The following is a 114,905-nucleotide window of genomic DNA, read 5'->3' on the forward strand; positions in this document are numbered from 1 at the left end:
AAGCATCTCTTCTCTCAAGAGCGAATCCTTTGCTGCGTTTAGGATGACAGAAGCTTTATCATAATTTGAACATACTGTGCACTTGTATTTCCTTTGCATAAAGTCGATGAATTCAAATTCGTTGATAAGGATAGGGCAGAAAAAGCTTCTTCATATGCGTTTATTCACCTGATATTTCTAAGTCATAGCAAAGGGCTGTCCTAAAATTGGATAGCCCCTTGATGTTATATGAGATCTATATGCTAGTTGGGTTCTGCATAGAGCTGGTATTCTTCATGTCCTTCATGTTTGATTAATGCGATTTTTGATTTTGGTGTTATCCAAATGCATAGAGGATGTGTGTTTTTTTCTTTATGCACGAATAAATCATTGTATTTTTCCAGAAGCGTATCATCGGTTTCGTCATATTCGGATTGGACAGAATATAAAGAGTATATATAATCAATGAAAGCCCTTTTACTCTTTTCAAGAAATGCTTCTCTATCGTTCTTCTTTTTGTCGCGAAGCATGACGGTAACTGATGGCACACCTTCGTGCATATCTTCATCGGTGGAAAAATCTATTCGTCACATAAAACATCTAGATATGCTGTGCTGGAACCAATAGGGCCATTTATGTCTTTCCAATTGTAGGTTAAGAAATCTTTGGTATTTGTTATCTCTATTTCTGTTGTGTCGCTATAAATAATCTCGTTATTCTTATATCCTAATATGTAGGTTTGATATGTGCCGGGAAGATAAAAATGATGTCCCCATTGTTGTGTAAATCGGGTACTGTGTCCCGTTTGCTCTAATACTTTCATGCGACCTTCTATGTTTGAGACTGTCCATGTGATTGAATCATAAACATACTCTAATGACCACAACATAAAAAAATCATCAGGGAATAGGCTAAATGTTGCACGCTCAAATATGTTTCTTTGTGTCTCCTCGATCACTAATTTTAATGGGATAATTTCTACTACATTGTCATTTTCCTCGGGATCATCCGGGAATAGATTACTATCTGTGTTTGAACAAGACGAAATAAGCAGTAAGGTCGCTAAGGCGTAGAACAGGTTTTTCATATCTATTGAGTTTGGTTATTAATTCTAGTTTCTAACGTCTATTTGTACAAATATAAATAAAATATGATTATATTGTATATAGAACGTAGAGAATTAAAGAATTAATTTTTGATGTCATTGTTTTATAATAATTATCTTTGCGTAATAGGTTTAATAGAATGCTAACTTTGCCAAGAAATCCTTTGCAAGATAACTGTTGGCGACCAGTGATGTGTCATATAGACTAGAACAAACACCCCACATTGCAATGAAGATTAAAAGAATAATACGGCTAGGCTCTTTTTTGATGGCTTTAACAATCAACGCTTTCGGACAGTCTACTTGTAATGAGGTTGACAGCTTGAAGCTAAGTCAGTGTATGGATCGAGTGAATGAAGTCAACAGCCTGACGCTGACAAAGGTGCATCTGAATGCTTATTGGATTGATCGGGCGAATGAGGAAAACGGTTGGAAGTTCGATAACGAAGGTGGATTCTTCGACGATCACTCTTGGTATGTATACATCGACCGCCAAGGGCGGATACGAAAATACACCGAAACGGATTGGTGCGAATATGTTAGCAAAGTAAATGTGCACTATTACGATCAAGCGGGTAATCTGTGCCATACCATCCAGCGGGAAAACGTAAGTGAGGAGTCCGAGGAAGATAGTTTCGATTATAACGGATATGCCTATATGCTCAAAGGCAATGTCGTCTTTGCCGAACTGAAATATGTTGATAAGGAAAGACCGGAGAAAAGTTACGAGCAGATTGTCAGAAATGGACGGGTAGCCGACTTGCCGAAAGAAGCGGATCTGCCTTTGACTACGAAAATTCTGATGGAACGATTTGGACTTCCGTATTCCGGGATCGACCTTCCGCAAGGTTGCCCTCGGGTGCGATTCGTTACGGACTATAAGGGTAGTGGTGAAGATGCGCTTACATTAACGAAGCGCAACAACATCAAGGTTTATGCCGGACCGGGAGTGAAATACCCGGTGTTGAACGAACTGAATGCAGGCTATTGGAAGAGAATCGGACGGACGGACCGAAAAGAAGAAATACCGGGTCTTGGCGCGCATCATTGGTATGAGGTTTTGCCGGGCGAATACATATTCGGTGCTTTTCTGGAGCCAGTAGAAATAGTGGTTGAATGAAGATAGGCGGCAAGTCTATCGACGAGGTACGATATAATTAATATGAATGATAAAGTAACATACAAAAATAGGCTTTTAAATCTATTCGCTGCCATGCTGTTTCTGTTTGGAAGCCAGATGGCTGTGGGGCAAACAATGGGGAATGTATCGATCAACGGGTTGGTCTTGTCGAAAGACAAATGTCCGTTGCCCGATGTTAGGGTACATGTGGCCGATTCGGAGATAGAAGTCCGCACCGATTCGGAGGGTCGATTCTCTTTCGACTGCCCTTTGGAAAGCTGTCTGACGTTCTGGTCCGACTCAATAAGAAGGTACGATAAATCTGTTTGCAAGCTAATGCGAAAGCCGGGTATCATCGAGCCGGAATATACATTTATCCTTGATTATAAAACGGAGCAAAGATGCAAGGCGAGGAGACTTCTCAATAAGGTGATGCTTAAGAAGTCCTCGCAGACACACTATCTCATCGATGCTGTTGCTCAATATAATATCCATATTCGGGCAATTACATTAAAGTTACTGGAACGTTATGCGGACAGAAAAAGCCGGATAGGCTTCATTATAGACGGTAACTACTATGATTTGTCAGCCGATGGCAACGAGCGGTTCCCGGAGGCGGATTTGGTTCTGACAGATGGCGCCGATGAACAAACAGACAACGTTGAGCATCATCGTTTCAGCTTTGACGATTTCGATACCGTACTCGTTTATTCCAACCAATGGAACTCCAGCTGCTTGTTTCTTTTAGTGCGGGCCGACAGTGAGCGGCGGAGGTAGACGCGAATTATCTCGAGGAAGCAAGCGCTTTTCGAGGAAAATAAAGAATCTAAAACCAATAATTATTATTTTATAATAATTATCTTTGCGTAATAAGCATGAACGAATGGCAACTATGGTAAGAAATCCTTTTATTACGAGCGGATATATATCTGCCGATTATTTTTGTGACCGCCGTTTTGAGAGTGAACGATTCATTCGGGAAGTGGTGAATGGCAATAATCTGGCCCTTGTGTCTACCCGAAGAATGGGGAAGACCGGGTTGATTCGGCATTGCTTTCAGTATCCGGAAATCCGGAAGAACTATTATACCTTCTTTATCGACATATACGACAGCCGATCGCTGCGTGATTTGGTATTTGCGCTTAGCAAAGAAATACTGGAGGGGCTTAAGCCGCCGGAAAGAAGGCGTTGCAAAGCTTTTGGGAATGCGTGAAATCGTTGCAGGCCAGCATCTCTTTCGACGTCAACGGTATGCCCTCTTTGAATTTAGGGCTGGGAGATATACAGACTCCGGCAAATACATTAGACGAAATCTTTCGCTACCTGGAGCGGGCGGATAAACCCTGCTTGGTTGCGATCGACGAGTTTCAGCAAATTACCGGCTATGTAGAAGAGAATGTAGAGGCAACTCTGCGTACGTATGTGCAACACTGCAACAATGCCCGTTTTGTATTTGCAGGTAGCCAGCGGCATGTGATGGGAAATATGTTCCTGACCCCCTCACGACCTTTCTATCAGAGCGTATCGATGATGCATCTGGAAAGCATTCCACTCGAAGAATACATCCTTTTTGCCCGTTCGCACTTTGAACGTAACGGCAAGGCTATTGAAGTGGAAGCGGTTGCTCAGATTTATCAGGAGTTTGAAGGTGTAACCTGGTATATACAAAAAGTGCTGAATACGCTTTTCGACATGACCCCCGCGCAAGGAACATGCACGCCGGACATGGTTCCCGAAGCTCCGGGAGATTGTCGATTCGTTCAGGTATACGTATTCGGAAATACTTTTCCGTCTCCCCGAGAAGCAGAAGGAATTGCTCATTGCGATTACGAAAGAAGGGAAAGCCAAAGCCCTCACCTCCGGTGCTTTTATTAAGAAGTATCGATTAGCCTCTGCCAGTTCGGTGCAAGCGGCACTGAAAGGCCTGTTGGATAAAGACTTCGTCACGCAGGAAATGAACGTTTATCAGATATACGATCGTTTTCTGGGTATTTGGTTGCGGGAAAATTATTGATTATTCGCCCTCCCTCCTATAAGAATTTTTTTTCTTGGTCTCATGGTCTCATCTTTTTGAAGTAATATGCTCTGTATTAAATAAATAGAGAATGAGAGATACTTTTCAAACAGGGTATCTCTCATCTTTTTCTCGATTAAAACGCCTTAATTTAAGGTATCTCTCATCTTTTTTGAGTTATCTCTCATAGTGTCCCGGACAGGCTACATAGATTGGCTGTGTGTAAAGGCCGATATTCTCTATATACCCCAGTCGTTTCAACCGCTGAATATGTCGGGCTGCCATGCTTCGGGTGAAGTGGCAGAGCGATTGCATGGCGGAGCGGGTCAATACCGGGTGCGTGGTAAAGTAAGCCGTTAGCTTCTGATCGATTTCCGCTTCGGAGAGAGATGCCGAGTGAGGCTTTAGTTTGGAACGTTGCAGGTGCATGTTGGCAAGCTTGCTTCTCAGCTTTTTGTCCGTTTGGAAGCTGACCGATTTGTATTTCACCTTATTCGCCCGCGCAGTTGTTGAGTGTATCGGCTCAGTGGCTTGTAGCGTGACTTGAAAATAGCCGATTCCATCCAGATGCACCCTTCTGCCTTCGCGTAGATGATGCTCCATGCACTGGCTTAATTCCATTAGCATACCCTCTACTTCGGATTTACCGTAGGTCGTTGCCGCGTGAATCTCTGCGGCAAGCTCTTGGGTACTGATACTTTGTGAATTGATTACTCGGGGATGGTAACAGGCCTCTCCCTCTTCTTCATCCTGAACAGGATTCTTGTAGAATTCAAACTGTACTGCCATATTAATTTCAATTTAGCTGTTATAAAAAAGGTTTAGTTCCTTGTACTTTACGTGTTTGGCGCTTATTTTATGTTTTTTCTGCGTCTGTTTTGTCGTCTCACCAGGGTGAGCAGGCTTACTTACCTTCGTGCGTTGATTTAAGCACCTAGGTGCGTCAACTTTGTTAACCCGGGTCAGGCAATAAAGAAGACCTACAAATATACGAAAAGAATGGATAAAAAAGTAATTTTGTCTATTTATTTATGTTTAAATGACGATGTAATTTACTACTAATGCGGTAGTTTGATTTTGACATGATACCCGTTTCTATTTGAATGAGAGATACCTTAAAAATGATGAGAGATAAGATGAAAATATGCTTAAATGATGGAATAATGATGAGAGATAACCCATTCTTAAAGTATCTCTCATTCGCTATGTTGCAGTTTTATAGCTTGTTACGTATGAAATGATGAGACCATGAGACCAAAAACTTTTTTTACTTTCTGGGAGAGGTTGTATATTTCTGACAAAATTCTTGTTTTTTTAAAGTGTTTGATGTAATTTTACGTAACTAAACCGATGCCTACATCTTTGCAGGACAGAAACAGTAGGATATGAAAATTACTCAAGTAAGACACGACGACAAAGTGAACACGCTTCGTACGTTGAAGATTGAACAGCTCGTAGAGCAAATGAAAATGGAAACTAAGGCACAACTCGTCTTGAAAATGAGAGAAGTCCTGCCTCATATGTTTCCCGGTGATCAACATGAACTTGTGAAGAAGGTGCCGAGGTTATTGCCCGCAGCAGCTTTTGTCCGTAGAGACAAAGTGCCGGTGATGGCCGAATACAACGGGATTGTTATGCTACAAGTGAATAATCTGTCGGGGCCGATGGAGGCCGATATTGTTAAAGAACGAGTGAAGGAATTGCCGCAAACCTACCTTGCCTTCGTCGGCTCTTCCGGGAAGTCGGTGAAGATATGGATACGCTTTACCTATCCGAATGACCAGTTGCCTGTCACTCGCGAACAGGCGGAAATCTTTCATGCCCATGCCTATCGGCTGGCTGTGAAATGCTATCAACCGCAAGTACCGTTCGACATTGAGATTAAAGAACCCTCGTTGGAGCAGTCTTGCCGCTTGAGTTTCGATCCGGGCTTGTGGTTTAATCCCGAAGCTATGCCCATTTACCTGAAGCAGCCAACGGCTATGCCTGGTGAAACCACTTACCGCGAACGAGTTCAGGCCGAAACCTCACCTTTGCAGCGACTGGCTCCCGGCTTTGAGCACAATGAGGCTCTTGCCGTTCTTTTCGAAGCGGCCTTTGACCGCGCATTGGATGAACAGAAAGGGTATAAGCCGACTGATGATATACAGTCATTGTTGATCAGGCTGTCCAAGCACTGCTTTCATGCCGGTATTCCGGCAGAAGATGCGGTTCGATGGACGCGCGCACACTATGGATTGCCTAAAGATGTTTTTCTGATTCGGGAGACGGTGAAGAATGTCTATCGAACGTGTCAAGGGTTTGCCGATCACAGCAGCTTGTTGCCCGAACAGCTGTTTATGATGCAGACGGATGAATTTATGAAGCGCCGGTATGAGTTTCGGTTCAATGTATTGACAGGATGCGCGGAATGCCGTGAGCGGAATAGTTTCAATTTCTATTTCCGGACCGTCGATAAGCGAATCTTGGCGAGCATTACCATGAATGCCCTGTACGAGGGAATTAAACTCTGGGACAAGGACGTCGTTCGTTATTTGAATTCCGATCACGTGCCTGTGTATCAACCTATCGAAGAGTTTCTTTATGGTCTTCCTCGTTGGAATGGCAAAGACCATATCAGCGACTTGGCCCAGCGGGTTCCTTGCGACAATCCCCATTGGGCGCACTTGTTTCGTCGCTGGTTTCTCAGTATGGTGGCCCATTGGCGCGGAATGGATAAAAAGCATGCGAATAGCACATCACCTATCTTAATCGGTCCGCAAACTTATCGCAAATCCACCTTTTGTCGTTTAATTCTGCCTCCGTTTCTGCAAGCGTACTACACGGATAGCATTGATTTTAGCCGAAAGCGAGATGCGGAACTTTATCTGAATCGTTTTCTACTGATTAATATGGATGAGTTCGATCAGATCAGTATAAATCAACAGGCTTTTCTCAAGCATATTCTGCAAAAGCCGGTGGTTAATACGCGGCGCCCGAATGCATCGGTGATGGAGGAGCTGCGTCGATACGCTTCATTTATCGGAACGAGTAACCACAAAGACTTGTTGACGGATACTTCCGGTAGCCGCCGCTTTATAGGTGTTGAGGTCACAGGCGTGATTGATGTTGTCCGCCCCATTGACTATGAACAACTCTATGCCCAGGCGATGGAGGCACTTTGTAGCAATGAGCGTTATTGGTTCGATTCGGAAGAGGAAGCCATCTTGACGGCAGCCAACCGGGAGTTTGAGCAGACGCCGGCCATCGAACAGTTGTTTCAGCTATATTATTGCGCCGCGGGCGAAAAAGAGGAAGGCGAATGGTTGCTTGCTGTAGATATTTTGCAACGGATTCAGCTGAACAGTAAAATGAAGTTCTCTTCCCGGCAGGTCTCTTACTTTGGACGGATATTGCAAAAACTGGGTGTAAAGTCCAATCGGAAAACGCATGGCGTCTATTATCATGTTTTGGCCTTGCCTGTTCCCGGTAAATAGGGACTTGAATCGGGAGAATCGAACTAAAAAATGGGTTGTAGGGCGCATTCGCCATAAAACGAGTTAATAAATGATGAAACTACTTTCTGTTAATCGGTTTTATTGTATATTTGCGCCCTTAACTTATTTAACAACAAGTAATGAAGGAATTCTTGCAATTAATGCGGCGGTTTGTGTCGCCTTACAAAAAGTATATCGGTTGGGCTGTTCTGCTGAATATTTTATCTGCTGTATTTAATGTGTTTTCATTTACTTTATTGATCCCGATTTTAGACATCTTGTTTAAAACCGGCGAAAATAGCAAAGTATATGAGTTTATGGAATGGGGGAGTGCAGGCTTTAAAGATGTCGCTATAAATAATTTCTATTATTATGTAACCCAGATGATTCAGGTAAACGGCGCTACTACTGCGCTGGTCTTTTTAGGCCTGTTTCTGGCTGTGATGACTTTATTCAAAACATCATGCTACTTTGCGTCTTCGGCTGTGATGATTCCGTTGCGTACAGGAGTTGTTCGAGATATCCGTATTATGGTTTATGCCAAAGTAATGCGTCTGCCGATGGCCTTTTTCTCCGAAGAGAAAAAAGGTGATATCATCGCCCGTATGAGTGGTGACGTAGGTGAGGTGGAGAATTCGATTACCAGTTCGTTGGATATGCTGATCAAGAGTCCCATCATGATCCTTTTATATTTCATTACCTTGATCATTACCAGTTGGCAGTTAACCCTTTTTACAATACTCGTATTGCCTGCCATGGGTTGGTTTATGGGTAAAGTGGGACGAAAATTGAAACGCCAGTCCTTGGAAGCGCAAGGAAAATGGAGTGATACCATGGCGCAATTGGAAGAGACATTAGGCGGTCTGCGTATCATCAAGCCTTCATTGCGGAAGACCGGATGATCAACCGTTTTGCCAAGTGTAGTAATGAGCTTCGTGACGCGGTTAACAGAGTTGCCATGCGACAGGCTTTGGCGCACCCGATGAGTGAGTTCCTCGGTACGCTTCTGATTGTTTCGGTACTTTGGTTTGGTGGTGCGCTGATTCTGGGGCATAACTCCTCCTTGTCCGCACCGACCTTTATCTTCTACATGGTTATTTTGTATAGTGTAATCAATCCACTGAAGGACTTTGCCAAAGCAGGATATAACATTCCGAAAGGTTTGGCTTCCATGGAGCGTGTGGATAAAATATTGAAAGCGGTGAATCCTATCAGAGAGATCGAAAATCCGAAACCTTTGAAGGGCATGCATGATAAGATCGAATTTAAAAACATCTCTTTCAGCTATGATGGCGTAAGAGAAGTCCTGAAGAATGTGGACTTAACCGTGCCGAAAGGGCATACCATTGCATTGGTTGGCCAGTCCGGATCCGGAAAATCTACGCTTGTCGACCTGTTGCCTCGCTATCATGACGTGCAAGAAGGAGACATCACCATTGATGGAATTAGTATCCGCGATGTGCGTATTGCCGAGCTACGCAGTTTAATCGGTAATGTAAACCAGGAAGCGATTCTCTTTAATGATACATTCTTCAACAACATAGCTTTTGGCGTGGAAAGTGCTACGATGGAACAAGTTGTAGAAGCGGCTAAAATCGCCAACGCGCATGATTTTATCATGGAAAAGCCGGATGGCTATGAAACCAATATTGGTGACCGTGGCGGTAAACTGTCCGGAGGCCAGCGTCAGCGTATTAGTATCGCCCGTGCAATCTTAAAGAATCCTCCGATTCTGATTTTGGATGAGGCTACCTCTGCATTGGATACGGAATCAGAACGCTTGGTACAAGAAGCTTTGGAGCGTTTGATGAAGACGCGTACGACCATTGCTATTGCGCACCGTCTTTCTACCATTAAGAACGCGGATGAGATCTGTGTACTTTATGAAGGAGAAATCGTAGAACGTGGTAAACACGACGATTTGTTGGAATTGGATGGTTATTACAAGAGACTTAATGATATGCAGGCATTATAAAGAATGCCCTGCTAACCTCAGCAGTCTTTAATCTTATTTACGACCGAAGTCAGCCGGGATCTCTCCCCACTCTTTGGTCTCCCATTTCAGAATACGGGTAGAATAAGTGTTGCTTTTGAGCCACTTTTCTGCCCGTTCTATTAATAAGAAAAGTTCTTCGGTCTCAGCGGTACGAGGCAATTTGGTCTTGCACTTTTTCTGGCGCACCCAACTGATGGCAATCATGCTGTCACTGTAGATCGGCATATCAAATTTCTTTTGCTTCAGCAACGCCAATCCATGTACGATAGCCAGAAACTCCCCGATATTGTTTGTACCCTTCATCGGGCCGAAGCGAAAAATCTCTTGCTGACTGGCAACATGTACCCCTCGATACTCCATCGGCCCGGGGTTGCCACTGCAAGCGGCATCTACCGACAGGCTATTGTCGAGCACCGAAGAAGGGTCTGTAGTGGGAGTCTGCGTCTTTTTCTTAGCGTTCTTGCCAATGTAGGCATACGGCGAACTCGATATGGCGCGCTCGGCTTCTTCGCGCGTGTCAAAAGATTTATATTTAGCTCCTTCGTATCCTTTGATTTGAAGTTGACAATCCGTCCATGAAGTGTATACCCCCGGAGTGACCCCTTCCCATACTACATAAAACTTCTGCTTAGCCATTTCCGCTGATGAATTAAATTGCCAATCACATTAACTGTGCGAAGGTACAAATATATTTTATAAATGAACAAATGGCGCGTACTACTTGTTGTAAAAAGACAGCGTTTTTGCATAACAAATAACATTAAGATAAAAAGAACTATTATGAAACGAACTTTTACTGAAGCCTTGAAGAATCGGCGGACTTACTACTCAATTTCCAATCAATCACCTATTTCGGATGGTGAAATAGAGCAAATCGTAAATTTTGCTGTTACGCATGTGCCCTCTTCTTTTAACTCACAATCTACCCGTGTCGTCTTGTTGCTGGGTGATTCTCATCAGAAGTTATGGGGAATTGTAAAAGACACATTAAAGAAGATTGTGCCTGCCCAAGCTTTCGTTAAAACGGAAGAGAAAATAAACCATTCGTTTGCCGCTGGATACGGAACCGTTCTTTTCTTCGAAGATCAGACAGTTGTCAAAGGATTGCAGGACGCATTCCCTTCTTATCAGGAAAACTTCCCCGGATGGTCGCTGCAAACGTCAGCTATGCATCAATTGGCTGTATGGACTATGTTGGAAGATGCCGGTTTTGGCGCTTCACTTCAACATTACAACCCGTTGATCGATGCGGAAGTACGCCGTACGTGGAATCTACCGGAAACTTGGAACTTGATTGCACAGATGCCTTTTGGAACTCCAGCGGGTGATCCGGGTGCAAAAGAATTCCAACCCTTGGAGAGTCGGGTGAAGATTTTTAAATAAATAGTTGGTATTTATTATCCATTATACATTAAATCACTAATTTTGTCCGCAAAATTAGTGATTTATGATTCGTATATTCCTTACCGGCTATATGGGTGCCGGCAAAACAACTTTGGGCAAAGCCTTTGCCCGGAAGCTGAATATACCGTTTGTTGATTTAGACTGGTATATTGAAGAACGTTTTCACAAAACTGTTGGTGAATTGTTTACGGAACGGGGCGAAACCGGATTTCGGGAGCTTGAACGAACGATGCTTCATGAGGTAGCTGAGTTTGAAGACGTAATCATCTCGACAGGTGGGGGCGCTCCTTGTTTCTTTGATAATATGGAATTCATGAATCAGGTCGGTAAGACTGTCTTCCTGAATGTACACCCCGATGTGCTGTTTCAGCGTTTGTGCATTGCCAAACAACAACGGCCCATACTACAAGGCAAGCAAGATGAAGAACTCAAAGAGTTTATTACGCAGGCACTTGAAAAGCGGGCACCTTACTACACCCAAGCACATCATATTTTCAATGCAGACGAATTGGAAAGCTATCACGAGATTGAAGCCTCTGTAGATCGTTTGCAGGAACTCCTCGAATTATAATATCTTATATTATTTAGCTGGCACAGCTACCTTGTTGACCGGACTACACTAGATATGTGGGTCATTTTGAAAGAAATAATGGCTAATCTATAGGCTACCTGTAGATTAATCCGTATTTTTGCCATCTAAATATTTTTTAAACTACTGAATAAAGAAAATGAGAAAATGGCGTATTGAAGATTCTGAGGAGCTCTACAACATCACAGGTTGGGGTACCTCGTACTTTGGTATAAATGACAAAGGTCATGTCGTTGTTACACCGCGAAAGGATGGCGTCGGAGTCGACTGAAAGAATTGGTTGATGAGTTGCAGTTGCGGGATGTTTCCGCTCCCATGCTGGTGCGGTTTCCGGATATTCTGGACAACCGAATAGAAAAGATGACATCCTGTTTTAAACAGGCAGCTGAGGCGTATGATTACAAGGCGGAGAACTTCATTATTTACCCCATTAAGGTAAATCAGATGCGTCCGGTGGTCGAAGAAATCATCAGCCACGGCAAGAAGTTTAACCTCGGCCTGGAGGCAGGTTCCAAACCCGAGCTCCATGCGGTGATTGCAGTCAATACGGATTCTGATTCGTTGATCATCTGCAATGGCTATAAAGACGAGAGCTATATTGAACTCGCACTGCTTGCTCAGAAGATGGGTAAGCGCATTTTCCTGGTGGTTGAAAAGCTAAATGAACTCAAGCTGATAGCCAAGATGGCCAAGCAGTTGAATGTAAAACCGAATATCGGTATACGTATCAAGCTAGCTTCCTCCGGCAGTGGTAAATGGGAAGAGTCGGGAGGAGATGCCAGTAAGTTCGGATTAACCTCCAGCGAACTGCTCGAAGCGCTTGACTTCATGGAAAGCAAAGGCTTGAAAGAATCGCTGAAATTAATTCATTTCCATATTGGAAGCCAAGTGACGAAGATACGTCGCATTAAAACCGCTTTGCGCGAGGCTTCTCAGTTCTATGTGCAACTTCATGCCATGGGATTTAAAGTCGAATTTGTCGATATCGGTGGCGGATTGGGAGTCGATTATGACGGAACCCGTTCATCGAGTAGCGGAGGAAGCGTGAACTATTCCATTCAGGAATATGTGAACGACTCTATCTCTACCTTGGTCGATGTAAGTGATAAGAACGACATTCCACATCCGAATATAATTACGGAAAGTGGGCGGGCGCTTACCGCGCATCACTCCGTTCTGGTCTTTGAAGTCTTGGAGACGGCTACCTTGCCCGAATGGGATGACGAAGACGTGATTCCGGAGAATGCACATGAGTTGGTACAGGAACTTTATGGTATTTGGGATAGCTTGAATCAGAATAAGATGCTCGAAGCATGGCATGACGCACAACAGATCCGGGAAGAAGCGCTCGATCTATTCAGCCATGGTATTGTCGATCTGAAGACTCGTGCCCAAATCGAACGCCTATACTGGTCCATCACACGTGAGATCAATCAAATAGCCGATGGGTTGAAGCATGCTCCTGATGAATTCCGGGGCTTATCGAAACTGTTGGCGGATAAATATTTCTGTAACTTCTCTTTGTTCCAGTCTCTGCCGGACTCTTGGGCTATCGATCAGATATTTCCGATCATGCCTATTCAGCGGTTGGATGAGAAGCCCGACCGGTCGGCTACCTTGCAGGATATAACCTGTGATTCGGACGGAAAGATTGCCAATTTCATTTCAACGCGAAATGTTGCCCATTATATGCCGGTGCACAGCCTGAAGAAAACAGAGCCTTATTATCTGGCTGTTTTCCTCGTTGGCGCTTATCAGGAGATTCTGGGTGATATGCATAACCTGTTTGGTGATACCAATGCGGTGCATGTAGTTGTGGGTGAGAAAGGCTATAACATCGAACAGATTATCGATGGTGAAACCGTGGCGGAAGTGTTGGACTATGTACAATACAACCCCAAAAAACTGGTTCGTACCTTGGAAACATGGGTGACTAAATCAGTAAAAGACGGTAAGATTTCAGTTGAAGAAGGAAAAGAGTTCTTATCGAACTATCGTTCGGGACTCTACGGATATACCTATTTAGAATAAGATCTTCGCCCCTGACTCTCTCAAAAGAGGGCTAGGGGCGTTTTTGATATCTGCCGGGCTCCCGGTGGGAATGAATAATATAAAAGCCGAAATATGTTAAGCAAAGATAAAGCAGATGTAACCTCCTCTCTTGCCGTTGGAAAGGGACGGGGCGAAACTCTTACTGTTATAAAGGTAGGAGGTAAAATTGTGGAAGAAGAAGCTACGCTCCGTCAGTTGTTGGACGACTTTGCCGCTATCGATGGTCACAAAGTATTGGTGCATGGCGGTGGACGCTCCGCCACAAAGCTCGCTGCGCAATTAGGCATTGAAAGCCACATGGTTAATGGACGCCGGATAACCGACGCTGCCACATTGAATGTGGTGACGATGGTATATGGCGGATTAGTAAATAAGAATATTGTAGCCGGCTTGCAGGCGCGTGGTGTGAATGCACTCGGGCTGACCGGAGCAGATATGGATGTAATCCGCTCGGTTAAGCGTCCCGTGAAAGAAGTTGACTATGGTTTTGTGGGTGATGTGAAAGAGGTAGATGCCACCCTACTGGCCGATCTGATTCGCAAAGGAGTGGTTCCTGTAATGGCGCCGCTCACGCATGACGGACAGGGAAATATGCTCAATACCAATGCCGATACCATTGCCGGAGAAACAGCCAAAGCACTGGCTGCCTTATTTGATGTGACACTGGTATACTGCTTCGAAAAAAAAGGAGTACTACGCGATGAGGCGGATGATGAAAGTGTGATTCCACAGATTACCCGAGCCGAATTTGAGCAGTATGTGGCCGATGGTGTCATTCAAGGAGGTATGATTCCGAAACTTGAAAATTCTTTTGAAGCAATTAATGCCGGAGTGAGCGAGGTTGTAATTACCTTAGCGTCAGCGATTAACAGTCCCGAAGGAACTCGTATTAAAAAATAATTCAAAAAAAAGCAGGAATGCCTGTAACTTTTCGCATTCCAGTTCGTCATTATTATAGAGATGCAAGAAATCAGCTTCCGAAACGATATATTGCCGTTGAAAGATAAGCTCTTTCGACTGGCGCTCCGGATAACCCTTGATAGGGCCGAGGCAGAAGATGTCGTTCAGGATACCATGATAAGGGTGTGGAATAAGCGTGATGAGTGGTCTCAGTTTGATTCTGTAGAAGCCTATTGTTTGGTAGTAGCCAAGAATTTGGCAATAGACAGGAGTCAGAAGAAAGAAGCTCAGCACTTAGAACTTACCCCGGAATTGGCAGAAGAGCCGGATGCAAGCGGGCCGTACGACCAATTGGTCAATGAGGAACGAATGAATCTTATCCATCGGCTGGTAAACGAGCTTCCCGAAAAACAACGTCTCATCATGCAGTTGAGAGATATTGAAGGTGAGAGCTACAAAAAGATTGCAACGATTCTGAATCTGACCGAGGAACAAGTTAAAGTGAACCTCTTCAGAGCCAGACAAAAAGTTAAACAACGCTATTTAGAGATTGACGAATATGGATTATAGATATATAGAACAGTTACTGGAACGCTATTGGCAATGTGAGACTTCCGTGCAGGAAGAAGCACAGCTACGTTCTTTCTTCTCTCAAGAAGATGTTCCTGCTCATCTACTTCGTTACAAAGAACTGTTTGCTTATCAGCAAATACAAAAAGAAGTAGGGTTGGGTGATGATTTCGACGCTCGCATATTGGCACAGGTTGAAGTACCTGTTGTAAAAGCCAGACGTATGACGTTGGTCGGTCGATTCGTACCTCTGTTCAAAGCTGCTGCCGTGATTGCCTTAGTGCTTTCATTAGGTAACGTAGCACAGCATTCATTCACCGGTGATGACGGAAAAGTACTGGCAACAGATACAATCGGCAAACAGGTGACAGCACCTTCGGTAGCTTTGTCTGATGAAGCGAAAGCGGATCAGGTATTGGCAGACAGCCTGCAAAAGATGAATAAGGTGCAGGTGCTGAAAAAATAGATATTTTCATTTGCTTTAAACATATAAATACAAGTTAGTGTGCTTAATTAAAACAACAACTTGAAGCTGCGAAGTTTCAATTCTCTCAAAATTTTAGAAAAAACTAACTAAATAAATGGGCTACCGCGCGATGCAGCAGCCCTTTTATTATTTATACAGGGTCGAATAGATAGACGAAAGCTTCTATTCGTCCCATAACTACTCCGAAATTAATCAAGCTTACGCAATCCTTTTCGTGGGAAATCGATATCCTGTGGGTTCCCCTTATAAGAGATGTTACCGGAACCGCTTATCCGAGCTTTTAACTTGGTTGCAGCATAGCACTGAATATTTCCCGAACCACTCGTGGACGATGTCACAGACTCAGCTTTTAAGTTGGTAGCATCAATGTTTCCCGAACCCGCAATGCTGTAAACGGCTGCTTCTGTCGAACCGGTAAGTGCGATGTCTCCTGAACCGGCAATCTGAGCATGGCATGCCTTGCTGTTAATACCCTTCAAAATGGCATTACCCGATCCGTTGATTGAAAGAGAGAGTTTATGGCATTGTATTGAATTTGCCCGGATGTCTCCCGAACCATTAATGGTGAGTTTGAAGTCAACGGGGCTTTTGACACCTTCCTTGAAGGAGATATTGCCCGATCCATTGATGCTTGCAGAAGAGAGTTCCGGACTGGTAATCCGTATAATCAATTTTCCTCGTTTGAGAATGTATGTATTCTTCTTGAATCGGGTTGTTAACACACCGTCTTCTACGCTGAGGTCGAGTTGCCCGATGATGTTATCCGAAGCATACACCTCTACTTCTTGTGTGGGGCCTGGTGTGTAGATGATGTCTGCACTGCCGAAGATGTTGACTCCGGTAAACGGTTCTACGGCGATTTTCTTGGTGACATAGTTCTCATTGGCGAAAACGGGTTTGCCTTGTGAGCAAGCTGTTAGCATGATCGATAAAAGACAGATCACGAGGGTTACATTTTTTTTCATATGCTTCTTTTTTATAATTAGTATTTCAATATTTGTAAAAGAAACATTTTGTATGCCATCAAGATTGGAGTCGATGTTTCTTCAACTATTTGATTAGACGTGATTCGGTGAGTGAAAGTTGCACGGGCGACTTGTTTTTTTAGGCTTACTCCCAATCGGCAGAACATATGATAAAAAAAGCAAAGTACACTTCCGGAATCAATAAGTTGCTTACATTTGCCGGGTAAATGGTAAAAGTGGATGGAGACCTGTATTGAAGATAAAGAGATTGGACGTTTAATAATACGTGTTAGCCCACGTGCGAAAAGTTTGGTGTTCCGTACAAAGCGAGACGCTGTTTATGTCTCGGTTCCTCCCGGTACTACTACTAACGAGGTCAAGCGTGCGGTGGAGAGTTTGCGTAAGAAGCTTTTGGCTGCTCGTCAAAGGCAAGAACGGCCTCTGATCGACTTGACGTATGAAATAAATGCCGATTATTTTAAGCTCACGCTGGTCAGTGGAGAAAAAGACCGGTTTCTGGCTAATTCAAGCTTGGGCGTAATGCAGGTCGTTTGTCCCCCTCATGCCGACTTTGCAGATGAAGATTTGCAAAACTGGCTGCGTAAAGTGATTGAAGAGTCATTGAGGCGGAATGCGAAAGAGATCCTGCCTGCTCGTTTGGAGCTATTATCCAAGCAAGCCGGACTCCCTTATACCAGTGTGAAGATAAACTCCAGTCAGGGGCGGTGGGGAAGTTGCTCTGCTCGAAAGAATATCAATCTTTCTTATTTTTTATTGCTACTTCCTACTCATCTGATCGACTATGTGCTTTTGCACGAACTCTGTCATACACGTGAAATGAATCACAGCGAGCGTTTTTGGGCGTTGCTAAACCAACTGACAGGCGGAAAGGCTTTGCAATTGAGAAAAGAGCTTCGCGGATATCGAACGGAGGTGTAACCTGTTGAGGTGTGCGCAATTGCAAGCGTAGCTTCTGTGTAAATTGACGAAGAGAAAAGGGTGAGGAACGATGGAACAAGAGCTGATAATCAAGAGAATTGTGTGTTTTTTGAAACATCAGCATAAAGTTTGGGCTGTTATAGCGTTAAAACATACTTTTTTTCTTTAATGTTTTGTAGTCGAACATTTTATTTATATCTTTGCAACCGGAAACGGATGAAAGGTGGAGGGGCGATTAAGCTCCTTTTTTTTGTTCTTAATAGCTAATAAATGATAGAAAAGAAAACTGTTTGCCCGATTGTAGAAGAATGGCTGAAGGGAAAAGACTACTTCCTAGTGGAAGTGACAGTAAGCCCGGATGATAAAATTGTGGTTGAGATAGACCATGCGGAAGGGGTTTGGATCGAAGATTGTGTAGAGCTAAGCCGCTACATTGAATCAAAACTGAACCGCGAGGAAGAGGATTATGAACTGGAAGTTGGGTCTGCCGGAATTGGCCAACCCTTCAAAGTGGTGCAACAGTATTATATTCACATCGGTCAAGATGTGGAAGTGCTGACTAAAGATGGTCGCAAACTGACCGGAGTCTTGAAAGACGCCGATGAAGAACGCTTTACCGTAGCTGTACAAAAGAAAGTCAAACTTGAAGGTGCTAAGCGTCCTACGCTGATGGAAGAGGACGAAACCTTTACTTATGAGCAAATCAAATATACTAAATACTTAATTAGTTTTAAATAATTATGGCCAAGAAAGAAGAAACAATCAGCTTGATTGATACATTTTCGGAATTTAAGGAACTGAAAAATATCGATAGAACCACGATGGTAAGTGTACTCGAAGAGTCATTCCGTAGTGTTATCGCGAAAATGTTTGGCACCGATGAGAATTATGACGTTATCGTTAATCCGGATAAGGGAGACTTCGAAATATGGCGTAACCGTGAAGTTGTGGCCGATGAGGAGTTGACAAATTCCAATATGCAGATTTCGTTGAGTGAGGCTCGTCAGATAGACGCTTCTTACGAAATAGGCGAGGAGGTAACTGACGAAGTGATTTTCGCTAAGTTCGGCCGTCGTGCTATTCTAAACCTTCGCCAGACACTGGCTTCCAAGATCCTGGAATTGGAGAAGGACAGCCTTTATAATAAGTATATTGATAAAGTGGGTTCCATCGTCAATGCTGAAGTTTATCAGATCTGGAAAAAAGAGACGTTACTTCTCGATGATGAGGGCAATGAGTTGCTTCTGCCTAAAACGGAGCAGATACCGAGCGACTTTTATCGCAAAGGAGAAACTGCTCGCGCAGTGGTAGCCCGCGTGGATAATAAGAACAACAACCCCAAAATTATCCTTTCGCGTACTTCACCCGTTTTCTTACAACGTTTGTTTGAGATGGAAGTACCTGAGATAAATGATGGCTTGATTACAATCAAGAAGATAGCCCGCATTCCTGGCGAACGCGCCAAAATTGCGGTTGAATCTTACGATGACAGAATCGACCCCGTAGGTGCCTGTGTAGGTGTTAAGGGTAGTCGTATTCACGGCATCGTTCGCGAACTTCGCAATGAGAATATTGACGTGATTAACTATACGTCTAACATTTCATTGTTTATTCAACGTGCCTTAAGCCCAGCTAAGGTCTCTTCCATCCGTTTGAATGAAGAAGAGAAGAAAGCAGAGGTATTCCTTAAACCGGAAGAGGTCTCGTTGGCTATTGGTAAAGGCGGTTTGAATATCAAACTTGCCAGTATGTTGACTGAGTACACTATTGATGTGTTCCGTGAACTGGATGAAAGCGTGCAGGATGAAGATATCTACCTGGATGAATTTAGAGATGAAATCGACGGATGGGTGATTGATGCAATCAAAGCGATTGGTATCGATACAGCTAAATCCGTACTGAGTGCACCTCGTGAGATGTTGATTGAGAAAACGGATTTAGAAGAAGAAACGGTGGACGAAGTATTACGTATTTTGACATCGGAGTTTGAAGAAGAAGAGACTAACTGATGATACCGGTTGTCAGCTGACGGTTAGCAATTAATCATTGTCGATCGTCATTATTAAACTTCGCTCCATTTATTCATTAAATTAAAAATATGACGATAAGGTTAAACAAAGTAACAAGAGATTTGAATGTAGGAATCACGACGGTAGTTGAGTTCCTCCAAAAGAAAGGGTATACCGTAGAGGCGAATCCTAATACTAAAATTAGTGAGGAGCAGTACGCCGTACTCGTGAAGGAGTTTAGTACGGATAAAAACCTTAGAATAGAATCGGAGCGTTTCATACAGGAGCGTCAGAATAAAGACCGCAATAAAGTATCGGTCTCTATTGATGGTTTTGAAAAAGAACCGGAAAAGCCAAAGGCCGAAGAAATGATCAAGGCAGTGGTTCCGGAAGATGCTCGCCCGAAGTTTAAACCTGTCGGAAAAATTGATTTAGATAAACTCAACAGTCGCAAAGTAGAAAAAGAAACGGTGAAAGAAGTGGAGAAGACGGAGCCAGCTCCTGTGGTCAAAGAAAAGAAAATAGAAGTACCGGTGGTGGCAGAGGAGAAGACTGTTATTCCTGAACTGAAAGAAGAGAAAAATGTAACACCAGCTCCTGTCGAGCCCGTTAAACAAGCGGAACCGGTAGTTGAAGCAAAAGCAGTAGTAGAGACGAAAACTGTGAAAGAAGTAAAAAAAGAGGAGCCGAAACCTGAAGCTGCGCCAATCAAGGTGCAACAAGCGGTAGTTGAGAAACAAGAAGAAGCTTCTGTCGAATCAGAAGATGCGTCGAAAGAAGATGAAGTGTTTAAGATTCGCCAGCCTGAATTAGGTGCGAAGATTAACGTAATCGGCCAAATCGATTTGGCGGCACTGAATCAGTCCACTCGTCCGAAGAAGAAGTCGAAGGAAGAAAAACGTCGCGAACGCGAAGAAAAAGATAAGGTTCGTCAGGATCAGAAGAAACTGATGAAAGAACAAATCATAAAGGAAATCCGTAAGGAAGACAATAAGCCAACGAAAGGCGGTAGTAAAGATGCAAGTGGAGATAATGCTGCTAAGAAGAAACGTAACCGGATCAATAAAGAAAAGGTTGACGTAAATGTAGTAGCTTCCAACTTTGCAGCCCCAAGGCCTAACAGTCAGTCGGGTAATAAGCCTGGTGGAGGAGCCGCTGGCGGAGGCGCTGGAAGAAAGAACAAAGACCGGTTCAAGAAACCTGTAATTAAGCAGGAGGTTAGTGAGGAAGATGTAGCTAAGCAAGTAAAAGAAACTCTGGCTCGTCTGACAACCAAAGGCAAAAATAGAGCAGCTAAGTACCGTAAGGAAAAACGTGATCAGGTTTCCAACCGTATGCAGGAACTGGAAGATCAGGAAATGGCTGAAAGCAAAGTATTGAAATTGACCGAGTTTGTAACGGCTAACGAGTTGGCAACCATGATGGACATCACTGTCAATCAGGTTATCGCTACTTGTATGAGCATTGGTATGATGGTATCTATCAACCAACGTTTGGACGCGGAAACAATCAACCTGGTTGCTGAAGAGTTTGGCTTTAAGACCGAATATGTGAGTGCCGAAGTGGCACAAGCTATTGTGGAAGTGGAAGATGATCCGGAAGACTTGGAACCACGCGCTCCGATTGTGACCGTGATGGGACACGTTGACCACGGTAAGACTTCTTTGCTCGACTATATTCGTAAAGCAAACGTTATCGCCGGTGAGGCCGGAGGTATTACGCAGCATATCGGTGCATATAATGTGAAGATGGAAGACGGACGCCGCATTACGTTCCTGGATACTCCGGGTCACGAAGCGTTTACTGCGATGCGTGCTCGTGGTGCTAAAGTTACCGATATTGCCATCATTATTGTGGCAGCGGATGACAATGTGATGCCACAAACCAAGGAGGCTATCAACCACGCCATGGCTGCGGGAGTACCGATTGTATTTGCAATTAATAAAATCGATAAGCCTACGGCTAATCCGGAAAAGATAAAAGAAGAACTGGCTGGCATGAACTTCCTGGTTGAAGAATGGGGAGGTAAATACCAATCACAGGATGTATCTGCTAAGAAAGGTCTGGGAATGCACGAATTGATGGAGAAAGTATTGTTAGAGGCGGAAATGCTTGATTTGAAAGCTAATCCGAATCGTCATGCTACGGGTTCTATCATTGAGTCTTCACTGGATAAAGGACGCGGATACGTAGCTACTATTCTGGTATCTAACGGTACGTTGAAAGTAGGAGATATTGTATTGGCAGGAACTAGTTACGGACGTGTGAAAGCAATGTTCAACGAACGTAATCAGCGGAGCAAGGCTGCAGGTCCTTCGGAACCGGCATTGATCTTGGGATTAAACGGTGCGCCTGCTGCCGGTGACGTATTCCACGTTGTGGACACTGAACAGGAAGCACGTGAAATTACCAATAAACGCGAACAGTTACAACGTGAACAAGGACTGCGTACGCAGAAGATCCTTACACTTGATGAGTTGGGTCGCCGTATTGCACTGGGTAACTTCCAGGAGTTGAATATTATTGTTAAGGGTGACGTGGACGGATCAGTAGAAGCCTTGAGCGACTCGTTGATCAAGTTGTCTACCGAACAAATACAGGTTAATGTAATCCATAAGGGAGTCGGTCAGATTTCCGAATCGGATGTATCTTTGGCCGCAGCTTCCGACGCTATTGTAGTTGGATTCCAGGTGCGTCCTTCCGGAGCAGCTTATAAGATGGCTGAGCAAGAAGGGGTAGATATCCGTAAGTACTCGGTAATTTACGACGCGATCGAAGAAGTGAAATCCGCTATGGAAGGTATGTTGGCGCCGGTTGTGAAAGAACAGGTGACATCTACTATCGAAGTTCGCGAGGTATTCAACATCACGAAGGTGGGCTTGGTAGCAGGTTCTATGGTGAAATCAGGAAAGGCGAAACGCTCCGACAAGGCACGTTTGATTCGCGACGGTATTGTAGTCTTTACAGGATCCATTAATGCGCTGAAACGCTTCAAGGATGACGTGAAGGAGGTAGGTACTAACTTCGAGTGCGGTATCAGCCTGGTTAATTGCAATGACATCAAGCCGGGTGACATGATTGAGACCTATGAAGAAATAGAAATCAAGCAAACCCTGTAAGAAAGTAAGAGAATGAGAGTTGCGCTCTTATGGAGTTGTAACCTTAGATAAATAAAAGGTGGTATCGTGGTACTGTTTATGGAACACCACCGTACCACCTTATTTTTTATTAAAGTAGACAGACGTGACGACAATTGATGTTCTTATTCTAATTGTAATCGGTGCCGGTATTGTGACGGGATTCATGAAGGGATTTATCCGGCAATTGGCTTCCATACTCGGACTTCTTGTAGGGTTATTGGCGGCAAGGGCTCTGTATACTCCGCTGGCTGAAAAGATCTGCCCCACAGTGACAGAGTCGATGACGCTAGCCCAGATACTAGCATTTATCATGATATGGATTGCGGTCCCCCTGATCTTCACATTGGTGGCGTCTTTACTGACCAAAGCCATGGAAGTTGTTTCGCTCGGGTGGCTGAATCGTTGGTTGGGTAGCGGCTTGGGAGCACTTAAATTTATGCTTATCACAAGTCTGCTTATTTGCGTAATAGAATTTATAGATTCGGATAATAAGTTAATTAGTGAAACAAAGAAAAGCGAATCATTGTTATATTATCCGATGGAAACGTTTGCGGGGATATTTTTTCCCGCTGTAAAAGAGATGACACAACATTATATATTGAAAAAGTGATGCAACAAGAAGAACCTAATAAATATGTAAAGGAATTCACGCAAGAGAAGTACAAATACGGTTTCACGACCGAGGTACATACGGATATCATTGAGGTAGGACTTAATGAAGACGTCGTTCGCCTGATCTCTTCGAAGAAAGAGGAGCCCGAATGGATGCTGGAATTTCGTTTAAAAGCGTACCGCCATTGGCTGACGCTGAAGATGCCCACATGGCCGCATCTTCGTATTCCCGAAATCGATTATCAGTCTATCTCCTACTATGCCGATCCGACTAAAAAGAAAGAAGGACCGAAAAGTATGGATGAAGTAGACCCTGAACTAATCAAAACATTTAATAAACTGGGCATTCCGCTGGAAGAGCAGATGGCACTCAGCGGTATGGCGGTAGATGCTGTGATGGACTCCGTATCCGTCAAGACCACCTTCAAGGAAACACTGATGGAGAAGGGCATTATATTTTGCTCGTTCAGTGAAGCCGTGCGCGAGCATCCCGATCTGGTTAAGAAATACATGGGCTCGGTAGTGGGCTATCGTGATAACTTCTTTGCGGCTTTGAATTCCGCGGTATTCTCCGACGGTTCATTTGTGTATATTCCCAAAGGTGTACGTTGTCCGATGGAACTTTCCACCTATTTCCGTATCAACGCGCGTAACACAGGACAGTTCGAACGTACGCTGATAGTAGCCGAGGACGACTCGTATGTTTCCTATTTGGAAGGATGTACCGCTCCGATGCGTGATGAGAACCAATTGCATGCAGCAATTGTAGAGATTATCGTGCACGACCGTGCTGAAGTGAAATACAGTACCGTACAGAACTGGTATCCGGGCGATGCTGCAGGAGTAGGAGGTGTTTATAACTTCGTGACCAAGCGCGGTAACTGCAAGGGTGTGGATAGTAAGCTCTCCTGGACACAGGTAGAAACCGGTTCGGCCATTACCTGGAAATACCCTTCCTGCATTTTGACCGGTGATAACTCGACGGCAGAATTCTACTCGGTCGCAGTGACTAACAACTACCAACAGGCGGATACAGGAACTAAAATGATTCACCTGGGAAAGAATACGCGCAGTACGATTGTAAGTAAAGGTATCTCTGCCGGACGTAGCGAGAACTCCTACCGGGGGTTGGTACGTGTATCCGAAAAAGCGGATAATGCCCGTAACTACAGCCAATGTGACTCTTTGCTGTTGGGCGATAAGTGCGGTGCACATACATTCCCTTACATGGATGTCCGTAACGAAACGGCCATTGTCGAGCATGAAGCGACTACCAGTAAGATCAGCGAAGATCAGATATTCTATTGCAACCAGCGTGGTATTTCCACCGAAGATGCTGTTGGGCTGATAGTCAATGGTTATGCGAAAGAGGTACTGAATAAACTTCCGATGGAGTTTGCTGTGGAGGCGCAGAAACTACTGACCATATCACTGGAGGGAAGCGTAGGATAATGAAGAAGTTAGAAAAAAATACAAATATGTTAGAGATAAGAGACCTGCATGCCAGCATTAACGGCAAAGAGATATTGAAAGGCATCAACCTATCGGTGAAGCCGGGCGAAATACACGCCATCATGGGACCCAACGGTTCGGGAAAGAGTACACTTTCGTCTGTTCTGGTTGGTAATCCCGCTTTTGAAGTAACGAAAGGAACTGTAACATTCGATGGGAAGAATCTGTTGGAACTCAGTCCCGAAGATCGCAGTTGCGAAGGTATCTTCCTGAGCTTTCAATATCCGGTAGAGATTCCGGGTGTGAGCATGGTCAACTTTATGCGTGCGGCCGTGAATGAACACCGCAAATATAAAGGTCTTCCGGCATTAACTGCCAGCGAGTTTCTGAAGCTGATGCGTGAGAAACGCGAAGTGGTGGAACTGGATAATAAACTAGCTAGCCGTTCGGTGAATGAAGGCTTCTCCGGAGGTGAGAAGAAACGGAACGAAATCTTCCAGATGGCTATGTTGGAGCCGCGTCTCAGCATTCTGGACGAAACAGACTCCGGCTTGGATATCGACGCTTTGCGTATTGTAGCCGAAGGTGTGAATAAGTTGAAGACTGCGGAAACCAGTACGATTGTGATTACGCACTACCAACGCTTGCTCGATTATGTTAAACCGGACATTGTACATGTACTCTATGAAGGCCGTATTGTAAAAACAGCCGGACCGGAACTGGCGTTGGAGTTGGAAGAAAGAGGATACGACTGGATTAAGAAAGAATTAGGAGAATAACAATGAGTGTAGAACAACAATATATAGATCTTTTCTCGCAAACGGAAGCTATGATCCGCAAGCACAGTGCCGAGCCGCTAAACGCGCTTCGTGCTACTGCCTTTGCCGATTTTCAGCGTCAGGGATTTCCCACGCGTGCGTTAGAAAAGTACAAGTATACGGATGTGAGCAAGTTCTTCGAGCCCGATTACGGATTGAATCTGAATCGTCTGGAGATACCGGTCAATCCGTATGAAGTGTTTAAGTGCGACGTGCCCAATATGAGCACCTCTTTATATTTTGTGGTAAACGATGCGTTCTATAACCAATCCTTGCCGGCTGACGAATTACCCAAAGGAGCTATTTTCGGCAGCTTGCGGGAGGTAGCCCGGCAACATCCGGAGTTGGTAGAGAAATATTATGGAAAGCTGGCCGATACCTCTCAGGACGGAATCACGGCTTTCAATACCACATTTGCCCAAGATGGAGTTATCTTCTATGTGCCGAAGAACGTTGTTGTGGAACGTCCCATTCAGTTGGTGAATATCCTTCGCGGAGATGTCGACTTTATGATGAACCGCCGTGTACTGATTGTGCTGGAAGAAGGCGCGCAGGCACGTCTGTTGATTTGCGACCACGCTATGGACAGTGTGCACTTCCTGACAACTCAGGTAGTCGAAATATTTGCCGGTGAGAATTCGGTACTCGACGTTTATGAGTTGGAAGAGACCCATACCCATACCGTTCGCTTCAGTAATATGTATCTCAAGCAAGAAGCGAACAGCAATGTGCTGTTGAATGGCATGACACTGCATAACGGTACTACCCGCAATACAACGGAAGTACAATTGGCTGGTCAAGGCGCGGAAATCAATCTCTGCGGAATGGCTATCGCGGATAAGACTCAGCATGTAGATAACCATACGATTATCGATCATGCCGTGCCTAACTGCAACAGCAACGAACTCTTTAAATACGTTCTCGACGATCAGTCGGTAGGCGCCTTTGCCGGACTCATACTGGTACGTCCCGACGCTCAGCATACCAGCTCACAACAGACTAACCGCAACCTATGCGCTACCCGTGAGGCCCGTATGTACACACAGCCACAACTCGAGATCTATGCCGATGATGTGAAGTGTTCACATGGGGCGACTATCGGTCAGTTGGACGATAACGCGTTGTTCTATATGCGTTCGCGTGGTATTGCCGAGAAAGAAGCCCGTTTGTTATTGATGTTTGCCTTTGTCAACGAGGTAATCGACACCATCCGGTTGGATGCGTTGAAAGACCGTCTGCATTTGTTGGTAGAGAAACGTTTCCGCGGGGAATTGAATAAATGCCAGGGATGTGCAATCTGTAAGTAAGCAAAGCCTATGTACGATATACAAAAGATAAGAGAAGACTTTCCGATACTGAGCCGTACGGTTTATGACAAGCCGTTGGTCTATTTCGACAACGGGGCAACTACACAGAAGCCCCGTTTGGTGGTCGACTCCTTGGTAGACGAATACTACTCAGTCAATGCCAATGTGCATCGCGGCGTACACTATCTCTCGCAGCAAGCTACCGAATTGCATGAAGCATCTCGGGAGACGGTACGGGAGTTTATTAATGCCGGCAGCATAAACGAGATCATCTTTACCCGTGGAACGACAGAAAGCATCAATCTGCTAGTTTCCAGCTTCGGCGAGGAGTTTATGGAAGAAGGTGACGAAGTGATTGTTTCCGTTATGGAACATCACAGCAACATCGTTCCTTGGCAACTGCTTGCTGCCCGCAAGGGGATAGCCATTAAAGTTATTCCGATGAATGACAAAGGCGAACTGTTGTTGGACGAGTATGAGAAGTTGTTTTCCGAACGGACCAAGATAGTCAGCGTTACCCACGTGTCCAATGTGCTGGGTACGGTCAATCCGGTGAAAGCGATGATCGCTACCGCCCATGCGCACGGAGTACCTCTGTTGGTCGATGCCGCTCAGTCCATTCCTCATATGAAGGTGGATGTGCAGGAACTCGATGCCGACTTCCTGGTATTTTCCGGACATAAAGTCTACGGACCTACCGGAGTTGGTGTACTGTATGGCAAAGAGGAGTGGTTAGACCGACTTCCACCCTATCAGGGCGGGGGCGAAATGATACAGCACGTCTCGTTTGAGAAGACCGTGTTCAACGAACTTCCTTTCAAGTTTGAAGCCGGAACGCCCGATTATATCGGAACAACCGGACTGGCTAAAGCATTGGATTACATTACCGCCCTCGGTCTGGACCAGATAGCAGCCTATGAACATGAATTGACTGTTTACGCTACGCAGCGTCTCAAAGAGATTCCGGGTATGCGGATATTCGGCGAAGCAGCTGAGAAGGGAGCCGTAATCTCTTTCCTCGTAGGTGATATCCATCACTTCGATATGGGAACTCTGCTCGACCGATTGGGCATTGCTGTGCGTACCGGACATCATTGTGCACAGCCTTTGATGCAGCGACTGGGTATTGAAGGAACGGTGCGTGCTTCGTTGGCGCTATACAATACGAAAGAAGAAATAGACGCTTTGATTGCCGGCATAGAGCGGGTAAATAAGATGTTCTAATGTAGAAGTTAGGAGATATAAAAGCGTTGTTTCTTAAGGAAATGACGCTTTTTTTGTTCTAAATGAAATTTTTTTCTTCTCTTTTGCATCAAAATGGACTTTCTTGACGTCTAATAGCAAAAGACAATAGATAACCAGTTGTAAAACGTATGGATACTTTTAATCGATTTATGAGGCGGGAGGAGTATGATGTGCTCTGCGCCTTCATCAAGGAGCACGGTATTTTGAAAGAATATAAGAAGGAAGCGTACTTTATTGCAATGGGTGCACATGCCTGTAAGCTAGGTATCGTCCTGAAAGGTTGTTTTCGTTATTATACATATGACGCAGAAGGGCGTAATAGTACGATAACCTACGGCTTTGTCGGCGATGTGGTTAGTAGCTATTCTTGCATGATGATGAATTGCCCTTCGGTAGTATGTATCGATGCACTCGACGATTCGGAAGTAATCGAGATTACCTATAGCCAGTTGATGGAGCTGTACCAGGAATATCCTCAACTCAGAGCGGTCATAGCCGAAGTCTTGCTTTTGCAAAGATGGAAAGAGAACATTGAGATCAAGAGTGGTTCCTTGCATGGACGATACCAATCATTGAAAGAACGCTGTCCCCGGATCGAACAATTGATCAGCCAAAAGGAAATAGCCTCTTTTCTAGGGATTACCCCCGAATACTTCAGCAATTTGCGTAAGAAACTAACCTTAGAAGAAGCCAAGGATATCTCCTAAAGAATGTTAATCCAGATGGTACTTAAGATAGTTTAAGAAGGAAGCACTTTCTTCTTTTTATCTTTGTCGGACTTAAACAATTAACTGGTAAGGAGATTAAATCTCTCTCTCTTAAACTCGAACAAGCAGCTACACTGAAATTAATGTCAGTGTAGCTGCAACTTTTTCAGGAGCTTAGGCGTCTAATCTACAAAGTAAATCATTAAAAATAAGAGAGAATATGTTAGTAACAACTACTCCCATTTTGGAAGGGAAACGAATTGTGAAATATTATGGGATTGTTTCCGGAGAAACGATAATCGGAGCGAATCTGTTCCGTGACTTCTTTGCCAGTGTTCGCGACATTGTGGGTGGACGATCGGGATCATACGAGGAAGTCCTCCGGGAGGCTCGGAATATCGCTTTACAGGAGATGCAGGATCAGGCAGAGAAGATGGGTGCGAATGCAGTAATCGGCGTCGATTTGGATTACGAAACGGTGGGAGACAGCGGAAGTATGCTGATGGTAACTGCCAACGGAACTGCCGTCCGGGTAGAAGATTAGTTTTCAATAAGGTAACCTCATAGGCTGAGGCGGGGTCGGAATGATACACCTGCTTCAGTTTTAGACTTAGACTATTCGTGTATAAGACCGCCCCTTAACAAACACTTCCATCATTTAGGTTGGTGAAAGCGTTTGTTAAGGGGCGGTTTTTGTTATTCCGCTGTTAGTTCAATAACGCGGCTGAAGGTTTGGTTCGTTGTGAACGTGTTCAAGCCTACTTTCATCAGGTAATCGCCTGAGTAGGTCTGTTCGTTAGCTTTCAGACCCGACTTGGCGTTTGGCATCAGGTTAATCTCCTTCACCCTGTAGTTCTTCGCAGGGTCCAATCCTTGCAGCTTTACGGGAAGCAGTTTCTCCCCATAGCGCGGGTGAATGTCATAGCTGAAAAGAACAGCCTTATTCCGGTCCGAAATCGTATACATCACGGCCATGTGATTGCCGTCGTAGGGCGAAACCAAGCGATACTGACTACCATCAAGAATAGCGGGTTTCAGACGTTTCCAGTTAGCCACCGCCTCTTGGCAGTAAGCCAACTCATCGGCTCTAAGTTCTTTCAGACCCAAGTCGAAGCCCAGTTTGCACATACTGGCAACATCGGTGCGGAACTTGACACTGGTGTTTTTGTTCCAACTCGTCACGTGGGCACACATCGCTTTCGCGGGGAAGACCTGCGAGAAACCCCATTGGATGAACAGTCGTTCTACGGGATCGGTGTTGTCACTGCACCAGAACTCGGTGTAGTATTTCAGTGCTTCGTAATCGCAACGTGCCCCGCCACCCGAACAAAGCATCATCGGCACGTTGGGGTACTTTGCTTTCACGCGATTCAGCACGTTGTAGATTCCCCGTACGTGGTCGATGTAAAGCTTGCCCTGCTTGTTTTTCAGATAGGGTGAGTAGATGTTGGTAATGGGTGAGTTGCAGTCCCATTTGAAGAAAGCTACTTCGGAATTCTCGGTCAGAATGCGGTCCACCACGCCGAACACAAAGTCTTGCACCTTGGGGTTACTGAGATCGAGCACCAATTGGTTGCGGTAATAGTACGTTTCCCGGTTGGGTAATGTAATCGCCCAGTCGGGATGCTTCTCAAACAATTCACTCTTCGGGTTCACCATCTCCGGTTCAATCCAGATGCCAAACTTAACACCCGCCTCCTTAGCCGACCGGACAAGAGCCGGAATGCCACCGGGGAGTTTGGAACGCATCACCTCCCAGTCGCCCAGTCCGGCACGGTCGTTGTTGCGAGGGTGCTTGTTACCGAACCATCCGTCGTCGAGCAAGAACATATCAACGCCTAGGTGTTTGGCCTCTTTCATCAGTTCGCCAAGCAATTCCTCGTTGAAGGTGAAGTGGGTGTTTTCCCAGTTGTTGAGCAGCGTCAGGCGGTCGCCTTGTCCATCCTTCAGCTGATATTTGCGTGCCCAGTCGTGGAAGTTGCGACTCGCTTCGCCTGTGCCGGTATTGCTCAGGGTGAATATGAATTCAGGAGTCGTAAACACTTCGTTGGGATTGAGTTCGTATTCAGACGCATACGGGTTGATGGCGGGAATGACGCGGAGTACGCCGACGTTATCTACTTCAAACGTGAACTGGAAGTTGCCGGTCCATCCCACAGTGCCCAGCATAACACGTCCCTGTGCCTCCTGTGCCGGTTGGTCTAGTCCCAACTCAAAGAACGGATGCGTATGCATAGCGGCACGGCTGCCTAATTTCGTTTCGAGCACCTTCTTGCCGAATTGCAACTGCTGGCTACTCATCTGAGCCTCCTTTGCCCAGTCACTGCTAAACTCGGTGAGGTAGTAGTTGGCGTGCGAGAAATACAGCATGGTTGAGGCGTAACGCCATAGATTGACTGGTTTCTTCTCCATGTGCTTGATCTCGCTCCACGTCTTGATTACATTCTCTTGCGCGTATGCTACGTAATGCAGCGTTACTTCCACCGGATATTGATCGTCTTTCAGGCGGATGGTTGTCTCCGTTCCGCCATTTACCGCCTTCTGATCGGAAGAGATGTAACGCAGAATGGTACTCGGGTTTCCGTCGGTGTGGGTGATGGCAAGCGCCGGTTCAAAGTAATCTTCCGCACCCGAACCGGGATAAACTTCCCAGCCACGGTGGATACGCTTCCGTCGGTTCCACCCTTCACATAACTGGAGAGGTGGCGAAGATCTTGTTGGTTTACTAGCTTGTCGCCCAGATAGGCTTGATAGAGACGGCCATTGGGGGCAACTTGTAAGATGAGGTAGGTTTGCTCCGTACCGATACAGATTTGCTTCTGTTCTTGTCCGTTTACGTGTGTCAGGATAAACAGGGAAGCCAGCAATACAAGAATTTTTCTCATGATTGTAAGGTGTTATTTATAGGGTATTAGTTGATTAGCATTGCTTATATCCCTGCAAATATAATGAATTATCTTCATCGTGCTTGCTGCCGGAATAAATACTTTGAGTCTATTTTAGGGGAATAATGCACATTCCTTGTCTGTGTGGTAGGAGTTGGTGCGCTTTGTCCTACGATTGTTCTCTGGCTTTACAAAATGACACTTTGTATTTCGGGCTTCGGTTGCTTGCGTTTTTTGGCCCCAACTAGGGAACTGTTTGTTTGGAGGGGCTTCTGCCGAATTAGGGTGCACGCACGTTGGCAGCTTCTCGCCCTTTTCGCCAAACTGGGGATTGGTCTATCGCAAGTTTGCCTTCGCTTTGGATGCTGTTTGCTGTGTGATGCTTTCTTTTGTGTGTTTTGAAACAGTCTCGATTGGCTGAGCAACTAGGAGTTGAAAGCCGATTATTTGCTGTTTTACACCTCGGGAACCGCTTCTTTCCCCCGGGCAAACACTTCTTTACCCCCGGGCAAACACTTCTTTACCCCCGGGCAATCGCAATTTTGCCCCCGGGATAAGCTTAGTTTGCCCAGGGGATAAGTATAGTTTGCCTCCGGATCAAGTATACTTTGGTCGTCAAACAAGTATACTTTGCTCGCAGGGTCACTTTTTCGGTTCCCCAGAGGAGCTTTACTTCTCTGGATGGAGATTAATAGCGAACGGGCTTGTTAGCTATTCGCTTTTTATTCAATCCTTGTGATAGGTGGATGGTTGTTTTACTGACTATTTGCGGATTTTGGTTCTTCCTCCTTTGGCCCCTGACTTTCTTTGTGGAATTAATTTATTAAGTGTCTTGGTTCCTGAATAAAACAGTAAGCAGGTTGCTCTTCTGCTAACTGTTTTCTATTCGATAGAAAATGAAAGGTTTACTTGCTTTTCTCATTGAGATTCCATATATTTAGACCCATAAAAACCTATAAAAAAGAAAACTATGGATAGCATTCTTTTCTGGCTAGTTCCGGTTGCTTCCGTACTAGCCTTGTGTTTTGCTTATTATTTTCATAAGCAAATGATGAAAGAGAGTGAGGGAACTCCTCAAATGATTAAAATTGCAGCCGCTGTGCGCAAAGGTGCAATGTCTTATTTAAAACAGCAGTATAAAGTTGTTAGTTACGTTTTTCTAGTTCTGGTCATTTTGTTCTCCATCATGGCGTATGGCTTCCACGTGCAGAATGCTTGGGTGCCTATCGCTTTCCTTACGGGAGGTTTCTTCTCCGGATTAGCTGGCTTCTTGGGCATGAAAACGGCCACCTATGCTTCGGCACGTACGGCGAATGCCGCCCGTCGGTCACTTAATGCCGGCCTGCGAATAGCTTTCCGGAGTGGTGCCGTAATGGGTTTAGTTGTCGTTGGCTTGGGACTACTCGATATATCTTTCTGGTATTTATTGCTTAACGCGGTCATTCCGGCCGATGTAATGACGCCTACTCATAAACTCTGCATCATAACCACTACCATGCTTACTTTCGGTATGGGAGCTTCTACGCAGGCACTCTTTGCTCGTGTGGGTGGTGGAATCTATACCAAAGCCGCCGATGTGGGTGCCGACCTGGTGGGTAAAGTCGAAGCGGGTATTCCGGAAGACGACCCACGCAATCCGGCTACCATTGCGGATAATGTAGGCGATAACGTAGGCGACGTAGCGGGTATGGGGGCCGACTTATACGAGTCATACTGCGGTTCTATCTTAGCAACTGCTGCCCTGGGTGCTGCCGCTTTCATCCATTCGGGTGATACGATTATGCAATATAAAGCGGTGATTGCTCCGATGCTGATTGCTGCGGTGGGCATTCTGCTCTCTATTCTGGGCATCTTTGCCGTTCGTACCAAAGAGAATGCAACGATGAAAGATTTGTTGGGCGCATTGGCGCTTGGCACGAACCTGAGTTCGATACTGATTGTCGGGGCTACATTCCTTATCCTTTGGCTACTGAAACTCGATAACTGGATGTGGATTTCCTGTTCGGTGGTAGTCGGTTTGTTGGTAGGGGTAGTTATCGGGCGTTCTACCGAATACTACACCTCGCAATCTTATCGACCGACTCAGAAGCTGAGCGAAAGCGGGAAAACCGGCCCGGCTACCGTTATTATTTCCGGTATCGGTCTGGGAATGCTTTCCACTGCCATTCCCGTAGTAGCGGTTGTTATTGGGGTTATTGCCTCTTATCTGCTGGCTGCCGCGGGTGATCCTGCTAATGTGGCCATGGGACTGTATGGGATTGGTATTGCTGCCGTGGGGATGCTCTCCACACTGGGAATTACATTGGCGACCGATGCCTACGGACCGATTGCCGACAATGCCGGAGGTAATGCCGAAATGTCGGGACTTGGTGAAGAGATTCGCAAACGTACCGATGCTCTCGATTCACTGGGAAATACCACAGCGGCTACCGGTAAAGGGTTTGCCATTGGTTCGGCTGCGCTGACCGGATTAGCGTTGCTGGCTTCATATATAGAGGAAATTCGTATCGGGCTGACCCGTTTGGGAAGTACCGACCTGCTATTGCCTAATGGCGATTCGGTAACGGTTGCCAATGCTACCTTCCTCGATTTCATGAGCTATTATAATGTCACCCTAATGAATCCGATCGTATTGGCGGGTATGTTCCTCGGGTCTATGATGGCTTTCCTGTTCTGCGGACTAACTATGAACGCAGTAGCACGAGCAGCAGGACATATGGTGGACGAAGTACGCCGCCAGTTCCGTGAGATTAAAGGTATTCTCACCGGTGAGGCGGAACCTGATTATGAGCGTTGTGTCGAGATCTCTACGAAGGGTGCTCAACGGGCCATGATCGTACCTTCACTATTGGCTATTATCGCTCCCGTGGCTACCGGACTCCTTTTCGGTGTTCCCGGTGTGATGGGCTTGCTGATTGGCGGATTGAGTAGTGGATTTGTTCTCGCCATCTTTATGGCGAATGCCGGTGGTGCATGGGACAATGCGAAGAAGTACGTCGAGGAAGGTAATCTCGGCGGTAAGGGCGGAGAAGTGCATAAAGCAACGGTCGTGGGCGACACTGTCGGCGATCCGTTCAAAGACACCTCCGGTCCAAGTTTGAATATATTGGTGAAACTTATGAGCATGGTGGCCATCGTTATGGCGGGGCTTACCGTTGCTTGGAGTTTGTTTTAATTGATATATAAAAGGGTTTGTTTGAATGTGGGCAGCTGGAAGAAATTCCGGTTGCCCATACTTTTTTAGGGCGTATCTATCTCCATATAAGGTGTTAGTCTTATTTTTTCTTCTAATTGTAGATTGGTGCCTTTTAATTTGTTTTATACCTGATTGTTGCATACTTTTACGAATTACATTTAAATAAGGAAACTATGAAACAAGTAAAGTCTGTATCGCTACTCGTATTGGCGATGGTGTTGGCTGTAGGTTTTGCCTCTTGTAGTGATGACGAAGAGGTACTTCAGTGGAATGAATTGCCGGGAACATGGGAATGTATAAGCGAAAAAGGATACGTGTACTTTAAGGATTATCCGGAACGGTGTAATGAGTGGAATAATGAGAATCCTCGACTATTAGGTACTATAGCTGTATTTAGATCTGACGGAACGGTCAAATTTAATGCATCTGAAAGTGAATGGATTCTGAAAGATAACCTACTTACACTCATCCATCCGCATTTGGGTTCCCCATTAGAAATAGCCTATACAGTCTTGAAGCTATCCTCCGACAAACTTATTCTGGAAGAGTTCAATACTGGAGGTGAAGATGATTATACGTGGAGGTATTGGAATAATCTGACGTTTCAGAAAGTGAAGTAAATAACATAAGAATGGGAGAAGGGTGCTTGTGGGAGCACCCTTTTTTTGTACTTTTGCTGAATAAAATTTATTGAGATGCTATTGCCCTATTTAAATAAGGATCTGGTAGAAGCCGGATGTGATGAGGCCGGACGAGGATGTTTGGCTGGTGCGGTCTATGCCGCAGCGGTTATTCTGCCTAAGGATTTTAAGAACGAGTTGTTGAACGACTCCAAGCAACTGACCGAGAAACAACGCTATTTGCTTCGTGAAGTGATACAGCAAGAAGCGGTTGCCTGGGCGGTAGGGTGGTGAGTCCGCTAGAGATAGACGAGATCAACATTCTGCGTGCTTCTTTTTTGGCTATGCACCGGGCTGTCGACCAACTGACTGTTCGTCCCCAACACTTACTGATTGACGGGAATCGATTCCATAAATACCCTGATATACCTCATACAACAGTCGTGAAAGGAGACGGGAAGTATCTCTCCATTGCGGCTGCATCTATTTTGGCGAAAACCTACCGGGACGATTATATGAATCAGTTGCATGCCGAATACCCAATCTATGATTGGGATCATAACAAAGGCTATCCCACCAAGAAGCATCGGGCGGCTATTGCCGAACATGGGACGACTTCTTATCATCGGATGACGTTTAATCTGCTTGGCGACGGACAGCTCTCACTCACCTTTTAGCTTAAATCGCTTCTCGTCGTGTTGTTCTTTCACATACATAAAGACTATTGACTGACCTACGGAATACCGTGGTTTTGTCCTATATAGGCTAAATAATGTTATATTTGGCTTGCTTATGTTATCGTAAGGGTCTATATTTGCATCTTTATTAACATAGATTAAAGTACGTAAAGAATGGTATCTTGTAAACTCTCTCCTCTCTCGAAGCTCATCGGAGCCTTTTGTATGATGTCAATATGGGCACTTAGTGTAAACGCGCAATTTCTTCGAACTTCCTATTTTATGGAAGATACGCACTACCGGATGCAACTCAATCCGGCTCTAACTCCGACCCGGGGGTATTTCAATATTCCCGTTATCGGTTCGATTAATGCAACGGTCGGCTCTACTTCATTGGACTATCAGGATATCATCGACATTATTGATGATAGCGATAATTTCTACACAAATCCGAAGTTCTTAAATCGGTTGAAAGATAAGAACCACATTAATGTGAATGTCGCTACAGAGATCCTCTCTGCCGGTTGGTACAAGGGGAAAAACTTCTGGTCGGTTAATGTAGGACTCCGCACGGATATTGGAGCCACCCTGACCAAGTCTATGTTCGACTTCCTGAATGAAATGGATGTTATTGAAGATAACTGGCTAAACAGTGCTTATGACATTAGCGGGCAGAAGATGAATGTTAATGCCTATACGGAAGTCGGCTTGGGTTATGCGCGTGCTATTAATAGCCGCCTGACTGTTGGTGGTCGTGTGAAGGCATTACTGGGTATTGGTAATATGAATCTGAGAATGAACGAGGTTCGGATGAGTGCCAATTTACCAAGTGACGCCCGTATCAATGAGTTTCGGAATATGGGGCTGGATGATGTGAATACGGAAGCTAAAGTTAATGCGTTGCGAAATGAATTCAATAATTATCATGCCCTTCTAGCTGTAGACGCTCGCCTGGAAAGCTCGTTTAAAGGTTTGAATCTGGAAGAAGAAGTAAATGAACCTAGATATATTTCGGATATTGATTTCGAGAATAAGGACTTGGGTATTGCCGGTTATGGCTTTGGTATTGATCTGGGTGCTTCTTATAAGATAATGGATAACCTGACGGTATCCGCTTCTATACTTGACTTGGGCTTTATCTCTTGGTCGAAGGGTAGCACACAGATTGCTAACGCTAATGCTTCCGGAATTGATCTGAAAGGTAGTACCTACACAGCAGGTATCCCGACTGATCCGGCTGTAATTGAAGCGGACCCGCAAGCTACTCTGGATATAATTGAAGCGAACCTCAACCGTCTGGAGAGCGATGCGCAAGGATATATGGATCGTGTAAGCGGTGGCGATGTGCTTGACTACGAATTATTGCAACTCCGCAAGGAAGAAGCGACTAAGTCTCGGAAGTCAAGCTTAGCCTCTACGGTTGTGCTTGGAGCTGAATACGGCCTGTTGGATAATAAACTGGGACTAGGCCTATTGTCTACAACTCGTTTCATGAAACCTCAGACTCTTTCGGAAATAACCTTTTCTGCCAACTATCGCCCGAAGAATTGGTTCAATGTAGCATTGAGTTACTCAGTTATCCAGTCGGCAGGTAAGTCGTTCGGACTGGGATTGAAGTTGGGACCGGTGTTTCTGGGGACCGACTATATGTTCTTAGGGAAAGATTCTAAAACAGTCAATGGGTTTGTTGGTATATCTGTTCCTCTTGGAAAGAGAAAAACAACCTAAAATACAAATATCTTCTTACTTCGAATCGCTCTACTTGACGAAAAACGTATAACTTTGCGGTCTGTCTTTTTAGTATCCTTTGAGAAAAGAGGATCTAAAAGACAGATCGCATTTTCATTAAGGGGGCCGAAACAAATAGATAGTTATGTCTGGGGAGCTGATCTTTATCGTTTACTTATTCAATATATTCGTAAGCCTGTTTGTGGGAGTACTCCTGCTGGCAGTTAAAACAGCACCCCAGCTGAAAAAGCAAATCTATCACCGGGCTAAGATATTCCTGGCTGTGGCTACACTTCTAAGCGGAGTCGGCAATTCGTTGGTCTTGCTCTTTGGTATGGAGAACGAAACGGTCGATTTCTTTTCGCTTGTGTCTATGGTGGTCGCGGCCTTTCAGGCTTGCCTTTTCACGTTTCTGGTACTCATCCTTTTCCATTCCCCGTATGTCAGCCTTCGCCATATGCTGAAACATCTGACTCCCACCTTGGTATTCATACTTGTTTATCTCGTTGTAGTTTTCTTCCGGGCCGATGTGCAAGTGTATTCCATTCCCGACTTTCTCAATCATATCGGCAACCCGGCTTTGGCTTTGCGAGCAGGCTTTGCACTCGTTTACGTTGGGCAGCTTGTTGTTTATACCCGGCTGTTTCTGCGTGAACGCAGAATTTATATGGCGAAGATTAATGACTACTTCTTATACTGTGGGCGAAGCAACATCCTGGGCCGACTATGAGATTGTTGGAAATGGAGGTGCACTCACATTTATTGCTTGGCACCCTGTGGTATAGTCAATCCGGGTGGTGAATACTTCCATGTTGCCATGGAAGAGAATCCGGACCTTCTACTTACCGACCCTGTCACGGTGAATAAGGGGGAAGCAGTACGTTTGACTTTTCGGCATGCCATGCATCAGTTGGTTGTAAAGCTATCGAGTAGTGTTTATAATGCGACCCAACTTGCCGGTGCGGTAGTTAAGCTCGATCGGTTTATGATGCGCTCCACGGCGGTGGTTGATTTTCAGCATGGTACGGCATTCGCTCACTCGGATTATAATACAGAGTATCCTGCCCGTATGGGAAGCAACTGTTCTTTTATTATCGCTCCCCAAGACTTGCATGATGCAGGGCACCCTTGGATAAATATCGAAATAAACGGAAAGAGTTATACGTATCCGGTTCCGGTTTCCTTACCGGGCAATGATGCTTCGATTCCTCTTCGTTTGGGAAGTGGTAGCATACGCACACTAAACTTATCTCTCGACAGTAATGCGGTTACGCTTGCGAGTACTACGGTCTCTGAGTGGGAGGTAAAGTAAATTGATTCTCTAGTTCTCAAGTTTATATCACTCATGGGGGAGTGGTGAATCGGATGAATCTTTCATCTATGCTCTCGATTGGGGTAATGAGAAGCCTTCCTGTAGCTGCATCTCTTCGCGGTTTACAGGAAGGCTGATTATGTATAGAATGGTCTGTTCTCGGAAGTCCGGGATCAGAACCAGCGGACCTTTCGGAATATAAAAAAGGCTAGGGCAGATAAAACGGCTGAGCACAAAATGATCAGCGCAAAGGCATGAGGCATCTCTTCCAGGTGAATATTTACGTTCATTCCGTAAAAGCTGGCGATCAGAGTCGGGATCATCAATGTGATGGACAGGCTTGTCATGCGTTTCATGATGGCATTCACATTATTCGAAATAATCGAAGCGAAAGCATCCATCGTTCCGGTGAGAATATCGCTGTAAATATTCACGGTACTGAACGCTTGCCTTAGTTCAATGATAACGTCTTCTACCAACTCATTATCCAGGTAGTCAGTGTCTTGAAAGATACTTTGCAGTTTACCGATCATGATCTCATTACCGCGAATGGATGTGTTGAAGTAAACCAGCGTTTTTTGCAGTTTCATCAGGCGGAGCAGGTCTTCGTTGCGTATGCTGCGTTCCAATGCTTTCTCAGCTGCACTGATATCTAAATTAATCTGTTTCAGGTACTTCAAAAACCATACGGCGGAAGAGTAGATGAGGCGGAGGATTAGATCCAGTTTGTTGCGTACCACAATCCCCTTTTTCCGTGTATGCTCGATGAAGTCGGGTAGTAAATCGCTTTTGTGATAGCATACAGACACTACAATGTCATTATTGGTGATTATACCAATCGGTACGGTTGTGAAAGGAAAACTTTCACCGGATTTGTCTTGAATGGGAATACGTAAAATGGTAAGTAGCCAATCTCCCTCCGTTTCGGTACGCGGACGTTCGTCGGTATCGGCAATATCATTCAGGAATGATTCGGGTACGTTCAGGGTTTGGGTTAGGAAATTGAAATCGTCTTTGTTAGGGCATACCACATTTACCCAACAATTGGGGAGCCATTGTGCTTTTTCCACAAAGCCAGCTTCACAATAAAGATATGTTCTCATCTTATTGCCTCCTTTCATTTGTTTATACGATCAGAGGCATTTGTCGGCAATGGCTCTGGTCGCTTTAATTAATACTATAAGTGCACGTTCGCGGGTTTGAATCGTCCATTTTTCTATTTGTTTTTATTAAAAGCAGCGCAAAGGTAGGGAAAATTGGGTAAATTATCACTTTAGCCCTGTTTTTTTGAAAGATCTTTTTGATTGCCGCTGGTCTCCTTTTAGCCGGAATTGAAGCCCGCATTGCCTTTGATTCGATACAGAGCCGGAAAGGTGCGGCTAGGGATGGGGTGGGTAGCTAAATCTTAGTCCTCTTATGACTCTTTCGACCTGCAACTTAACATAGATTAAAGGCTTACGTAACCATCTTTTTTTGTACCTTTGCACCCGAAAATCAGAGTGATAATTTAAAATTAGAAATATTATGAGCAAGAAAGCGCTTTTAGTAATCCTCGACGGATGGGGATTAGGTGACCAAAAGAAAGATGACGTAATCTTCAATACTCCTACTCCTTATTGGGATTACCTGATGAATACGTATCCAAACTCTCAACTTCAAGCCAGCGGTGAAAACGTGGGTCTGCCCGACGGACAGATGGGTAATTCTGAAGTAGGCCACTTGAATATCGGAGCCGGACGTGTAGTGTATCAGGATTTGGTAAAGATTAATCGTGCTTGTGCTGATAATAGCATTCTGAAGAATCCCGAAGTCGTTTCTGCTTTCTCTTATGCTAAAGCAAACGGCAAGAGTGTGCACTTTATGGGGTTAACCTCTAACGGTGGGGTGCATAGTTCCTTGGAACATCTTTACAAACTTTGCGATATCGCTAAAGAATACAGCATTGAAAATACGTTCATTCACTGCTTTATGGATGGTCGTGATACAGATCCGAAGAGCGGTAAGGGCTTTATCGAAGAGTTGGTGGCTACTTGTGAGAAGTCGGCCGGTAAGGTTGCTTCGATCATCGGTCGTTATTATGCAATGGACCGTGACAAACGTTGGGAGCGCGTAAAAGAAGCCTATGATCTGTTGATAAATGGCACAGGTAAGAAAGCGACCGATATGGTTCAAGCCATGCAAGAGTCTTATGACGAAGGCGTAACCGACGAGTTTGTAAAACCGATCGTGAATGCGAATGTAGACGGAACAATCAAGGAAGGCGATGTAGTGATTTTCTTCAACTATCGTAACGACCGCGCAAAAGAATTGACTGTTGTGTTGACGCAGCAAGATATGCCGGAAGCCGGTATGCACATTGTGCCCGGATTGCAATTCTATTGCATGACTCCGTACGACTCCTCTTTCAAAGATGTTCATATCCTATTTGATAAAGAAAATGTAACTAGCACTTTGGGCGAATACATCGCTGAGAAAGGCTTGAAACAACTTCATATTGCCGAAACAGAGAAGTATGCCCATGTGACTTTCTTCTTCAACGGTGGTCGCGAAACTCCGTACGAGAACGAAGACCGTATCTTGGTTCCTTCTCCGAAGGTTGCTACTTACGACTTGAAGCCGGAAATGAGTGCTTATGAAGTAAAAGATAAATTGGTTGCCGCTATCAATGAGAATAAGTACGACTTCATTGTCGTGAATTTTGCCAATGGCGACATGGTTGGCCACACCGGTATCTACGAAGCTATTCAGAAAGCGGTTGTTGCTGTAGACGCTTGTATTAAGGATGTGATTGAAGCAGCGAAGGCGCAGGATTATGAAGCGATTATCATTGCCGATCATGGAAATGCCGATCGTGCTTTGAATGAAGATGGTACGCCGAATACGGCTCACTCGTTGAATCCGGTACCTTGCGTATACGTAACCGAAAACAAATCCGCTCAGGTAGAGAACGGTCGTTTGGCAGATGTTGCTCCGACTATTCTGCGGATTATGGGGCTGGAAGTGCCAGCGAAAATGGATGGTCAGATCCTCATCAAAGGTTGAGGCTGGCTAACTAAGAAATAGTGGATGAGCCTATGTCTTGTCCGTGATGGAATAAGGCCGTCTCAGAATAAAAATGAGGCGGCTTTACTTATCAACCGCAGTCCCCTTCGTGCAACAGATTATCGACTTCTACTTCATTCTCTCGACCGATGAGGACGAAATAAGAGGATTCTCCTTGTACGTTATTTAGAAAGTGAACCATTGTTAGGGAAACTTGTTTTGGATTGGGCTGCGTTTTAAGTAGGTTCTCGGAAGAGGGCTTGCGAATGGAAACTGCCTTTGGGCAATAATTAATTGGATATGATTCAGATTGATGATGTAGTGATTTCACTCGATGTGATTCGGGAGAAATTCCTTTGTGACCTAAAAGCTTGCAAAGGAGAGTGCTGTGTAGAGGGAGATGCCGGTGCGCCGGTAGAGTTGGAAGAAGTGGCAAAACTGGAAGAAGTACTGCCTGTTATTTGGGATGATCTTTCTCCGGAGGCACAGAAGGTGATTGATGAGCAAGGTGTTGTCTATACGGATAGAGATGGTGATTTGGTAACTTCTCTTGTAAACGGTAAAGATTGCGTTTTTACTTGCTATGATGAGACCGGATGTTGCTTTTGTGCGATAGAAAAAGCTTATCGTGCCGGAAAGGTTGACTTTTATAAACCGGTATCTTGTCATCTCTATCCGATCCGGGTAGGGGATTACGGACCTTATAAGGGTGTTAATTATCACCGATGGAGCGTTTGTAAAGCAGCGGTTTTGTTGGGCGAGAAAGAAAACCTGCCCGTTTATAAGTTCTTAAAAGAACCGTTGATCCGCAAATTCGGAGAGGCTTGGTATCAGGAACTGGAAGAAGCCGTTGTAGAGCTTAAGGAGCGTAATCTGCTCTAGCCTTTAAGTTGGAGTAGTAGATATAGAAAAGCGTCGGCACGAAGGATTTTCCTTCGCTTGCCGACGCTTCTTCGTTGTAAGATGTGAGGTTGGTTTATAAAAACGTATAATAAAAATTATGTATCGATATTCGCATAAGTTGCATTCTCTTCGATAAACTCACGGCGTGGACCAACGTCTTCACCCATTAGCATGGAGAATACGTAATCGGCTTCTGCTGCATTATCAATATTGATTTGCTTCAGCATGCGATGTTCGGGATCCATAGTGGTTTCCCACAATTGTTGTGCGTTCATCTCACCCAAACCTTTGTATCGTTGCGTGTGAATTGCACTCTCAGATCCGCCGCCATAGGTTTCGATGAACTTCTGACGTTGGGCATCTGTCCAGCAATACTCTTCGATTCTACCTTTCTTACAGAGATAGAGCGGGGGAGTAGCGATATACAGATATCCGTTCTGAATGATCTGCGGCATATAGCGGAAGAAGAAAGTCATGATCAGTGTGTCGATGTGAGAACCATCGACGTCGGCATCGGTCATGATAATGATCTTGTGGTAACGCAGTTTTTCGATGTTAGCCTCCTTGCTGTCTTCTTCTGTACCGATTGTTACACCTAGAGCCGTATAGATATTGCGGATTTCATCACTTTCGAGCGCTTTGTGGTACATCGCTTTCTCGACGTTCAGAATTTTACCACGTAGCGGCAGAATGGCTTGGAAAGCCCGGTTACGTCCTTGTTTGGCTGTTCCGCCTGCCGAGTCACCCTCGACAAGGAAAAGTTCACATTTAATCGGGTCTTTGTCGGAGCAGTCTGCCAGTTTACCCGGTAGTCCTCCACCAGACATCGGTGATTTGCGCTGTACCATTTCACGTGCCTTTCTGGCGGCGTGGCGGGCTGTTGCGGCTAGGATCACTTTGTCAACGATCATTTTGGCTTCCTTCGGGTGTTCTTCGAGGTAGTTCGTTAGAACTTCTCCTACGGCTTGGTCTACGGCTCCCATCACCTCGCTGTTACCCAATTTAGTCTTCGTCTGACCTTCGAATTGCGGTTCGGCTACCTTGATCGAAATAACGGCAGTCAATCCCTCACGGAAGTCGTCACCAGCAATATCTACTTTCACCTTCTCGAGCATTTTGCTATCCTCGGCGTATTTCTTCAGCGTACGTGTAAGAGCGCGGCGGAAACCGGCCAAGTGCGTACCTCCTTCAATTGTATTGATATTGTTGACGTATGAATGGATGTTTTCAGAGAAACCGGTGTTATACATGATTGCTATTTCAACCGGAACGCCCTGTTTTTCCGTATTCAGATAGATTACGTCATTGATCAGGTGTTCGCGTGAAGATTCGATGAAGCGAACGAATTCTCTCAGTCCTTCTTCGGAATGGAAGAAATCGCTTTTAAAACTTCCGTCTTCGTTTACCACACGTAGGTCAGTCAACGTAATACGCAGTCCGGCATTCAAGTAAGCCAGCTCGCGCATGCGGGAAGCTAATATCTTATAGTCGTAAACTGTTTCAATGAAAATAGACTTGTCAGGCCAGAACTGTTGACGAGTTCCGGTATGGTCGGACACACCTACTTCTTTCACATTGTAGAGTGGTTTACCGATTTCGTATTCTTGCTGATAGATCTTGCCATCACGTGATACCTGTGTGATCATGTGGCTGGACAGTGCATTCACACACGACATACCTACCCCGTGCAAACCTCCGGAAACCTTATAAGAACCTTTGTCGAATTTACCTCCGGCATGCAACACAGTCATAGCTACTTCCATAGCTGACTTTTTTTCCTTTTCGTGATAGTCCACTGGAATACCACGTCCGTTGTCCTGTACTGTAACTGAGTTGTCTTCGTTGATGGTCACTTCGATGTGGTCGCAGTATCCGGCCAGTGCTTCGTCAATAGAGTTGTCAACGATTTCGTATACCAAGTGATGGAGTCCCTTTATGCTGATGTCGCCAATGTACATCGCGGGACGTTTTCTCACTGCTTCAAGACCTTCCAATACCTGGATGCTATCCGCTGAATAGGCCCCGTTATTGGGAGTGATTTGTTCTTCGCTCATAATTGCCTTTCTAAGTTATAATAACAGAGCAAATATAGTGAAAATAGTTGATTCGGAGAAGAATAGAACGTGAAAAATACAGAATAGACCTTGATTCTCCCACTTATGGATGGATGGTTTTTGAATGTGCTTCAATGAGAAAAGGCCGAACCATTAGGTTCAGCCTGATAATATGTAGAATTTGTGTAGTATCTACTTAAATTAAGCGAGTTTGTTGATATAGATCGCTAACTTAGACTTCAGATTGCTAGCCTTATTCTTGTGGATAACATTTGTTTTAGCCAATTTATCCAGCATTTTTGTAACTTTCGGGTACAAAGCTGCAGCTTCTGTCTTATCAGTAGTAGCACGAAGTTTTCTAACAGCGTTTCTCATGGTCTTACCATAGTATCTGTTATGAATTCTTCTTTTCTCTTCCTGTCTGATTCTTTTCAGTGATGATTTGTGATTTGCCATTTTCGACTAATCTATTTTTTGGTTCTTTATTCTTTTTATTTGTAGCCCGTGGGGGAGTCGAACCCCCCTTTCAAGAATGAAAATCTTGCGTCCTAACCGATAGACGAACGGGCCATCCTTTGTCGCATTTCTGCGTTTTGCTTTCTTGAAACAAAGTTTGTTTCTCGATTGCGGATGCAAAGGTAAGAACTATTTTGATATTGGCAAATTATTCCTGAAAATATTTTCAATAAAAGTATCGGCATTCTTTACTGAGGTTTTGTTCTGTGTTGATTATCAGTGGTGTATGCGGTTGGCCTGCCTGCAAAAAACATTCTTCTTTAGGAAATGCTTGGTCGTATTCTTTTGGCTACGTCTTACCTTATATATATAGCAGCCTTCTAAACTCTCTGAAAAACTCAGTAATATTTTCTTGTGAGCTTGGTGATTCGTACTACTGTTCTACTCTTTTGGCAGCAGTTTGTATAGCTATTGATAATGGCAGCAGACTCTCTTTATTGGTAGTTTTGTTCTAAAACCAGCTCTTTCCAATAGGATGTTGCTTAACTGGGCTTTATTCTTGAGGATTTTTTGTAGTTTTGTTCCGGAATCGAAAGGATATGCTGCAAAAAACTAAAGGAATCGTTCTTCATACGCTCAAATACAATGATACTTCTATCATTGTCGATATGTATACGGAGTTGTCCGGAAGGGCTTCTTTTCTGGTATCCATCCCTCGTTCGCGAAAGGCAGCAGTAAAATCCGTTCTGTTTCAGCCATTGTCCATTATTGAGTTTGAGGCAGATTATCGTCCTAATTCTACCCTCTATCGGGTGAAAGAAGCAAAGTCTTTCTATCCTTTCTCCTCTGTGCCTTATGACCCGTACAAATCTGCTATGGCACTCTTTCTGGCGGAGTTCCTGTATCGGGCGGTTCGGGAAGAAGGGGAGAATGGATCTTTGTTTGCTTATTTGATGCATTCGGTTATCTGGCTGGACGAGTGTCGTGATGGTTTTGCCAATTTTCATCTTGTTTTTTTAATGCGTCTTTCCCGTTTTCTGGGCCTTTATCCGAATTTAGAGGATTATCATGCCGGGGATTATTTCGATTTGCTAAACGCTTGTTTCACCTCTGTACGTCCCCAACTTCACTCTTCTTATGTCAATGCCGAAGAGGCTGGGCGTCTTCGACAACTGATGCGGATGAATTACGATACAATGCATCTTTTTGGTATGAACCGCACAGAGCGTACCCGCTGCCTAACAATTATGAATGACTATTATCGGCTTCATTTATCGGACTTCCCGGCTTTAAAATCGCTGGAGGTCTTAAAAGAGTTGTTCGATTAATCGTTTGTCGGAAGATCGTTCTTTCCTTTCTCTCAGCATACTACTACAGCAGTATCGTTAACTTATGCAGGAATAAGGTGATATTTATTAATCCCCTTAACTGAGACCAGCTTGAAATCTAGGGATATAGCCTGCATCTACAAACGAATTAACCGGCAAAACACGCAATTTAAGCGAGCTACACAATGATACAACACTCTTATGTCATAATCACTTTTTGCTGTAAACGGCTGATTGATAGTTTGATATATTGCGTCTACTTTTCTCGGACTGATCTACTCAATAAATAATACCGGTTTCCGAAGACTGTGTACTTAGCAAAAACCTCCCGGTAGCTAGTAGTAAACAACTGGTAAAAAGCATTTTTGTCCATTCTATTTCCTGTTCCACAGTTGTGGAACAGCTGACTCACATATTGTGAAACACGTGTCCCACATAATGTGGAACAGTCGTCGCACATAGGTGCAACAGGAAATAAAAGAGAATAAACATAGAAAAAGACTGCTTATATCCGCTAATCGTTGCATACGATGCGGTTATTAAAAAGGCTTGTTTGGTGAATTGGAAGTTCTGTTTTGAGGGGAAGAAAGCAATAGCTATCGTTCCTCAGAATAAAATGATCGAAAAAAAGAAGGCGCATTGCAATTAGCTGATATACTGAATGATATGCAAAAAAGTGATTATGACATAAGAGTGTTGTATCATTGTGTAAAATGCTTATATCCCCCCTATACTTTTGTAAGTGATCGCTGATTGTCCTTTTCTTCGAGAAATTGGAGTCATTAGCCAGCTCTGCATCGGTTGTGCTGACACGAGTATGATAGATACGTGGTACTTGTCGTTTACACAAACAAAAAAGGATTGAGTGTAACCTATAGAAAGTTATCACTCAATCCTTTGTATGTAGTCTCTCTTGCGTAGCGAGCGTGGGAAGTTTATCCCAGAAGCTCTTTTACTTTGGCAGAGATGGCACGTCCTTCGGCTAAACCGGCTAATTTCTTAGAGGCAACTCCCATTACCTTACCCATATCTTTCGCATCGGTAGCACCTACCTCAGCTATGATTGCTTTGAGTGCGGCTTCTAGCTCTTCGGGAGTCATTTGTTTCGGCAGATAGGCTTCCATCACCTTTACTTGCGCTAATTCTTCGTCGGCAAGATCCTGACGGCTCTGTCCGATGTAGATTTCAGCAGCATCTTTCCCTTGTTTCACTAACTTCTGGATAATTTTTAGTGCGGCATCGTCTGTCAGCAGATCGTTAGCTCCCGGAGCGGTTTTAGCTTCGAGAAAGAACTTCTTTATATTTCTGAGCGTTTCTAAGGCTACTTTATCCTTAGCTTTCATTGCATTTTTAATGTCTTCGCTGACCCTATCAAATAAATCCATATGCTTATATATTAAATTTCGAATACTTGTTTCCGCTTCCTGTCCGTTCGTACGTGAGAAGCCTTAAAATGTAATCACTCCGTCGGTATCGATAGCCTCTTCGGTAGCTTCTTCCTCTTCAAGAGCGGCTTTCGTCTTAATCTTGGTGAGCGTCGTCTTGTCACGCAGATAAGTCGCTGAATCTTCTACCATGGCGATGATGTCATCGTTATCAAGATCTTCGGCATTAAAGAGATAAACGTGGCGGCGTCTGCGGATATTCTTACTTCCGATTCCGCTGGCGCTTTCTCCGTAGGCTTTGCGAATCCGTTCTTTGTTCTTTTCTTTCTCTTCTTCAAGCAGCAATTGGCGTTCTTCTTCTTCCTGGCTGCGAGCTTCGTGCAAGCTGTCCATGCCCGGAACGTCTTCTACGCCAAATCCGGTAGCAAGTACCGTGATCTTTACGTTTCCTTCCAACGATGGGTCCATAGCTACCCCCCAGATAACTTCTACTCCCTCGCGGAACTTGCTCATGAATTCGTGAACTTCGTTCATCTCCTCCATCATTAGTTCGGAGGTAGGGCAGAACGATACATTCAGCATAACTTTCTTGGCATTGAAGATATCGTTGTTGTTCAGTAGTGGAGAGTGTAGTGAATCGTCGATGGCTTTCGTAACTCGACTATCGCCTTCGCCAAATCCGGTACTCATGATTGCTACGCCGCCATCCTTTAAGATCGTTTTCACGTCAGCGAAGTCCAGGTTGACCGTACCGCGCATGGTGATGATTTCAGCAATACTTTTGGCTGCGATAGACAATGTATCATCCGCCTTACCAAAGGCATTCATGAAAGTTAGATCCGAGTAGATCTCGCGCAAGCGTTCGTTGTTGATGACGAGTAGCGCATCTACGTGTTGGGCAATGCGTTCGACACCGTCAAGTGCCTGAATAATTTTCTTTTCGCCTTCAAAGATAAAGGGGATGGTGACAATACCAACAGTCAGTATATCCATTTCTTTGGCAATACGGGCGATGACAGGGGCAGCTCCTGTACCTGTTCCTCCTCCCATACCTGCAGTGATAAACACCATTTTTGTTCCATCATTGAGCAAACTTTTGATGTCATCGATGCTCTCCTCAGCTGCGTCTCGTGCCCGTTCCGGTCGATTACCAGCTCCAAGCCCTTGCGTGATGCTCCGTCCCAATTGCAGTTTGATCGGCACGGGAGATTCGGCCAGTGCCTGATTGTCCGTGTTACAGAGAACGAATGTTACGTCATGTATGCCTTCCCGGTACATGTGGTTTACGGCATTACCTCCACCTCCACCTACGCCGATCACTTTGATGATCTTCGGTGAATCAGTTGGGAAATCGAATTGTACTATCTCGTCCATATCTTATAGAATTATGAATTACGAATTAAGGGTTATTTCATATCGTCGTCGGAGAAGATCTCCTTCGTCAACGAATCTATTTTGCGTTGTAGCCAGCTAGGGCCTGCGTTCTTCTTCGCTTCTTTTTTCGCCTCCTCTTTGGCTATTCTGGCTTCCTCTTTGGCAGCTCTGGCGGCGGCTCTGGCTACTTTATCTTCTTCCTCCTTTTGTTTGCGGGCAATCTCACTCTGTCTTCTCAGTTCTTCGTCATTCTCGAACATATCCGCCGGTTTGTTGAAGACCTCCGGATCTATTTTCGGAGCCATGCGGGGTGCCACTTCCGTCAGGCAGCAATTCTGATTGCCTTCAAACAGTAAACCGAAAATCGTATTTTGCGAACCGTCCTTTTTGAGCAACTCGCTGGGAGCATGTACGGTGTTGCGCGGTGATTTAGCGATACGTGTCTTTTCGACTTTGGCACGCCTGCGCAATACTTCATCGAGGTTTTTCAATGCTGAACCACCTCCGGTCATCACAATGCCGGCCAGTAACTTATCGTCATATCCTGACAATTGGATCTGGTTCCATACGTTGGCAACGATCTCCTCGGCACGAGACTCTACGATATTATTCAGTCCGTCTTGTTCGATTGTCTGATTCTCGTCGGATAATGTGCAGAGAGCCGGTTCTTCGTTCTCCTCTTCTTCGTAGAGCGCATCTCCGTAGGTTATCTTCAAGCGTTCGGCCTCTTCTTCTTCCAATTGCAAAGATGTAATATCATGCGTGATGCTATTACCTCCCAATGGCAATACAGTCAGGAAGCGAAGAATGTTATTTTTGTAGACTGAGACAGTAGTCGTATCCGCTCCGAAGTCAACCAGCGCACAGCCGGAACGACGCTCGCTCTCGGTCAGGACAGCATTTGCGGTAACCAGCGGGGCAATTAGTAAATCGGCAATATCGATACGAGCCTGGGCAAAACAGTTCTCCAGATTCTTCTTCACAGACGAACGGGCAACAATGTTCAGGAACCGGGCTTCGATGTGATTGCCGATCAGTCCGATCGGGCTGGCCTGCAAGATATTCCCTACCTTATACTCCTGGGGGGCTACATCTAGTATATCCATATCGACAACCGGAATGGCAATATTCTCGTCACCAATGGAGTTGACAAGTTCTTCGGTAATCTTAGTTTCCTCCTCAAGTTCACGGCTGATAACGTTGCGTACTGTACGGAGCGACTGTCCGCCGATTCCCACATAAACCCTGGCTATTGAATTCTTTAGTTCACCTTCCAGTTGGTTGATGATCGATGTCAGGCTCTGGGCGGTTCTATCCAGATTGAAAACCACTCCTTTACGGATGAATGTTGAAGAGTCCTCTTGAGCATAGGCTAATATTTGCATACTCCCGTCACTACTCTTTCTTCCGGCCACACCGGTTATCTTCGATGAACCCAGTTCAATAGCGGCGATAAATTCTGTTGTTGCCATATCTTTCTTATTTTTTTATTGTTCCCGTTTCGTACAAATAATCTGATTATTGAACTCCAGATTGATGCGCGAATATTTATTCCAACCCACCTGGTTCAATCCTTTTTCATAGAATATCTTCAGGCGATCCAGCTTTTCTTCAAAGTTTTCCAGCTTGCCCAGATAGACAATATGGTCGCCTACCCGCGGCACCAATTCCACCGTATGGTCGGGTAAAACGTTTACTTGTTCTATCTGCGCATCCCAGAACTTATTGTTCTGCAAAAATACACCAAACTTATATAAATCCTTCATTGCAAACGACTTTTCTACATTTCCGGTGACCACGACCCGGTGCGCTATACATTTTGCTTCGGGTGGCATGATCGTACTTTTGTTGTCGACATAGTAGTTTTCTCCGTTTGCACTCATCACTCTGAGTATGGGGATGCGCTGTGTAACCTCTATGCGTACTTTGCCACTGGGCGTTTTGTAACACTCCGCTTCATCGATCAACGGGTGTTTAGACAATTCTCTTTCGAGAGATTTGACAGAAATACGCTCCATTTTCTTTCCCACCGGATTGATTCCCTTCTTTTCGAGAAGGCCTTTTACTTCATTTTGGGTGATGAAACCGGCATAGGCAGTATCCTTGATAATCAAATCCAGGTCATGGCAGGTCTGATGAGCAGGCTTGCGATTAAAGGCCGTAATAGCTACGCAGAGGTAGGCTATAAGGACCAGCATGACAATGAATAGAAGGATTCTTTTTAGCATATACGTTATCGGTTTGCGAGTATTTTACATAGTTCGGGAGCGTAGTTATCAATATCGCCGGCTCCCAAGGTTATTAATACTTCAATGTTTTTATCTTTCAAAATGTTCAAAATTTCTTCTTTTTTGCACATACTCTTCTCGATTCCCGGTCGCAGGTTGTCATAAATCAACTTGCTGGTGACTCCGGGTATAGGCTCTTCACGTGCCGGATAAATGTCTATCAGGATTACTTCGTCGGCTAGCGAAAGGCTATCGGCAAACTCCCGGTAGAAGTCACGTGTGCGTGTGAAAAGATGCGGTTGGAAGACAGCCGTAATCTTCTTGTCCCGGTACAACTCGCGGATAGACAGCAAACTCTGTTTGACTTCCGAAGGGTGGTGTGCATAGTCGCTCAGAAAGACCAGACGATCAGTTTTGATCTTAAAGTCAAACCGGCGATCTACTCCCCGGAAACTAGCCATGCCTCGTTTAATCTCTTCGTCGGTAACCCCGTTTAAATGCGCCAAGGCCATTGCCGCTACTCCGTTTTCGATGTTGATACTTACCGGAACTCCTAGTTGGATATCATTGATACGCGTGTCCGGAGCAACAAAGTCGATGAAAATCTCTCCGTTACCAATGCGTATGTTCTCTGCATGAAAGTCCCCTTCATCCCTTGAATAGGTAAATACACGTACGCCTTCTTGCACTTTTGGTTTTAGTGAGACCCCCTTGCGGATAATCAAAGCTCCACCCGGTTGAATCAGAGTCGTATAATGTACAAAACTCTCGAGGTACGCTTCTTCCGTTCCATAGATGTCAAGATGATCGGGGTCGGTAGCTGTGATTACCGACATATACGGTGACAGCCAGTGGAAAGACCGGTCGAACTCATCCGCTTCGATAACTGTATACGGGCTTTTCTGCGAAAGCAGTAAGTTAGTGCCGTAATTTTTGGAAATACCACCTAGGAAAGCGGTACACTCCACATGTGACTGATGCAATAAATGTGCAGCCATTGTAGAAGTCGTTGTCTTTCCATGTGTACCTGCCACACAAAGCCCCTTGCTCGCATGCGTAATGCTACCTAACACTTGCGCACGCTTTTGGATTGCAAATCCGTTTTCGCGGAAGTAAACCAACTCGGCATGTTCATGTGGAACGGCGGGCGTCAGTACAACCAGTGTGTTCGCTTGATCCTTACATGCTTCGGGAATGAGGGCTACATTTTCCTCGAAATGTATTTGCGCACCTTCGGCAATCAAGCTTTCGGTCAATGGAGTAGGTGTGCGGTCATATCCGGCCACGACTTTGCCTTTCGACAGGAAATAACGTACCAACGCACTCATGCCGATACCGCCGGCACCTACAAAATAGACAGATTTTATGGTTTCAATATTCATTGTTTTCATTCTTTCTTTGGGGGACTTCATTAATTTTCTGTTTACTATCGGCCTGACTTCTCTGCCAACTGAATCACTTCCTGAGCGATGATACGAGCCGAGTCCGGTAATGCCAATTGAGCGATATGCTCACTCAGGGCCTGTAGCTTCGCCGGTTCGTTGACCACATCCAGGGCTACTTGCAGGAGTTTATGCTCCGCTTCGCTATCCTTCACATAGATAGCCGCCTGTTTGTCGACTAGCGCCAGTGCGTTTTTAGTCTGGTGATCTTCTGCCACATTGGGTGAAGGAACAAGAATAACAGCTTTATGCAACAGGCAGAATTCGGATATTGACCCTGCTCCTGCACGGGAGATTACGAGATCGGCCGCCGCATAAGCCGAAGCCATATCTTTAATAAAGTCCGAAACATACAAGTTCGGAATTTCGCCCGCTGCGCGGACAGCTTCCATTACCTGCTTATGATAGTACTTGCCGGTCTGCCAGATAAACTGAACATCACTATTCGCTTGGATGACAGATAAACCGGCTGTCAATGTATCGTTAATCGTGCGAGCTCCCAAACTTCCGCCTACTACCAGGATTGTTCTTTTACCCGGTTGCAGCCCGAATGTGCGGAGTGCTTCTTCTTTTGCAGGCATCCCTTTTGTCAGGTTCTGACGTACCGGGTTGCCAGTCATGATAATCTTATCCGCCGGAAAGAACTTTTCCATGCCTTCGTAAGCTACACAAATCTTTCGGGCCTTTTGTGCCAACAGTTTATTGGTCACCCCGGCATAGGAGTTCTGTTCCTGAATCAGTGTCGGTACTCCCATCATTCCCGCAGTCTTTAGAGTCGGGCCGCTGGCATAACCTCCAACGCCTACTGCGACCTGCGGGCGGAACTTCCGAATGATGCTGCGGGCTTTCCACTGGCTACGTGCCAATTTAACCAGCACCGCGAAGTTTTTCCACAAGTGTTTACGGTCGAATCCCGCAATGGGCAGACCTATTATTTCGTAACCGGCATCGGGTACACGTTGCATCTCCATTCTGCCTTCTGCTCCTACAAACAGAATTTGGGCATCCGGACGAAGCTCCTTGATGGCATTGGCAATAGAAACCGCCGGGAAGATATGTCCTCCTGTACCTCCGCCGCTGATGATGATTCTCAGCGCTTTCTTCCCATTCCCGTCTGGGGCAAGGGACGAATTGTTGCTTTCGAGTGTGTGCATATTCTCTTTCACTTCATTATATATTCGTCTACAAACTACTCAAACTTCTCGTCGCTGTTCAACACCTCGGCAGTAGGTTCGGCACCTAACTGTCCAACTGGATTCTCCGCTCCGGTCGTTATTTGTAGCTGTAGCTGTGCATCATGTTCTTTTTGCTCTTCCAATTGCGCGGTGTATCGGCTGACACTTAAAATCATACCAATATACGCACAGTTGATGAGCGTACTTGTTCCTCCCTTACTGATAAGTGGGAGTGGTTGTCCGGTGACGGGGAAAAGTCCGACTGCCACCATCATATTCAATATAGCCTGCGAGACCAGCAACAGGGCGATGCCCATGACCAGAAACGCTGGGAAAGTTCGTTCACACTTCTGCGCGATACGTCCCGCTCGCATCAATAGCCACAGGTATAGGAAAACCACAAATATACCTCCAATCAATCCCATCTCCTCAATGACGATGGCGAAGATAAAGTCGGAGAAGGCCTGACTCAGAAAGTCGCGCTGTACCGAGTTGCCCGGTCCTTTACCCACCACATTGCTCGTTGCAATGGCAATACGTGCGTGTGCGATCTGTGCGTCTTTGTCGATGTCGAATTTGGCGGCTGGCACCTCTTCATTATCAAAGAACTCCTTGATGCGGTTCTGCCAAGTCTCTGCACGGTGTAGTCCCGGTGTAGTCCGGAATGTCTTTACGGGCGTAAATAGGATTACGGTGATAGCAAGTGTTGCAAGTAATATCAATGTGCCGGTTAGCATCAGTAGCTTTTTCGAGGATACTCGCCCGATGCACATCATTAAAAAAACTACGCCAAACAACAACATGGCTGTTGACAAGTTCTCCGGAGCAATTAGTAGAATCACAAGCCCAGCCACAAGCATGATGTACTTGAACGCTTTCGGGTTCGCTCCGTCCTCATCCTGCCTTTTCGACAAGATAAACGAAACAGCGATAATGACCGCCATCTTCGCCAACTCGGAAGGTTGGAACTGTAAACCCATGAAAGTCATCCAGCGGGCGGCTCCATTTATACGGTCGCCTGTGATGATACCCATTAGCGTGACAAACGCCAACAAAACAATCGAAATCGGATATAGAAATACCGGAAATACCTGGAACCATCTATAGCGGATGTTATGCATTAGCACCACGACTAAAGCCCCTATCATTAGAATGATTGAGTGCTGCGTGATCGGTCCCCAGTGATCGCCACTTTTATACGTTAGCGTTGATGCTGCCGAAAATACCTCAACGATAGAGATAAGACAGAGGCAGAGGAAAATAATCCAGATAACCTTATCGCCTTTGAATATGTTCTTTAATAAATCCACGCTACTTAGTTGTTTCTTGTTTTATAATTCAGTCACGTATTTCTTAAACTGCTCGCCACGATCCTCATAGCTCGTGAATAAGTCGAATGAAGCACAACACGGGCTAAGCAAAACTGTTTCGCCTTTCTTTGCCAGTTTATACGCGGCCTCGACAGCATCCTGCATACCCGTGTTTACATCGGCAACCGGCAAGCCGAAGCGGTCGAAGAACTCGTGTAATTTCTCGTTGTGAAGTCCCAGATACACAAGTGCCGAGCACTTTTCGCGTACCAAGTCTTCTATTTCGGTATAATCGTTTCCCTTATCCTTGCCACCAATAATAAGTACAGTCTTGGTAGTCATACTCTGTAGCGCATACCAGCAAGAGTTGACGTTCGTAGCTTTTGAATCGTTGATGAAATCAATGCCCCGTACACGTGCTACTTTCTCAAGGCGATGTTCCACTCCTTTGAAGTCGGACAAAGCCTTGCGGATATTCTCATTGGTGATACCGGCCAGATTAGCAGAGATACCTGCTGCCAGCGAATTATAAAGATTATGCTGTCCCGTCAAGGCCAATTCCTCCTGTTCCATATTGAATGCGAGCGGTTCGGTGATTTTCACTTCATGATCTTCCACATATGCGATAGCACCTTCCTCTTTCACTGCGGCAAAGGGGTATAAATGCGCTTTCAAACCGTGTTTGGCCAGCTCATGCTTGATGATCGGGTCATCGTTCCAAAAGATAAAAGCATCTTCGGGAGTCTGGTTCTGCGTGATACGGAACTTCGCGTCTACGTAATTCTGCATGCAATGATTATACCGGTCCAGGTGATCCGGGGTAATATTCATCAATACCGCAATGTTGGCGCGGAAGTTATACATATTATCCAATTGGAAGGAACTCAGCTCGATGATGTAATAGTCGTGATGATCTTCGGCTACCTGCAAGGCCAAGCTCTTACCAATATTACCCGCTAAGCCTACATTCAGGTTCGCGCTTTTAAAAATATGGTAAATCAGTGAAGTGGTTGTCGTTTTTCCGTTCGATCCGGTGATACAAATCATTTTAGCATCTGTATACCGTCCGGCAAACTCTATCTCTGAGATGATTGGAGTACCTTGTTCTTTCAGTTTCAGCACGATCGGAGCTTCATTCGGTATGCCGGGGCTTTTAATCACCTCGTCGGCATTAAGAATGAGTTCTTCGGTATGATGTCCTTCTTCCCAGGCAATAGCGTGGCTGTCAAGGAGAGATTTGTATTTATCCTTGATGGCCGACATATCCGAGACAAACGTTTCGAATCCTTTTACTTTGGCAAGCACAGCAGCACCTGCTCCGCTTTCGCCTGCTCCTAATATTACAATTCTTTTCATTCCTAATCATGTGCGATAAAGTCCAATAAGTTGGGTGATAGCGCACATCGCTAAAAGTTAATAATCAAATTTATACTCTCAAATACTACTGATTCCCACTTGAAAGAAAGAATCAGGCGCCGATCTTCTGTCGGCTTATCTTATCTTCAATGTTATAATCGTTATCGCAGCCAGTACAATTGTGACGATCCAGAAACGAATGGTGATTTTGGATTCGTGAAACAACTGGTCCGGCTTGCTGAATTTCACGCTACATCCCGGTTCGATGATGCTCATCGATGTGCGGAAGTGGTCGTGAATGGGCGTTCGTTTAAACAAACGCTGCTTTTTGCCTTTTCGTTTTCCCGCTTTGTAATAGAAACGCTGCAAGATGACCGATAAATTCTCCACCAGAAAGATACCGCACAGTATCGGTATCAGTAACTCTTTGTGGATGGTAATTGCGAATACGGCAATGATACCACCGATTGTCAAGCTACCCGTGTCACCCATAAAGACCTGAGCCGGATAGGCATTGTACCACAAGAAACCGATCAGTGCCCCGATAAAGGCGCATATATAAATAACCAGTTCCTCGGAACCGGGAATATACATAATATTCAGGTATTGGGCAAACTCAAGATGCGAGGATACATAAGCCAGCACACCTAGTGTAGCTCCGATTATGGCCGAGTTACCAGCCGCCATACCGTCCATTCCATCATTCAGGTTTGCTCCGTTGGAAACAGCCGTCACAACGAAAATTGTGATAATGACAAACAAGATCCATCCGGCTGTTTGCGCATGTTCACCCATAAAGGAAACCAGATCCGAATAATCGAGGTTGTTACTTTTGAAGAAGGGGATCGTTGTTTGCGTCGACTTTAAATCGTTCGTACCATGTATAACCTCCATCTCCTGGCCGGGTTTATGAATCTCGATGTTCTCACGGATCACCACGCTCGGACTGAGATACAACGTCAATCCGACAATGAGTCCTAGCCCGACCTGTCCGATGATTTTAAACTTCCCGTGCAGGCCTTCTTTATCTTTCTTGAATATCTTAATATAATCGTCGGCGAATCCCAATGAACCCAGCCACACCGTAGTGATCAACATCAAGATCATGTAGGTGTTATGTAATTTCCCCAATAGGAGGGAAGGGATTAGAATAGCCACAATGATGATGACCCCGCCCATACTCGGAACCCCCACTTTGCTGACTCCGAACGGATCGATTTTGGCATCACGCTGTGTCTCCGTAATCTGCTTTCTTTTGAGTAGATTGATGAACTTGTCACCCCAGATGCTCGAGATGAGCAAAGATAGGATAACGGCCATCAGAGCACGGAATGAAGTGTAACCGAACATACCCGCTCCGGGAAAATTAAGCTTATGAAGCCATTCAAACAGATAGTATAACATAATTATCCAAATATTTCTTTTAGTACCTCCTTATCATCAAAATGATGTTTCACTCCCTTGATCTCCTGATAATTCTCGTGGCCCTTACCGGCAACCAGAATCACATCTCCTTTTTCAGCCAGCATACAAGCTGTACGGATCGCTTCTTTGCGGTCGGCAATGCTGAGTGTCTTTTTCATATCCTCTGCATCCAATCCGGCCAACATATCTTTGATGATATCCTGCGGTTCCTCGAAACGAGGGTTGTCTGATGTGATAATGACCCGGTCGCTGGCTTTCGCAGCCTCCTTAGCCATTAGCGGGCGTTTGCCCTTATCGCGGTTACCGCCGGCACCTACTACGGTGATTATCTTACCTTGTCCTTCGAGAACGCCGTGAATCGCGTTCAGTACATTGATGAGTGCGTCCGGTGTATGCGCGTAGTCGACGATGGCAGTCACGCCTTCGGCCGAACGAATGGATTCGAAACGTCCGGCAACCGGATGCAGTGTGCTGAGAGCTATCAACACCTCCTCCTCTTTCTTGCCAAGCAAGACCGCAGCTCCGAATACAGCCAGCAGATTGGAAGCGTTGAACTTACCGATAAACTGAACTGCGAGTTCGTGATTGTTGAAGTCGAGTAACATTCCCTCGAAGTGTGATTCCAACAAGCGGCCTTTAAAGTCGCACAGACTTCTTAGCGAATAGGTGTAGACCTTCGAACGTGTGTTCTGAGTCATAACCAAACCGTTCTTATCGTCCAGGTTGGTCAGGCTGAAAGCATTCTTCGGCATATCGTCGAAAAACTTTTTCTTCGCTTTCAGGTAGTTCTCTACCGTTTTATGATAATCGAGGTGGTCGCGTGTCAGGTTGGTAAAGATACCTCCGGCGAAAATGAGCCACTGATTCGTTTCTGTGCGATGGAGTGTGAACTGACTTCCATAAAGACATACTTGCAGCCGGCATCCGCCATCTCGCCCAGCAACCGATTCAAAGTAATCGGGTCTGGTGTGGTATGTTCGGTTGGAATCGGTTGGTCGTCAATGTAATTGCATACGGTTGAGATCAATCCCGTTTTATAACCGAAATAACGGAAGGTATTATATAATAAGGTAGCGATTGTTGTTTTGCCGTTTGTTCCGGTAACTCCGACCAACTCCAGTTTGGAAGTCGGGTTCCCGTAAAACGTCGTAGCCACCTTGCCTACTGCACTTTCACTATCCTTCACCTGAATGTATGTGATTCCGGTAACTAATTCTTCCGGCAAATCCTCACAAAGAATGGCAACTGCCCCTTTCTCGATGGCTGTTGGGATATACGCATGCCCATCGGTTTGCGTACCGCGCATGGCCATAAACAAATGTCCGGGCGCTACCTGACGAGAGTCAATGTTGACTCCGGTTATCTCTATATCCGAATTTCCGGTCACCTGTACCGGTTGGATTGCTTTTAGTAATTCGTTTAATAACATCGTTTTACTTTCTAAAATTCGTTATTCATTAATTGGCCATTATCAAGGTAATCGGCTGCCCCTTCTTGACTACTGTCCCGTTGGCAATCGATTGACTTTTTACTTTTCCTACTCCCTCCAGACGAACTTTCAGTCCTTTGCTCTCCAGTAGGTAAACCGCATCTTTCGCACCCATACCTACAACGCTCGGTACAAAGTTCTGCATGATGCCTCGACTTTCCAAAATCACCGCTTGCGGTGCCGGGTGCGTGTTACCCCATACTTCTTTGCCTGAAGAGGAGATCTCGCCTTGCGACTTGATTTTCAGTTCATCCAACACATGCTTGGTCAGTCTCATTTCGCCGGCTTTCACGTCCGGAATAACAACCGTATTCGTGTCGATGGCGTTCGTCAGCGGGAGACGTAGGTCTTTCGCATACACTCTCTCTGCTATTTTGCTGAACACGCTTCCTGCCATTAACCCTCCCGATGCCGGGAGCCCCGGTTTCTGGATGGAAACAATCATGCTATATTTAGGCGCTTCAGAGGGGAAATACCCACAGAAGCTCACTAGGTAGTTCGTTCTTCCGGTTTTATATCCGGCGGCACCTTGTGAAACCTGTGCCGTACCTGTCTTGCCTGATACGTGGAACTGCTTGCTTCCGGCCGGTTTGGCAAGTCCTTCACCTACCACTTTCCGCAAGATCTCACGCATCTGTGCCAGTGTCTTGTCCGAACAGATCTTCGGATTGATCACTTCCGTTGGAAACTCTTTGATTATCTCACCGTCTTTTACTGCCGCTTTGACAAATCTCGGGCGTATCGATATCCCGTTGTTTGCAATGGCATTGTAGAATGTCAGCAGGTTGATCGGTGGGACTTGGGTCTCATAACCGATACTCATCCAGGGTAACGTTGTTTTAGCAAAGTACCGTTCTTTCGGTCCACGGATATTCGGTTTACCTTCACCGGCTATTTGTAGCTTAAGTGCTTGGTCGATACTCAACCGTTTCAACCCGTCAACAAACTTTTGGGGATTGCCGGAATAGTACTTATCGATGATGCTCGATACTCCGACGTTGGATGAGACCTCGAGTATCTCGGTTACCGTCAGATTGCCGTATCCGCCGCGGTGCCAGTTGTGGTCTTTCATCGGCCGGCCGTGCATCATTTTGACTCCGTTGCCTGTGTCAATGACATCGTTCGGTGTAATCTTCCCATCTTCCAGAGCTACCATGATCGAAGCGGTCTTGAATGTCGAACCCGGCTCCATCATATCGCTGATCGCGTTGTTGCGCACTTCATAATATTCTCCGTCCTTGCCCTGAGTCATGTTGACTATGGCCTTTACGTCTCCGGTAGCGACTTCCATCAGAACGACTACTCCGACTGTGGCGTTCAGTTCCTTCAATTTGTCGACCAATGCTTTTTCGCAGATATCCTGCATGCCTACATCGATACTTGTAATCAGGTCACAACCATCGACGGGGGGGATGTCGACGATGTTGAGGTATTTATTCATCACTTTCTGGCGATGCGTTACCCCATCACGTCCTTTCAAGATGGTGTCGAAAGCCAATTCGATTCCGTTTCTGGCACCTTTGGCCGTATCGGCATATACATCGCCGAGTGTACGCGTTGCCAATGAACCAAAAGGCTTTTTACGCTGATTGTAGCTAGCTCCTTGAAACCACCTTTGTAGCGATTGAGGGAAAATACCGGTAAACGTTTGACTTCCTTGTATTGGATGTACGAAATACGTTTCGGGTAAATCAGGTAGTTACGGCTTTTCGTCTGACGACCCTTCTTGAGATGCGCCTTGAATTGCCCCACGCTTCTATCAGGGAATATCTTATTGAGTCCGATACAAATAGAATCGAGGCTTGCTTTAAAGAGAGAGTCTCTTCGTGCCTGGTCTTTGATCCGGCGTTTATCGTCTTTTTCGCCGGACATGAAATCCATGTAAATTCGATATTCGGGCAGCGAGCTTGCCATCAGCTTGCCATCGGAAGAGATAATGTTACCCCGGTTGGGTTTCACTGTCACGTTCTCTTTTACGAAGCGATCAGCAACCTCCTGCCAGTATTGTCGTTCGGCAAACATCGTTATGCCTGCTTTTACTACAATAAACACCCCGATCAGCGCCATCAGTAAGATGACGATGAAGTAACGGGTCATTATTTTCTTTTTGTTGACTGCCACAATTCTTATCTGTTAAAACTCTCCAACCTACTTAATAAGGTAAGGTGGATTGGTAGAGGTTTGCAAATCACTTTCCTTACTCGAAATATAATCCTCAATGCGCGATTGACGACTCTTCTCCATTAACTCGGAGCTACGTGTCAATGCATCATATTTAATATCTATCAGTTCCTTTTTCAGCTGATCGATTTCGATCTGTTGCTGCTGACTGGCATACCGATTGTGGATGTAAAAGATAATAAGCACCATAATCAGTACCAGCAATCGAACTTGGCGACGGAAAAAATCCGTAGCCAAAATATCGCCTCCCAGAATACTCTTCCACGAGGTGCGGTTTTTCTTCTTGGTGGTTTCCTCTATCTTTTTATTTACTCCTGCTTCTTCCATATCTCAGTCCTTCCTCCTATTTCTTTTCCGCAATTCTAAGCTTGGCACTTCGTGATCTCGGATTGCGGGCTATTTCTGCTTCGTCCGGAATAATCACTCGGTTGTTCACCAATCGGAACGGAGCCTGTATGTTTCCGAAAAAGTCCTGTGTCATCTTTCCCTCCACATTGCCGGTCTTCATGATATTCTTCACCATCCGGTCCTCCAATGAGTGATAAGTGATGACAACCAGTCGTCCCCCGGGCTTCAATGCTTCGGTAGCCGCTTGCAACATCTCTTTGAGTGCGTCCATCTCCCGATTTACCTCAATGCGTAGCGCTTGGAATACTTTGGCCAATTCTTTTTTCTCTCTTTCGCGTCCGAAGAGCGGTTTGATTATTTCCAGAAACTCGCCGATCGTTTGAATCGGTTGCACGCTTCGGGTTTTCACGATAACAGAAGCTAACTTGCGGCTGTTCTTCAGTTCGCCATATAAGTAGAACAGGTCTGCCAGTCGTCCTTCCTCATACGTGTTGAGCACATCGGCTGCTGTGTCGCCGGCCCGTTTGTTCATACGCATATCCAATGCGCCGTCGAAGCGAAAAGAGAAACCTCGTTCGCTGTCGTCGAAGTGATGGGAGGAAACTCCCAAGTCGGCAAGTATGGCGTCCACCTCCTCGATACCGTGGTAGCGGAGGAAGTTGTGTAGGTAGCGGAAATTGCTGCGTACAAAGGTGAAGTGTGGGTTATCCACCAGATTGCGTTCGGCATCCTCGTCCTGATCGAAACCCAGTAGCGCCCGCCTGTACTGAGTCGCGACAGAATCTCGCGCGAGTGTCCACCTCCGCCGAATGTGACGTCTACATACACCCCGTCGGGGCGGATGTTCATGCCGTCAACACTTTCTTTCAGTAGCACAGGTACATGATATGTCAGCTCATCTTTCTCCATCTTCTCTATTATCATCATTCATAATTTCTTCCAGTGCTGAACCAAACTCTTCGGGCGACATGAACGGTTGTTCGGTTCGTTCCTTCGCCCAAATTTCGATTCTATTATCTACCCCAATGAAACGTATTTCATTGCGTATGCCGCAAATTTGCAGATACCGCTTAGGTATCAGTATGCGTCCGTTGCCATCGGGGGTAACTATTTCTACGTCGCTGACGAACTGCCTGAAAATGAGTTGGTGTTTACTGTTCCATTTGTTAAGTCTGCTGCGTAGCTCATTCAATTCTTCGTTCCAAACGCTTTCCGGATAAAGTGTCAGGCAGTCCTGGAATACGTCTTTGCGCATAATAAGCCTCTCCTCGGAGGCAGCTTGCAACTGCTTCCTGAAAGTGGCGGGAATGAACACTCTTCCTTTGACATCCGCCTTGGCTTCAATATTTCCCAAAAAACGTATCATTCACCTTAGTATATTAAACGGCTGTAAAATTAGGCATTTCCCCACAATTCCCCACTATAATGAACGAAAATCTTATAAATAAGTTTTCAACCGAATGTTAAAAGTCTATTTTGCTGAAAATGAGGCTATTGGGAGCCTCCGTTACGGTGGGGGATTCATATACGGTGAGATGATGATTGCCTTGTTCGGAAATTTCAAACTATCTAAGTCGCTTATGGGGGAAGAGAGTTTTCTGGTAAAGAAAGCTTAGCCTTGCTTTGAAGGCGTTTGACGAGGTTTGGTGGTGGAAATTAGTTGTTGGTGAAATTGCTTTCAGCTTTCAGTTTGTTGGGTAAGTGCCTTATTATGTGCTTGTTCATCCTGAAGGTAAAGCCGGAAGTGGTTTCATTCCTTTGACTCGCTCTTTTGTCGGATTTATTTCCTGATAACACCGGTGTCTCGGCTGCTCTTGCGGATGGAATAGGGGGTGGATCGGCTGGTATGGTTCAAAGAGCCAGACTTTTATTCAGTAGCCCAAGGCTGATTGGTGTCCAACTCAGGTCGGCCGATCGGCCAACTTAAGTCGGCTAATCAGCCAGCCCGGGTTGCTGCCGGAGAACTGCCTTGTCGGATGTTGCTTTTAGCTGTTTTATTATAGGGGTAAAATGAAAAAGTAGCAAGAAGAACGAGTCTGTCTTGCTACTTTAATAATTACACAACTAAAAACTGTACGAACTATTTAGTCTGAAATCGAGTTTGTGGTTATATGAAACCTTATCGGAAATCTTTCAATTCCCCCTGCAACTTCTGGCGGGTAAAGAATATACGACTTTTCACTGTGCCAAGCGGAAGATTGAGCTTCTCGGCTATTTCGCGGTATTTAAATCCGGAAACGTGCATGGCAAATGGAACTCGGTATTCTTTGGGAAGCGCATTCACTACCCGGTGCATCTCTTTTAAATCGTATGCTCTTTCGGTACTTTCGTAACTAGAATCTTGCGGCAGATTCAGGTGGTAGAGGTTTTCTGTCTGATCTACGAATGTCTGGTCACGAACTACTTTGCGGTAGTTGTTTATAAAGATATTGCGCATGATGGTATACATCCATCCCTTAAAATTTGTGTCGGGTGTATATTTCTCCTCATTATCAAGTGCTTTCAATGAGGTTTCCTGCAACAAATCGTTTGCTTCTTCGCGGTCGGTTGTCAGTTTATAAGCAAAACGGAGCAATTCATCTTGTACTCCTACTAAGTCTTTTCTGAAGCTTAAACTTTTCATAATCGTTGCTTTTAAAAAGTGGGTAATTCGTTTGTCTTTTTGACTGTGCAAATTTATGCCTTTTTCTAAACATTGGAGGGGTGGAATCAGACTTTATTTAGGGGGTAATCTATCAACTGACTATTTTTATACCCTTTTTGACCAATTTTGGGTGTTCCTTTTTTCCTCTGAAAGACATTATTCCTGCATTTTCTACTGATTTATTGCGATTAATTAAAAAGAACCGTTAATTTTGTGGCATCTTTTTTATTTGAAAAGAATGGCTGATGACTCTTTGTTTTTGATTGATGTTGATGGAATACTTCGAACTAAGGCTTCGAAGCACTACAAGTATATACCTAAGTTTGTTATCTCTTATTTGAAGAAAATCACTCACCAAGATGAACTCAATGTGTTCTTGGAAGAGTCGAAAGGTAAAGTCGGTGTAGACTTCCTCGAGGCTTGTATGGATTTTCTGGACGCTAAAGTCGATGTGAAGGGATTGGAAAACTTACCGGAGGATGGCTTGTACACTTTTGTTTCTAATCACCCGCTGGGTGGACAGGACGGAGTGGCGCTGGGCTATGTGCTTGGAAAACATTACGATGGAAAAGTGAAGTATCTGGTTAACGACTTGCTGATGAACTTACACGGATTGGCGCCGCTTTGTATTCCCATTAATAAAACGGGGAAACAGGCTAAAGACTTCCCCCGAATGGTGGAAAAAGGCTTCCAGTCCGACGATCAGCTGATAATGTTTCCTGCCGGACTTTGTTCAAGGCGTCAAAACGGTGTAATCAAAGATTTAGCGTGGAAGAAAACTTTCGTGGTGAAGAGTGTACAGGCACAACGAGATGTGGTTCCCGTACACTTCGGAGGAAGAAACTCCGATTTCTTCTATAATCTGGCAAATATTTGCAAGGCGCTGGGAATTAAGTTTAATATAGCCATGCTGTATCTGGCAGATGAAATGTTTAAGAATCGCCATAAAACTTTCACCGTTACATTTGGTAAGCCAATTCCCTGGCAGACTTTTGATAAGTCGAAAACCCCTGCCCAGTGGGCAGAGTACGTGAAAGATATTGTATATAAATTGTAAAAGGTAGAACAACTATAAGAAGGAATATGGAGGAAATTATTAAACCGGTAAGCAAAGAACTGTTGAAAGCCGAACTCACAGACGACAAACGCTTGCGCATGACGAATAAGAGTAATAATCAGATTTATATTCTTACTCACGAGAGTGCGCCAAATGTGATGAGGGAGATCGGACGCCTACGCGAGGTTGCTTTCCGTGCCGCAGGAGGAGGAACAGGCTTATCGATGGATATTGATGAGTACGATACAATGGAGAATCCTTATAAGCAACTGATTGTTTGGAACCCTGAGGCGGAAGAAATCCTCGGTGGATATCGCTACTTGCTGGGAACCGATGTTCGGTTCGACGAAAAGAAGGCTCCCATTATGGCTACTTCTCATATGTTCCGTTTCTCGGAAGAGTTTATAGAGGAGTATCTTCCTCAGACAATCGAACTCGGACGTTCATTTGTTACCTTGGAGTATCAGTCTACCCGTGCCGGTAGCAAGGGGTTGTTCGCGTTGGATAATTTATGGGATGGGTTGGGAGCTTTGACGGTTGTCATGCCGAATGTGAAGTTCTTCTTTGGAAAGGTGACCATGTATCCCAGCTACCATCGTCGCGGACGCGATATGATTCTATACTTCCTGAAAAAACACTTCTTAGACAAAGATGAATTGGTTTCTCCGATCGAACCGCTTCGGATGGAGACCGATGAAAAGGAGCTGCAGGCTTTATTCTGCAAAGATACCTTCAAAGAAGATTATAAAATACTGAATAGCGAAATTCGCAAGTTGGGATATAACATCCCTCCGTTGGTTAATGCCTATATGAGTCTGAGCCCAACCATGCGTATGTTCGGAACAGCCATCAACTATGAATTCGGTGATGTGGAAGAGACCGGCATCCTGATTGCGGTTGACGAGATTCTGGAAGAAAAGCGGATGCGTCACATTCAGACTTTTATCGAGAGCCATCCTGAGGCACTAAAGCCGGGGCGTGAAACGGTAGAAGTATTCACACCCAAGGTTGTTACACCGCAGGAAGACTGTTGCCATTGATCTTGCGATAAAGATCGAGCGCAAAGACATCGGTCATTCCCGAAATATAGTCAAGTACCGCCTGTATTCTTTCGTAGAGTACAGGCGATTTTATGTTGTACTGTCCGGATACCCGGTCGATAAGCAGCTTCGAATAAGCTTTCTCCGGTGAAGTAACAGCCTCTATCATTAGGTCGAGCAGAGTGCTGATGATGCGGAAACCAGCCAGCTCGATATCCAACACATCTCTTGAACGATAAATCTTTTTGATAGATACTTGCGAACAATGATCGTAGGCTGCTGCCGGGCGGGTCGAGATTTTCCGGATGAGAGGACCTTCAAACGTGCCGGCCAGTATCTCGCTTTCGTGATCCAGAAAGACCTGGGTGCACTCTCTGATCAACAGACCGATGACGGATGAACGCAGGTAGGCTATCTGCTCGTTCACATCGTTGACAATGCGGAAGGTCTGTTGCATATGCTGCTGCCGCTTCTCATCGAAATAGCCCATCAACAGTTCCTTGGTCTCTTCGGTGGTTAGAATCTTTAGTTTATGCGCATCTTCAATGTCCATCATCTGGTAGCAGATGTCGTCAGCGGCTTCGACGAGGTAGACGAGTGGGTAGCGTGCGTATTTCAAAGGAGAGCCGTTAAGCCGGACCATTCCCAACTCGTCGGCGATCTTCCGAAAACTTTCCTCTTCGCTTACGAAGAAACCGAACTTCGACTTGTTTCCCGCAAGACTCGATGAATAGGGATATTTTACGATAGAAGCGAGCGTGGGGTAGGTCATAGCAAAGCCGCCTTTCCGACGTCCTTCAAACTGGTGTGTCAGCAAGCGGAAAGCATTGGCGTTTCCTTCGAAATGTATCAAATCATCCCATTCCATCGAGGAAAGTTGCTCTCCGTTGGGTTGGGGATCACGCAGTTTTAGTCCTTTGCCTTCAGAGAAAAAAGTAGATATGGCACGTTCGCCGGAATGGCCAAAGGGCGGATTGCCCAAGTCGTGTGCCAGACAGGCGGCAGATACGATGGAGCCAATCTCCGGAAGAAAAGAATCCTGAAGTTCCGGCTGCCGAGCGATGATGGCTTTGGCCACATCGTTGCCGAGCGAACGGCCGACACAGGAAACTTCCAGGCTGTGAGTCAGCCGGTTGTGCACAAAGACACTGCCGGGCAGCGGGAATACCTGCGTCTTATTTTGCAAACGGCGGAAAGGGGCTGAAAAGATTAGTCGGTCGTAATCTCGTTGAAATTCGGATCGGTTTTCTTGACGTTCGGCGTGGAATTCTTCCATCCCGAACCGTTTGGCAGATATTAATTGTTCCCAGTTCATCATCTTCTTGGTTTTGGTCTATCGGCATATTTACATGTCGGTACATTATTTAACGGCAAAATTAGCTCTTTTTCAGTACAAATTGTGTATTTTCGCCCGTTAAATGGTAAACATAGCATTATGAACGTTCAAGTTATCAATAAATCGAAGCATCCGCTTCCGGCTTATGCCACTGAAATGTCTGCCGGGATGGATATCCGCGCAAATCTTTCCGAACCGATCAACCTTCTTCCTTTGCAACGCTGCCTGGTACCGACCGGACTTTATATCGCATTGCCGCAAGGCGTAGAGGCACAAATCCGCCCCCGTAGCGGTTTGGCAATTAAGAAAGGAATCACGGTGCTCAACTCTCCGGGGACGATCGATGCAGACTATCGGGGTGAAATATGCATCATCCTGGTCAATCTTTCGGCGGAGGCTTTTTTGATTGAGGACGGAGAACGGATTGCGCAGATGGTGATTGCCAGGCATGAACAACCGCAATGGCAGGCAGTAGAGGTCTTGGATGAGACCGAACGGGGTGCCGGCGGCTTTGGTCACACCGGACGTGAGTAATGAAAATAGGATAGTATTATTGAACTGATGAACATGAGTATACGAATTTCGTGGTTCCTTTTAGGAATGCTGATGCTGGTTTCATGCGGGACGACGCGTAAAACGAATAACAGCGAGTTTCCCGTTACGGAACCTATTTCTCTGTCGCCCGATCAGCAGCGTAGGTATGATTACTTCTTCTTGGAGGCAGTCCGGCTAAAGGAACAGCAGGATTATACAGGCGCCTTCGGGTTGCTGCAACATTGTTTGGACATAAATCCCCAAGCAGCTTCAGCGCTGTACGAGATATCTCAATATTATATGTTTTTGCGCCAGCTACCGCAAGGCCAGGCTGCTTTAGAAAAGGCGGTCGCTTATGCACCTGACAATTATTGGTATTGCCAGGGATTGGTTGTTCTGTATCAGCAACAGACTGAATTGGACAAAGCGGTAACACTGTTGGAGAAGATGGCAGTCCGTTTCCCCGAGAAGCAGGAAGTGTTATTCAATTTGTTGGATATCTATAACCGGCAGGAGAAGTATGACGATGTTATTGCAACGTTGAATCGTATCGAATTACGGACGGGTAAGAATGAGCAGATAACGATGGAGAAGTTTCGGATTTATCTTCAGATAAAGGATGATAAGAAAGCTTTTCAGGAAATAGAGAGTCTGGTACGCGAATACCCGGTGGATATGCGTTATCAGGTGATTCTGGGCGATGTCTATCTGCAACATGGAAAGAAGCAAGAGGCTTATGATACCTACCAGAAAGTATTGGCAGTCGAACCCGATAACCCGATGGCACTCTTCTCGATGGCGTCTTACTATGATGTGACAGGGCAAAAAGAGTTGTACGAACAGCAACTGGATACCTTATTGCTAAACAAAAAGGTAGATGCGGATACGAAAGTGAACGTGATGCGGCAGGTGATTGTGCAGAACGAAGAGGCAAGCAAAGACAGCACACAGGTGATCAACTTGTTCAATCGAGTGATACAACAAGATTCGGATGATGCGCAGATCCCGATGCTTTATGCTCAATATTTGCTATCGAAGAATATGGAAGCGGCTACAGTTCCGGTTTTGGAGCAAGTAGTCGATATTGATCCCACCAATAAAGCGGCGCGCATGATGTTGATCGCTGCTGCGGTGAAGAAAGAAGATTATAAGCAGATCATCAAGGTCTGCGAACCGGGTATTGAAGCGAATCCGGATGCCTTGGAGTTTTACTATTATCTTGCTATTGCCTATAACCAGGCTGAACAGACCGACAGCGTGCTAAGCGTTACTAAAAGAGCGTTGGAGCAGGTTACGCCCGAGAGCCGGAAAGAGGTAGTATCGGACTTCTATTCCATTTTGGGCGATATGTATCACTCGAAGGGATTGTCGCAAGAATCGTATGCGGCTTACGACTCGGCGTTGGTTTATAATCCGTCCAACATTGGTGCATTGAATAATTATGCTTATTATCTATCCGTTGAACGCCGGGAATTGGACAAGGCGGAGGAGATGAGTTATAAAACCGTGAAGGCTGAACCAAACAACGCCACGTATCTAGATACGTATGCTTGGATTCTGTTTGAGAAAGGTAAATATGCGGAAGCCCGTATCTATATCGACAACGCCATTAAAAACGGTGGAAATAAGAGCGATGTGGTTGTGGAGCATTGCGGAGATATCTACTTCATGGTTGGCGATGTGGAAGGTGCGCTGAAATACTGGAAGCAGGCGTTGGATATGGGAAGAGATTCGAAAGTGCTCAAGCAAAAGCTTGAAAAGAAAAAATATATTGCTGAATGAGAAGGGTTATTTATCTGTTGTTAGCTGTCCTGTTGTTGGCAGGTTGTAAGAGTTCGAAGCATTTGGCGGTTCCGGAGCCCGAAGTTACGGCAGTTCCGGTCACCAGTTATTTGTCTTCTAAGTTGCGGCTGACAATTCCCAATAAGGCAGTAGCATGGATATTGCCGGTACAATGAAAATGAAGAGTCGTGAGTGCGTACAGATTTCGTTGCTGATGCCCATCTTCCGCTCGGAGGTTGCCCGGATCGAGATCACACCCGACGAAGTTCTGCTGGTAGACCGGATGAACAAGCGGTATGTGCGCACAACGAAAGAGGAACTGAAAACGATCTTTCCCAAAAACGCGGAATTCTCTCGTTTGGAGAAGCTTTTAACGGCTGCTTCCTTACCGGGCGGACGAACCGAGTTTACGGGAAGTGAACTGGGCATTCCTGCCTTGGAGAAAGCAAAGGTTCTGTTCTATGATTTCTCATCTAAAGAGTTTGCTGTTAGCCCTACGGAGCTGACTTCGAGATATACACAAGTCCCCTTGGAGGACCTAATTAAAATGCTGATGGTCTTGTTATGATGAAACGTTTCTTTGTACTTTGGATATGCTGTTTGTGTTTGCTAATACCCGTTTCGGCTCAGTCTAATAAACTAATTAAAGAGTTGGAAGGGAAGCGTGGCGCTTTGCAGAAGCAGATTGCCGATAACGAGTCGTTGCTCAGAAGTACAAAGAAAGATGTGGGAAGCCAGTTGAACGGCTTGGCTACCTTAACCGGACAAATCGAGGAACGTAAGCGGTACATCCTGGCCATCAATAAGGATATGGATGCGATTGAGCAGGAGTTGGCCGTTCTGGAACGTCAGCTGAATGCCTTGCAACGGGACCTGAAGGAGAAGAAGAACAAGTATGAGGCTTCTGTGCAGTATTTATATAAGAACAAGTCGATCGAAGAGAAATTGATGTTTGTTTTCTCGGCTAAGAATCTTGGGCAAACTTATCGGCGTATGCGCTATGTGCGCGAATATGCTACCTACCAACGCTTGCAAGGAGAAGAAATCTTGAAGAAGCAGGAACAGGTACGGAAGAAAAGAGCGGAACGGCAACAAGTGAGAGCGGCCAAAGAAGGCCTTCTCAAAGAGCGGGAAGGCGAGAAGACCAAGTTGGAAGACCAAGAAAAAGAGAAACGGGTGTTGCTAACCGACTTGCAGAAGAAGCAAAAAGGACTGCAAAATGAACTGAATAAGAAGAAGCGCGAGGCCAATCAGCTCAATGCGCGTATCGACCGCTTGATTGCCGAAGAGATAGAGCGTGCCCGTAAATTGGCGGAAGCTGAGGCTCGCCGGGAAGCCGAGGCACGTCGCGAAGCGGAAGCCAAACGGAAGACCGACAAAACAGATAAAACGGAGCGAAAGACCGCTACGGAAACAGTAGCCCCAGAGAAATCAAAACCACTCGATACGTATACCATGAGTAAGGCAGACCGGACGTTGTCTGGCAACTTTATAGCCAATCGGGGGAAACTACCTATGCCTATATCAGGCTCCTATATCATAACGAGCCGCTACGGACAATACGCTGTGGAAGGACTTCGCAACGTGAAGCTGGATAATAAAGGTATAGACATTCAGGGAAAACCGGGTGCACAAGCCCGGGCCATTTTCGATGGTAAAGTGGCTGCTGTGTTCCAGTTGAACGGTTTGTTTAATGTGCTGATTCGTCACGGCAACTACATCTCAGTCTACTGTAATCTCTCTTCGGCCTCTGTCAAGGCGGGAGATACGGTATCTACCAAACAGTCTATCGGGCAGGTCTTCTCGGATGGAACGGATAACGGGCGTACGGTACTGCATTTCCAATTAAGGAAAGAGAAAGAGAAACTCAACCCGGAACCCTGGTTAAATCGCTAATCCGGAATCTGCCGGCTTTTACCTTTTAAATCTTAAAGTTTAGTTGACTCGGGCATTTTTTGCGGGCTTATTGTAGCTATTTGGTCTAAAATGTGTAAATTCGCCAGCGATCTCATGCCATCTGAACCCTTATATCCTTATAATACATGATAAAGCTGACTTCCCTTTTTGTCTTCCTTCTTGCACTCTGTAGCGATGTTCTCTATGCTGCTTCCGATTTCTCATTCAAGAGATATCAGGTAGAAGATGGGCTCTCACATAATACAGTCTGGTGTACTATGCAAGATAAATACGGTTTCATTTGGGTTGGAACCAGTGACGGTCTGAATCGTTACGATGGGCGAGGTAACAAAATATACCGCAACGACCTCAATGACGACTACTCCCTGGGCAATAACTTTGTCAGCTCTCTGCTCGAAGTAGATGATGATATCTGGATCGGGACAAACAATGGTTTGTACATTTACCACCGATCCACCGACCGTTTCTCGTTCTTCAAGAATACCACAGAGTACGGTGTATTTATCAGTAGTGAAGTTCGGAAGATCATTCAGGCACAGAATGGATTGATCTGGATAGCTACCTTAGGGCAAGGGCTCTTTATGTACGATCCGGTAAAAGAGGAGCTTTCGCAGAATAGTGTATGGACTTCTTTCATCTGGGATCTTTGCCAGGGAAGAGACCGTAAGATTTATGTTTCTTCCATGCAAGAAGGATTGCTTAGCTTCGATGAAAAGGGCAAATATCTGCAATCCTTTCCGGTTCTGTCCGATAAAAACCTGGCTAATCAGAAAATCAACAGCCTGCTGAGTATCGGTGGAGAGATCTGGTTTGGGGTGGGTACAAACATGTTGGGCTGTTACAGCGAAAGAGATAAGACCTTAGAGACATACGATACCTCTGCATTCAATTTCGGAGCCATTCTTTGCTTGCTCAAATATGAAGGCAACGAACTGCTACTCGGGACAAATGACGGGCTTTACCTGTTCGATCGTGTCCGTAAATCTTTCCGACGGGGTGATAACCTGTTAGGAATGCGAAAGCTGAGCGACCCTACAATCAATGCGATGATGTGGGATGCGGAAGGGACGCTTTGGGTGATGACCAACTCGGGTGGAGTGAACTACATGCCCAAGCAGATGAGGCGGTTTGAGTACTTTTCGCCTGCCGACCTGACGGGAAGCGGTAAAGAGATCGGGCCGCTTTGTGAGAACGAAGACGGAAATATCTGGGTAGGAACCCGGAATGGATTGTGGCTCTTCGATGTACGGACGCGTTCTTTCACGGAGTATAAGCTAGGAAAGAACCCGATGATGGAATACGACATCCGTAGTCTGCTATTGGAAAACAACTGTTTGTGGGTCGGTACTTATTCCGAAGGGCTGCATGTGGTCAATCTGGCGACAGGTGCGGTCAGAACATACAAGCATTCACGTGACATTCCCAATACCATTTGCAGCAACGATGTCCTGAGTATCTATAAAGATAAGAAAGGCGATGTCTTTGTCGGTACAAGTTGGGGCCTATGCCGTTACAATCCTGTGGCGGATAACTTTGTCACCATTACCAATATCGGTTCCATGATTTCCGTCATGAATATCTATGAAGACTCGTATGATAATTTATGGATTGCGACTGCCAATAACGGCGTGTTCCGCTACAATACATCCAACGGACACTGGAAACACTTTGAACATGTGCGTGGCGAGCCGACTACCATCACCAGTAATTCGGTAATCTCCATCTTTAAAGACGTCAGGGGAACCATGTGGTTCGGTACGAATGGCGGAGGACTTTGTTCTTTCTCCAGAGAGAAACAGGCTTTTACCGACTTCGATCCGCAGAACACGATCTTACCCAATAAAGTGATTTACTCCATCGAGCAGGATCAATCCGGCGACTTTTGGGTTTCCAGCAATGCCGGACTGATCCGGATTAACCCCATTGCCAAAGAACATTCCCGTCTGTTTACCATGAATGACGGATTGCAAGGGAATCAGTTTACCACCCATTCTTCCCTGAAAACATCGAAGGGCGTGATCTATTTCGGTGGGATCAACGGATTGAACGCATTTGAACCGCGGGAGTTTACCGATAATAAATATTCCCCTCCTGTCTATGTAACCGATATTACGTTGCCCAATGTGGCGGACGAACAGGCCGTGAAGAAGTTGTTGCACTTGGAGAAACCGCTTTATCTCTCATCACGTGTGCAACTGTCATACGAAAACAACAGCTTTACCATCCGCTTTGTCTCCTTGAGTTATGAGGAGCCGGGGCAGAATGAGTGTGCCTACATCTTGAAAGGAGTCGATAAGGAAGAAATTGTCACCTCCGGCAATACAGCCTCTTATACCAACCTTCCTCCGGGCGAATACGAGTTTGTAGTACGAGGATCTAATAACGACAGACACTGGAACAACCAGCCGACCTCGCTTTGGATTGTCGTCACTCCGCCGTGGTGGAGAAGCAACATCGCTTACGCTGTCTATACCCTGTTGCTGCTGGGTATGGCATTCTATACCGGTTGGCGTTGGAATCGTCACATAAAGATCAAGTACAAACGGCGTATGGAAGACTACCAAACTCAGAAAGAGAAGGAGATGTATAAGTCGAAGATCAACTTCTTTATCAATCTGGTGCACGAGATACGTACCCCGCTAAGCCTGATACGCCTGCCTTTGGAGAAACTTCAGGAGCAAAGGCATGAAGGGAAAGAAGCCAGATACTTGTCAGTGATTGATAAGAACGTCAATTACCTGCTCGGGGTAACCAATCAGTTGCTCGATTTCCAGAAAATGGAGAATGGAGCGTTGCAACTTGCCCTCAAGAAATGCAGCATCAAGGAGTTGGTGAGTGATGTGTACAGCCAGTTCACAAGTCCTGCCGAACTGAAAGGTATCGACTTGGTGCTGACTTTGCCGGAGCAGGATCTTGTGTCGATGGTAGACCGGGATAAGATCAGTAAGATTCTGGTTAACCTGGTAGGAAACGCCATTAAATACGCTCGCCAATACATCGAACTGAAACTCGTTACCGGTGAAGAAGGGTATGAGATTTGGGTAAGCGATGACGGCATAGGCGTGCCGGACGCACAAAAACTAAAGATATTCGAAGCATTCTACCAACTGCCGGGCGATCAAGTAGCGGCCGCTTCCGGTACCGGTATCGGACTGGCTTTTGCCAAGTCGTTGGCGCAGGCACACAACGGTAACCTCTACCTGGAGAACAATGATGGAGGAGGCTCTTCATTCATCCTGTCCCTACCGATTAAGGAATGGGAGGAAGATACTGCCGATATCGTCGAATTGTATACCGAGAGCGAAGAGGTATCCGAAGAAGAAACGTCGGAATTCTCGGGTAAGAAGTTTACCGTATTGTTGGTAGAAGACAATGTCGAGTTGTTGAACCTCACCCGCGAATCACTCCTTGTCTGGTTCCGTGTGCTAAAAGCGGCTAACGGACTCGAAGCGCTCACCATCTTGGAGCAGGAGAGTGTCGACGTCATTGTCAGCGATGTGATGATGCCGGAGATGGATGGGCTGGAACTTTGTCGGCGTGTGAAGAGCAATATCGATAGCTCCCATATACCTGTGATTCTGTTGACGGCCAAGACCACATTGGAGTCGAAGGCTGAAGGGCTTGAGTGTGGCGCCGATGTGTATGTCGAAAAGCCGTTTTCAATCAGGCAACTTCATATGCAGATTGAGAACTTGCTCAAACTGCGTCAGTCATTCCACAAACTAATGGCTAACCTTTCGGGCAGTGCCGGACACATCAGTAACGGAGAATTCGCGATGTCGCAGAAAGATTGCGAGTTCGTAGCCAGAATCCAGGAAGTGGTTGCCGAGCAATTGGCCGACGAGAACTTCTCGATTGATACTTTGGCCGAACAACTGCACATGAGCCGCTCTAACTTTTACCGGAAGATTAAAGCCTTATCCGGAGCATCGCCTAATGATTACCTGAAAACGCTTCGAATGCACAAGGCTGCTGAACTAATTATGGATGGAACCCGCATCTCGGAGGTAGCCGCACAGGTAGGCTTCGTCTCCTCCTCCTATTTCGCCAAATGCTTTAAGACCCAATATGGCGTTCTTCCGAAGGATTACACCGGGCAGCCTCCACTTGAAAACCCTTGACTTGGCATTATATAAAGAGAACGAGCATCCCCAACCCGGGATGCTCCTAAGCCTCTGACAGCCATTTGATCCCTGTCGTTTGCAAATATTGAACAGTTCGTATTATTTATTGAACAGCGTTTATCCTCTGGCCTCTTTTTTATTTCTTATTTTTGTATGCTACCTGCTATGTAACGAAGAAGTAACGGCAGAAGGGGCAGATAAAACCTGAAATAAATCATACGAAGATGAAAAATGAACGCATTCTGTTTCTGCTTTTGAGCTATGTCTTGTGCTTCACAACCGCCCGGGCAGACAATCCACCCGCTAAAACCGTGTTTGAACAATACGTGAAACAGGCTCAGGACTTCGCCGATAATTATCCGCGCGAGAAAGCCTATCTGCATTTCGATAACACCAGTTACTACATTGGAGACACCATTTGGTTCAAAGCCTACGTGACCTTTGCCGATAAGCCCATTCCTTGCCCCATCAGTCGTCCGTTGTATGTTGAACTAATCGATCAGGCCGGGCATGTGGCCGACAAGCAGATTCTTCGGTTGGATCAGGGAGAAGGAAACGGACAGTTCATTCTTTCTCCTTCGATGATGTCCGGTTACTATGAAGTGCGGGCCTATACCCGATGGATGCTTGGGTTTGCCGAACCCCAATACTTCTCACGCACCTTTCCAATCTACAAACCCTCCGGCGGCGATTCTCCGGAGCGTCACATCAGTACCTACGACCTGCCTCCTTCGATGAGGCTGCGTCCGGAGGGCAATACCCAGAAGTTAACTGTCAGCTTTTTCCCGGAAGGAGGGCAGTTGGTGGAAGGAGTTCCTTCCAAAGTCGCCTTCAAGGCAGAAAGCAAAAACGAAGGGAGTGTCGAACTCACCGGGAAACTCTATACCAAAGAGGGGACAGAACTCACCTCTTTGCAGACAATGCACGATGGAATGGGGCTTTTTGACTACACACCTTCCGCCCAACCAGCGATTGCGCAAGTCGTTTATCAGGGAGATACCTATAAGTTTGAACTGCCTGTCGCTTTGAAGAGTGGCTACGTATTGGGCGTCAGTAACCGCGGCGGAGCATGAGTGTCCGGGTAACTTGCAATGATGCCACTCCGCAAGATACGCTGGCGCTTTTAATTTCGTATCAAGGACGCCTCATTTCTGTCGGCTTGTCAATTGTCAGCCAAACGTACCGCAAGAGCTTGCTTTCGTTGCCCGCACACTACCCGCCGGAGTCTTGCAGGTCACCCTTCTCGATCGACAAGGGACGACATTGGTCGATCGGTTTGTCTATTCCTATCCGCAGAGTCCCTTGAGCATATCTCCCATAGGTGTGAAAAAGCTTTATACGCCTTATGAACCGATTGATTGTGAACTTCAGGTCCGGAATGCACAGGGCGAACCGGTTACGGGCAACCTCTCCGTGAGTATTCGCGACGGTATGCGTTCGGACTATGTGGCATATGACAACAACCTGTTTACCGATCTGCTGCTCACCTCCGATCTGAAAGGATACATCCATCAACCGGGTTATTATTTTACAGACTTTTCCAGCCGCAAACAGGACGAACTGGATGCGCTAATGATGATACATGGCTGGCGCAAATACGATATGAGCCAGCTCATCAAGCCGGTTTCTTTCACACCGCTCCAATTGCCTGAGAAGCAGTTGATGCTAAGCGGGCAGGTAAAGTCGACTCTCTTTAAGAAAAACCTGAAGGATATTGCCATCAGCGTGATGATCAAAGAGGGTGAACAGCTTATAAGCGGTAATACGACAACAGATGCTACGGGAAATTTCAGCATTCCGATTGATGAGTTGGAAGGAACTTTAGATGCTTTGCTGCAAACTCGGAAGGTCGATAAAAAACAGAACAAAGATGCGGCGATCTATATTGACCGTAACTTTTCACCGGCTTCCCGCCCTTATGCTTATGTAGAGTCTCACCCGCAATGGGATGTGCCGGCCAACTGGGAACCGGCTGTCGAAAGATTTGATTCTTTGTACCGGGACTCCCTCCGCCGGGCAGACGATATCCATCTGTTGGACGAGGTGGAGATTAAAGCGAAGCGGAAAGACCGGGGGAATATGGCTACCCGAATCAAAGAGCAAAGTATCGATGCGTATTACAATGTTCGGCAGTCACTCGACCTGTTGCGCGATCAGGGAAAGGTTGTTCTGACCATTCCCCAATTGATGGAAATGTTGAATCCCCTGTTCTATTGGGATCGTTCGAACGATAGCTGTACCTATCGCCAGAAACCGATTTGTTACATTATGGACAATCACATTCTTACGACTACGGAGGTGAATATGATGTTGACCGAAGTAGACGGATTGGCTTCGATCATCATCGGTAAAGGCACGAAGGGTATTGATGACGACATCCTTCAGAACTCGAAGGTGTCCGATACCAACGATGTCGATGTGACGGCGCTGGATAAATACAGTATATTCTATCTGATCCCATACCATCGGCGCGATGTATTGAATAAGAACCAGAGTCAGGCTTATGGAACCCGGCAAACGCTTATTCAGAGTTATACTCGTCCGCTGGAATATTATTCACCGGCTTATCCCAGCCGCGAACTTTATATGGATAAGCCCGATAAGCGGCGGACGCTTTATTGGAACCCCAAACTGTCGATCGATGGTAATGGGAACGCTACGATCCGTTGCTACAACAATCAGTACACAACTCCGTTGGTGATTCAGGCGGAAATGTTGGGTGGTGACGGCAAAATAGGAAGCGTGACTTACTCTTCCCTCGAGCCGTAAACGCTCTACGTATTCCGCTACGCTTGGTTACCTTGGTACGAACCGAATTTGGAGCCCCGGGCAAAATCTGAAATGCCCGGGGCTCTTCTTGCTCTTACCCGGGGCAAAGGGCGCGTTTGCCCCGGGTAAAGGAACGGATTCCCCCTTTCTTTGACTTTACCTTCTTAAATAACCCCTGAGAAATACTAAACTTGCACCTAAAGTGACGAAGAATCCTGCCTTCGGAAATTCTCTGTCACCGATCAGTCTTAGTCAACTTATCTTAGCGGTAAGAAAGAATTGAGACACTTTAAGAAACTCTTCTTGATAAGCAGTTTCCGATAACACCTTTTTAGGTTTTGCATGGTAACTCTTGCTGAAAACAAGTAGTGTATTTGGCTGTGCCATGCCTGTGTCACAACAGTGCCACCAGCTTGTCACAACTGTGCCACCGCAGTGGCACAGTTGTGACAACCGCAAGAACAGTTGTGGCACAGGTGAATACTGCCGTGCCAACCGTTGAGAACAGTTGTGACGCTAAGGGACATTTGGGTGACAAGGGATTGTTACGCCTTCAAGCTACTGCTGCCTTTTCAATTTGCCTTGCACCAGAATTGAAGAAGAACCGTTGTCTTGCCCCAAAAAGCTATCACAGTAATAAAGGATACAAAGCCATTCTTTATTCTTCCTGTTTCCAACTGACTTTATTTCCTCCCTTGTCTGCTGCCAATTGACAGGTCTTTTCCTTATCCCTTCTTTGGGTTGATTTTAAGCAGTCTTATCTCTAAAGTGAGTTGACTGTTGCCCTCCCGAATGCGGGAGATAACAGCAGTGTGTCCGATAAACGTAGCGATATCCCATGCGGAATACAGCTAAAAAGAATGAGAGACACCTCAAAAATGATGAGAGATACGTCCAAAAAGGGGTGAAAATGCGGGAAAATGATGAGAGATCCCGCTTTTCAAAAGTATCTCTCATTCTTTAATATTCTGACTGATTGGTTTTTAGATGGAAAATGATGAGAGCATGAGAGATGAAATATTTTTTCTTGCATGTAGGAGGAAGGGAGCGGATTGCGTAAACAAGAAAAGAAGCCGGACTTTGCATGGATTCCTTTCCCAAAACGGTCAGGCTCTTGTTTACCGATTCCGTTGTTTAATATAATCTGGTGGATGGCTTATGGTAGGCAGGTTTTCAGGTGTTAATAGCTTGGGTTTGAAGTGTTAATGCTCTATCTGCCAGGTGTTAATAGCCTGAGAGACAAATAACCTGAATCAAGAACTTCGGTCAATAGGGTCAAGTACTAGCGTCCCTCAGAGAAAGTAGGCTTGCACTTAGATCGGCGAAGAATTCAAAACAGCTTCTGTTTGGGACAAGGAAAACTCGAAGGATAGGTAGGGGCAAAGAAAAGGCTCCGAGGCATTTGTTGTGCTCCGGAACCCGTTGAACGTTGTCTTTTTACCGATGAAATGGCAGTTTTCGACAAATACCTTTTATGAAATTACCAGTTAATTAATAAGCTTTGTTCGGTGAGGTGACTTACCGATGCGGTGCTTTACTTCAAAGCATTGCATATCTTCGAATTGATCTGTCTGATCCGTTGTTCGTCTACCTTGATCACCTTGCGGTCATAGGTCATCAATCCGTTTACTTCCATCTCTACATCCGTTGTTTGTGTATAGACAGCTGCCGAGAAACCCCGGAGGATCAAGTTGTACAAATCATTCGCATACTTTTCGTATTGAGCGGTTACCTCTTCCGACGTATTGAACTTGACATATCCCCAGTTGTGGTCGGGTTTCCATAGATGATCTTTTAGCGCCAATCCGATACCGCCATACTCACCCAGCACGGTTGCCCGGCCGGCATCGTAAAAGTCAAGTGTCGGATTAGGATAATGGTGCAAGTCCAGAATATCGCCACATGGAAAGTGGTTACCACCGCTCGCAGCGTTTACGAGTCGCGACGGATCGTGCTCTTTAGTCCACTGCGCAATGTCTTCCGTCTTGAATTGTCCCCAACGCTCATTGAAGGGAACCCAAACGCCGATGCATGGGTAGCCATAGAGATAGTCCATGATCTCTTTCCATTCTTTGCGGTAGCATTTTTCCGATTCGGCGGTACGATTCAGTTCGTTGCCTGTGAAGTAATTGTACATCTGCCACTCCGGTTCTTTATCTCCATTGGGCATATCCTGCCATACAATCATGCCGACCTTGTCGCAATGGGTATACCAACGCGCCGGTTCCACTTTCACATGCTTGCGAATCATGTTGAAGCCCAAGTCTTTGGTCTTTTGTATGTCGTATAACAAAGCTTCGTCGCTGGGAGCCGTGTACAATCCATCGGGCCACCAACCCTGATCCAACGGACCGAACTGGAACAGATCCCGGTTGTTTAGCTGTAGGCGGACGATGCCGTTTTTGTCGCGGTGAGTTGAGTACTTACGCATGGCTGTGTAACTGTCTACCTGATCAGTCACTTTACCGTGCTCGCTCAGCGAAACTTTCATCGAGTAGAGGAAAGGTGAATCCGGACTCCACAACTTACTGTTCTCCGGCATGGGTATATCAATCGTTTGTCCGCTCAATCCTTTAGCCGTTGCTACTATTTCTTTGCCGTCGTACACCTTAACTTCCACAATACCCGAAGGCGTTTTTGTGCTGGTAGCTACATCTACCGAGAGTTTCTTGTTATCGATGTCCGAAGTTGTGCGTATGTTGGTAATATGTGCCTCATTCACCGGCTCCAACCATACCGTTTGCCAGATTCCCGTTACCGAAGTGTACCATATACCTTCCGGGCGATTCACTTGTTTTCCTCTGGGTTGAGGCCCACGATCTGTCGGGTCCCAAACTTTTACGACGAGGGTATTGTCTCCTTTGGAAGCTAAAGCGGTGGTGATGTCCAATGAGAAAGGCGTGTATCCGCCTGTATGTTGGCCTACCTTTATGTTATTCAACCAAATGTCCGCTTTCCAGTCCACCGCTCCGAAGTTCAACAAGATTTTCTTTCCTTTCCAGGTACTTGGAACCGTGAAGGATCGTTGATACCATAACTCCTTTTCTGTCCCGACCGTTTTGCCGACTCCCGACAAACTCGATTCGACAGCAAAAGGAACCAGTATCTTTCCTTCATACGAATCCGGTGTTTTCCCCTTGGGGGTGATTGCATAGTTCCACAATCCATTCAAGTTTTGCCATTCGTTGCGTTCCATAATGGGGCGGGGGTATTCCGGTAATACATTAGACGGATTTATTTCTTCTGCCCATTTGGTGCTAATCTTGTTATCGGCCAGTTGCCACTGTGCTGATGCTGTGGCAGCCAATAAAACTGCCATAGATGCGACTAAGATGTTCTTTTTCACTGTTTTATCAAATATAAAAATGTTAGAGTATATGCAAAACAATCTCTTGGCAAGTGAAAACACTTACCTGCTTCAATGGATAGAAAATCGCAAACCTTACTGCTTCGGAATCGGTGTACCCGATGGCTTAGGCAGGGGGGTGTCGATACGTACCGGACTACCTAGATCCGGCATACCATTTGCGTCCCATCCTATTTTCTGTAAACGTGGATTACGGTCTTCCGGACCGCCTGTTACCCCATTTGGTATACTCCGGGCGTGGTACAGTAAATACCATTCCGTACCATCCGGTGACGGTACAAACGAGAAACTTCCCGGACCGTATATATTATTCTCTGGATCTTGCTTGAATACGGGCAGCGAACTCTTTGCCCAAGATGTTGGGTCCAGCAAGTCACTCTCTGCATCTGCGGTCAGCATCCCCACACAATAGTAAGGCGACCAGCATCCGCTTGCGGAATAGTAGATAATCAAAGTCTTCTCATCCTTCGAGTGGAAATACTGAGGTGCTTCATTAACGTAGATCGGATAAGCGGTACGGCTTCCATCCGGATTCACCCATTGGCGTTCCCATTCGTATTCCGGTTTGGAAATCATGACTCTTTCCGAATCGAGTGTCCACGGGTCTTTCATCTTCGCAATGTAGATGCACTGGGTCTCGGCGTTGATTCTGCGCTTAGGCCAGCCCGACCATAGTAGATACAATTGCCCCTTATGTTCGAAAGTAGCGGGATGAATGCCCCAATTCCATTCGGGGTTGGTCATGATAATCCCTTTTAAGGTGAACTCACCTTGCATCGGATCGGGAGATTCGTTCTCGATAACGTATATCTGATGATTATCTGTCGAGTTGCCATCATCCGCCGCAAAATAGATATACCATTTGCCATTGATGCGACGAATCTCCGGGTCCCATAGATTGTAAACCTCGTTGGGCTTTTTGGGAAGCCATATCTCCTTGCATGTAGCGTGAGCCATGTTTGTTATGTCTTCCGAACCCCATAATAAGATTCGGTTGCCGGCTTCGTGGGTGTAGTAGTATTTACCATTATGAAAAACAGCACTTGGGTCGGCACCCTCCGGAAACAGGGGGTTGGTATATGTACGATTGTTTTCGGTGTTTCCTTTTTGCCCGCCCTGCTTAGAGGAACAAGAAAAGAGTAGCATAAAGGGAACCAACAGGCATAAAATCTTTTTCATAATATCTTCCGTTTTTAAGTAAATACAAAGAAAGTAAATAATTTTATTAGTTCTCTCTATATTTGCCTTAAATAGTCTCTACAAAAATCGGTATTGTCTCTCATTAATAATGAAAATAACTATTCAATAAAAGACAAATATAGACCATTACCCCCATTAATGTCCCAAGAAAAAAAACGTTCACCTTAAATGACCGATATGTCACCATCCTGTCGGGAATAAGACTCCCTCTCATTTTCGAAGTGAAGAGCCGTGGGCGTACCTTGGCATGCGGGCGATTATCTTCATTTATAGTTCGATTATTGTTTTAATAGCAAACGCCCGGATCATCGCTTCCCGCAGGGTGGAATCGGCAACAAATAGACTGGTCGAAAGAACTTCACCCGTTATCCCGTCTTCGGTAACAACGGCTAGCTGTCTTTTACCTTCCACTAACCGGTTGGTATGGGGTGAGATGATATGCTTTCGGGTATTTGAATCATTGCCGGAGGTGGTCAGACATTCATTGTAAAGGCAGACTTCGGCCGGATTGTCCGTTGACTCCGCTTGATTTCCGAAACCGATCTTCCATCCATTCCCATCAGGGGCACTGCCTAGAGCCAATACGGAACTGTTTCCCATATTGACCAAGGCATTCTCAATGGTGTGCGCTTGTAGAATCGATCGGATCTTCTCCAAAGCATAGCCTTTGAGGAAGCCCGATAGGTTGATAACCGTTCCTTGTTTCTTGAAAAAGACAGTTTGGTCGTCCGCTGATAGGCAGACCGAGTGAATGGAGTCGCGGTTGTACTGCTCAGAATGAATGGTGACATCGAAACAACCGAACGTCCGGGTGTTGTATGCCAAACAAGATTCGATCATCTTGTAGAGGTCGGAGCTGATCTTGACTGGGTGGAGGGCGCCAATCCGATTGATCTTTGCCAACTCACTTTCCGGGTCATAAAAATTAGCGGCCCCTTCCAACTGCCGCAATGCTTCCTCGATGCGGTAAATTACATCCATCAGTTCTTTTTCATCCCCCCAATCGTGAATGACGATGTCTACACGCGTATGCATGGCGGTAAACCAGGCATAGAGCAGACTGTCACCTTGCTGGGAGGATTTATAGATATGTTGGACGGAGTGGCGCAAATCTTTACTTTTTAAATGGTGACATACTGAATGAGTAGGTATAAATCGCGTTTTTCTTGATCTCGTACTTCGGACGTGGACCGGGGCCGCAACTGGCATTTCCTAGCCCTCGCTGTATACAGTCCATGTTTACGACGATCTCTGCCCGGCGAATCTCTCCCAGATCGTGACTATGCTTGACATTCCACAGATCCTGGTCGGTGTAGTGCAGCGCGCTGAAGTCGAACGGCTTATTGGCAGAGATCTTTACTCCGCTTCCGTTGTCGTCGCATAAGGTGATCCAGCGGGTATCGCAACGCTCGCCCATCGACTGAGCACGTACATAATACTCGTTCATAGCGTCTACCTTACTTTGGTATCGGCCTATGTATGCGGCGTTTTTACGATCTTGATAATTTTCTATCGGTCCCCGTCCGTACCATTCCAGGTTTTCCAATGCGGGATTAAAGAACGCTTGTAAAGCCAAACGAGGCAAGTTGAAGTTCTCGCCGGTCGTGAACGAAGCGTTTACATCGACCGTTCCGTCAGTGTGTAGCTGGTAGGTAACTGTGTACGGAACTTTGTTCTTGCCAACTGTTGCTTCATGTTGGGCAGATAGGGTAGCAGTCTGTTTGTCGTCGGCTAACTTCCACTCGAAACCTTTCAGCTCGATCTGGGTCGGTATCCAATTGCGGGCATCGTTGTTGATGGAGCGATACCAGTTGAAGCCCCATCCTTCGCGTTGATGGAATATGCTTTGTTCCTGATAGCGGATAGAAACTAATTTACCTTGCTTGGAGTCAAAGGCGATTTCCACACCCGGACTCCGGAAATAGATTACCCCTTCGCGCTCTTGCACCACCTTGAATTCTGCTTTGCTCGTAGCTTGCTCACTTGCTGTGGCAGTCGGCTGAGCCAATAGCATTTGTTCGGTAGCGACAATATGTCCGGCATCCGCCCATACGGTTGGCTCTTTGAGACGGATTTCTACATTGAGGAAGTACTCGCCGTCTGCTTGCAGAGAGGGCATATTGGGTATTTCTACGATGCAGTGCTCTCCCGGCTTTACATCTGGCAAAGGAAGTTCTCCTTTGTCAACTTGCACGCCGTCTTTCAAAACCGCATACTCAAGCGTGAAGTTGTTCAGGTTGAGGAAGCTGTACCGGTTGTGAATCCAGAGACTATTCTCCTGCTGGCGTTTGATGGTGATGTATTGATATACCTTCTTGACTTCCCAAAGTTTCGGCGTAACTTTTCGGTCCGGAGTGACTAAGCCGTTGCAGCAGAAGTCATTGTCGTTGGGCTGGTCACCAAAGCTACCACCCAGGTAATAGCGATCTTTGGACTGTCCCGGCATCTGAAGAGCCTGATCTACCCAATCCCAAATGCATCCCCCGATCATTCGGTTGGAGTGGTATTCGATGTAGTCCCAATATTCTTCCAGATTGCCTACCGCATTACCCATCGCATGGGCGTATTCGCAGAGGAAGAAAGGTTTGTCACTGGCTTGTTTGTCAGATTCAATCATGCTTTCGATGGACGGATACATACGTGAGTCAATGTCGGCAACGCTATTCATTCCCTCGTAATGGATGTATCGGTTGTCCATCGCTTTGGCTGCTTGCTGCGCCATTACGAAGTTCTGTCCGCCGCCGGACTCATTTCCCAGCGACCAGAATATCACTGCCGGATGGTTCTTGTCCCGGTCTATCATGCGGACAATGCGGTCGACATAGGCTCCCTCCCAACTTTCTTTGTTGCTGATAGATGAGTTGCCATGACATTCCAAGTCAGCCTCATCCATTACATAAAGTCCGTAATAGTCATACAAGGCGTACATCTTGGGATCATTCGGGTAGTGGCTGGTGCGAATGGTGTTCAGGTTGAACCGTTTGTATAGCAAGATATCTTCAATCATCGTCTCTACCGGAACAGCTTTCCCAAACTGAGGGTGAATATCGTGCCGGTTAGCCCCTTTGAATAAGACCAGTTGGTTGTTGATGTAGACCTTCTTATTCCGGATTTCAATCTTTCGGAAACCAAATTGCTGTGTGGTAGCTTCCTGCACATCTCCTTTGTCGTCCAATAACTCGAAATTTACCGTATATAAATAAGGTGTTTCGGCCGTCCAGAGTTCGGGGTTGGGAAGTGCGATTGTGCCGTTAACGGTGTTCTCTTTACTACTTGAAGTACTGGCAATAGGTATCACTACTGTTCCTTTGGATTGAGCGGAAGCATCTAGTAAACTAACTCGCAAGGAGGCACCTTTTCCTGCTTTGGCATAATTGTGGATGCAGGCTTTTATGTTTAGGTCGGCTTTGTCCAGGGATTGGCTGAGTTCGGATGTCAGGTGCATGTCGCGCAAGCGGACTTTCGGAGTGGCTATCAGATAAACATCCCGGTGGATACCACTCAGACGGAACATATCCTGATCCTCCAAATAACTCCCATCGCTCCAACGGTAGACTTCCACCGCAACTACATTCTTTCCTTTCTTGACATAGCGGGTGATGTTGAATTCGGCATCATTATTGGCTCCTTGGGTATAGCCGACTTTCTGTCCGTTTATCCAAATATAGGCTGCACTATAGATACCGTCGAAATGCAGAAAGACCTCTTTGTCGTTCCAGTTGTTCGGCAAGGTGAAGTCTCTGCGGTAAGATCCTACGGCATTCGGTTCATTCTCTACGGTGTACCCTTTTTGAACTTGGATGAAAGGAGGATTGTTTCGGAACGGGTATGTATAATTGGTATAGATTGGCGTGCCATACCCCAGCATCTCCCAATTGGAAGGCACGGGGATCTCATTCCATCCCGACACATCGTAATTTGTTTTATAGAAGTTTACCGGTCGCTCGGAGGGTTGCTTAACCCAATTGAACTTCCAGTTACCGTTGAGTAGTTGGTAGCGGGATGAGTGTGTGCGGTTCCATAACTTCTGGTAAGCGGGATCAGCCTGCATCTCTTTCAGGCTGGCAAAAGGTATGAACGTGGCACGACCCGGTTCTTTGTTGATTGCGAAAATCCGTTCATTCTCCCAATCATTATTGCTTTTGTGCTTTACTGCGTAGGGGACGACCTTTAAATTCGATTTCACTATCTTCCACTGCTGACTCTCCTTCGTATCGTTCGGAGCAAGCTGGAATACGGGTTCGCCTACTAAACCGGCATCCGGATATCCCATGTTGCATCCGCCTGCTGCGCTGGTGAACGTGTAGCTACCGGAAGGTAATTGGGTGATTTTCCATTGCTGATTCGCGTTGTTCGCTTCGGTGTTCCATTGGAGTAAGGCTCCTTCCGCCTTTCCGTGATTACCGTTGTCTACGCTTAACTCGGTGAAAGGGCTTCGGAGAATGTAGTATCCTTCTCGGGACGAAGGAATAATGTTCCACACTTGCGACTCTTTTTTGGCTTCTCGCTGGGAGATGATGATACCGGAGTTGGTCTCAGTACTACCTTGATTGTCTAACACCAGGCCGGCTACGGTCTGTATTTCATAACCCTGTTGGGGATCGAATGTCTGAGCTGTAGCAGTTAATGTCAGACAAGCGAGGAGAATTGCCCCTAAATACTTTTTGTTTTTCATGTGACTAATCGTACTAATAGGTGTCTTTTATGCTCAAGTAAGAAAACACAGGATAGGTGCTAACCGAAACTGTGGTACTACAAAAATACAATTTACCAGATGGAGTTGACAGCATAGACTTCTAATTCTTTCACTTCCACCCGATTTCCCCAAAAGTGGAAACCTTCTTTATTGTTGTTGTCGGGCCGCCTTTCCATGGAGTAGGAGTATAGCCCGCCGTCAATAAATACCTCTATGGAGGTTCGGTCGATGTATATATCGGCACTCAGTTCCATACTTGTCGGGTCTTGTGGAGAATAGAAGCGTCCATTCAACGTTGTCGAATTCATGTCATAACTAATGATGCGTTGTCCGAATAGGTTGAACCCTGCGTCCGTAGCATGCGAAAGTTTGATCGTTGTTTGGATGCGAAGGCAGTCGGCCGTGTAGAACTCAGCCAACTGGCGGTTTGCTTCATCAGAGGAGAGCGAATGCCAGGTTCGAATAGGCGTAAAGAGTACTTCGGCTTCTCTGACCGGAACACTCACAAGGCGGATTCCGTCTTTGGTGGTGCGTAGTGTCAGCTCGGTGGGCATCATCATCATGCCATTGAACGGCATTCCCGGATGATTGATTCTTCCCCAACCAATCTGGATACGCCTGCCGTCGGTTGCCGGTATATTGGTGAATGTTTGTGCGGCATAGATGCTGCCTGTGGTATAGCAATACTTACCGGTTTCGGGGGTGAATACTTTTCCATCGAAGTTGCCTGTCATATAAGTGCCGGAAGCTCCATACATTACCCACTTGGTGTGTTTCGGGTCACCGTCCACCGGTAATTCGAATAGCTCGGGACATTCCCAGAAGCCGGTTGTATGGCTTTCGTACTTCCAGTCTTTGAGGTTGGCGGATGTGTAGATTGAGTGTCCGTCACGTTCATTGAGTACCATTACCCAGTGGTTGGATGGTGCATACCAGAATACTTTGGGATCTCGGGTGTCGACTGAGTTCCATTTCTCCTTGGAATCGATGACGGGATTCTTCGCGTATTTAGTAAATGTTCGTCCCCGGTCGAGGCTGTATGCTATTCCTTGTACTTGCCTGTCGCTGCTTGCGGCAGTGAAGGCTGCCACCATTGCCGGAGTCTTGCCCCGGTTGAAACCTGCGGTATTGTGATAATCGATCACGGTCGAACCGGAAAACATAGTTCCGGTATGATCCGGGAATAAGGCGTCCGGCAATTCGGTCCAATGAACCAAATCCTTGCTGACTGCATGTCCCCAATGCATGTTTTCCCAATCTCTTTCGAAAGGGTTGTGTTGGTAAAATAGATGGTATTCACCTTCGTGGTAAATCAATCCGTTGGGATCGTTGATCCATCCCCTCCGGGAGGTGAAGTGGAATTGAGGGCGATTCTGTTCCTTATATAAATTGGCCTGCCCTTCAATTTCGTCTGACTGGTAGATTTTACTCAGCCCTTTGTCATTGCCTTCATAGGTAATCTTAAGGGTTTTTCCTTTCAAAGCCGATACATCTTTGAATACCCAGTATGCTGCTTCGTCCGGTGCCAGACGTATCACAATAGACAGATCCGGTTCGCCATCGACCTGAAAGGTCATTCGCTTTCTTTCTTGCGTATGAGAAATCGGAAAGTTTACATATCTTTTTTTAATGAGGAGGGAGACTTCCCCGGCTGTTAGAAGAAGGTGGGAAAGGAGGAACGTGCAAAGCGTCAATGCTATTTTACCAGATGTTTTCATAGGGGTGGTTTCTTTTAATAAGAATTTGCGGGTTATAAACATAACCCGCAAATTCGATTAGCATGCTAGTGACTTACGAGAAGATGGATACTCTATTTGAGTTCTTTGATCTTAACGTTCTTGAACCACACCTCATCGCCATGGTCTTGCAACAGAATATTGCCTTCCACATGATTCCCGAAGTTAGGCCAGTTTTTATACTTGCTATAAGCTACGAGTGCATTGAACATATCGGTGTTCCGGTCGTACTCAATCAGCTTCACGCCATTCAACCAATGCTCTACGTGATTGTCTTTTACAATAACGGTAGCTGTATTGAACTCTTTCTTATTGAAAGGCTTGTTCTCGGGAGCCGGAATCAAGTCATACAAAGACCCCAACTTTCTGTTTCCTTTTACACCTAACTTAGCGTCGGGATGTTTGTCGTCATCCAGTATCTGGAACTCACAACCAATAGCTGAACCTTCACCTTTATTCAAATCGGGACTTACGAAATATTTGATTCCGCTGTTTGCGCCTTCTGTGATCTTGAAGTCCACTGTCAGTATGAAGTTTTTGTACTTACGGGTAGTCACAATGTCGCCTCCGTTAGCCGATTCGGCTCCACCGCTCTTCATCACTTTCAGAATACCGTCTTCCATCTTCCAGCCTTTGGTTGGGAACGTGTTTAGGCGGGCTCCTCTCCATCCTTCATTCGTTTTGCCATCCCAAAGTAGCGCCCAGCCTTCTTTGGCTTCACGTGGAGAGATGGTGTTCGCGATCAGATTGACTTCCGGTGCATCCTGTTTGTCAGATGTTTGATAACGGGCTACGTCTGTTGTACAGATACGGATGTTTTTCCAGCTGACAGTTTTTCCTTCGTCGTCAGCTTTACCAATGGCATGTACCTGCAAAGCAATGAAACCGACAGGTGTCATATCATCCCAGATATTGGCGCAAGGAACATCGTTAACCCATGTCCGAATGGAGTTACCAACAGCTTCAATGCGTGCTTTGTTCCAGGCATTGTTTTTAAACGCTGTTCGTGCCGACGGGTTGAGAGTTAACGGATAAAGCCATGCTCTGCGTGCTTCGTCATAAATACCTCCCGACCAAGCACGTTTGGCTGGATCGATCTCAAACTGATAGCCGTGTACACGCCCTTTCTGGTATTCTTTCTTGCTTTCACTGCGGAACTGCACACCGGAATTCAGACCATCGTCTACCTTAAAGTCAAATTCAAGAATGAAATCACCGTAGTTTTTGGTTGTTGCGAGAAACGTGTTAGGGGTTCCCATTTTGGAAATTCCTACAATGGCATCATCTACCACTTTGTACTCGGCTTTGCCGTTTAGTTTTGTCCACCCTTTCAGGTTCTTACCGTTGAATAACGGTTCCCAATTCTGTGCTGAAAGAGTTGCTGCGCAGAATATCAATACAGAAAATAACGTCTTCTTTCTCATATACGTCTTATTTTTAATAATAGTAGTGAATCATATTACCAGATAGAGAAGCTTGCCGACTTCCGAGGCTATTCTCCCTGTTTATAATTTATAGAACTCGTCCCAGCCTTTGCGTGGCGGTAGTCCGGCCAGCATCGCGTTAGCGAATTCATTGTTTGTGATTTGTTTGGTCCGGCTGTCGAAGAACAACTGGGTGTTGAGGCGTTGCGCCATTACTCCGAGTGAGAATACCTGACTCAGCACTCCGTTGATCTCGAATGGTGAACGGGTTTTCTCAGCCCCATTACAGGCCAGTAAGAAGTTCTCGAAGTGATTGGATGGGCTCTTGGGTACTACAGGCAATTTACTTGCCATCTCTTTAGCCTTTTCTTCCGGAATGATGGATAAGGTGCTACCATGGCTTCCGCCTTTGAATATAAGGTCTTTGCTGTAGATGATCTTACCCGGATTCAGTTTGGATGCCGCTGTGTCTCCTTGATTGGTTGAAGGGATGTTAGGGTCTAAACCTGAAACGCCATAGCCGGCAGGGATGGGAGGGAGGTTGTCCAATCCATCGTACCAGGTAATATCTAGTGGAGGCATTCCTTTACGTTGTGGAAAGCGGAAGAGAATGGTGGAAGAATAGGGGAAGAAATAATCATTATGTCCATTCTCGTAATTCAACGAAACCTCATAAGGTAAACCTAAGTCCAGGAACTCGTGAACGGTATCCAAGATATGTGCTCCCCAGTCTCCTAAAGCTCCCATACCGAAGTCATACCAGCAACGCCATTCGCCCAAGTGATATTTCTCGTTGTATTCGTGGTAAGGAACGGCTCCAAGCCATGTGTTCCAGTCCAGGTCTTTAGGAAGTTGTTGTCCCCCGGGTAATTTGTAGATGTTGGTATCCCATTTATGCCAGCGACGTGCGTTATTCATATGGGCAGTCACAGCAGTTACATCTTTGATGATACCTGCATCCATCCACGCCTTGAATTGGAAATAGTTGGCTTCCGAATGCCCTTGGTTACCAACCTGTGTAGCCAAGTTCGGACGCTTGCGTGCTGCTTGCATCAACAGTTCTGCCTCATAAAAAGTCCGCGCTAACGGTTTCTCTACATAGACGTGTTTGCCCGAAGCCAGAGCCAGCATACTGATCGGGAAGTGAGAATGGTCGGGAGTAGCAATCGCTACGGCATCGAAATCATTGCCCGCTTTATCAAACATCTGACGGAAATCTCTGAATTGCTTAGCCTTAGGGTACTTAGCCATTATCTTTTGGGTGTGCTTGGCGCCCATATCTACGTCGCACAAAGCCACAACTTCTACCATTCCCGTCCGTGCAAAATCCTCAATAATCTGCTCACCACGGTTACCAATCCCGATATAGGCAATCTTTACTTTTTCGTTTCTGCCCTTTTTAGATGCTATGTTTTGCGCATTTAATAGTTCTCCGCTTCCTACGGCCAAGCCGGCAGAAGCCATTGTCATAGTTCTCAGAAAATCTCTTCGTGTTACCATAATTATTTTAGTTATAATTGATTGAAACTCTAGTTTATGTTTTACTTATCTCTTCTTTCTACGAACAAACAATAGAGTAAGACTATAAAAGACTAGCCGTAAAACAGTCCAGCCTGCATATAGTGCTAAAGATGCGATGATTATGTAGAAGACTGAGGTAAACACCTCCATGAAAGATGTCCGATAAACAATAATAGCATATAGGTTGGCGAGATTGGCGATAATGAAGCAGATTAACAAGGTGAGTAGTTCTATCTTCTTTCTCCGTGCTGTTATAATCGTATCTTTCATACTGTTTCGGGGGCTTTAGATTGGTGATTCAAATAGTTTATCTTGTATTCGTCGGGGAAGCTCAATGTGCGTTCTTCTTGCATTGCCTGATCTCCCAACAGACAGAGGGTGCTTGCATAGTAACCTTCTTCAGCAATTCGAGCCGGCTGTTTGCGAGTAATTACGGCTTCTACGAAAGCTTCTAGTAATAAAGAAGAACCATCGGTCTTAGGCCTTTCTCCTGTGATAAATTCACCGGTGTTTACATTCGCAGTTTCCGGGGCCCAACTGGTACCCGCGAAAGGTAATGAATCGAACAGTTTATTCTCCCAGCTATTGATCATTTGTAGAAAACCGGGTGCGGGGGCTACACTCTCGAAGAAGTACTTTCCTTTCTCTGGTTCTACCGTACCGAGGTTACCCATAATCTGCTCTTCCAGTCCATAGAACTGATTCGATATGACAGAGTCGAATGTCATTTTTACTCCATTGTCGAATACATACAGACAGCTGACATTGTCATAGACTTCGCGACCGTCTTTCCAGTAAGTAATCGCACCATGTCCCATCACCTTCTCAGGAAGCTTGCGCAAGGCCCAACTTCCGATTTGCAACTGATGACAGGCCAATTCGGTCATGAGTCCTTTCGAATGTTCCCGATAAAGTCTCCAATTGATCAGTCGTTCCAGGCTGGGAGAGGGGACGGGGCGTCTCCAGTCACCATTGCGATACCAGAAAGTGCGAATGGCGTTGATGTCTCCGAATGTACCGGCATGAACCATTTCCATGACTTTAATATAGCGCGGATCGAACAGACGCTGCTGTCCGGTGAAAAAGATTTTGCCGGAACTGCGGTGCTTGTTGTACATGTGGAAACACTCTTCAATGGTGTATCCGATCGACTTTTCACAGAATACGTGCTTTCCTGCGTCAAAGGCATCCATGACTATCTTATAATGTGCACGGAGTGGAGTCGCAACAAGTACTGCATCTATATCCTTGTTTTCTAGCAATTGCCGGTAGTCATCGTATACCTTTGCCTTAGGAGCTAATTTTAAAGCGTCATCAATAGACGGCTGATAAATATCGCAGAGTGCTACAATCTCAACTTTGGGGTTTTGAACCAGAAAACTCATGAGGAATTGACCTCGTGAACCCGGTCCGATAATTGCCAGGCGGCATTTCTCGTTAGACGTATTCATAACTTCTGAAAAAGCAGAAAGCCAAGGGCTTGTCAGCAGAAGCGTTCCTGCCCCTGCTATTCCTATATTTCTCAGAAACTCCCGTCTACTAATCGATGTATTTTTCATTCTTTAGGGAATTGGTTTTTCATAATATTCTCATTTACAAAGATAATAAAGCTTTCTTAGTAAATTCGTTCTTCTTTTAAATTGTTTTACTTCCAAACAAAAGTAGCGAAGAGCTCGGATACGAAAGGCTAAATACTAATCAATAAATAGCAAAATCAGGTACACCGCCACTGTTTTGTCTTAAATAATAGGAAGAAAGAGCTTTTTGGAATATCATGAGCTGGTTAGTATCATAAATAGCAGAGAATAACTCCACCGTTTGACGGGCGAAGTTATTCTCATGCCGGGATAAAAATTACGAAATATTTTACTTGTCTCGGTTCTTTTTATTCGAGACAAGGGGGCAACGAATTGTTATTTTTCTAGTAGCGCCACAGTACACCAAAGGAAAGGACCTTGGCCATGATAATCACCTGTCCGACGTGGACGATCATAATAATATTGTAACTCGTTCTTTTTGTTTGTTCCTACACAAACTTCTCTCACCTGATTCTTTTCATTGAGGTATGGAACGAGTGCGATCCACGCTTTCCGTGCAGCCGGTGCATACTCTTTGGCATTTAGCCATCCGTTCTTCACACCCTTAATGAAAGCGAAAGTAAACATGGCCGACCCGGACGTTTCAGTCCAACAGTCCGATTTATCAATTAACTGGTTCCATAGTCCTTCCGGGTTTTGATATTTCTTTAGGCTCTCCATCATGGTTTGATATCCTTTCATAATGCGTGGACGGTCTTTATGCTTTTTAGGCATAGCCTGAAGTAGCTCTGCCATGCCGGCAGCCATCCATCCATTTCCTCGTCCCCAATAGAAGGGAACATCCGGAGCATGATAGAAAAGTCCATTGGGGCGTTGTAGATCATCTAAATAAAGAACCATTTCTTTAGCGGCCCGGTCAATGTACTTGGGATCTTTGGTTACCTTATATGCTTGGGTCTGTACAATCGTAATCATGTACATATCGTCAATCCACAGGCGAGTTTGCCAGGAATAACCTTTATCCGCCCATTCTTTTTCCTTCGACTTTGCATTTTCAGGAACTTGCCATTGAGTGTCGGCGTAAGGTATGCCCAATTCCAGATAACGTTTTTCTTTGGTTACGTTATAGAACTCCAAAGGTAAACTGCCAAACATGTTTAAGTCTACGTGATTCATGATGGGCAACAAGGCTTTCTCGGTTGTAAACAGCGGCTCAAACTTATTCTGAAGAGTTTTAATAAGTTCTTTGTCTTTGGTTACCGCAGCATATTTAAGCGCTCCATTCCAGTAGAATGTTTCCGGATATCCGATCCACTTTCCTGCATGAAGTGCATGCTTCTCATTGACGAAACGATAAGCTAAGCGTTTGCCGACTTCTTCGGGTGTGCTTCCTTTGGGGAAATTTTTCAGCATGCTGGTTTGAGCAAACATGAACTGAAAAGGTATGAGACACAATAATAAAAATACTTTTTTACGCATAATACTGATTTTATCTGTTAAACGATATGGTAGTTTTGCTATTACTTACGAGGCGTGTCGATTATTTAGAGATTTGCAGGTTCTTCACATTGTCGCATATGGCTACTGCCACCTTTGAATCGGCACAACCATAGTAGAGGTATAATTTCTTTTTATGATAAACTAACCCTTCAATAAATACTGTTCCGTCTTTGTATTGACCACTTTTCTCGAAAGGTGCTTCGGGGGCGAAAAATGGTTTATCCAAACGATTCAGTACTTTATAAGGATCCTTGTTGTCGAGCAAGAGTTGTCCCGCGCAATAAGCACCGGCCGGATAATTCAAATCTCGCTCCTTGCCTGCGTTCTTTCCATTATATAAGAGAACGATGCCGTTTTTTGTCCGAATAGCGGGAGGGCCACACTCTGTCATCTGACAATCGAAATAACCTTTACGTGGTTTAGCTATTTTCTTTAATTCATTATTATCATCCAATACGGGGTACCAGTCTATCAGGTTATCTGAGGTTGCAGCATGAACCGCATACTCTCCCCAATACATAAAGTACTTGCCATCTACTTTGTCAATAACAAGCTTGTCTTTTTTTACTTTGGTTAGTATAGAGGCTGACTTACTGGCGATCTTCGTAAAACGACCGTCATAGGCTTTTTCAAAAGCAAGCCCGTGTTTCGTCCAGTTTTTCAGATCCTTGGAAGTAGCTACTGCAAGACGGGGTGTCTTTCTGTTCCAAGCAGTATAAAGCATTACATATAGTCCATCTTCGGTCATAGCCACTCGTGGGTCTTCACAGCCACCGGGGTGCTCTATGCTCTTGAAGTCGTCTTCGGCAGGAAAAAGTACCGGGGCATTGAATCTCGTCATCGAAATACCATCTTTACTTTCGGCATACCCTATGCGTGATGTTCTTTTCCCGATACCTTGTGCCGAGTTGTCCTCAGCCCGGTAGAGTACGACAATCTTTCCATCTTTCAAAGTTGCGCCCGGATTGAATATATCACTCTCTTCCCATTTGACTTGTTGTTTTTGCATCGGACAATAGAAAGAGGTCGGTTGGGGAGTTAGGATCGGATTCACTCCTTCGGGACGGATAAATGGGCCGACTACCCAGGTCTCTTTCTGTTTATTCTCGTTAGTCCCTGATGCGAAGAGTGTGGAAGTACCGCATAGAAGCAGCCCTCCTATTAGATAAGCAACTTGCTTTAATCTCATCTTATATTTTTGTTTCATGATTCTTTCTTTATTGCCGAAGCTTGTTATAAATTATAGTCAATACTTCTAAACGAGATGTTTTCTCAGGAATAGCATCGAGCTGAAAGTTGCATAAGGCACTCCATTCCTTCAACGTCTCTTTATCGATTGCCTGGGTGAGGTTCGCATCCCAGTCAGGTAGGTAACCGCGCAGCCCCATGTATTGAACCAAGTGGAAATTCGGGTCTTCCGGCTGTAGATCGCGATAATACATGAGAGTTGTTCTTTGCCGGATTAGTTTATCTTGAAGCATGGATATATTAACATCGCGGACCGACACACGGTTATCGATAGCCAGCGAGGCTGTGATGCCGGCTGCTTGTCCAAGTGCCATCCAACAAGGTTCCATGCGCAATGTAGAAAAACCGATATGCGAGCCGGATACGGGAACAGGCAATAGCAAATTATCTACTTTGCGGGGTAAGATAACTCCTAAAGGTACTGTATAAACAGCTGTGGGATAACTGATAAAACCATCTAAATGTACTCGTCCTGTTTCTCTTTTTCGAGCCGCATGTGAGTCAAGTGCGTAATGACTAGCTGTCACACTAGTTGCGTGCAAGGGTGGGCGTTTGCCTTGAGCAACCGGCAGCGCATCCTTGGCTGTAAAGAAATAGACTCCTTCGAAACGTCTTCCTTCCCGTACATAGACTTGTCTGGGGAAGAAGTTGTTGTCTTGATATTCATCCTTTGCCAAGCCCCATTCGGCAATTTCTTTGCGGAAATGCTCGGGAAGCGCTTGATCATGTTGAGCGAACCAGAATAGACCTAACGTGTAATCTCTCAATCGTTTGGCGAATTTATCACGCCATTCCCAGGAAGAGGTAGGCCATGCCCAATTTTCCTCAGGTAAGTCAGTCGAAAGAAATGCCGCATGCTGATTGTTACCATCAGTTTTCTGATTAGGTAATTTCACCAGACTACTTAGCTTTCTGATGCCCCAACTGTCACCGGGTAGTTTGGTACGATTTCCTTGAGCAATATGCTTACGGTTGGCCTCCATCATTTCATCTGTCACTTTGGCCATAGCTATTTGGGTGTTTCGTCCGGTCCATACATCTTCAATCAGTGAGACATACTCCGCCCGATTGTAAGATTCCGGCTTTGGAAAAGCGATACGGTTTTTTGGATTATTTGTTAAGCATAACCGATAATTGTATGCTTGCACAGCATTGTCGGATTCTCCGGTACTACCTTCTGCGGGCTGGCTCTTCCAATACTCATAAGCCCTTCCTGCACCCGGTTCACCAAACTCTTCTTTACTTTCTCTACCTACACGAAATGGTACACCGGCTATAGCGCCTAGATCTCCTTCATAGGTTGCGTCTACAAATACTTTGCCCAGATAGAGTTCTCTCTGCCCATTTTCTCGATTTAGTACATAAAGACTTTCAATGCGTTCATCCTTAAGAGATAGGTTTGAATCCTCAGCATCGAACTGACGCATAAGATGTATCGTTATTTTGTCTTTGTGCTCATTCAGCATATCTTGATAAATAACTGCTGCAACGGAAGGTTCAAAATGAAAACCATCACTGCAATCTTTCACTTGCTGGGAATCCGCTCCATAATGATCGACATAGTATTGTTTGATTCTGGAAGTGAACTCGGCGAATAGTCCGGTAGTAGCTTTTCGCGTAGCAATATCCGTAGCTCCTAATCCATTAGCCGGAAGCCCGCCTATATGGTTTGTTCGTTCTAGAATAACCGAGGTCTTCCCCTCTCGGGCGGCAGCAATCGCTGCCATAATCCCTCCCGGATTACTTCCCACAATAACAATATCAAATTGCCCTTGAGCTGATAGCTTCCAACTCGCCAGTAACAAGATAATGAGAATATGGAATTGCTTCATAGTCTTCTTTTTATTTCAATTTGTATGTTTGAGTATCTATATTCCAACCTTTCAGTACGAGTGCTGCTCCTTCGCTTAGTTTTCCTTTAGCCGTTTCAATAGTCACTGCTTTCTTTTCGCCTGGCATCAAAGAGAAGAAGTTATCTGTATAGAATGAAGGACGTATCGGGCTCATCTTTGAATTCAGGAATTGCAGTTGATTGAAGAAAGCAATCTGACCGGATGTATTGCTCAAAGTAATATCAACGAAGTAATTTTCATTATCTTCTCTTACTTTATAAGCGAGTTTCACTTTAGCCTGCTTTAGCTTACTCAAGTCTTCAAAGCCTGACGCTGCCGGACCGGTCAAAGTCTTGCTACCTTCATACTTATCGTTGGAACGCCAGTAAAAGTTAGAAGAAACGTCTTTCCCTTTTTCATCTTTCAGAATCAGTTTGATGAAATGAACCTGAGAAATGTTTTCCGGGAAACGGATAGTTAATGCATCGTTAGCTACTCCGTCGGATGGCAAATTGACAAGCGCGGATTCTTCAAAAACTTTCCGGCTATTGATATCATATACCTGAGCTGTAACTTTGTAGTTATTAAAATCACGATAATAATCGTTTATCACAGACACTGTGTTCTTAAGATAATCAAACTGGGCATGTAGGGGTTCCAGAGAGTTGGCCGTATGATAAAGGGAGGCTGTTGGCTCTAAAGACCAATCCCACATGCGGGAAGCTACCTGAGGCATAGAGCAGTTATGATACCAGAATAAAAGTCCCGAACAGAAGCGATCACCGTTATCTAGTTTATTGTAGTTCCACACTTCCCAAATACTCTTCGAGTTTATAGCACCCACTAATTGTCCTTTTTTGGCAAACTCATCGATTGAAGATGACTTTCCATAGTTGTTCACCAAATCTGTATACATAGTAGTCATCAAATGGAAACCATTTCCATCCAGGTAATCCCATACTTCTTTATTGATAGGCCAAAGGTCTTTTTCATCCATCATCTCCCGAAGGATTTCTACTGTTGGAAGAGTTGGCGCACCATATTCCGGGTTAAAACCATCAACACGACTTCCTCTCGGAGATGCTGTGTTTTCGTAATGTTGCATGGGATTTACCTGTTTATAAGGACTACCATCGTGCACTCCGTCACATTCGGATTGCATTTGGAAGCCGCGTGTACCGTCTAGTACGTTTAGCAATTCAGGTGTTCCGGTAACTTCCGTGCTTTCATTGGATGCAACATAATAAGCCAGCGATGGGTGGTTGCGGATACGTTTTACTGTAGATTCCACATTGCTCATATAGACAGCCTTGTTATGCGGATGACGAGTATCACCGGTCATCCAGAACTCTTGCCATACCAATAACCCGAGTTCATCACACAACTGGAAGAAATAATCGGATTCTGCGATGCCGCCTCCCCACATTCTCACCAGATTGACACCCGATTGACGAGTATATCTTAGCTCTGCATAAGTACGTTCATCTGAAGTTCTCAGCATGGCTTCCGGTATCCAGTTGGTACCGCGGATAAACAATCTTTTGCCGTTTACATAGAAAACACGTGATTTATCCGGAGTGTTTGTATCGGACGTGATCTCGCGAATACCAAATTTCGTTCTTACGGAATCACATGCTACTCCATTGACCAATACGGTTAGTTTTAGTTCGTATAGGTTTTGTGGGCCTTTGTTTACAGGCCACCACAGCTTTGGAGAGTTAATTGTAAGTTGCGGGAACTCTTCAGGAGAGAAAGTTACTACTTTTTCTTCTCCGCGTATCACCCGGCATGTTTTCTTGAAAGTTATATTTTCACCAACAATCTCACCCCTTACCTCGCAGTTAACGCCGCTATTATTGGTTGAAGGATTGATTACTTCTACTGATATAAGTTCTCGGGCTTGGTCATAGCTCGGCTTTCTCAATTCGGATTTGACAAAAGGATGGCGTAAGGCGACTCTACCGGTTGTATATAGAGAAATGTTTTTCCAAATACCTGTATTACGATCACGGATACCATCCATAAACGTAAAGTCCCAGCCTACTGTCATCAACATTGTAGTATTTAATCCAATATTACCGTTGCCACCATTATGGAACTCACCTGCAGCTCCCCATGTTTTAGGTTTAGCGCTACCGGGAACATCTACCGGATATACTTTTATAGCTAATGCATTACTCTCTCCTATGTTCACAAAATCCGTAACATCAATATAGTCCTGTATGAACATACCATTAATTGTACTTAGCAAGTTCCCATTCACCCATACTTCTGCCCGGTAGTTGATTCCATCTACTTGTAACCAAACCGTCTTTCCTTTGAATGATTGAGGGACGTTAAAATCAGTCCGGAACCAATAAGTATAAAAGTCGCGTCCGGTTTCAGAAATGTCCGGTATCAATTTAGACTCAATCTTATTATTGATTCCGTAATAAGGCTCCGGAAACTTCTGATTATATACTAGAGAATTTAAAACGGTACCGGGTATTATGGCGGGTATCCAATTCATCGTTGGATAGTCTGATAGCGAAATCTTTTCCCCAGGGTCTGTTGTATCTCCTGATTTTATCATTTTCCACTGATAACTTCCCTGGTGCCCTATCTCAGAATCCAGCCAAAGGCGTTGAGATGTCCGGTCATCATTCACTCGGTTTTGTCCGAAGACCATTATGGAGTAAAAGCATAATAGAAAAGAGAAGAAAAAGGTTTTAACTAAGCTGTACATATTAATATTAGAGTTTTAATTAAGTTTGGTATGAAGCAAAAGTAGAGGTTTACTTTAATTCAATACACTAATAACAGGTCAATTAATGAGAATATAGTCTCAAATGAAGGTTACTTTATCTAGTATAAACGAATTCTGTCCGCAGCCCTCTATGATCAAATATCCATGATGGGAAGACGATATCTGATGTATTTGTGTCCTCGCCAATTATCTGGCTACTTTTTACAGTCGTATTTGGTGACAATGTATAAAGAGTTATATCTATGCGGTCTTTAGTATCTTTCGCACTTGGGAAAGGAGTCCACGTATAGCCGTGGTGTGTCACCGGATCGGGGTGTATAGTCCTATATGCATCTCCTTTTATTCCTCCTTCCCACAATGCGTGAGTAGTAGGCCATTGTACGGCATAAGGAGTTGTACCTGCTGACTTGGTGTTTTCGGTCCAGTCGAGCCATGACGGCTCGTTAAAATCGCCGGAAATCGAAACAAACGGTGTGGTTGCTGACGCCAGGTCTGCCAGTAGCATATCAACCATTTCCTGCCGCGCCTGTTTATTTACCTTCACTACATAATCTACATCAGTAGTCGAAGCAAAACCACCATATTCAATGCCGTTTAGCTGGTAGGGGCCATAAGGTTTAAAAGCACCGTGACAATTCATTACTAATGCAACAATTCCTTCTCCTAAATCGATATAAACTCCATATTTATTCGGAGTCGTTCCCGAAAAGGGATATCTCGATATGATACTGCATTTTCCCTGCCCGTTATTAGAATGAGTATGCACATAAAGTCCCTGTGCATTTATTTCAGCTTCGGAAAGGTTGCTACATTCTTGTGCGCAAAGAACATCTACGTCAATCTTGTTGAAATAGTCTATAACTACGGACGCCTTTTTACCCCATAAATTCTGTGTAGCTAGCTTCAGAGTTTTAGGGACAGCACGTGTTGCCCAAGTTGCAGATATTTTCCCGTTTATATCGGCTGCTATTTCAATATAATATGTCCTTCCTCCGCCTGCATTGAGCGCAAGGCCTACCGGTACTGCTACCGGTATATCCTGTTTTTTAGAGGCCCGATCAGTTATATGTAGAGTGGCATTCATCCCAAATGAGTTGGCGCACATATCCGGAAGTATATAACATACACTGTCTGCTTGAGGCACATACTGATAGGTTGTTCTAGTGGTTACCGGAAGATTCTTATATTCATTGTAATGTTGCGGTTCAATATGAACATAAGGTACAGAAGATACGGCATTCGTATAACTAACGGAATTCACTGTGATCCCTGAAGCAGTATTCGGGTCTTTCTGTAGTACTATTCTGGATGTACGTGGAGAAAGAGTTACTTGCACTGACGAAGTGGAGGCAGCCACACGGAGTGTACCATCTTGTTCGCCTTTGCTGACAAGCATTGTCATAGGATCAGTCAATGGTAATTGAGGAGAATACGCGCTCAAATCCCAATAAGTGTGGCCGGACTGTAACGTAGGAAAGGTCTTATCGGCTGTAGCAAACAAAAATAGAAATCGATAAATGATACCTTTAGTTACGGAAACTTTTATTTCGTCTGTCATGTCACCGACTTTTCCTGTCTGGTCAAACAGGTAGTTGTATTGGTCGTCGAAACAGAATATTTTCCATTGCATTCCGGCTAAAGACATAGAAGATCTGGTAGGAGACATCGTTATCCCCCTCTCCATGTTCAAACTGAAACGTATTTCCTTTGTGTTACTTTCTTTCTGTACATCGCCCACATATTCTTCAGCACAGGCTGAGAATAAGCTCGAGATTGTCAAGAGAATCACCAATAAAGTATTCTTTAGCATTGTCTTACAAATTTAGTCATTATAATAAAATATACGAGTCAATGGATATGTAGATTAATTCCAATCGGCTTTGTCACGGATACACCGGTATGGGATTCCATATTTGTCTTTCACAACCCATGCATTACCAAAAGTCTGATCCTGTACGGTAAGATCTGACAGCTTTATATTTACCCAAGCTACATTTGGCCATGTGCCAAAAGTAGCCAAATCTTTTAGATTCGGATCTTTAGCTGTTGGATAACCTGCAAGTATACGCATATAAGTACCTTCACCCACTGGCTCGAACCAACGATAAGCGTATACCGACTCGGTAACCTGTGATTTAAGATTCTTACCTACCCATGAGATGTAATCTTCCGCTTCTTTATCATTTAAAGTAGACCACCCATCTGGACACGGATTTATAGAAACATCATTTTTTATAGAAGACATATTCGTGTTGAACGCATATCCTTTGGCACCACAGTAGTAAACCTTGTCTACATGGTTATGCGTGAGATAAGTTGTCTGTTTGGCATGAATAGGTGAATAGAGCTTGTTGCCCCATGAAAGACAAGGAAGGGGAGTACCCGGATACGGATCAATGAACCCTATCACAAGTAAATTCTCATCCGACACGGATCCGTTGAGTAGGTAACTGCATACTGATATGAGTTCCCCGGACGTCCTGTCACTGTATAAATAATCTCATGACGATAAAGACCACTACCCGCTGCTGTTGTAGATGAAAGAACTGTAAGCCATGAAGGTAAGCTGCCATCATACAGTGCTTCCAAAGTAGTAGAACTATAATCTGTAACGACACGCTTTATCGTATACGGCATTGTTGCATCAGCTCCAATTTTCACATAGGTTCCTTTGATCTCTGTTCCTGCTATAATCATAGCTTTGTTATCCATAGAAGAAATCCCATTTTCGACTGTAACCCAATCAATGGATGTGCCATCTTTCCATTCTTCTACGGATATATCAAAGCCTGCAGAACCGGCTATACGCTTTGTATTAAGCTGATACAGATAATTAGCCTCAACATTGATATCAGATGCTAGATTAAGGTATAAGGTAGGACCTGCCGTATTGGTATTAGCAAGCTTGGTTGTAGCCCATACCACTGTCTTCTCATTCTGGTCAAGAATTGAAGTCAACTGAGTCGGATAAAGATAGAAGCTCTTTCTATCATTAGCTAAATCAGCTGCCGGTATTTCCAGCATATCAGCAGATATATTTCCTGCATTTCCACTTACATCTCCAATAAATCCCTGAGTATATCTATTTTTGATATATACTTTATCAATTACGACACCTGATTCTGTCGGATCATTCAGCAAATCAAATCTAGCGACGCGTCTTTTAAGTTTTACATTGACCTGATTCTCGGGGGATTCTACATTGGCAACAGTTACGTATTCCTTACCATCTGTTTTAACATTGGACATAACGAATGGAGGATTCAACTTTCCATTCTCTGCAATCGTTTTGCTATTTAATAAATCATTAATTGTGTTTGATTCACTCATACTGGGAAAGTTGCTTTCATTTCCACTCTCCACAATAATAAATCTCTTTTCCCCTTTTGTCGAAGAAGTTAGCTCCAGAGAATATGACCTTGTATTGTTATTTTCATTCACAGAAGTAGCCACTGCATAATTGAGAACATATCTCTGCTCATATTTGCCTTCCTTATTAAATTGATAGAAAGCAATTTTGTCTTTAGTTCCTCCATTCTCACCATCAACATCCGCACCTCTGGTAAGGAATGTGCCTGGAGTATGCAGGTTAAATATAACTTTCCCTTTGCCTGGAGGCAAATTATTTGGCTCTTCGTCGCTTTTCTGGCAACTAGCAAATAGGATTGCTGATAACATAGTCAAATACAGATAAAATATCCTCAAGTTAATCAGGTTTTTCATAAAAATAATGTTTAATAAAAGTTGAGCAAGTCGAGTCGTTTTAATAATTCAATCAATAAAGATATTTATAGAAGTAAAGAGGTTGTTCCCAAAATTGGACTTGAGTTCAACCTCTTTTCATTCTAATTAAAAATAGAGGTATTTAATTCCATTGAATCTGTTGATCTTCATCTGGAATCAGTGTATTCAAGTCACGTTGCATACTCAATGTTCCTTTTACGGTATATTTCAGGCGGTTGCCTGGGCTAATTGTATAATCTTCAAAAGTATATGATAGGAAAAGTGTAATGTAGATATGCTTTAAGTAAGGTTTCTTTGCATCATACGCTTCTTCTACCGTATAATAAGACTGGCTTTCTCCGGGTTTGAATGCATTTCCATTGACCGGATCATCATTATCACTCCAAATTTCGAGCTTCCTCTTTTGAAGATCTATCTTTTCATCGGTAAACTTTGCGAATACTCTGTATTTCTGGCGATCTAAATAGTCAATATTTCTAAGTCCTGCATAAACAAAAATCGTTTTATCATCATGTACATATGCTTTATGATTGGCTAAAGTAAAAGCATGAGTCTGGTCATCATCAAGATAGATCATGTACTTAGTCCCACTATAGGTTCCCGAATAATCATTAAATGGGGTAATATTTAGCAATGCTTTCCGATAATGCTTGCGAGGATTTGCTTGGTAGTCATAGGATGGGTCATCCATAATCGATAGTGGTAAAATCCACTTTTCTGATAAATTCAGTTGATTAACCCCATTAGTTCCTCCCAAAGTGAACTCGATCGGTAGTACTGTTGTGTATTTGCCCTTCGAAAGTTCTACAGCATCCGGAATGCTATAATATTGGGAATCTAATAAACGATAATACAGTTCTTCACGTTCCCCGTAGCGTTCTCTATTCAAAACATTCAAGGTGTCTTGATCTATTGCAATATGAATGTTCCGATTCGTAGTGTTCATTGTTGAACCGCTAAGAATTATAGGAAGATTATATTTGACAACATCTCCGGCATTATAACGGACATAAGCAGAAGTTACTCCATCACTATTTGGCACTGCCTTAAAAGAGACCATTTGCTTAAACTGCTCATCCTCCCATTCATTGTTACATGATGTACTGCATATCACTGTAATCATGGCTAAAAATAGATAATATATATTCTTCATTTTTATACGTATTATATAGTTATTCAGGGTCTGTCCAACCTGGATTTTGTGTCAATTCTTTATTCCGTTTTAACTCATCATGATGGATGGGCCAAAACCACATTTTAGTTGTAAATATAGATGGTAACGACGTTGCCTCAACTGGTGTATAGAAACTTGTTGTATTATTGCTCATAGAATATACATTGCATCCATATGTAGGAGCTGATTCTTCAGCTGGAGCATCACACCAACGTCTCAAGTCAAAGTAACGATGACCTTCCGCAAATAACTCAATTTGGCGTTCACGCTTCAATTTAATACGGAACTCTTTTGGATCATCATAGACCTCATAATCAGGTAGTCCTGCGCGAATACATATTGGTTGAATCGCCTTTTTTAATTCGTCCACATCTCGTTTTATCTGATAGACTTGACTACCGTCCCAGGAAGGTATCTCGTGCTGCCCTGTTAACTCATTCAGAGCTTCTGCATAAATCAATAATACTTCAGCGTAACGAATTTCAGTTGTTGCTTTCGCATGCATACGGCTTACATCATATGATTTCTCTGCATCACCGATATCATCCGGATGAACAAATTTCTTGATACCGATACCTGTGTTAAGCCAATAGGTACCAATCTGATATCCATCCGGACTATTGCGATAGTAGAAAAGTTGAACGTTTGTCTCTTCTTTCTTTCCACTATCTGCATTCAGAAAATTCCATACGCTACCATTATATGCTACAGAGGCATAAAAACGCGGTTCACGACTGGCATATTGTTTACTAACTTTTGCACCTGAGGGACCTAATTCCGGATAGTTGGCTAGTTCAGCGGTTGAAACCAAGTTGGTTGTATAAGGATTTGTATTAAATCGACTCGGCTCTGTATATCCTTTCCTACCTTGATACATGCTATTCATCCCGGGACAGTCGCTTCCATCTTTCATGTAATAAGCATCACATTGCTTTTGTGTCATTCCATGACAGTTATATCCACCTCCTTTTGAACGAGGTAGTTGATGAAGTACCATAATATTTATACCCTCGTTTGCTTGATTGGAACCACGAGTAAAGATCAGCTCTGGATTTTCATATGCGGTAACTGAACCATTAAACAAAGAACGATATGATTCGAATGGATCAATGTCAGCCCAGCCATTCGGCCATTGATTTGAATGAAAATCGCCTTTATCATTTGGCGGAGTGATAGTAGTAGGGTAGGCTATATCATTACTTTCTCTTTTATAGGCTACATATAAATTATACTTTCCTAATTCCATCACATCCCTGGCAGCAGCAGCGGCTTTGGCCCATTTGGATTCATCGTAAGTTGACGAAATCAAAGGATTGCCTTTCTTGTCTACCATTGCAGCAAGTACTTCAGCGGGAGTTTTACCATTAAATAACGGACTGGCTGTATACAACAAGACTCTAGAGCGTAGTGCCAAAGCTGCTCCGCGGGTTGGGCGGGTTATGTCTTGTACCCCTCGGGTCATTGGAAGTATAGTAGCAGCTTTAACCAATTCATTGGAGATATAATTAGCGCACTCATCATAACTGCTTCTCGGTTGAGCAATCTCATCATACTCTTTCGTATAATCAATTCCCTCATCAGGAACAATAGGTACAGGTCCAAATGTACGTACAAGAAGCCAATAGAAATAAGCTCTCAAGAAGTGGGCCTGTCCTTTCATATCGTTAGCCTCCTCTACTGTAAGTTCTTTATTAATATCAATATTATTAAGAAAGATAGACATCTGGCGAATTCCTCTGTAGCCAACTTGCCATATATACAAGCTGTTCTTATTCCATCCGTCTTCTGTATAACTACCAGACTTCCAGCTTGCATAACCGTAATCACCATAATACATGTCGTCAGCGTAATTAAAAGCGACATTCTTTTTGCTACAGATTTCTTGTAAATACTGGTTTCCTAAATAAATGTAACCCTGTGCTAACCATCTATTTGTATAGTCTTTATCTTGAAAAACATCTTCAATGGAAGTGCGTTCATCAAAGATGTAATCCGAATCCAGATAATCGGCACATCCGACAAACATGAAGCTCATTCCTAGCGCAAAACACAAAATTAGAATAACTTTTTTCATATTTTTATAGTTTATAGATTAACAGATACTCCCATAGAGAAAGTCCTACTCAATGGATATTTTTTCCCATCTGAACTACCTAATTCAGGATCCCAAAGTTTGAACTTAGAAAAAGTAAGTAAATTAGTTCCGACAAAGAAAATACGCACTTGATTAAAATGGATTTTATTTACTAAGGCTTTGGGCAATGAATAGCCAATGTCCAATGTTTTTAAACGTAAATAAGAGCCATCTCTTAACCAGTAGCTAGAGGTCTGTTCGTTATTTGGATTTTGGCCATATGTTAAACGTGGATATTCCGCATTAGGGTCTTCATTTTGGCCTAGTATCCAACGGTTACTGTTTGCCATTTCGGATAGCACATTACCCCATCCGTCGCCTCCGCTAAACATAAAAACAGTTGTTCCATTTATAAAGTAAGTCGATTTGCCTACTCCTTGAAAATGCATATTGACATCCAATCCTTTCCACTTAGCTGAAACTCCAAAACCATAAACGAGATTTGGTTTCGTTGTAGCCCCAATAGCTACTCTATCATTGCTATCAATCACGCCATCACCGTTAATATCTTTATATTTGATATCTCCGGGCATAAGCTGGTATACTTGATTATTATACTCACCTTTCGAATATTTAAACTCTTGCTTCGGGCTGTTTCTAATTTCGTCATAATCACTAAACAGACCTAAAGCAACATATCCTCTCGCCTGGTTTACACGGTGTCCTTGGTCTAATTTATATCCATAAATCGTGTTCTCTTCGTCTCTTTCTATAATCTCATTTTTGCTATAAGTAATATTTCCACGCAAGGTAAGATCCACTTTTCCAACTCTTTGTTTAAAAGAAAAGTTTCCATCAAATCCACGTGCTTTTACTTCACCTACATTCGCCTTAGGTGCAGTTGTTACACCTACTATATTAGGAATGTAGTTACGAGTCATATAAATGTCTGTTCGCTTTTCATGAAAATAATCAATCGCACCAGATAATTTATCACCAAAAAGAGAGAAATCAATACCTAAATCTTGCTTAGTTGCAATTTCCCAAGATACAGTCGGAGAAGCTATTGAGCTATAATACATACCTTCCCATTCTTTTTTTACTGAAGCCACATCTGCAAAATTATATGATCCGCCGGTTTCAATAGTATACAAATAAGGGAACCGAATATCTTTCCCTAGGTCATCATTACCTGCCTTACCATAAGAATAGCGTATCTTGAACATATCCAGCCATTTTCCCATATGTTTTTTGATTAAAGGTTCTTCTGATATGTTCCAAGCTCCAGAGATAGCCGGGAAAAAGCCAAAACGATTGTCTTTATGGAAATTTTCAGAACCTGTATATCCAAAGTTGAAGTCAATAAAATAACGATAATTCCAATTATAATTTACTCGTCCTGCCAGTCCTTGATTACGTCTTGCCATACCGTTCTTAAGATCCGTACCAATATTTTGGGTGAAAACCTTAGAAGATTGATTGTATTTCAAGACTCCTCCTACATGATGTTCTTTGAACCCACGATCATAATGCAATTCCCACTCAAAGAATTCTCTCCTATCACCTTCTGAACCTGAGTACTGCGACATTGGTACCTCCTCTTTTAATCGGGTGAAATTCAAATTACCGTCAACATCTCTATAGCGATCAGTCTTCCAAACTTCCGGACGTTTAAAACGTTTGATCCAATTTGAATTGTTCGTGTCATATCCAAATCGGCCAATAAACCGTAGCCCTTTTGTTATAAAATCCAGTTTTTGCTCGAGTGTAACATTGGTCTGGATATTGTTTTGCCAACTTTCATTAAACCCTGTCATTGTTGCTTGTGTCCAAGGATTTAAATTATCATCTTTCTCAGACCACGCAGGAATCCTTCCATCAGAATATGTCACAGGCATCATAATTGAATTGTAACCCATAAGAACCGTCCAAATAGCATCTGTGCCAACTCCCGGGTCATTTTGTTTGCGGAGCGAACCTGAGACACCAACTCGTAACAAGGTTGATTTTGTAATGTCAATATCCACATTCATGCGGTACGTCCATTTACGATAATTGGTATTCGTATTATAATCTTTCATCGCATTATCTACCTTATACATACCTTGTTGGTCCTGATAACTTCCCGATACAAAATATCGTGCAGTCTTTCCACCGCCGCTCATATTTAATGTTGCTCTTGAACTCCAAGCACCATCACGCATCATAACATCCATCCAATCTACATTCGGAAATAAATCCGGGTCTAACCCTAAACGAAATAACTCCAATTCTGAGGCAGAATATAAAGGTTCCTCGTTTCGTGTTATTTTTGCTTCGTTTGCCATAGAAGCGTATGTATACCCATCCACAAAATCAGGTACTTTCGTAAACGTATTGTAGAATCCCTCGACTTTTGCACTAATATTAATTTTACTTTCTTTTCCCCTCCTCGTATTAATCAAAACAACTCCATTGGCACCCTTACTACCATAAATAGCAGTAGCCGAAGCATCTTTCAATACGGTAAAAGACTCTATATCCTCAACATTAACTTCATCGATATCTCGTTCAAAGCCATCAACCAATACTAATGCTGCACTGCTTGCACCAAAAGTTGAAATACTACGAATCCAAAACTCAGACACGCTACCCGGGCGACCCGATGTTTGCATTGCCATAATACCGGGAACAACCCCTGCCAAACCATCAACTATAGATGTCGATGGTATAGCCTTCAGTGCATCCACATCCACATTTGTAATAGCTCCAGTCACAGCAATTTTTCTCTGCGCACCTGTTCCTGTTATCACCACCTCATCAATCACCGTAGAAGATGCCTCCTTCATTGTTATATTAATAACTCGCTGATCTTTTACTAGTACTTCCACCGTTTCATAACCGATATACGAATATACTAGCTTATTAAAAGGGGAGACCTTAATGGAGTATTTACCATTAATATCGGTGATAACACCTAGTCCAGGCATATTCTGTACAGAGATGTTTACTCCAATCATGGGTTCTTTGCTCGCATCGGTCACAACCCCTGTTACTATTATGTTTTCTTGCGCTAGTGCATTGCCAGAAACCCCGAATAGTAACATGCATATAAATAAAATATTTCTCATCATAAAATTATGTGTTTTTCATTTATTATTCTTCTCTAGCTATTTTGCGTATTACTTTATTATTGTTGTCACCTACATAAAAGCATTGTCTTTTTTCATCATATGCAAGTGCGATTGGACTATCAAATCGGGCTTCAGTACGCAGTTCACCATCAGCATATCCAGATGTTCCATTATTTCCCCTTCCAGCAAAAGTGCTAACTCTTCCCTGTGGCGTTAAAATACGGATTGCATGGTTGTCTTGATCACAAAAATAGAAATCATACTCATCTTCTTCTCCCATGTAATCTGGGTTCTTTACAAAAGCACCTTGAGCAGGTCTGCTCAATAAAGCTTTATCTCCAACTCCATCAGCATATCCACTGGTGTTGTCGGAGCCGCATACGATATATGGAGTAGTATAGGTTTTATTTACTTCGTCATAATCTGCTCGCGCAATGTATCGGCCTGCACCACTATAGTAATTCTGAATTAGATATGCATATTTCCCTGTTGGATGAACGACCATACGTATTGTCTCTTTGGTACGCAAATGTCTAAATGGACTTGTAAGTTCCTTTGTTTTAAAATCATATCGCCATACATCTTGATTATAATAGACTGCATAATATAATTCCCCCGTTATTGGATGAACCATAGCTCCTGTAACACTTTGAGCCTGTGTCAGCCCTGTGCTCGTTGTAAAACCAGATTCGCGTGAGAATAGCCAATTCCCTGTTTTATTGGCAGTTCCTATATCATCAGAGATTATCATATCTCCATTTGTGTCAGCGGTCCAGCTGATTATGGATGGTCTAGATAGTCCGGATGTTTTAAAATAGCTAACATATTCATTTGTAAAATCCACAAGTCGATTAGGAGGACAATCATGAGTCGTTATATACATTCGATCAAAATTTGATTTAGGATCAAACGAGAACCAAGTCATTTTCTTAAAACAACCACAATCATTAAATGGACCTTCTTTTTCTACTTCATCAGTTGGGACCTCATATCGTTTTCCTATAAGAGTTGTCACTAACCACTTCTTCTCATATTCAAAAGTCCCTTCAGCTTCAGCATACGCTATTTCCTCTCCTTGATTATCATAAATACTAACATGAATATCTCCATCATAAGCTCTTGAGGGAACAATACAATACAAACTATTATTTTTCACCGTAACAATAGTTGCACTCTTTCCTCCAATAGTTACTTTAATATTCGATGGATTGTTTCCGAAATTATCTCCATACAAAATTAGATTACTACCAAATCCTCCTTTTTTAGGTAAAAAGTCTTTGATAAGTACAGGTTTGCCAGGGTCAAACACATTTTCCGCTTCATCATTGTCTTTACAACCCGCAAAGCAAAAAATGATTAATACCAACACGACACTATATAGATAGCCGTGCTCACTTTTCCAATAATTACTTTTTTTCATATATTAAATTTTAATTAGTTAAAGAAATGCTCTTATTCTTTTTCATAGCATTTCATATTAATTCCTATCATTAAACACGGGTATTAAATCTGAATTTGATGGTATACAGTTCTTGATGTATGGCCATGCGTCATCTGTCCATTGTACACGATCCAGCCATTCCCAGGCGGCCTCCGACTTCATTGCCTGTTTTTAGATAACTATGATAGATCATCCAATCCGTACCTTTATCATCCTGGATAATAGTCGAGTTATGCCCGGGGCCTATCCATTTCTGCATATTGCCTTCCAGAACTAATTCCCAACTATTATCAAGCATTCCCTTTCCTTTCTTGTCAACGTAAGGGCCAAGTAGATCGGTAGAACGTCCCACTACGACTTTATAACTGCTGTTAACGCCGTTGCAGCAACTGCCAATGGAGGCGAACAAATAGTAGTAACCATTCTTCTTATAAATATTGGTACCCTCGAAAGCGTTACCACAGATTTTCTTCTTCAAGATAGGGAGTCCACTCTCATTTCGTTTGACGCTCAGTCCGTCATCAGTAAGTTCCGTCACATAGATCCCT

Annotated in this window: 75 protein-coding genes, 1 tRNA gene and 11 pseudogenes; 40 read left to right on the forward strand and 47 right to left on the reverse strand. The window is 44.7% G+C overall.

Translation table 11 applies throughout. The features are described from left to right. Positions 1-242: 242 nt before the first annotated feature. Entirely contained in the window at positions 243-539 is a 297-nt protein-coding gene (locus JCM10512_RS23355; RefSeq protein WP_244436871.1) for a hypothetical protein, read from the reverse strand. Between the two features lie 20 nt (positions 540-559). After that, on the reverse strand, positions 560-1,066 hold the full coding sequence (locus JCM10512_RS23360; protein WP_244436873.1) for a hypothetical protein: 507 nt from the start codon (positions 1,064-1,066) through the stop codon (positions 560-562). 247 nt (positions 1,067-1,313) lie between these two features. On the opposite strand from JCM10512_RS23360, the gene JCM10512_RS03390 reads away from it, so the two are divergent. The 3 genes and pseudogenes from JCM10512_RS03390 to JCM10512_RS03400 all read left to right on the forward strand — a co-directional run bounded on the left by JCM10512_RS03390 (position 1,314) and on the right by JCM10512_RS03400 (position 4,218). Next, complete coding sequence (locus tag JCM10512_RS03390) at positions 1,314-2,204, forward strand: hypothetical protein (RefSeq protein WP_148298247.1); 891 nt, start codon at positions 1,314-1,316, stop codon at positions 2,202-2,204. A 42-nt stretch (positions 2,205-2,246) separates the two neighbouring features. Next, positions 2,247-2,981, forward strand: a complete 735-nt coding sequence (locus tag JCM10512_RS03395; RefSeq protein WP_148298248.1) for a carboxypeptidase-like regulatory domain-containing protein — start codon at positions 2,247-2,249, stop codon at positions 2,979-2,981. 106 nt (positions 2,982-3,087) lie between these two features. Next, positions 3,088-4,218, forward strand: a pseudogene (locus JCM10512_RS03400) (AAA family ATPase). A gap of 177 nt (positions 4,219-4,395) precedes the next feature. Here the strand turns inward: JCM10512_RS03400 and JCM10512_RS03405 are convergent. Then, positions 4,396-5,007, reverse strand: coding sequence for an HU family DNA-binding protein (locus JCM10512_RS03405; RefSeq protein WP_044160437.1), 612 nt, complete (start codon positions 5,005-5,007; stop codon positions 4,396-4,398). Between the two features lie 596 nt (positions 5,008-5,603). Between JCM10512_RS03405 and JCM10512_RS03410 the strand changes: the two genes are divergently transcribed. Both JCM10512_RS03410 and JCM10512_RS03415 read left to right on the forward strand, forming a co-directional pair. Next, a complete protein-coding gene (locus JCM10512_RS03410; protein WP_044160438.1) occupies positions 5,604-7,694 on the forward strand; it encodes a BT4734/BF3469 family protein in 2,091 nt (696 codons plus the stop codon). 140 nt (positions 7,695-7,834) lie between these two features. Further along, positions 7,835-9,669, forward strand: a pseudogene (locus tag JCM10512_RS03415) (ABC transporter ATP-binding protein). A gap of 33 nt (positions 9,670-9,702) precedes the next feature. Here the strand turns inward: JCM10512_RS03415 and JCM10512_RS03420 are convergent. Then, positions 9,703-10,326 carry a ribonuclease H1 domain-containing protein gene (locus JCM10512_RS03420; RefSeq protein WP_044160439.1) on the reverse strand — a complete coding sequence of 208 codons (624 nt, stop codon included), beginning with the start codon at positions 10,324-10,326 and terminating at the stop codon, positions 9,703-9,705. A gap of 144 nt (positions 10,327-10,470) precedes the next feature. Here JCM10512_RS03420 and JCM10512_RS03425 point away from each other — a divergent pair, with 144 nt between their 5' ends. From JCM10512_RS03425 to JCM10512_RS03450, 6 genes and pseudogenes are all read left to right on the forward strand, one after another. Beyond that, a complete protein-coding gene (locus JCM10512_RS03425; protein ID WP_044160440.1) occupies positions 10,471-11,073 on the forward strand; it encodes a nitroreductase family protein in 603 nt (200 codons plus the stop codon). A 64-nt stretch (positions 11,074-11,137) separates the two neighbouring features. Then, positions 11,138-11,665, forward strand: a complete 528-nt coding sequence (locus tag JCM10512_RS03430; RefSeq protein WP_044160441.1) for a shikimate kinase — start codon at positions 11,138-11,140, stop codon at positions 11,663-11,665. 157 nt (positions 11,666-11,822) lie between these two features. Then, positions 11,823-13,714 (forward strand): annotated as a pseudogene (gene speA, locus JCM10512_RS03435) (biosynthetic arginine decarboxylase). A 93-nt stretch (positions 13,715-13,807) separates the two neighbouring features. Continuing rightward, the gene (gene argB, locus JCM10512_RS03440) at positions 13,808-14,635 is read left to right on the forward strand and encodes an acetylglutamate kinase (protein ID WP_044160442.1); all 828 of its coding nucleotides are present in this window, start codon (positions 13,808-13,810) and stop codon (positions 14,633-14,635) included. A 60-nt stretch (positions 14,636-14,695) separates the two neighbouring features. Then, positions 14,696-15,205: a GFO_1088 family ECF-type sigma factor gene (locus JCM10512_RS03445; RefSeq protein WP_044160443.1), complete on the forward strand. Its 510-nt coding sequence runs from the start codon at positions 14,696-14,698 to the stop codon at positions 15,203-15,205. Next, entirely contained in the window at positions 15,195-15,671 is a 477-nt protein-coding gene (locus JCM10512_RS03450) for a PG0215 family putative anti-sigma factor (protein ID WP_044160444.1), read from the forward strand. Before JCM10512_RS03445 ends, JCM10512_RS03450 begins: the two co-directional genes overlap by 11 nt. Before the next feature lie 209 nt (positions 15,672-15,880). On the opposite strand, the gene JCM10512_RS03455 is transcribed toward JCM10512_RS03450, so the two are convergent. Then, positions 15,881-16,657, reverse strand: coding sequence for a head GIN domain-containing protein (locus tag JCM10512_RS03455; RefSeq protein WP_044160445.1), 777 nt, complete (start codon positions 16,655-16,657; stop codon positions 15,881-15,883). Between the two features lie 240 nt (positions 16,658-16,897). Here JCM10512_RS03455 and JCM10512_RS03460 point away from each other — a divergent pair, with 240 nt between their 5' ends. The 11 genes from JCM10512_RS03460 to JCM10512_RS03510 all read left to right on the forward strand — a co-directional run bounded on the left by JCM10512_RS03460 (position 16,898) and on the right by JCM10512_RS03510 (position 29,430). Then, entirely contained in the window at positions 16,898-17,596 is a 699-nt protein-coding gene (locus JCM10512_RS03460) for a YgjP family zinc-dependent metalloprotease (RefSeq protein WP_044160446.1), read from the forward strand. A gap of 270 nt (positions 17,597-17,866) precedes the next feature. Continuing rightward, positions 17,867-18,334 (forward strand): ribosome assembly cofactor RimP, encoded by a 468-nt coding sequence (rimP, locus tag JCM10512_RS03465; protein ID WP_044160447.1) that lies wholly within the window; start codon positions 17,867-17,869, stop codon positions 18,332-18,334. A 2-nt stretch (positions 18,335-18,336) separates the two neighbouring features. Then, positions 18,337-19,605, forward strand: coding sequence for a transcription termination factor NusA (nusA, locus tag JCM10512_RS03470; RefSeq protein ID WP_044160448.1), 1,269 nt, complete (start codon positions 18,337-18,339; stop codon positions 19,603-19,605). An 89-nt stretch (positions 19,606-19,694) separates the two neighbouring features. Beyond that, on the forward strand, positions 19,695-22,724 hold the full coding sequence (gene infB / locus JCM10512_RS03475) for a translation initiation factor IF-2 (RefSeq protein WP_044160449.1): 3,030 nt from the start codon (positions 19,695-19,697) through the stop codon (positions 22,722-22,724). 124 nt (positions 22,725-22,848) lie between these two features. After that, positions 22,849-23,355: a CvpA family protein gene (locus tag JCM10512_RS03480; protein WP_044160450.1), complete on the forward strand. Its 507-nt coding sequence runs from the start codon at positions 22,849-22,851 to the stop codon at positions 23,353-23,355. Further along, the gene (gene sufB / locus JCM10512_RS03485) at positions 23,355-24,809 is read left to right on the forward strand and encodes a Fe-S cluster assembly protein SufB (protein WP_044160451.1); all 1,455 of its coding nucleotides are present in this window, start codon (positions 23,355-23,357) and stop codon (positions 24,807-24,809) included. The genes JCM10512_RS03480 and sufB overlap by 1 nt, the downstream gene beginning before the upstream one ends. Positions 24,810-24,835: 26 nt before the next feature. Continuing rightward, entirely contained in the window at positions 24,836-25,588 is a 753-nt protein-coding gene (sufC, locus tag JCM10512_RS03490) for a Fe-S cluster assembly ATPase SufC (protein ID WP_044160565.1), read from the forward strand. A 2-nt stretch (positions 25,589-25,590) separates the two neighbouring features. Further along, complete coding sequence (sufD, locus tag JCM10512_RS03495) at positions 25,591-26,934, forward strand: Fe-S cluster assembly protein SufD (RefSeq protein ID WP_044160452.1); 1,344 nt, start codon at positions 25,591-25,593, stop codon at positions 26,932-26,934. Between the two features lie 9 nt (positions 26,935-26,943). Beyond that, positions 26,944-28,158, forward strand: a complete 1,215-nt coding sequence (locus tag JCM10512_RS03500; RefSeq protein WP_044160453.1) for a cysteine desulfurase — start codon at positions 26,944-26,946, stop codon at positions 28,156-28,158. Positions 28,159-28,307: 149 nt separating this feature from the next. After that, positions 28,308-28,886 carry a Crp/Fnr family transcriptional regulator gene (locus JCM10512_RS21150; protein WP_052517082.1) on the forward strand — a complete coding sequence of 193 codons (579 nt, stop codon included), beginning with the start codon at positions 28,308-28,310 and terminating at the stop codon, positions 28,884-28,886. Positions 28,887-29,106: 220 nt separating this feature from the next. Next, positions 29,107-29,430: a heavy metal-binding domain-containing protein gene (locus JCM10512_RS03510; RefSeq protein WP_044160454.1), complete on the forward strand. Its 324-nt coding sequence runs from the start codon at positions 29,107-29,109 to the stop codon at positions 29,428-29,430. A gap of 152 nt (positions 29,431-29,582) precedes the next feature. Here the strand turns inward: JCM10512_RS03510 and JCM10512_RS03515 are convergent. Next, positions 29,583-31,771, reverse strand: a pseudogene (locus tag JCM10512_RS03515) (alpha-galactosidase). Positions 31,772-32,741: 970 nt separating this feature from the next. Between JCM10512_RS03515 and JCM10512_RS03520 the strand changes: the two are divergent. The 6 genes and pseudogenes from JCM10512_RS03520 (at position 32,742) to JCM10512_RS03545 (ending at position 39,304) form a co-directional block, all read left to right on the forward strand. Next, a complete protein-coding gene (locus tag JCM10512_RS03520) occupies positions 32,742-34,946 on the forward strand; it encodes a sodium-translocating pyrophosphatase (RefSeq protein ID WP_044160455.1) in 2,205 nt (734 codons plus the stop codon). A gap of 194 nt (positions 34,947-35,140) precedes the next feature. Beyond that, on the forward strand, positions 35,141-35,587 hold the full coding sequence (locus JCM10512_RS03525; protein ID WP_148298249.1) for a hypothetical protein: 447 nt from the start codon (positions 35,141-35,143) through the stop codon (positions 35,585-35,587). A 75-nt stretch (positions 35,588-35,662) separates the two neighbouring features. After that, positions 35,663-36,264, forward strand: a pseudogene (rnhB, locus tag JCM10512_RS03530) (ribonuclease HII). A 174-nt stretch (positions 36,265-36,438) separates the two neighbouring features. Then, entirely contained in the window at positions 36,439-37,992 is a 1,554-nt protein-coding gene (locus JCM10512_RS03535) for a DUF5723 family protein (RefSeq protein ID WP_044160457.1), read from the forward strand. Positions 37,993-38,137: 145 nt separating this feature from the next. Further along, positions 38,138-38,722 (forward strand): hypothetical protein, encoded by a 585-nt coding sequence (locus tag JCM10512_RS03540; RefSeq protein WP_052517083.1) that lies wholly within the window; start codon positions 38,138-38,140, stop codon positions 38,720-38,722. A gap of 36 nt (positions 38,723-38,758) precedes the next feature. Beyond that, positions 38,759-39,304 carry a fimbrillin family protein gene (locus JCM10512_RS03545; protein WP_044160458.1) on the forward strand — a complete coding sequence of 182 codons (546 nt, stop codon included), beginning with the start codon at positions 38,759-38,761 and terminating at the stop codon, positions 39,302-39,304. Positions 39,305-39,477: 173 nt separating this feature from the next. On the opposite strand, the gene JCM10512_RS03550 is transcribed toward JCM10512_RS03545, so the two are convergent. After that, the gene (locus JCM10512_RS03550) at positions 39,478-40,407 is read right to left on the reverse strand and encodes a magnesium transporter CorA family protein (RefSeq protein ID WP_044160572.1); all 930 of its coding nucleotides are present in this window, start codon (positions 40,405-40,407) and stop codon (positions 39,478-39,480) included. Positions 40,408-40,828: 421 nt separating this feature from the next. Here JCM10512_RS03550 and gpmI point away from each other — a divergent pair, with 421 nt between their 5' ends. Continuing rightward, positions 40,829-42,346 (forward strand): 2,3-bisphosphoglycerate-independent phosphoglycerate mutase, encoded by a 1,518-nt coding sequence (gene gpmI / locus JCM10512_RS03555; protein ID WP_044160459.1) that lies wholly within the window; start codon positions 40,829-40,831, stop codon positions 42,344-42,346. A gap of 300 nt (positions 42,347-42,646) precedes the next feature. Next, positions 42,647-43,228, forward strand: coding sequence for a DUF3109 family protein (locus JCM10512_RS03560; protein ID WP_044160460.1), 582 nt, complete (start codon positions 42,647-42,649; stop codon positions 43,226-43,228). Between the two features lie 116 nt (positions 43,229-43,344). On the opposite strand, the gene gyrB is transcribed toward JCM10512_RS03560, so the two are convergent. The 3 genes from gyrB to JCM10512_RS03575 form a co-directional block, all read right to left on the reverse strand. Then, positions 43,345-45,303 carry a DNA topoisomerase (ATP-hydrolyzing) subunit B gene (gene gyrB / locus JCM10512_RS03565; protein WP_044160462.1) on the reverse strand — a complete coding sequence of 653 codons (1,959 nt, stop codon included), beginning with the start codon at positions 45,301-45,303 and terminating at the stop codon, positions 43,345-43,347. 201 nt (positions 45,304-45,504) lie between these two features. Next, the gene (gene rpsT / locus JCM10512_RS03570; protein WP_044160465.1) at positions 45,505-45,759 is read right to left on the reverse strand and encodes a 30S ribosomal protein S20; all 255 of its coding nucleotides are present in this window, start codon (positions 45,757-45,759) and stop codon (positions 45,505-45,507) included. A gap of 42 nt (positions 45,760-45,801) precedes the next feature. After that, positions 45,802-45,873, reverse strand: a tRNA-Glu gene (locus tag JCM10512_RS03575). Between the two features lie 485 nt (positions 45,874-46,358). Here JCM10512_RS03575 and recO point away from each other — a divergent pair. Further along, positions 46,359-47,087: a DNA repair protein RecO gene (gene recO, locus JCM10512_RS03580; RefSeq protein ID WP_044160467.1), complete on the forward strand. Its 729-nt coding sequence runs from the start codon at positions 46,359-46,361 to the stop codon at positions 47,085-47,087. Positions 47,088-48,022: 935 nt separating this feature from the next. Here recO and JCM10512_RS03585 read toward each other — a convergent pair. From JCM10512_RS03585 to JCM10512_RS03655, 15 genes and pseudogenes are all read right to left on the reverse strand, one after another. Further along, positions 48,023-48,472 carry a GatB/YqeY domain-containing protein gene (locus JCM10512_RS03585; RefSeq protein WP_044160469.1) on the reverse strand — a complete coding sequence of 150 codons (450 nt, stop codon included), beginning with the start codon at positions 48,470-48,472 and terminating at the stop codon, positions 48,023-48,025. A gap of 63 nt (positions 48,473-48,535) precedes the next feature. Next, a complete protein-coding gene (gene ftsZ / locus JCM10512_RS03590; protein WP_044160471.1) occupies positions 48,536-49,846 on the reverse strand; it encodes a cell division protein FtsZ in 1,311 nt (436 codons plus the stop codon). Positions 49,847-49,878: 32 nt separating this feature from the next. After that, entirely contained in the window at positions 49,879-51,318 is a 1,440-nt protein-coding gene (gene ftsA, locus JCM10512_RS03595; protein ID WP_044160473.1) for a cell division protein FtsA, read from the reverse strand. A 15-nt stretch (positions 51,319-51,333) separates the two neighbouring features. Further along, entirely contained in the window at positions 51,334-52,074 is a 741-nt protein-coding gene (locus JCM10512_RS03600; protein WP_044160475.1) for a cell division protein FtsQ/DivIB, read from the reverse strand. A gap of 5 nt (positions 52,075-52,079) precedes the next feature. Further along, on the reverse strand, positions 52,080-53,456 hold the full coding sequence (gene murC / locus JCM10512_RS03605; RefSeq protein ID WP_044160573.1) for a UDP-N-acetylmuramate--L-alanine ligase: 1,377 nt from the start codon (positions 53,454-53,456) through the stop codon (positions 52,080-52,082). Between the two features lie 44 nt (positions 53,457-53,500). After that, entirely contained in the window at positions 53,501-54,670 is a 1,170-nt protein-coding gene (murG, locus tag JCM10512_RS03610) for an undecaprenyldiphospho-muramoylpentapeptide beta-N-acetylglucosaminyltransferase (RefSeq protein WP_044160477.1), read from the reverse strand. Between the two features lie 35 nt (positions 54,671-54,705). Further along, complete coding sequence (locus JCM10512_RS03615; protein WP_044160479.1) at positions 54,706-56,001, reverse strand: FtsW/RodA/SpoVE family cell cycle protein; 1,296 nt, start codon at positions 55,999-56,001, stop codon at positions 54,706-54,708. Positions 56,002-56,022: 21 nt separating this feature from the next. After that, complete coding sequence (gene murD, locus JCM10512_RS03620; RefSeq protein WP_044160482.1) at positions 56,023-57,357, reverse strand: UDP-N-acetylmuramoyl-L-alanine--D-glutamate ligase; 1,335 nt, start codon at positions 57,355-57,357, stop codon at positions 56,023-56,025. 135 nt (positions 57,358-57,492) lie between these two features. Beyond that, entirely contained in the window at positions 57,493-58,761 is a 1,269-nt protein-coding gene (gene mraY / locus JCM10512_RS03625) for a phospho-N-acetylmuramoyl-pentapeptide-transferase (protein WP_044160484.1), read from the reverse strand. 2 nt (positions 58,762-58,763) lie between these two features. Beyond that, positions 58,764-60,211 (reverse strand): annotated as a pseudogene (locus JCM10512_RS03630) (UDP-N-acetylmuramoyl-L-alanyl-D-glutamate--2,6-diaminopimelate ligase). A 28-nt stretch (positions 60,212-60,239) separates the two neighbouring features. After that, positions 60,240-62,368 (reverse strand): annotated as a pseudogene (locus JCM10512_RS03635) (penicillin-binding protein). 51 nt (positions 62,369-62,419) lie between these two features. Next, complete coding sequence (locus JCM10512_RS03640; RefSeq protein WP_044160487.1) at positions 62,420-62,779, reverse strand: FtsL-like putative cell division protein; 360 nt, start codon at positions 62,777-62,779, stop codon at positions 62,420-62,422. Between the two features lie 16 nt (positions 62,780-62,795). Continuing rightward, positions 62,796-63,709, reverse strand: a pseudogene (gene rsmH / locus JCM10512_RS03645) (16S rRNA (cytosine(1402)-N(4))-methyltransferase RsmH). Next, positions 63,696-64,166, reverse strand: a complete 471-nt coding sequence (mraZ, locus tag JCM10512_RS03650; RefSeq protein WP_044160489.1) for a division/cell wall cluster transcriptional repressor MraZ — start codon at positions 64,164-64,166, stop codon at positions 63,696-63,698. The pseudogene rsmH and the gene mraZ overlap by 14 nt, the downstream one beginning before the upstream one ends. A 753-nt stretch (positions 64,167-64,919) precedes the next feature. Further along, complete coding sequence (locus tag JCM10512_RS03655; protein WP_044160575.1) at positions 64,920-65,423, reverse strand: RNA polymerase sigma factor; 504 nt, start codon at positions 65,421-65,423, stop codon at positions 64,920-64,922. A 259-nt stretch (positions 65,424-65,682) separates the two neighbouring features. On the opposite strand from JCM10512_RS03655, the gene glsA reads away from it, so the two are divergent. Beyond that, positions 65,683-66,501, forward strand: a complete 819-nt coding sequence (gene glsA / locus JCM10512_RS03660) for a lyso-glycine lipid O-acyltransferase GlsA (protein ID WP_044160491.1) — start codon at positions 65,683-65,685, stop codon at positions 66,499-66,501. Positions 66,502-66,527: 26 nt separating this feature from the next. Continuing rightward, on the forward strand, positions 66,528-67,541 hold the full coding sequence (glsB, locus tag JCM10512_RS03665; RefSeq protein WP_044160492.1) for a glycine N(alpha)-acyltransferase GlsB: 1,014 nt from the start codon (positions 66,528-66,530) through the stop codon (positions 67,539-67,541). Here glsB and dgt read toward each other — a convergent pair. Continuing rightward, entirely contained in the window at positions 67,513-68,859 is a 1,347-nt protein-coding gene (dgt, locus tag JCM10512_RS03670) for a dGTP triphosphohydrolase (protein ID WP_044160494.1), read from the reverse strand. The genes glsB and dgt overlap by 29 nt on opposite strands. Before the next feature lie 117 nt (positions 68,860-68,976). Between dgt and dut the strand changes: the two genes are divergently transcribed. From dut to JCM10512_RS03705, 7 genes and pseudogenes are all read left to right on the forward strand, one after another. Continuing rightward, the gene (gene dut / locus JCM10512_RS03675; RefSeq protein ID WP_044160578.1) at positions 68,977-69,411 is read left to right on the forward strand and encodes a dUTP diphosphatase; all 435 of its coding nucleotides are present in this window, start codon (positions 68,977-68,979) and stop codon (positions 69,409-69,411) included. A gap of 33 nt (positions 69,412-69,444) precedes the next feature. Then, a complete protein-coding gene (locus JCM10512_RS03680; protein WP_044160496.1) occupies positions 69,445-71,193 on the forward strand; it encodes a tetratricopeptide repeat protein in 1,749 nt (582 codons plus the stop codon). Continuing rightward, positions 71,190-71,761: pseudogene (lolB1, locus tag JCM10512_RS03685) on the forward strand (lipoprotein insertase outer membrane protein LolB1). Before JCM10512_RS03680 ends, lolB1 begins: the two are co-directional and overlap by 4 nt. Beyond that, positions 71,758-73,089, forward strand: a complete 1,332-nt coding sequence (locus JCM10512_RS03690; protein WP_044160498.1) for a murein hydrolase activator EnvC family protein — start codon at positions 71,758-71,760, stop codon at positions 73,087-73,089. The pseudogene lolB1 and the gene JCM10512_RS03690 overlap by 4 nt, the downstream one beginning before the upstream one ends. A 149-nt stretch (positions 73,090-73,238) precedes the next feature. Continuing rightward, entirely contained in the window at positions 73,239-77,231 is a 3,993-nt protein-coding gene (locus JCM10512_RS03695; RefSeq protein WP_044160580.1) for a hybrid sensor histidine kinase/response regulator transcription factor, read from the forward strand. Between the two features lie 227 nt (positions 77,232-77,458). Further along, positions 77,459-80,003: pseudogene (locus JCM10512_RS24775) on the forward strand (hypothetical protein). Positions 80,004-80,377: 374 nt separating this feature from the next. Beyond that, positions 80,378-80,716, forward strand: coding sequence for a hypothetical protein (locus tag JCM10512_RS03705; protein ID WP_148298251.1), 339 nt, complete (start codon positions 80,378-80,380; stop codon positions 80,714-80,716). 821 nt (positions 80,717-81,537) lie between these two features. On the opposite strand, the gene JCM10512_RS03710 is transcribed toward JCM10512_RS03705, so the two are convergent. From JCM10512_RS03710 to JCM10512_RS03805, 21 genes and pseudogenes are all read right to left on the reverse strand, one after another. Then, positions 81,538-83,349: a glycoside hydrolase family 2 protein gene (locus tag JCM10512_RS03710; protein ID WP_044160503.1), complete on the reverse strand. Its 1,812-nt coding sequence runs from the start codon at positions 83,347-83,349 to the stop codon at positions 81,538-81,540. Positions 83,350-83,445: 96 nt separating this feature from the next. Further along, a complete protein-coding gene (locus JCM10512_RS03715; protein ID WP_044160505.1) occupies positions 83,446-84,549 on the reverse strand; it encodes a glycoside hydrolase family 43 protein in 1,104 nt (367 codons plus the stop codon). 288 nt (positions 84,550-84,837) lie between these two features. Beyond that, complete coding sequence (locus JCM10512_RS03720; RefSeq protein ID WP_044160508.1) at positions 84,838-85,680, reverse strand: FAD:protein FMN transferase; 843 nt, start codon at positions 85,678-85,680, stop codon at positions 84,838-84,840. 4 nt (positions 85,681-85,684) lie between these two features. After that, positions 85,685-89,245 carry a glycoside hydrolase family 2 TIM barrel-domain containing protein gene (locus tag JCM10512_RS03725; RefSeq protein ID WP_044160509.1) on the reverse strand — a complete coding sequence of 1,187 codons (3,561 nt, stop codon included), beginning with the start codon at positions 89,243-89,245 and terminating at the stop codon, positions 85,685-85,687. Positions 89,246-89,337: 92 nt separating this feature from the next. Continuing rightward, positions 89,338-90,984, reverse strand: coding sequence for a glycoside hydrolase family 32 protein (locus tag JCM10512_RS03730; protein ID WP_044160510.1), 1,647 nt, complete (start codon positions 90,982-90,984; stop codon positions 89,338-89,340). A 92-nt stretch (positions 90,985-91,076) separates the two neighbouring features. Next, the gene (locus JCM10512_RS03735; protein ID WP_044160512.1) at positions 91,077-92,426 is read right to left on the reverse strand and encodes a 3-keto-disaccharide hydrolase; all 1,350 of its coding nucleotides are present in this window, start codon (positions 92,424-92,426) and stop codon (positions 91,077-91,079) included. Between the two features lie 81 nt (positions 92,427-92,507). After that, a complete protein-coding gene (locus tag JCM10512_RS03740; RefSeq protein WP_044160514.1) occupies positions 92,508-93,926 on the reverse strand; it encodes a Gfo/Idh/MocA family oxidoreductase in 1,419 nt (472 codons plus the stop codon). A gap of 45 nt (positions 93,927-93,971) precedes the next feature. Further along, positions 93,972-94,217 (reverse strand): hypothetical protein, encoded by a 246-nt coding sequence (locus JCM10512_RS03745; RefSeq protein WP_044160515.1) that lies wholly within the window; start codon positions 94,215-94,217, stop codon positions 93,972-93,974. Beyond that, on the reverse strand, positions 94,214-95,506 hold the full coding sequence (locus JCM10512_RS03750) for a Gfo/Idh/MocA family protein (RefSeq protein ID WP_044160517.1): 1,293 nt from the start codon (positions 95,504-95,506) through the stop codon (positions 94,214-94,216). Before JCM10512_RS03750 ends, JCM10512_RS03745 begins: the two co-directional genes overlap by 4 nt. Before the next feature lie 354 nt (positions 95,507-95,860). Beyond that, positions 95,861-96,964: a glycoside hydrolase family 88/105 protein gene (locus tag JCM10512_RS03755; RefSeq protein ID WP_044160519.1), complete on the reverse strand. Its 1,104-nt coding sequence runs from the start codon at positions 96,962-96,964 to the stop codon at positions 95,861-95,863. Positions 96,965-97,025: 61 nt separating this feature from the next. After that, positions 97,026-98,174: a beta-1,2-mannosidase gene (locus JCM10512_RS03760; RefSeq protein ID WP_044160582.1), complete on the reverse strand. Its 1,149-nt coding sequence runs from the start codon at positions 98,172-98,174 to the stop codon at positions 97,026-97,028. A gap of 28 nt (positions 98,175-98,202) precedes the next feature. Further along, positions 98,203-100,065: an FAD-dependent oxidoreductase gene (locus tag JCM10512_RS03765; protein WP_044160521.1), complete on the reverse strand. Its 1,863-nt coding sequence runs from the start codon at positions 100,063-100,065 to the stop codon at positions 98,203-98,205. Positions 100,066-100,075: 10 nt separating this feature from the next. Continuing rightward, a complete protein-coding gene (locus JCM10512_RS03770) occupies positions 100,076-102,790 on the reverse strand; it encodes a glycoside hydrolase family 2 protein (RefSeq protein WP_044160523.1) in 2,715 nt (904 codons plus the stop codon). Positions 102,791-102,905: 115 nt separating this feature from the next. Continuing rightward, complete coding sequence (locus JCM10512_RS03775) at positions 102,906-104,621, reverse strand: endonuclease/exonuclease/phosphatase family protein (protein WP_044160525.1); 1,716 nt, start codon at positions 104,619-104,621, stop codon at positions 102,906-102,908. A gap of 54 nt (positions 104,622-104,675) precedes the next feature. Then, positions 104,676-105,221, reverse strand: coding sequence for a hypothetical protein (locus tag JCM10512_RS23375; RefSeq protein ID WP_244436881.1), 546 nt, complete (start codon positions 105,219-105,221; stop codon positions 104,676-104,678). Next, positions 105,218-106,534, reverse strand: coding sequence for a hypothetical protein (locus JCM10512_RS03780; RefSeq protein WP_244436883.1), 1,317 nt, complete (start codon positions 106,532-106,534; stop codon positions 105,218-105,220). Before JCM10512_RS03780 ends, JCM10512_RS23375 begins: the two co-directional genes overlap by 4 nt. A gap of 142 nt (positions 106,535-106,676) precedes the next feature. Next, the gene (locus JCM10512_RS03785; RefSeq protein ID WP_044160527.1) at positions 106,677-107,708 is read right to left on the reverse strand and encodes a DUF4973 domain-containing protein; all 1,032 of its coding nucleotides are present in this window, start codon (positions 107,706-107,708) and stop codon (positions 106,677-106,679) included. A 19-nt stretch (positions 107,709-107,727) separates the two neighbouring features. Beyond that, a complete protein-coding gene (locus JCM10512_RS03790) occupies positions 107,728-109,803 on the reverse strand; it encodes a RagB/SusD family nutrient uptake outer membrane protein (RefSeq protein WP_044160529.1) in 2,076 nt (691 codons plus the stop codon). 11 nt (positions 109,804-109,814) lie between these two features. Then, on the reverse strand, positions 109,815-112,916 hold the full coding sequence (locus JCM10512_RS03795; protein ID WP_044160531.1) for a SusC/RagA family TonB-linked outer membrane protein: 3,102 nt from the start codon (positions 112,914-112,916) through the stop codon (positions 109,815-109,817). Positions 112,917-112,938: 22 nt separating this feature from the next. Then, positions 112,939-114,336, reverse strand: coding sequence for an IPT/TIG domain-containing protein (locus JCM10512_RS03800; RefSeq protein WP_044160533.1), 1,398 nt, complete (start codon positions 114,334-114,336; stop codon positions 112,939-112,941). Between the two features lie 57 nt (positions 114,337-114,393). Further along, a pseudogene (locus JCM10512_RS03805) lies at positions 114,394-114,905 on the reverse strand (family 43 glycosylhydrolase); the annotation flags it as partial.

The sequence above is a fragment of the Bacteroides reticulotermitis JCM 10512 genome (assembly GCF_000517545.1).
Taxonomy (GTDB): Bacteria; Bacteroidota; Bacteroidia; order Bacteroidales; family Bacteroidaceae; genus Bacteroides; species Bacteroides reticulotermitis.

Bases quoted from the DNA above. Each gene is read 5' to 3' on its own strand.
- JCM10512_RS23355 (WP_244436871.1), bottom strand. From the start codon at position 539: ATGCACGAAGGTGTGCCATCAGTTACCGTCATGCTTCGCGACAAAAAG.
- JCM10512_RS23360 (WP_244436873.1), bottom strand. From the start codon at position 1,066: ATGAAAAACCTGTTCTACGCCTTAGCGACCTTACTGCTTATTTCGTCT.
- JCM10512_RS03390 (WP_148298247.1), top strand. From the start codon at position 1,314: ATGAAGATTAAAAGAATAATACGGCTAGGCTCTTTTTTGATGGCTTTA.
- JCM10512_RS03395 (WP_148298248.1), top strand. From the start codon at position 2,247: ATGAATGATAAAGTAACATACAAAAATAGGCTTTTAAATCTATTCGCT.
- JCM10512_RS03405 (WP_044160437.1), bottom strand. From the start codon at position 5,007: ATGGCAGTACAGTTTGAATTCTACAAGAATCCTGTTCAGGATGAAGAA.
- JCM10512_RS03410 (WP_044160438.1), top strand. From the start codon at position 5,604: ATGAAAATTACTCAAGTAAGACACGACGACAAAGTGAACACGCTTCGT.
- JCM10512_RS03420 (WP_044160439.1), bottom strand. From the start codon at position 10,326: ATGGCTAAGCAGAAGTTTTATGTAGTATGGGAAGGGGTCACTCCGGGG.
- JCM10512_RS03425 (WP_044160440.1), top strand. From the start codon at position 10,471: ATGAAACGAACTTTTACTGAAGCCTTGAAGAATCGGCGGACTTACTAC.
- JCM10512_RS03430 (WP_044160441.1), top strand. From the start codon at position 11,138: ATGATTCGTATATTCCTTACCGGCTATATGGGTGCCGGCAAAACAACT.
- argB (WP_044160442.1), top strand. From the start codon at position 13,808: ATGTTAAGCAAAGATAAAGCAGATGTAACCTCCTCTCTTGCCGTTGGA.
- JCM10512_RS03445 (WP_044160443.1), top strand. From the start codon at position 14,696: ATGCAAGAAATCAGCTTCCGAAACGATATATTGCCGTTGAAAGATAAG.
- JCM10512_RS03450 (WP_044160444.1), top strand. From the start codon at position 15,195: ATGGATTATAGATATATAGAACAGTTACTGGAACGCTATTGGCAATGT.
- JCM10512_RS03455 (WP_044160445.1), bottom strand. From the start codon at position 16,657: ATGAAAAAAAATGTAACCCTCGTGATCTGTCTTTTATCGATCATGCTA.
- JCM10512_RS03460 (WP_044160446.1), top strand. From the start codon at position 16,898: ATGGAGACCTGTATTGAAGATAAAGAGATTGGACGTTTAATAATACGT.
- rimP (WP_044160447.1), top strand. From the start codon at position 17,867: ATGATAGAAAAGAAAACTGTTTGCCCGATTGTAGAAGAATGGCTGAAG.
- nusA (WP_044160448.1), top strand. From the start codon at position 18,337: ATGGCCAAGAAAGAAGAAACAATCAGCTTGATTGATACATTTTCGGAA.
- infB (WP_044160449.1), top strand. From the start codon at position 19,695: ATGACGATAAGGTTAAACAAAGTAACAAGAGATTTGAATGTAGGAATC.
- sufB (WP_044160451.1), top strand. From the start codon at position 23,355: ATGCAACAAGAAGAACCTAATAAATATGTAAAGGAATTCACGCAAGAG.
- sufC (WP_044160565.1), top strand. From the start codon at position 24,836: ATGTTAGAGATAAGAGACCTGCATGCCAGCATTAACGGCAAAGAGATA.
- sufD (WP_044160452.1), top strand. From the start codon at position 25,591: ATGAGTGTAGAACAACAATATATAGATCTTTTCTCGCAAACGGAAGCT.
- JCM10512_RS03500 (WP_044160453.1), top strand. From the start codon at position 26,944: ATGTACGATATACAAAAGATAAGAGAAGACTTTCCGATACTGAGCCGT.
- JCM10512_RS21150 (WP_052517082.1), top strand. From the start codon at position 28,308: ATGGATACTTTTAATCGATTTATGAGGCGGGAGGAGTATGATGTGCTC.
- JCM10512_RS03510 (WP_044160454.1), top strand. From the start codon at position 29,107: ATGTTAGTAACAACTACTCCCATTTTGGAAGGGAAACGAATTGTGAAA.
- JCM10512_RS03520 (WP_044160455.1), top strand. From the start codon at position 32,742: ATGGATAGCATTCTTTTCTGGCTAGTTCCGGTTGCTTCCGTACTAGCC.
- JCM10512_RS03525 (WP_148298249.1), top strand. From the start codon at position 35,141: ATGAAACAAGTAAAGTCTGTATCGCTACTCGTATTGGCGATGGTGTTG.
- JCM10512_RS03535 (WP_044160457.1), top strand. From the start codon at position 36,439: ATGGTATCTTGTAAACTCTCTCCTCTCTCGAAGCTCATCGGAGCCTTT.
- JCM10512_RS03540 (WP_052517083.1), top strand. From the start codon at position 38,138: ATGTCTGGGGAGCTGATCTTTATCGTTTACTTATTCAATATATTCGTA.
- JCM10512_RS03550 (WP_044160572.1), bottom strand. From the start codon at position 40,407: ATGAGAACATATCTTTATTGTGAAGCTGGCTTTGTGGAAAAAGCACAA.
- gpmI (WP_044160459.1), top strand. From the start codon at position 40,829: ATGAGCAAGAAAGCGCTTTTAGTAATCCTCGACGGATGGGGATTAGGT.
- JCM10512_RS03560 (WP_044160460.1), top strand. From the start codon at position 42,647: ATGATTCAGATTGATGATGTAGTGATTTCACTCGATGTGATTCGGGAG.
- gyrB (WP_044160462.1), bottom strand. From the start codon at position 45,303: ATGAGCGAAGAACAAATCACTCCCAATAACGGGGCCTATTCAGCGGAT.
- rpsT (WP_044160465.1), bottom strand. From the start codon at position 45,759: ATGGCAAATCACAAATCATCACTGAAAAGAATCAGACAGGAAGAGAAA.
- recO (WP_044160467.1), top strand. From the start codon at position 46,359: ATGCTGCAAAAAACTAAAGGAATCGTTCTTCATACGCTCAAATACAAT.
- JCM10512_RS03585 (WP_044160469.1), bottom strand. From the start codon at position 48,472: ATGGATTTATTTGATAGGGTCAGCGAAGACATTAAAAATGCAATGAAA.
- ftsZ (WP_044160471.1), bottom strand. From the start codon at position 49,846: ATGGACGAGATAGTACAATTCGATTTCCCAACTGATTCACCGAAGATC.
- ftsA (WP_044160473.1), bottom strand. From the start codon at position 51,318: ATGGCAACAACAGAATTTATCGCCGCTATTGAACTGGGTTCATCGAAG.
- JCM10512_RS03600 (WP_044160475.1), bottom strand. From the start codon at position 52,074: ATGCTAAAAAGAATCCTTCTATTCATTGTCATGCTGGTCCTTATAGCC.
- murC (WP_044160573.1), bottom strand. From the start codon at position 53,456: ATGAATATTGAAACCATAAAATCTGTCTATTTTGTAGGTGCCGGCGGT.
- murG (WP_044160477.1), bottom strand. From the start codon at position 54,670: ATGCACACACTCGAAAGCAACAATTCGTCCCTTGCCCCAGACGGGAAT.
- murD (WP_044160482.1), bottom strand. From the start codon at position 57,357: ATGAAAAGAATTGTAATATTAGGAGCAGGCGAAAGCGGAGCAGGTGCT.
- mraY (WP_044160484.1), bottom strand. From the start codon at position 58,761: ATGTTATACTATCTGTTTGAATGGCTTCATAAGCTTAATTTTCCCGGA.
- JCM10512_RS03640 (WP_044160487.1), bottom strand. From the start codon at position 62,779: ATGGAAGAAGCAGGAGTAAATAAAAAGATAGAGGAAACCACCAAGAAG.
- mraZ (WP_044160489.1), bottom strand. From the start codon at position 64,166: ATGATACGTTTTTTGGGAAATATTGAAGCCAAGGCGGATGTCAAAGGA.
- JCM10512_RS03655 (WP_044160575.1), bottom strand. From the start codon at position 65,423: ATGAAAAGTTTAAGCTTCAGAAAAGACTTAGTAGGAGTACAAGATGAA.
- glsA (WP_044160491.1), top strand. From the start codon at position 65,683: ATGGCTGATGACTCTTTGTTTTTGATTGATGTTGATGGAATACTTCGA.
- glsB (WP_044160492.1), top strand. From the start codon at position 66,528: ATGGAGGAAATTATTAAACCGGTAAGCAAAGAACTGTTGAAAGCCGAA.
- dgt (WP_044160494.1), bottom strand. From the start codon at position 68,859: ATGATGAACTGGGAACAATTAATATCTGCCAAACGGTTCGGGATGGAA.
- dut (WP_044160578.1), top strand. From the start codon at position 68,977: ATGAACGTTCAAGTTATCAATAAATCGAAGCATCCGCTTCCGGCTTAT.
- JCM10512_RS03680 (WP_044160496.1), top strand. From the start codon at position 69,445: ATGAGTATACGAATTTCGTGGTTCCTTTTAGGAATGCTGATGCTGGTT.
- JCM10512_RS03690 (WP_044160498.1), top strand. From the start codon at position 71,758: ATGATGAAACGTTTCTTTGTACTTTGGATATGCTGTTTGTGTTTGCTA.
- JCM10512_RS03715 (WP_044160505.1), bottom strand. From the start codon at position 84,549: ATGAAAAAGATTTTATGCCTGTTGGTTCCCTTTATGCTACTCTTTTCT.
- JCM10512_RS03725 (WP_044160509.1), bottom strand. From the start codon at position 89,245: ATGAAAAACAAAAAGTATTTAGGGGCAATTCTCCTCGCTTGTCTGACA.
- JCM10512_RS03730 (WP_044160510.1), bottom strand. From the start codon at position 90,984: ATGAAAACATCTGGTAAAATAGCATTGACGCTTTGCACGTTCCTCCTT.
- JCM10512_RS03735 (WP_044160512.1), bottom strand. From the start codon at position 92,426: ATGAGAAAGAAGACGTTATTTTCTGTATTGATATTCTGCGCAGCAACT.
- JCM10512_RS03740 (WP_044160514.1), bottom strand. From the start codon at position 93,926: ATGGTAACACGAAGAGATTTTCTGAGAACTATGACAATGGCTTCTGCC.
- JCM10512_RS03745 (WP_044160515.1), bottom strand. From the start codon at position 94,217: ATGAAAGATACGATTATAACAGCACGGAGAAAGAAGATAGAACTACTC.
- JCM10512_RS03750 (WP_044160517.1), bottom strand. From the start codon at position 95,506: ATGAAAAATACATCGATTAGTAGACGGGAGTTTCTGAGAAATATAGGA.
- JCM10512_RS03755 (WP_044160519.1), bottom strand. From the start codon at position 96,964: ATGCGTAAAAAAGTATTTTTATTATTGTGTCTCATACCTTTTCAGTTC.
- JCM10512_RS03760 (WP_044160582.1), bottom strand. From the start codon at position 98,174: ATGAGATTAAAGCAAGTTGCTTATCTAATAGGAGGGCTGCTTCTATGC.
- JCM10512_RS03765 (WP_044160521.1), bottom strand. From the start codon at position 100,065: ATGAAGCAATTCCATATTCTCATTATCTTGTTACTGGCGAGTTGGAAG.
- JCM10512_RS03770 (WP_044160523.1), bottom strand. From the start codon at position 102,790: ATGTACAGCTTAGTTAAAACCTTTTTCTTCTCTTTTCTATTATGCTTT.
- JCM10512_RS03775 (WP_044160525.1), bottom strand. From the start codon at position 104,621: ATGCTAAAGAATACTTTATTGGTGATTCTCTTGACAATCTCGAGCTTA.
- JCM10512_RS03780 (WP_244436883.1), bottom strand. From the start codon at position 106,534: ATGAAAAACCTGATTAACTTGAGGATATTTTATCTGTATTTGACTATG.
- JCM10512_RS03785 (WP_044160527.1), bottom strand. From the start codon at position 107,708: ATGAAGAATATATATTATCTATTTTTAGCCATGATTACAGTGATATGC.
- JCM10512_RS03790 (WP_044160529.1), bottom strand. From the start codon at position 109,803: ATGAAAAAAGTTATTCTAATTTTGTGTTTTGCGCTAGGAATGAGCTTC.
- JCM10512_RS03795 (WP_044160531.1), bottom strand. From the start codon at position 112,916: ATGATGAGAAATATTTTATTTATATGCATGTTACTATTCGGGGTTTCT.
- JCM10512_RS03800 (WP_044160533.1), bottom strand. From the start codon at position 114,336: ATGAAAAAAAGTAATTATTGGAAAAGTGAGCACGGCTATCTATATAGT.